Origin of the sequence: Enterobacter cloacae subsp. cloacae ATCC 13047 (assembly GCF_000025565.1) — a bacterium.
Lineage (GTDB): Bacteria > Pseudomonadota > Gammaproteobacteria > Enterobacterales > Enterobacteriaceae > Enterobacter > Enterobacter cloacae.
Window position 1 is genome coordinate 1,319,191 of record NC_014121.1, and the last position, 109,277, is coordinate 1,428,467.

The following is a 109,277-nucleotide window of genomic DNA, read 5'->3' on the forward strand; positions in this document are numbered from 1 at the left end:
GAATAAAAAAGGGCGCTTCCAGCTCAATATCTCTCAGTCGCTGGGTGATTACGGCTCAGTCTATGTCTCCGGCAGCGAGCAGACCTACTGGGGCACCAGCCAGTCGAACCTCTGGTATCAGCTCGGCTATGCCGGAGGTGTAAAAGGGATCAACTACTCCCTGTCATGGTCGTGGAACAAGTCCGTCGGGATAGAGGGCACGGACCGGATCGCGTCCTTTAACGTCTCGGTGCCGTTCAGCCTCTTTACCCGTCAGGGATATCGCCGGGACAGCGCCATCGATCGCGCTTACGCCACGGCCTCAGCCAGCCGCAACAGCGACGGTGATACCAGCTGGCAAACCGGGGTCAGCGGCACCCTGCTGGAAGATCGCAACCTGAACTACAGCGTTACGCAGGGGCACACCAGCACCAACGGCTCAAGCGGTAGCGCCAGCGCAAACTGGCAGGCGACCTACGGCACGCTGGGGGTGGGCTACAACTACGCGCGCGATCAGCACGATCTCAACTGGCAGCTCTCCGGTGGGGTGGTGGGCCATGCCGACGGCGTCACCTTCAGCCAGCCGCTGGGCGACACTAACGTCCTGATCAAAGCGCCGGGAGCCTCGGGCGTCAGCGTGGAAAACCAGACCGGGGTGAAAACCGACTGGCGAGGCTACGCGGTCATGCCGTATGCCACCGTCTACCGCTATAACCGCGTGGCGCTGGATACCAACTCCATGAGTAACAACACCGACATCGAAAATAACGTCAGCAGCGTAGTACCGACCAAAGGTGCGCTGGTGCGCGCCAGCTTCGATACCCGTATCGGCGTACGTGCCCTGCTGACCGTGACCCGCGGCAACCAGCCTGTGCCGTTTGGTGCCGTGGTCCGTGAAACCCAGAGCGGGGTCACCAGTATGGTGGGCGATGACGGGCAGATTTACCTGAGCGGGCTGCCGCTGGAAGGGGAGTTGCTTATTCAGTGGGGCAATGGGATGCAGTCCCAGTGTCGTGCGCACTATCGTTTATCGCCTGAAAGCCAAAACCAGGCCATTACCATGGCGGGGGCAAGCTGTGACCGTTAACAGGAACCCAAAGATGCGCAGTTTACGCAATGTGTTTAGCTTAGCGCTGCTCTGCAGCACGATGCCCGCGTGGGCGACGGTTTGCCAGAACGCCACGGGTGTGCCGAAGGATATCTCATACGATCTTTCAAACGTCTTTAACAGCTCCAATAACAAACCGGGGCAGATTGTGACCCTTGCGCAAAAATCCGGGCTGGTGGGCGTGAACGCCATTTGCCCTAAAGGAACAACCGGAAAGTCCACGATGCGTAGTTATGTCACCAGCCTGCCGATAACGACGGTAATTGATGGCTATAAGTATGTGAAGCTGAATGACTACCTTGATGGTGCAATGCAGATCCACGATGACTACGCGGGCACCTTCTATCCACCGTCAGACTACATTCAGATGGGGCAGCACCCTAACGTTCCGAACAACAAAGCGTTTCCTGTCACCGATTCGAAGCTGGTCTTTCGTCTGCGGGTCACACGGCGGTTTAACAACATGGTGGTGATCCCCCAGCAGACCATGTTCACCGTCTATGTCACCACCACGTCATCCGATCCGCTGAATACGCCGGTCTATACCATCAGCTACAGCGGCACCATTCAGGTACCACAAAGCTGTGCGATTAACGCCGGGCAGGTGGTGGAGTTTGATTTTGGTGATATTGGCGCGTCGTTGTTCAGCCAGGCGGGGGCCGGCAATCGTCCTCAGAACGTCTCACCACAAAGCAAAACCATTGCCATTAAGTGCACCAATGTGGAGGCCAATGCGTATCTGACGATGCGCATCGAGGCGGAAAAAATCTCGGGCAATGCGCTGGTTTCCGATAACCCGGATTTAGGGTTTGTCGTGGCGAACGATAGCGGTACGCCTCTGACGCCTAACAACCTGAACAGCAAAATTCCGTTCCGTCTGGATGACAGCGCGCAGGCGCAGGTGGGGATCCGGGTCTGGCCGGTGAGCATTACGGGGAATAAGCCAGCAGAAGGCCGGTTCACCTCTCGCGGCTATCTGCGCGTGGATTACGATTAAGGGGAAGAGATGGGGAACTGGAAATGGCCTTTCGCTGCGCTGGCCCTGACGATGTGTCAGGCAAACGCGTGGTCAGCCACAGCGCTGGGCGAGATCAATATTCAGATGTACGGCAATATCGTTGATTTTACCTGCGTGGCAGAGGGCAGCGACAGCGACAAGACCGTCACGCTGGGCACCTGGCCGACGAAGCAGCTCAGCACCACGGGGAGCCGCACGCAGCCCATGCCCTTTACGCTGAAGCTGACAGGCTGTCCGCCAGGTTCGGCATCAATTACGTTTTCCGGGAAAACTGACGGGAGTGACAGCGGATTGCTGGCGTTGAATGACGCCAGTACGGCGAATAACGTCGCGGTGGAGATCAGGGATGCGGATAAAACACGTCTTGCGTTACAGCAGGCCAGCCAGCCGGTGGCGGTAGATGCGCAGGGTAATGCCGTGTTGTCATTTTATGCTAATTATATTGCCACAGCGGATAACCCCCGGCCCGGACGCGCCGATGCGGATGCCACATTTATGATTAATTATAATTAGCGCTGACCGCACTCCCTGCAACTCAGATAAACTGCAGGGAGTGAATTCAGGTTATAGCAGCTCGTGTGCCTTGGCGTAATCAATTAATTCCACAATGCTTTGCACACCGAGCTTGGAATAAATATTGGATTTGTGCGCGCTAATGGTTTTGTTGCTTAATAGCAGCTGTTCGGCAATTTCCTTATTCGATAAGCCATTCGCCAGATACCGCAGTACGGTGACCTCACGATTCGATAATGGCATATCGGATGCCATCCCTTTCCCGGAGCCCAGGTGATTAATAAAGTTCAACGTTTCCGATGGGAAAAAAGAATAGCCCATCAGAATCATTTCCACGGCGTTGTAGATCTCACCTAAATCTTTTCGTTTACTGACAAACCCATTTGCCCCGGCGCGGATGGCACGGCCTGCGTAAAAGGACTCCGATTTGGAAGAGAGGAACAGGACCTTGATGTCTTTGTTTAAGTTTCTGATTCTTTTCAATAAAGCGAAGCCATCGGTGCCCGTAAGTTCAATGTCCAGGATCACCAGATCGATGGCGTGATTGCGGATACAGTCGAGAACTTCATGGCTGTCGCCAGACTTCAGTTTGACTGTGATATTTTTATTTTTCTGTAGCAGGACTTCTATCGACATTCTGACGATAGGATGTTCGTCCATAATGATAACGGATGCCGGTTTCATTTTTTATGCCTCAGATTGTTAAAAGCGTTATGCTGAGTTTGGTTCAAACTCTCGAAATGCCGGAAGGATAAATTTGCAGATCCTTATAGGGTGGTATTTCCCTGGAAAGAGCGAAAGCATCCTTGTTAACGTAGTGGTAATGTCATTGCCTCAGCGCGGTCATCTCATTTGGCTGGTGGCGGCAAAAAGGTTTTTCTTATTCATAATTGGTACGCGTCTTATTATACCGTGTAAGTTTTCTCCGAAAAGCCTGCAGATTAATTCATGATTATTGATTTGTATTATCTTCTGGATCTGAATGACTATTTTTTTAAATTTAGCGGAAATGTCCTGTTATTCCATTTACCGCATCTTTTCATCTTTATGTAATAACAAAAAATAACAGATACCACTATATGTTGCAAAGTTGTTAATGAAATGACGGGGCAGTAAAACGTCTCACCTGCTGCTGAAGTGGCGTGAATTTGCACAGATAGCGCGTCTCATCCTCATCCTGATACCTCTCCCCGATATCAGAAAAATACTATGCCGGAAGAGCAAAATCTTCTGCGGCCTTCGCTTTAAGCGCCAGGGGCGTGCAACCAAATTGCTTGTTTTTACATCATTATCATCCTGTTAACGGAACCATCAATCCCTTAACGCATGGATGAAAGTGCTGCGCTTTACTTATTCTTTAATATTTCACGTGGTTCAGAGTCAGAAATTAGGAATAGTTGTAATTTCGAGATTTATGTTAACGGTTAACATAAAATTAACATTTTCAGTAAGTAACTTCCTAAAGATCTTTAGGAAATAAGGGGTTAGGTTAAGAGTAAAACGGGCAGTCGGAGAGATTATTGAGAAGATGCAGCAGTTCCTGGCGATGGCTAAGCCCGAGCTTCACCAGAATGCAGCTCAGGCGATAGATAATGCGGCTGTAGGGGCGATTCTGCAGCAGGGCGATCTGACGTAGTGACTTCCCCCGCGACAGCTCCTGTAAAATGGGCCACTCGCCGCGAGAGAACCACTCTTTACTGGAGCCCTGTGGAGGGTTGATGTCCATCAGGCTGTGCTGGAGTGCCGCCGCCGTTGACTGGCGTTCAAGGACATGAAACGGCCCCGCCGCTTTACAGAACAGACGGGTGTCGTAATTATCCGCCCTGACCAACAGATACGGCGTGAGAAAGGGCGGATACAGGCTGTGTCTTCTCAGCTGATCCAGCTTTTCCATAAGCGCCGTGGTGCGGCTTTCAATATCTACCACCAGACGGGCTGCAGGCCACTGGTTGAGCGCCTGAAAGGCTTCGTCCAGCGTCGGGTAGTCGCTACAGCTGCTCAGGGGAAACTGGCCGTTCAGAAAACCGGTGCGCAGGAAATGATCTTCCGTGACCAGAATAATAAAGGGCGCGTCGGTTTTGCGATGTTGGTGGATGGACTGGCTCAAAAATTCGAGCCGGTCGAAAAAGGGGGGAGCAAAAGGCGAGTGCGTAAATCCCAGTGCATCACTTCCTGTACGCCGCCGCCGGTAACGGCGCACTGTCATTCGCATGGCTTCCCTCCTGGAAATGGCTTTTTATTCCTCCGGCCATGTCCAGGACGGCCAGTAGTACCCCTGGCCGAGTCCTGCTCCTGCCTGTCGTGCCCGGCTATGATCCTTTTCAGTCTCAATACCTTCAATAAGCACGTTGTCGGCAAGCTGAAAGCAACGTGTCACCAGTTGCCCGAGCGCAGGGGGGGCGCGTAAACGCCAGAATGCTTCCTTGTCGATTTTTATGCCGGTTAACGGCAGCCGGCAGGACAAAAACGGTTGGACGATCGCTTCATCAATATCATCCAGCCAGATACCGTGGCCTTGTCTTCTGAGCTGCAGCAGGCGCTGGTGAACGTCCTGCCGTTTTGTGTCAGACAGCGCCAGAAAGCGTGCCGGGTCGACAATTTCTATATTCAGCGGTGCGGCAGGCAGCCGGAGAAGCCGCTGAAAGGCGTCCGGCTGCGTTAATACGGTTATCGGCAGATTGACGTAAAGATTATGACAGTGCGGGGTATTTTTTAGCGCGACAAGTTGCGCTTCAAGCAGCGTAAGTGACCACTCCGCAGACCGATCGTTGAAAAATGCTTCGCTTTGCTCTCTTGCTGACAGAACGCTCAGCACTTCCACTCCAACCTGGCGCTGCGAGGAGAGGGCGATGATAGGCTCAAGTTTAATGCCCGCGATATCGTGAGAGAGGTGCTGTAAGCTGGGGGACGTATCGATCAGGTTTTGCGCTGTCACTCCATTGTCCTGTTGTCTGTCAGCCTCCAGGCGGCCGGGATACCTCACACTAGTGTGACGAGCTGACGCTCAGGAAAACAGCAGGCGTTACTTAAATGCAGCTAAGCCTTTTCGCAGCGCTAAATTCTACGAAAGAAAGGCCGGGGATGTTGAAAAAACAGCCATATTTACAATCAGCTAGCCCTAATCGGGGGTGAAAACGGAAAAGGCATTGACTCACCTGCCATTGACCGTATAATTCTTCGCGTTTCACCACCGCGAAGTTCACTCTTCTCAGTGCGCCCTTAGCTCAGTTGGATAGAGCAACGGCCTTCTAAGCCGTAGGTCGTAGGTTCGAATCCTACAGGGCGTGCCATTTAAAAACAGGCACTTACGCCAGTTTCAAACCAGCCTGATTTTCTCCTTGTGTCGTAATTGTGTCATGGTTGCCAAAAATGGCATCAATTTTCCGTGCATGTTCGCTTAAATGGTTCGGTGCCAGGTGAGCGTATCGACGGACCATTTCGATTGACTCCCAGCCTCCCATTTCCTGAAGAACTGACAGCGGAACGCCGGACTGGATTAACCAGCTTGCCCAGGTATGGCGGAGGTCGTGAAAACGGAAATCCTCAATCCCCGCTTTTGCCAGGCCAATTCGCCAGGCGCTGTTATCATCCACACGCATTTTCCTGACCGCCGGAGTGACAGTTTTATCCGGGCGCGTTGATGGCTTCGTGTGAACGAATACCCACCTTGAACTTTTACCAATCTGATCCCTTAATACCCTGCATGCGGTATCATTCAGAGCCACGCCGATAGCCTTGCCCGCCTTCGCGTTCTCCGGATTTACCCATGCAACCTTTCTCTGCATATCGACCTGCTGCCACTCCAGATCAATTATGTTGGAGCGGCGCAGGCCGGTTGCCAGTGCAAATATCACCACCGGCTTTATCGACTCCGGCATGCAGGCAATTAACCGTTCTGCCTCGTCCCTGGTCAGCCAGCGGATGCGTTTGCTGATCGGCTTTTTGGTTTTTATAACAGGGGGCGTTTTAATCCAGCCCCAGTCATTAGCCGCAGCCTTGAACAGAGATCGCATGAACGAAAGGTGCTGGCTCTTTGTGGCGTGGCTTACCGGTTTCTCAACATACGGCGGCGGTTCTTTCCCCCGGCGTATAGCCGCGTCCCGGCGCGACTCCCACACCTGAATATGCTTGCGGTTGACCATCTTCGAAACTGCTTCGTTTACCTGGTCCGCCGTGATGGTCGAAATATCCCGGCCAGAGAAATGCCGCAGGAAATATTCGATTTTGGTCTTATCGTCATCGAGTGACCGCTTATGCTCCTTCTCGCGGATCCACCTGATGCAACATTCCTCAAACGTCCTCGTCGGTAGTTCCCCAATTTTATCAACCCGCCACGCTTCAGCCTTCAGCTTGTCGTGCAGCTCCTGCGCTTGTTTCTTGTCCCCCGTACCAAGAGATCGTCTAATTCTTTTCCCTGACGGCGTAACGAAATGACAGTGCCAGACGCCGCCTCTGAGGGTGATTGACATAAAATTTCTCCTTTATGTTCACCCGCGCTCGCAGGAACAGGATCGCGCGGGTCATGTAAATACGCAATACAGGCGACGTCGGTCGTTCGGTATTTGTTCCCGATCTTCTTCCCGGCCAACTGCCCCGAGTCGATAAGCCGGTAGACAGTTCTCGGTGAGGTGATCAGTAGTTCTGCCGCCTGTCTGGCTGTCAGTGTTTTTGCCTCAACCATGTATTTCCTCCAGGCAAAAAGAACCCGGCGCAGGGCCGGGCAAAAGGGATCACGAGGTGGCGCTTTCGCACCCAATAGCCAGCTCATAACTGGCTATCAGTTGCGTCATGCTTTGATGTGGAGGCGCGGCTCCCCGTCTTTCGGTTCCGGCCACTGGCGCGCCATATTCACCTTCAGCTTTTCTTCCAGCGCCGCGGTGATTTGCTCATCGGTGATACCGGCGCGCCGCTGTGCGTCCCATAGCAGGAACTGCAAATCAGCCCATTCGCTGAGGTCGCCAGGATCGGCAGCAGCTTCCAGCGCCTCTTTCGAAAGGTGCTTCAGTGGTCCAATGGGGCCGACGTTGCCGAAGGTTTGTTCTGACCATTCAGCGTGGCGCCGCCGGATCAGGTTTCTGGTGAACTGTGATTTCTTCGATTCGTAAGGTTTCACGCTCTCTCCTTATGCCGCACGCTGGGCGCGCAGCTTCTTCAGGTGTTATGCTGTTTCGATTTCTTCAGCGATCCGCTCGGCCTCTGCTTTGGTCAGCGGCTCGAAATCCTGATTAAAGCGTCCCATGCTGGCAATGCAGGTGCGGCCGTTGCGGATGTAGTGGATGACTTCGTGGGTAGCGCGGAGGATTTTGCAGGGCGCGCCGTGGGGATCGGCATGCCAGGTATTAGGCTGTATTATCCTGAACATTGGCTGACTCCTGCATCATGAGGAAGACAATCATTGCGGCACGAAGTGGGTTATCGTTAAAGCTATATGCATCGTTGGGATGAAAAGCCTCGGCCCCCCAACCGCCTCTTTTGTCCGCTTCGCTCATTGCGTAAATGCTGATTTTATTTGCGGTGATAATCGGCCATGCATCTGCCGGGTTATTGCACGGATCGAAGAATTCCCACTTTCCATCCCTGACAATTAGGACTCCTCTACCCGTCATTGAACCAATTAGTCTTGAAGCTATCTGAACCTTTCGATTAACTTCCTTATCACTCAACTTGCTGTAATCCATCAAATCCCCCTCTGCTTATTCCTCAATTCGATGACGCTCTGGCAATCCGCACAGGTCTGGCAGCCGGAACCTTCATGCGCCGCAAATCCGGAATCGGATCCCCGCATTCCGCACAACGCTCAGCTGATACGGCGTTGCGGTCGATACGATGAGCGGAAAGGGCAGCGTTACGCTGAAGCTCTTCAATCTCTGCTGCTGTGTCGATGATGTCCATGGTCAATACTCCCGGAACTGTCGGTTAATTCTGTTGAAGGTGAACGCCATCAATAAAAAAGGCCGCTTTAGCGACCTGGTGATAAGTGCCTTGATACTGGCGTTGTCTGTTTCTGGCGTCATGCGGCCTCCGTTTTCATAACATCGATGGCGCAGACGGGCAGCAATTTTCTGGCGGCTAACTCGTTTTCATGCGGAAAGTTAAGTCGCGCATATTCGCCGAATAGCTCGCGAGCAGATTCGTCGTAAGCATGAGCGGCCTCTTCAGCCGAACGGTAGTAGCCAAGGTGGCGGCGCTCACGGCCTATTGTGATATTTGCACGGTATGGTTTTGATAAGTTATTGGCCCGAGAGACGCCTTTATATCCCGTTAAATTCGCTCTGCTTAACTCTCGGTTGTGCTGGTTCTGATTTAGCGTAGCCAAACGCAAATTGGACCATCGGTTGTTCGTGCCGTCATTATCAACATGATCGATGTGATACTTTGGCCATTCACCTGTCACTATCAGCCAAATGAGACGATGCGCGCGATAGAGGCGGCCAATCCTAACTTTGACGTAAAGCTTTCTACCGTTCCCACAAACCGAGCCAGCAACACTACCTTTCTGGACTTTTTTGCGACAAGTCTTCCAGGTCAGCAGCCCTGTTGTGGGGTCATATTCCAGAAGCTCTCTAACCATTTCGGCAGTTAATTCAGGGCAGTTTCTACTCGGCATTTTCATATCTCCCCGGAACAAGCTTCACATCGCCATCAACTTCATTCCCCCAAGCATCCCAGCCCGGCGCCGCGCTGCGGCTAAACAGCTCAATGCGCGGCACATCGCCGTAAAGCAGCTCCAGCCGGTTGCGCACTTCCCACGGCTTTTCGCTGTGCGCGCCGAGCGGGCTGTAGACCACCTGCTTAATCCCGGCATGCTTTCGCTCCAGCCCGGCGCCGCGGGTGGCAATCAACAGGTCTTCGGTGTTGGCCCGGGTGTGGTTTCCGCCGTTCATGCGCGTCTCGGCGTTAAGCAGATCGAGGAAGTCGTAAAAGTCGGTGACTTCACCATCGGCCAGCGCCTTGTTGATGCGCAACTCGGCATTCTGATTCAGCTTCACCCAGGTAAAGCCCTTCATCGTGCGAACTGTAAAGCCCCAGGCCTCGGCCAGCTCGATTGCCTCCTGGTTATGTGTGCCGGTGTACCACATCGCCAGCACTGCGTTTTCGGCGGCAAGCTCCCACACAGGCAGGCGCTTGATGTCGATTAACTTCATGGTGGAGTAGTGGTCGGCAGCGGCGCCGTTGCTGATTGTGTTGCCGTAAGACCAGGGCGGATCAGCGTAGATAAGAGAGTATTTTCCGGTCATGCATCCTCCCGCTCCGGATCGTTAACATCCCAGCCATTACGCTCAATATTGGTTTGCAGCCGCTTATCTCCTACCTCTTCAATGCTGCGGCCGGTTATCGCTGCGACTTCAGCGTTTGAGTGTCTCCACAGCAGCGCCAGTTCTTCGGTAGTCCATTCAGGCATGACTTTTCCTCCTGACGATCGGGCAAGTGAGTTGCGCTTGCTGCGCACGGAGTGGATAGAGCGGCCGGTTGCCGCGGCGATTTCCTCGGGAGTGAACCGGCCAAACAGAAACAACTCTGCTTTGATCCATTTCCTGCAGTTGGTATTGCCAGGAAATTTCACGTCGAGGCGAGCGGCCTGGGTGTAAACGGCGCGCTTACTTCTCTCCAGTTTTTCGGCAATCAATGAGACGGGAATCTGTCCGGCAACTTCATGCAGGAACAGGTTTTCCCACGGTTGCCAGTGATTTGCTCCCATGGTTACCTCCATTGCTCGCCAAACGTGAAGCCGATCTCCGCCAGCGCCTCGTCCATCTTCTCGATGAACTCCGGCACCATTTCGTTGAAATCGGTCATGTATTGCGGATCCCGCTCAACGACGACGTGGTGAATACCTTCGCGCTTCATGCGCGGGTCGTAGTTTGCAAAGAACCAGGCCTCTTTTCCGGTCACCCACATGCTGTACTGTACCTGGGCCATGTACGCAGACTTGATGGCTTCGAAACCGCCAAGGCGGAATTTCATGAAGTCGCGGGAGGTGAAAGGGCATTTAAGCTCAAGGCCGAACCCATTACTGCACAGGCCGTCAGGGGAGCACGCGGTGCGCATGCTCTCGTCACGGAACAGGATCGGAGACTCCGTGACTTTCACGTCAGTTGTGAACTCGAAGAGGGTGCGGGCATCTTCCTCGTACTGCTTACCCCAGGCCAGCGCCTTGGCGTTAACCTCTGGCGCTACGCCGGTGCATACCTCGGCGAGTAGGGTGTGGATGTAGGACATCTTCATGTCTGTCCACTTCTTCCCCGATCTTGGCTTGGCGATGACGTTGTGCACTTCTGAGGCGGTGATGACGCCGAGCCTAAGTTTATGCCAGGCCTCATCGCCCTGTTGGATAGTTGTTACGTCAATGCCGGTCCGGGACAGGATAATTTCTGGTGTCATGCTGCCGCCTTAGCTCTTTTCTGAAGAAAGCAAAACCCTTTCTGTGCCTCTTCTTCAGTGAGCTCTGACGCCTCAAGAATTTGCCGTTTGAAGATGTCGCTGCACAGTGGGAGAAAGTCTTTCTCCCAGTCTTTATCCAGGGTCGTTAAGAGGTCGGTGATCGCCTGAAGCGTTTCTTCGCTTGCTGCTGGTGGAAGCGCTTCTGTGGTGTTGCGCGGCGAGACGTCACGGATATCAACGTCCAGTGATTTGCCTTCCATTTCTTCGGCGGTAGGCTGCTGTCCGATCTCGGGCCAGGCCTTACGCAACGCCTGGGCTTCTGCGCATTTCGCCAGCTGTCCGTATGGGCGCTTTTTCCACATCGCGTTCGGCGCCGTGGTGTCGCGGCCGCCAGTGGCGTAGTTTTCAATCCAATATTCTTTGGCGCTGAACTCGACGATCTCCCCGCTGGGCATGCGCTTGTAGACGGTGTATTTGCACCACTGAGGGAAGGTGACCTCGACACCAGAAAGCGTCTGCGTCGTGTCTGGACCGAACTCTGGTTCGCGGGCACCGGCATAATCACCTGAGCGGTCCGCCTGAATGCGGTAAAGCCCGATGCCTGGCATTACCACATCGCGCCATTCGCTTTTACCCGTTCTTGAGTCTTTGACGCTCATCGGCACCAGGTGAACAGGCTTCAGCAACGGATCCAACTGGCGGGCACGGCAGTAATCGAGCGCCATCATTACCGATTCGTCTTTGGCACCAGGGTAGATACTGTTCTTCAGTGCGCTCCAGGTAGCAACGTCGATGCCTTTTTCCTGCAGCGCGCTCGCCGTGATTGTTAATTCGTTTGCCATCGTTAATCCCCTCAAAAATTAAAACGGGCAGCCGGTACGGTGTTCCCAGTCGTATTCCGCCTGGGCGTAAGCAACTGCCGAAATGAAATCGTTGTAGGCCTCGCCAGCTTTATCGCTGCGAAGTCCTTCGTATGGGCTGGAGTCAATCGGGATCGTGAAGTGGAAGAGGCCTGACGGCTCTTTTGGCATCATGTCGATGATTTTTTGCGCCCGGTCGTCTATCCACTTCTCTTTCTCGTCGTCGAGCTGCTGCTCAACCCAGCGCCGATCTTCGATGCGGTCGTAAGTGAGGTATGCGTTCATGGCTGAACTCCTGAAATTTGGATGTGCAGATCCCGCCCGCATTGAGCCAGGCCGATCGGTTGAACAGGGTGGTTGGTATCAGTGAACCATTGGCTCGCCGCGCTCATTCAGCAGCACAACGACGGAATCACTTTTGATGATGGTTTTTTCGAAGATGTTGAAGGCGTACAGGCCTTTCTCAACGTTCGCAGAGGCGCGATAAGTTTTGCCGTGGTGTTGCAGCATTGTGCCCGGTAAAACCTCGCTACGTGGCACTGATGCGGTGCCATAGTGCATTCCAATCATACCTTCACCTCAACCTGTTCCAGGAGGCCAGCCAGATTCATCTGCCAGCGGTTCAGCACCAGTTTTTCCCGCGGTGCCGATACCGACGTCATCTGCCACTCGTTATCGTTGAGCTTTTTGGCGGTGTACTGCTTGCCGTTGTGGGTGACTGTCATGAGGCCTCCCGAGCGAGGAGCATCGCGTCGGCAATGCTGTATGCATCGCTTGCTAAATCACTAAACGCTCCATAGTTGCATTCGCTGCTGATGATTCCCTGCATAGCCTTAGCTGCAAAGTAGTCACGGATCGTCATGTCATCTGTATTGACTGAAACTTCTTCTGGATATGGCTTGTCATCAAACCGGTAAAGCAGGTCGTAATCGCCGGCATCGTCAAAGCTGGTGACTTCGTACGCCCAGCGGTGACCCGCCCATTCAAATGACTGGCCATTTCTGGCGCCGTCGGATCGCGCTTTCAGATAAGCAGCATGGTCATCAGAGTTTTTATAAACCTTCATGGTGTATTTCATAATCATCTCCGCGCTTGGGGCCGCGCCGCCGAACGGTTAATACAAGACTTCAACGCATTTATTCAGTGTTTCATTGGGCGGTGGATGGCCGCCGGTTGTCATAACTGACGCTCACTCGTTGGAATGAGCTGAGGTATGGCCGATAAAAAACCCGCCGGAGCGGGTCAATCGTTTGTTACTGTGTAACCTTCGTTTTCAAGCCAGCGAACCACATCAGATTCATCCATTGCATCAAGAAGTGATGCCGCCGTGTACTCAGAAATAATTTCTTCCGGCTTAACACATTCAACTAACTCGATACTGTCGATATCGATTTCCATATGCCTATTCCATCCGTCGCCGTATGGGTTAATAGAGTTAATTTGTTTAACTTTTAACGTCGCATCTATTGCCATCGCCTTACCCTCTGTCGTTACCCGCTGATGCGGGAGAAATGCTTTGGCGCTGGCTCCCCACAATGAAGCGGGGAAGGCCGTCGTCGCCTTGGTTAGCCATTACCTCACCAACTAGCTGATAACCGTCTGCCAGCCCAAAGCACTCACCAAAAACCCCGACAACGCCGGGGTTTCCGAAAGCATTTGTGGTACCGATTATTTGTGAGCGATATAGCTTTGCCGTCGCATAGAAGCTCCTTTGTTGCGTGGGTTGATTCAGCACAGCCCACTCAGCTTCGAATGGACTGGAATAAATCTTTTCTTTCGCTTTGCCATAATTGCCGCTCTTCCTGAGCCCGCCTATGGTCCGACGCATGGTTTACTGTCGCGCCGTTCGACTGACCGAATCTCCACTTCGCCGCTGGCTAACTTCGCTCAGCTGTCGATGTTTCGTTTCGATGGACTTATTAAAAACCATAGTTGTTTTATCGTCAACAACAATAGTTGTATTTTTGGTTGTTATGGTTTTATTTGGTTGTATTTGAAAGGAATTTATTTTTAAAAAATGTCTTGTGAGGGGATTTAGGCAATAAAAAACCCCGCCGGAGCGAGGTTTGATGGGGAGTTGGGTGATTACCGTGTTTGATTTTTCAGGTAGTCCGAGATTTCTTTAGCTGCCGCACATTGCGATTTCAGTTCGGCGTTCATTTTAGCTTTTACTTCGTCAGAACTACCCTCACAACTAGCATCCAATGAGGTAATGTTGTAAACCGCCAACATTGTAGCCTGCACCGCTACCATGCACTGATCAGGTTGTGCGTGATCTTTACATATTGCAGATGGCGATTGCTTTAACTGGTCAAGTGCTGACTCTGCAGCGTTAGCAGCCAAAGGGGACAGTAATACCATTGCCAATAACAATTTTCTCATAGTTGCATCCCTACCAGATTGTTGATGTCCAAAACATTCTTCCGATGATCTGGACGCTATCAAGGTCCGCTTCTTCGTCTGGGTGCTCGACATGATTGAAGCTGCGAATGCTCAGCCTGTTCGGGCCCACACGGTAAAGTATTTTTAAGCGATTCCATCCATCCTGGCTGATGGCGTAGACCTTTCCGTCCACGATCTTTTTGTCGTTAATATTGATAGCGACAGTCGTTCCTTCAGGAATAACTGGCTCCATGCTATTCCCATGCGCGGGGAAGCAGATAACACTTTCTCTGTGGGCATTAACTCGGCGTAGAGTCGCTTTTGAGAAGCGGAGTTTATAGCCATTGTAATCTTCGCGAGGGAACGTCCCATCGCCGCAGGCCAGCTCAATATCCTTTAGAAATGGCACTTCTACCTCGTCATCAGGTAATGGGGTTGAATTATCCCAAGGCTCAACGGTACCCCACTGATCAGACGGTGGGATGGCTTCATCCTGCCCAGTGAGAAGCATAGCGCCTTCCCCGGAACTCAACCATTCAGGCTTTACCTTTAACGCATTAGCCAGCTCAACCAGCTTCGTTGTCTGGTTGGCTTTTCCTGTTTCTATCTTCTGGATAGCCGCCTGGCTGACCCCAACCAGATCCCCGAGAGCTTTTTGCGTAAGGCCTCGTAATGTCCTGGCTTCTTTCAATCTTTCAGCGAGTGTCGTTTTCATACGCGCAATGTACAACCATGGTTTTATTCCATCAAACGAAAATGGTTGTTGACTAAATACAACCATAGTTTTATTCTTCATTCATATTCACTACGGAGGTTGTTATGAACCCAACCATTAAAACCGCTATCACCATCGTCGGCTCTCAAAAAGCCCTTGGTGAAGCGTGCGCAGTGTCGCAGCAGGCGGTTTACAAGTGGCTACACAACAAAGCGAAGGTTTCTCCGGAGCATGTGAACAGCATCGTGAAAGCAACTGGTGGCGAGATTCAGGCTTACCAGATTCGCCCTGATTTGCCGACGCTGTTCCCGTCACCGGCCGACAACACAGCCGCTTAACGGCGGCCATAACCACGAAAGGGAAAGCAATGCATTCACTTGCGTATCAACAAAGTAACAAATTTTCGCCAACGGCGATGATTTACCAGAATCGCCGGGAACCTGATTCCTCGGCGTTAAACATAGATGGGATCCGCGCAGCTGTTCGCGCCTGGGCAGCTGATTGCCGCAGCCGTGAATTTGTCGCAGCGCTGATTGTGGAAGAGTGGCGGGCTACCGGCGGCACCGGGCTGGATATCCCGACTGACTCGCATCGCCAGATGCAGAAGGTATTCCGCTGGATCGACGGCGACACCGAATACGCCGCCAACAACATTCGCCAGCTGGCCCCGGCAATCATGTCCGTCCTGCCGCTCGAGTACCGAAACCGCCTGGCGCCGCAGAACGACACGATGTCGCTGATCGCCTCTGCGATGAAAGAGTGTGCCGAAGCTAAGCAGGCCGTGCTGCTGGACGCTCCTGAGCATCAGAAGCTGAAAGAGGTAAGCGAGGGTATAGCGTCGCTGTTCCGCCTCATGCCGGAGCAGGTAGGGCCGTTGATGACGATGGTCACGTCGATGCTGGGGGTTATGTGAGAGGCACCAGAAAAGAAAAAGCCCTTGAAGCGGTCACTTCAAAGGCCTTCCAAACACTGTGTTACGCCAAGTAACGGGAGTAAGTATGTCAAAAACTCGCAAAAAGTACCAGGAAAAAGAGGAACGTCGCCATCCAGATTCACCAGATGGCCTGGTTGTCGCTGCCTCAAAAAACCGGGCGTTCGCTGAGCGCTTCGTTGGCATGGCAAGACTGGCACTGATTCAGGCAGGGGTGAAGCATGGGCGTCGTTAAGCATTTAGCAGACTACAGGCCGCCGCTGGAGGTCGTGGAGCATCGTGTGGCGCAACTGGAAGATGGGTTCACTCGCGTCGCGAATGAGCTTCTTGATGCCGTTATGGCTTCAGGTTTGAGCGAAACTGAGATGTGCATTGTGCTGGCCGTCTGGCGCAAAACATACGGCTTCAATAAAAAAATGGATTGGGTCAGTAACGAGCAACTCGAGCAGATGGTTGGTAAGCACCACACACATTGCTCTACTGCAAAAAACCTGCTGATCAGCAAGAAGGTATTCATTCAGGAAGGCCGCAAAGTGGGCATGAATACCAATGTCTCCGAGTGGAAAACAAAGGTTAACGGATTCTGCAAAACATTAGCTAAACCTGCTAAGAAAACCTTAGCGGAAGTTGCTAACAGAACTAAGCAGAAGATGCTAACCACAAAAGACAATAATCAAAATACAGAAAGACAAGATCCCCCTAAATCCCCCAAGGGGGAAAACTCACTCGCTCAGGAAGTGATGGATTACTTCAACGAGCTAACGGGTAGTCGTTGTGCTGCGCTGGCACCTTTTGAGAAAGCTCTCTCCACAGTGAAGAGCAAAGACCAGTGCTACACCGCCGAAGAGCTGAAGCTGGTTATCCGCTGGGCCCATGTGAACTGGGGTCACAGCTTCAAGCCAGAGAACCTGTGCCGTATGACCCGCTTTGATGGATACCTGTCAGACGCCCTGATATGGGCGGATGGCCAGGGAAGCAATCCGGCAGCCTGTCCGCACGAAGAGATCATCAAACTCTGGAATGAAAAATTCCCTTCGAAGGCCGTTTCGCTGCATGAGTGGAACCGCCGCCGTCCGGCCTATCGAGACCTGGAAGCTGTGTGGAACGGCAAAACCACCCAGGGCAACTGGCGAGAACTGAAGCACATGGGAATGGCCTTCGAGCTGATTAGCAAGTCTTCCCTGTTCGCCACCAGAGGCGATCAGCCATGGCTGACACTCGACTGGATCCTGAATCCGAAGAACTGGGGATCTGTCTACGAGCAGGCCATCAACGAGCACCGTGAGCGCAAGGGAGTCAAAGCATGAGCCGTTTTATCGATTTGTACGTTGAGCAGGCCGTCATCGGCGGGATCATGCTCGCAGCGGGCCGCACAGACGGCGTTGACATGGCGACTGACGCGATTGAGGGGCTGACTGAGGACCACTTCACAGCAACGCCTCACAAGGTGGCTCTGCGGTCCTACAAACGCCTCAACGAGTCCGGGGAGAAGATAGACCTGCTGACGTTGACCAGCGACCTTGAACGGCTTGGCGCGCTGGAAAGTGCCGGGGGATTCGCTTACCTGGCTGAATGCAGCAAAAACACACCGTCGTTCGCGAACCTTGCCTCGTACTGCGAAAAGTTGCGGGAAATGCATCTCGGCCGCCGGATGACCCTGGCGCTACAGGTAGGGATCCAGAAGCTGTCCGAACCATCCAGTGAGGGTATCGCTGACATCATCGGCAACATACAGGCGGATATCTCTGGCATCGAGCACAACACCGACTACGGCACCGAGCACATCACCACCGGGATCGACATGTCCCTCGAGACTATCCAGTCGATTATCAGCGGCGATATCTGGAAGCACAAAACCGAGCTGGGCATGGCAACCATCGACAGCGCATTCGGCGGGTTCAACAACACCGATTTCATCGTTGTCGGCGGGCGCCCTGGCATGGGGAAAACTATGTTCAGCACCACCGTGACCGAGACAGTCGGCCTGAAAAACAAAAAGCCGGTGCTGTTCTTCAGTCTCGAGATGCCAGTGGAACAAATCTCTGAGCGAGTCGCGTTCCACCGGGCGCGGGTAAGCAAAGAAGATCTGCTGAGCAAAGTTAGCGGGAAAATGGACGAGGCATGGGGGAAGGTTAGTCACTGCATGAAGGAGTTCATCGACTCTCCAATCTACATCAATGACAAGCCATCCCTGAGCGTTCACCAGGTGCGTGCTGAAGCGCGCAGAATGAGCAAGAAGCTGGGCGGCCTGGGCGTGGTCATCGTCGATTATCTTCAGAAAATGCGGATGTCAGACCCGGAGAACATGAACCGCAGTGTAGGGGAGATCGCCACTGGACTGAAAAACCTGGCGAAAGAATTGCGCTGCCCGGTCATCGCTCTGGCCCAGCTGAACCGAAACCTTGAACAGCGCGCTAATAAGCGTCCCGTAGCGGCAGACCTGCGAGAGTCTGGCGTCATTGAGCAGGAAGCAGATGTGATCTTCATGGTGTATCGGGATGAGAAGTACAACGAAAACACCGAACTGAAAGGCATCACCGAAATCATCTGTGTGAAGTCCCGCCATGCGCCGGGGGCAGAAAAGACCTACCACTTCAGCAGCCGCTACTCCGGGCTGGACCCGGTAGATTTCACCTACAGCGGTCAGATGCAACAGGAGGCCGACTATGAGTGCTAAGACGATGAAAGGCAAACAGGCAATTCTGCGTTATCTCGAAACGCACCGGACCTTCACCGCGAAGGATGTGGCCACAGAGTGTGGCATGACCATCAACTGCATCACGAAGAACGCTATCGATCTGGAGCGGGCCCGGAAGATTGTGCGGGTGAGCAAGGTCTGGCGAACGGTGACTTATCGCCTGGCGACTCCGGAAGAGCAGGATGGTACCGCGCGCAGCTGCACCAACGGAATATTTCAGGAGTGCCGCAACAGCCCGGCGATGAAGCGAGTATTGATGGTTTGGGGGAGGGTAGGGGTATGAAACAGAAATTTATCGAGTGGTTTACCAAGAACAACAACGGCTGCTCGCCAGCGATGGAAGACGACAGAAGCTTTGTCTACGAGATGACGCAGCACATGTTCGAAGCCTACCAGGCTGGCGTGGCAGAAGGTGAAGCCAGATGCGCGACGCTGGCTGCGGAGTTGCGTGCAGTTGAAGCAATCCACGACGAGGCAGTGTTCATCACAGACGATCACTATGAGCAGTGCCCACCGGAGGTGCAGAAAATGATTCGTTCACTTGCTGTGCTGCAGATTCCTGCCTATCAGGCTTTCCTGACTGAAGTGCGCGCGCAGGGTGTGGATGAGTTTCTGAGAGGTAGCCAATTACCTTATCAAATTGCAACTGTGTTGGCTGATTACGACAACGTTGATGATGCAACGCTCCAGACCGTTATTTGGTCTGGGCAGCCGCCAGAGCCTGACGGCGACGTTTGGCACCTCGAATATGTGTCTCGCGGTAACGCAATTGTGCGCGCTGTTTTGAAGGAGCTTCGCAAAGGAGTGCAGCAATGAAACTTAAAATGCACACGCCAGACGGATCGGTGATTGTCGAAAGTAACCTGGTAACGCAGTTCTACCCTGATTTTGATAGCGGCGGCGAACTGACCACCATCGAAACGGTATCGCCAACAGGAGAAACCTTCTCGGTGAAAGTAAAGCACTCGTTTATGCAGGTTACTGGCGCGCTGGCTACCGCCTGGAGCGTTGACGAGAAGAAAGCAGAAGGAGCCGCCCAATGAGCAACATCGACAAACGCGCATTACGTGATAGCGCAGAAAGCACTATCGGCATTCTGGAAAACATTTCCGGGTTTGAACCTTCAGATATCGACGGCGACACCGTAGAGCTCCGCTTTGAAACTGAGGACGGTTTTGATACCGGTTGTGACGTGAGCATTGTTGACCAGTGCCAGAAAGCCGCAGATGTAGTTCGGGCGCTGCTGGATGAGCTGGAAGCCAAAGACAAGCAGATTGCTGAGCTGGAGAGCGACAACGCATACATCAGAAACCGCCACAAAGAACTGGACCTGTTAATCGGTAAAAACATTCTGGTAATGCAGGCAGCAATCATCGAATGGCAGGGAACTGGGGACGCCAGAAAGGGGCTGGCATGGATTTATAACACCCTGTTTGGCCCAGGCGAACTGCCGGACGAATCGGAGAAAGATGCCCAGGCCTATTTTGACCGTAAATATGCTCCTCTCGACGAAGAGCTCATGAACCTTCACCGATGGTTCTGGGAGCAGAGCGAAGCTGAGCGCGCCGCCGCAGCCGGTAAAGGAGAGGCATCATGATCACCTTCACCAAAGAGCAGCTTATCGCTTCTGCGCACGCGCGTATTGAGTTTGCAGAAATGATGCTGGCAGGAGAGTTAGAGCCTCTCAAAGAACGCACATGGTCAATTGAACTGGAGCTGGCGCGTATCGCGCTGGCATCGCTCGAAGCGGAGCCTGTTGGTGAGGTTTCCGAGCAGCGTGATGGACTGGTTATGGACGGCACGGTAGACCTCGGTGGAGCATCAACTCACCGAATTATTAAGGGAGCTAGCAAGATGAAACGGTTGCCGCTTGGCACGAAGTTTTACACCGCCCCGCCAGCGCCGGTATCTGTACCTGATGCGATGGAAATGGATGATGACTTTGACAGCGCGTTTGAACACGGAAAAGCTGTCGGATGGAACGCCTGCCGCGCCGCCATTCTTCAGGGTGCCGATGGCAATTCTCCGGCGCACTCCGGTTGCCGCCCGGCGCAAAACTGCATCTCTCCGGCGCAATGCGGCAACTCTCCGGCGATTCCGGATGGTTGGGTGATGGTGCCAGAAGAACCCACCCATGAAATGCTTGAGGCTGGTGATGAACAATTCGGGACTTACGATGTGTATCGCCGGATGATAGCAGCATCACCGCAGCAGAAGTGATCTATAATCCCCTCAAATAACCGAGGGGGTTTTATGTCTAACGAAGAAATGACTCCAGCAGAAAAATATAAAGCTTCAATGAAAAGACATAAAAAGTTCTGGAGGAAATCACAAATTGCAAATGCGAAACGGTTTGATGCTGGAGAGGTTGAATCTGTTGATGGTTTTAGATCTCCTTATGAGACCAGAAAGAAGAGAGGGAGGACTGCTGACTAATGTCTGACTGGAATATTGCTGCAAAGCCGCAGGAGGAGCGCGACAAGGTTAACGTTGACCTTGCAGCCTCCGGAGTCGCGTACAAAGAGCGCTTGAACATGCCGGTTATCGCTGAGGTGGTGATGCGTGAGCAGCCTGAGCATTTGCGTGATTACTTCCTTGAGCGCCTTAAGTTTTATCGTGAGAAGTCGATAACTTTGCCGAAAGGTAGCGATCCGGTTTACCTGAAACAGGATGACTAAAAATGAAAGTTGCATTACTAAAGAACCCAAAAATCGTTATGGAAGCAGAATTCACTGACGGATCGCCGGAAAGGTTAGTTTTCCTCAAAGACCAAGTCACGGAAGTTATTTTTGACGGCGCCGCTGATGATGAGCTGTTCGAGTTTATTTTCGATGAAAGAACAGCCAAGGGATTTTATTTCCATGACTTTGACGGAGAAAGATATACCTTCCTCGGAGAATAATCAGCCTTTGATTTTCTGGAATCAAACCGCCATAATCATGTCATCGGAGCCTGAACAACTTCGATGACTTCTGCGCATTTAAGGGGACTTAAATGCGACCACAATCTGAACTCCTCACCTTGTCACAGATGCAGAAATGCACCTGCGATTTTCTGCATTCTGCGTTACCTCTTGGAGGTGGCGTATGAAACAGCACTACTGCATCGTTAACGACACCGTTAAAGATAACCTCATCGCGTACATTCGCACCCTTCCAGTAAACCCTCGCACGCCGATGGTCGTTGAAGCCCGGGAAGAGACGCGCACTGACAAGCAAAACCGTTTGATGTGGCCGCTGCTGAAAGACCTGTCTGATCAGGTTGTCTGGCACGGCGAAAAGCTGAACCGCGAAGAGTGGAAGGACCTCATCACCGTTCTGGTGAATCAGACCCAGGACCAGGAGCAGAAATCCGCGCCGGGCATCAACGGCGGCCGTGTTTATTTCGGCGTCCGCACATCCAAATCCAGCAAGCGCTACATGGTCGACGTCATCGAGGCGATTTACTGGTTCGGTACCGATCGCGGCGTGAAGTTCTCCGAAGCATCCAGTAAGCGCATCGCCTGGGCGCAAGAGTGGAGGGCTTCCCGTGGGTAATCCTCTCGCACGCGTAATCACAAATCACATCTTCAACGTTCCGGCGCGCCGCAAGCGTAAGCCCGTGGTTAAGCCGTCCGACATCCCTACCATGAAAGGCTACACCGCCCGCCTGGTAGATCAGAAATGGCTGCGTCTCGCGGCGAGGAGGAAACGTGCGTAAGCCATCCCGCCGTAAGTGCAAAGTATGCGGTGAATACTTCGTGCCGAAAATCCACGACATCAGGATCCGCTGGTGCTGCCCGGAGCACGGCGCAATCCTCGCTATGGAAGAGCGCGAGAAGGAGAAGGTTAAAGCAGCGGCCAAACGTATCAAGGAGCGCAAAGAGAAAGAGCGCGCGGATCGCCGGGACCTGAAAGCGAGAAAGGTGGCGCTAAAAACGAAACCTCAGTGGAGAGCTGAAGCGCAGGCGGCTTTCAACCGGTACGTCCGTCTCAGGGATGCTGGTAAGCCGTGCATCAGCTGCGGCAGGCTGCCGGAGCAGAAGTTTGGCGGAACCATGGACTGCGGCCACTACCGCACCCGCGGCGCAGCGGCGCACCTCGCTTTCAACCTTCACAATACCGCAGCCCAGTGTGTCTATTGCAACCGGGATCGGGACGGCGCGCAAAAGGCATTCGAGCAGGGCCTTATTGAGCGCATCGGTGCCGAAAAAGTTGAGGCGATAAACAACGATAATTCCGTCCGCCGGTTCGACATCCCATACCTGCAGCGCATCAAATCCATTTTCACACGCAAAGCCCGCGCGCTGGAAAAACGCCGGGCCCGCCGACAGGAGGCCGCATGAACCACACCGACTTCCTCCGGTACCAGGCAGAAAGCGTTAAGCGCGCCAAGCTGCCGCCAGTAGCAAAGCACAGCCAGACCAAAACCAACCAGCCACATAAGGAAGCCGCATGAACAGTCAGCAACTGGAATACGTACGTCAGCAGCTCATTGTGGCGACCGCAGATCTGAGCGGGGCGACGAAAGGGCAGTTGGTGGCCTTCTCCGAGCACGCGCAATTCACCGCGACCGCGCGCAGCCGGGGGCGTAAGAAAATCACTGACCCGGTCACCGGCCGAAAAGTTAACCCTGACGGCCCGGCAATGAGCGGTAGCCAGTCTCGCGCCAAGGGATCGTCAATCGCGCTGGTGGGGCCGGTTGAGTTCGTTACCGCATCCTGGCGCCGCGCTGTCCTGTCGCTTGAAGACCACCAGAAAGCATGGCTGCTGTGGAACTACAGCGAGAACATCCGGTTCGAGTACCAGGTGGCGATCACTCAGTGGGCTTGGGCTGAGTTCCGGGAGCACCTCGGCGCGAAGAAGGTGGCCGGAAAAACGATGGAGCGGCTGAAGAAGCTGATATGGCTGGCAGCGCAGGACGTCAAAGCGGAGCTGGCAGGGCGTGAGACGTATGAATATCATGCGTTGGCGGAGCTGGTGGGCGTGGCTAAATCCACCTGGACAGAAACGTATCTGCCTCACTGGCTGGCTATGCGTAACAGCTTTAAGCGGCTCGATAGCGGTGCGCTTATCTCCGTAACGCGATCACGTTCACAACAAAAGGCGACAAACTCAGAGGCTCAAAAATGAAAAAGATTAACCAGAGCACGTTAAAAGAGCTTCTAAGTTATGACGAGAAGACGGGCGTATTTACGTGGATAAAAAAACGTCAGAATGTAGTGGTAGGAAGAGTGGCTGGGCATATAGATAGACTTGGTTACGAGAGGATAACCATTTCAGGAAAAATATATCTCTCCCATCGTTTAGCATGGCTTTATGTTCATGGATATTTGCCGGAAAAAGAGATAGATCACATAAACAGAATAAGAAATGACAACAGGATTGCCAATCTAAGAGAGGCAACCAGCCAACTAAACTCCCTCAACACTGGCATGTACAAAAACAACACATCAGGAAGCAAGGGCATTTACTTCAACAAGAAGGCCAAAAAGTGGCAGGCTCAAATTCTTATAGACGGAAAGCGCGAGTACTTAGGTCTCTACGATGATGTAAAAAGAGCGGATATAGCATACAGAATTGCTAATCACTTCAGGCTTGCAAAACCGAACTGAAACGCATATATTTCATGTAAATCTGATATCGTCGCCATAGCTTCGTAGGTCGACATAGAATTAAGAGCCTCGCCATCGTGCGGGGCTTTTTCGTTTCAGGGTCAGAAGCACAGCGGTTGTGCGTTCGGCTGTTAACCGAATGGTCGAAGGTTCGAATCCTTCCTGTCCCGCCAATTCTGCATCTGTCGTAGTTTGGGAATTACGTCTGGCTTCCAACCAGAAGATGCGGGTTCGATCCCGCCAGATGCTCCAAATTCGCCGGTCTAGTTCAGTGGCAGAACGGCAGCCTTGTAAGTTGCGCGTCAGAGGTTCGATTCCTTTGCCCGGCACCAGAACCCACTACCTGGGACCCTTCGGCCAGAGAGCCGACATTGCCTTACCCTCATCTTCCTGGCTTGTCGCCAGGTTTTTTATTCCAGGCCCCGGGAACCATCCTCGACATGCCTTCTTGTTAAATCGTCCCGAGGGCCTGACCCTTTTCAAACACACACAGCACCCGCTAACTACGCGAGGTGAGAGCATGTATCGCATGGAAAAAATAACCACTGGTGCTGCCTATGGCGCTTCAGCCGGGAGCATCCTAAACGGCATGCTTAATGCCTACAGCCCCGAGCAGTGGAACGCTATCGGCGTGCTGGTGGGTATCATCATTGCCGTACTGACGTATCTGACAAACCTCTATTTCAAGATCCGCGAAGACAACCGCCGTAGCAGGAGCCGAGATGAACCCAACATTGAGGAATAAGCTGGTGGGTGCCATTGTTGGCGGATCCGGAGCAATCACGATTGCTGCAGTAATGCTGGGCAATGCGGATGGACTGGAAGGGCGGCGCTATTACGCCTATCAGGATGTGGTCGGCGTCTGGACTGTTTGCGATGGGCACACCGGTACCGACATTCGCCGCGGTCACCGCTACACCGACAAAGAATGCGATAACCTTTTGAAGTCGGATCTGCGAAAAGTGGCAGATTCCATCGACCCGCTGATCAAGGTTCGTATCCCTGAGCCTACCCGTGCAGCGCTTTACTCCTTTACCTACAACGTTGGCTCTGGTGCTTTTGCCAGCTCGACGCTGCTGAAGAAGCTTAACTCCGGTGATGTTCCGGGTGCATGCAAAGAACTGCAGCGCTGGACGTATGCCGGTGGCAAGCAGTGGAAGGGGCTTATCACCCGGCGCGAGATTGAGCGTGAAGTTTGTGAGTGGGGCCAGAAATGAGCCGATTAACAGCCATCATCAGTGCTGTCGTTATCTGCCTGCTGGTTTCCATGGCTTGGGCGATTAACCACTACCGCGACAACGCCATCACCTACAAGGACCAGCGCGACAAGGCGACCGAGAATCTCCGCCTGGCTAACGACACCATCAAAGATATGCAGGTGCGCCAGCGGGATGTCGCTGCGCTGGATGCCAAATACACGAAGGAGTTAGCTGATGCGCAAACTGAGAATGACAGGCTTCGTGCTGATGTTGTCGCTGGTAAGCGTCGGCTGCAAATCGCCGCCACCTGCTCCAGAGACGAAACCACCGGAGCCTCCGGCCTGGTTGATGGCTCAAGCCCTCGACTTACAGCAGATGCTGAACTCAATTATTGGCGTCTCAGAGACGGGATCGCCGCCGTCACAAAGCAACTGACCGGCCTGCAGGAATACGTTCGGACTCAGTGCCTGAAATAATACGGAGGTGAGCATGTATTCGTATGGCGAAAGACCGCCTACGCATTCCACACTGCAATGCCGGGGTCATGCATCCGTTACCACATGAATAACCAAGCCTCGCAATAGCGGGGCTTTTTCATGCGCATCTCACGCGCACATCAACGAGAGCCTTTCAGTAAGCGAGCCTGAGAAAAGCCGTTATAGGTGGCGACCTCTCTCGGGCGGCTTTTCTGTGAGACAGGCTCACTTTCTAAAAGGTAAATCGCAATGACATACCCAACAGTTGCAGTAAACGGCGTATCCGTTCGAGTAGATGACGATGGCCGTTATAACCTCAACGACCTGCATGCAGCAGCGGTCTCCAATGGGGAGGCCACTGAATCACAGCGTCCAAGTAACTTCATCAAAAGCGCACAGATCAGACGCTTTGCTGACGAACTGACCGAAGCTACGAAAATAGCTTCGACTCGGGTAGTTAAGGGCGGCACTGAATCAGGCGTTTGGGGCCTCGAGTTGCTCGCGATTCGATATGCGGCCTGGCTTAGTCCTAAATTTGAAATCCGGGTATACAACACCTTCCGGGAAGCGGTACTCAGCGGCATCACCAATATGTCTCGCCTCAATCGGCTTGACCTTCTGATCGCCAATGAGACCAAAGAGGTCAGCGCCTGCGCCCGGGCGATGAATAAGTGGGGAGTAGGCGGTCGCAAGAAATTGCTCAATTGCGCTCGTGAGCGGATCGTCAGCCAGATGGATCCTGACATGGTCACGCTGATGGAAGCGAAAGCAGGTTAGCCAACGCAGAATTTCGTCGGCGAAGTAGCCATTACAGAAGCTCTTCACTGAGGGGCTTCGATAATGATCTGTGTAACCCCGCAAGGATGGTGATCACATCTTGCTGACGGGTAAGCCGTAAGTGGCTAAGCACTTCTGAGAAGCAGGGCAACAGCTGCGACAAGGCAAAGAGGTAATCATGTCCGACATCTACCAAATCACGCTAACCACCCAAACAGGCGAAACCTTCACTGGCAAGATGTCACGACGTCAGCCTGAGCTGGTTAACGGCTTTGTGCCGCTGGCAACGGAAACGGGACAGTGGTTGTACTTCGCTCCTGCTGATGTAAAGCGTGTGGAGTTCACGCCAGTTCCTACCGAGGAAGAAACCAATGGCGATGTGCAGACTGTCAGTTGAAATCAAAAGCAGGTGGTGGGTTCCTGTCTACCTAAGGACGCTGACGGTGTTATGCCTGATGATGCGTTGCGAGCCTGATTACCAAAAGGTGGGTGATTTCATCGTTAAGTATGGAATCAGCCAGAAGGTGAAGGCGGAGCCTGTAAAGAGATAACGGAGTAACCCATGGCTAACGATGACGAGCGCAGGCCTTACCCGCCAGTTAACTTCATCGCCTCCGACAACTGGCAGCCATACACCAGGCTCATTCCCGCCAATGAAGTGCATGAGTGGGTAAGCCGCCAAATCCTCAGTGATACCGGCAGCATCCATAACCCTGACCATGAACACCTGTTAGAGGCTGACCTCTGCTTCATGTGGGCGTCCGATTCGTTTGCGAAGAAAGGGCGACATGTCCTCGGGCAGGCCGAGCAGGTAATGCTACGCGCCGGTGGTTGGCAGAAAGCCAGAATGGAACAGCAGATGCATGAATGGTTCGGGCGAATACCGAAGTTCATCATCACCCTGGCGGCTGACTACTGCTCGCAATGCAGTGACCTCGAGTTCTGCGCGCTTGTAGAGCACGAGCTTTACCATATCGCCCAGGCCACCGATGATTTCGGCGCGCCTAAGTTCAACAAAGAGACCGGGCAGCCAGTGCTTACACTGCGCGACCACGACGTCGAAGAATTCATTGGTGTCGTACGTCGATACGGTGCCAGCAAAGAAGTGCAGGAGCTCGTTGATGCTGCCAATGCGCCAGCAGAAGTGGCTCACATCGATATAGCCAGGTCATGCGGGACGTGCATGTTGAAGCTGGCGTAACGCTTTATTCAGTATTGTCATGGAGGTAGCCTGTGGCAGCATTATCGACAGAGGTTAAAGCCTTCATCGTTCAGTCGCTCGCCTGCTACGAGACCCCGGTAAAAGTCATTGAGCTTGTAAAGGCTGAATACGGCATCGATGTCTCACGGCAGCAGGTGTCGCAATATACGCCAGGCAATGCAATGGCGGCCAAGTTGAGCCAGAAGTGGATTGACCTGTTCAACGCCACCCGTAAACGATTCCAGAATGAGATCGCCGACATCCCGATCGCGAACAAAGCGTACCGGTTACGCGTTCTCGACCGAATGGCGACCAATGCTGAAAAGATGAAGAACTACGGCATGACCTCGCAGCTTATCGAGCAGGCCGCCAAAGAAATGGGCGATGCCTACACAAATCGCCAGAAAGTCGAGCATACAAGCCCTGATGGCAGCATGACTCCGCAGCCGACAATCATCCAGCTACTGCCTGTTGAGCCAAAGCATGAGTAACGCCGTTCAACTGCCGATCCCAGCGAAGCTTGCGCCACTGTTCATCGCCGAGAATAAGCGTTACCGGTGCTCGCATGGTGGGCGTGGTAGTGCCAAGACGCGCACTTTTGCGCTGATGACAGCCGTAAAGGCGTATCAGTCGATGATGAACGGTGAAAGCGGCGTGGTGCTCTGTGCGCGTGAATTCATGAACTCACTGGAAGAGTCGAGTATGCAGGAGGTGAAACAGGCTATCCTGTCTGTTCCCTGGCTGGCTTCCAACTTTGATATCGGCGAGAAGTACATCCGCACCATCGACAAGAGCGTTAACTACGTGTTCTGCGGTCTGCGGCATAACCTCGACAGCATCAAGTCGAAAGCGCGCATCTTGCTCTGTTGGGTTGATGAGGCTGAATCAGTCAGCGAAATAGCCTGGCAGAAGCTGAGCCCGACCGTTCGTGAGGAAGGTTCAGAGATTTGGGTGACATGGAACCCGGAGCGCGACGGCAGCGCCACGGATAAGCGTTTCCGTAAAGAGGCTGGCGACGACTGTATCACCGTTGAGATGAACTACACGGATAATCCATGGTTCCCCGACGTGCTGGAAGGTGAGCGACAGAACGATCAGCGCCGCCTTGACCCGGCAACATACGCGTGGGTTTGGGAAGGTGCTTACCTCGAAAACTCTGATAAGCAGGTGCTGGCCGGTAAATACCGGATCGCTGAGTTCTCGGACCAGCTATGGAAAGAGGCCGATCGCCTTTTCTTCGGTGCTGACTTCGGTTTCGCCAAAGACCCTAACACGCTGGTGCGCTCGTTCATCCTGCACAACCGGCTGTACATCGAATACGAGGCATACGGTCAGCAGACAGAGCTCGACCATATGCCAGAGCTATACGACACAATCCCCGGATCGCGTGACTGGCCCATCAAGGCCGACTCCGCCCGACCCGAGACTATCAGCTATCTCAAGCGCCAGGGCTTCAACATCTCGGCTGCCGAGAAATGGCAGGGGAGTGTTGAGGACGGTATCGCGCATCTTCGCGGCTTTGACGAAATCATTATCCATCCTCGCTGCAAGAATGTGGCGAGAGAGGCCCGCATGTGGTCCTACAAAACGGACCGCATCACCGGCGAGGTATTGCCTAAACTGGCAGACGGTTACGAACACTGCTGGGACGGTATTCGCTACAGCCTCGACGGACACATTAAACGTAAGGGCCAGATGGCCGGGATGATGATCCCGAAAAGGTTGAGATAATTTAAAGAAACATATGCACTTGCCGATAATATCTACTCAATTCTGTAAGGGAGTAGATATTATGAATGATTGGTTTATGTCATATAAGATTTACCACACCAACGGCGGAGTATTTGAAAACTTCGAAATTTATGGTGCAAGCTCTTCGAAATCTGCATCAACTGTCTTAATTGAGTGCACTCAGAAGTTGGCAAGTGATTATGGCGTTAAGCCTGAGCAGATTATGTTTATTTCGTTCAACAGAGTTTAGCTTTTTAAATAGCCACAAGGTCGCCAAAGCGGCCTTTTTTTATGCCTTAAATCCACCAACGGACAAACCATGACTGACAAATTAACTCTCGCCGTCAACCATGCGTTGAACGATGCGCGGATGGCCCGTGCCCGTATGGGGCTGTTGGCGCCTACAATGGGGCTGGACAATAAGCGCCATTCCGCATGGTGCGAGTATGGATTCCCTGAGCAGGTCACTTACGAAAACCTCTACGCACTGTATCGTCGCGGTGGAATAGCCCACGGCGCAGTAGAGAAGCTGGTGGGCAAGTGCTGGCAGACCAACCCGGAAATCATCGAGGGTGATGATGCCGACGAGAGTAAGGATGAAACTGCCTGGGAGAAGAACACCAAAAAGGTTTTCACAAAGCGCCTTTGGCGGGCTTTTGCTGAAGCAGACCGCCGCCGACAGGTCGGACGTTATGCGGGTATCCTGCTGCATATCAATGATTCCAGAACATGGGATCAGCCTGTTGTTCGTGGCAAGTCACTAAAAAAGGTTACGATCGCATGGGCTGGGTCATTAACAGTCAGCGAGTGGGTAACTGACCAGAAATCGGCAGGCTACGGGCAGCCAAAGCAGTGGAAATATGTTGAGAGCCTTCCAAGCGGTGGAACTAATCAGCGCTTCGTACATCCCGATCGCGTCTTTATCCTTGGTGACTATTCTAATGATGCTATTGGCTTCCTTGAGCCTGGCTATAACGCCTGCGTCAGCCTTGAGAAGGTCGAGGGTGGTTCTGGTGAGTCATTCCTAAAGAACGCCGCGCGGCAGCTTAATGTCAACTTTGAGAAGGAAATCGATTTCAACAATCTCGCGTCACTTTATGGCGTGAGCATGGACGAGTTGCAGGATAAGTTTAACGAAGTTGCCGGGGAAATGAACCGTGGTAACGATGTTCTGATGACAACCCAAGGGGCTACAGTCACACCACTGGTCACAGCTGTAGCGGATCCGTCAGCGACCTATAACGTCAACCTGCAAACCTTCGCTGCATCTGTTGATATCCCTGTGAAGGTTCTGGTTGGGATGCAGACGGGTGAAAGGGCAAGCACCGAGGATCAGAAATATTTCAACGCGCGCTGCCAGTCACGGCGCGGTGACCTGTCATTCGAAATTGAAGACTTCAGTGACAAGCTCATCGACCTGAAAATTATTGATGCAGTCAGCGAGAAGACGGTTATCTGGGATGACCTCAACGAACAGACTGGAACTGAGAAACTCGCAAATGCCAAAACCATGGCAGAGATTAACCAGACGTTCCAGGGGAGCGGAGAAAAACCAGCCTTTAGTCGTGAAGAAATTCGCACTGCTGCCGGTTATGAAAACGTCGATGAATTTCCATTAGGAGAAGAGGATGGCGACGAAGAAGACGAAGCCACCGATTCTGCCGCGTAACTATCAGGATCCGACCGGAGCCGATGCGCTGGAACGCCGGGCAATGAAAGACTTCGCCAGGCGGATGAATAAGATTGGCAAGGCGTACAAATCAGCACTCAACAAAATACCTTCCTCCCTCGCAGTAAACGCCAGATACGAATACCAGCTAAACCCAATGCTACTCTCCATCATCCTGAACGATGCCAGTTACCTGGTTGATCAGGTACTGCTTGAAGGTGGCGATTACGACCTGTGGTTTTACGAGTACATCGATCTGGCTTCGGAAAAAGGGACCGGGCAGTCGTTCTACAACCTCAGTCAGCAATCCCCGGTGTACGCAGCCGGGCGTGAGTCGCTGGCCTCCATCCTCGCAAGCGACCAGTATCAGAAACGCATGGCGCTGGTGCATGCGCGTGTATTTGAGGAAATGAAGGGGCTGACGGCTGACGTTAAGCGCGACATGGCGCGTGTTCTTACTGATGGTGTTGGGCGCGGGCTCAATCCTCTGGACATTGCCCGCAACCTGACAGACCAGACCGGCATCGAGAAACGCCGGGCTAACCGGATAGCACGCACTGAAGTGACTACCGCGCTGCGCCGGGCCAAGTGGGATGAAGACCAAGAGGCGAATGACCTGTTCGGCCTTAAAACGCTGCTGGTTCACATCTCAGCTCTGTCGCCGACAACGCGACATACCCACGCAGTGCGCCATGCCCACCTCTACACCAACGAAGAGGTGCGTGACTGGTACAGCAAAGATGGCAACTCCATCAACTGCAAATGCAGCCAGCAGTCGGTGCTGGTGGATGCGGACGGCAAGCCGGAATACCCGGACACCATCACGAAACTCAAACAGGAATATAAATCGATGCAGGCGAGCGGTTACGCCTGGGCGGAGAAATAACTCATGAAATTCCAGGTAAACCACGAAGCACAGCGTCCAATCCAGGCACCGAAACATGGTGAGCATATTCAGGTCAACATCACCACAAAGGTGAACAGCCAGTCTATCCGGCGCGAAACATACAACGGGCGTGAGCACCTGGTGCTGCCGAGCTACACACTTCCAGCTAACGTCGTCATGAATGGCGGCTTGTACACGCAAGAGCAAATCGACGCCCACTATAAGGGGCTGGAAGGTACCCTGGCGCCGCTGGGCCACCCTCAGGTTAATGGTCAGTTCGTGTCTGCTTTCTCCCCGGAGGGGATTAACGCAGGCCATATCGGCGCGTGGAACCGCAACGTTAAGAAGTCCGGTAATCGTATCTACCTCGAAAAGTGGGTTGATGTTGCCCGCGCCGGTGAGTCTGAAGGTGGCCGAGAACTACTTGAGCGCGTCGCAGCCATCGAGCGCGGCGATGACGTTCCGCCGATTCATACCAGTGTCGCCGCTTTCCTCGACCAGCTTGAGCCTAACGAACAACAGAGAGCTACGGGTGCCGAGTGGGTGGCGAAGATTCACAGCATGGACCACGACGCGATCCTACTGCACGAAGTCGGAGCCGCCACCCCTGAGCAGGGCGTTGGCCTGATGGTAAACGCCGATCTGGCGCAGCCGCTTAAAGCGAACTCCGGCGCGCTGGTGGGTGAATCCTACCGGGAGCGCGAGCAGCGTCTCGATCGGGCAGCCAAAGCCAAGTTTGCGCCGGGCACGGATGAATATGCCTGGGTTGCTGACTTCACTGACTCGCAGGTGGTCATCGTGCGAAATGGCGGTGATGCTCAGGTTTACGGTTATTCCGCTGATGGCGGGAAGATCACAATCGACGATACCGGAACCGCAGTAGCGCGCCAGGAGTCGTGGGTGGCAGTCGTCGCTAACAAATTCAAAGCTCTATTCACACCGCAGGAACAGCCTGCACCAAACCACAAAACGGAGGGCGACATGCCTTTAACCAAAGAAGAACTGGAACAAATCGGCAGCATGATCGGCCAGGCTGTTGCGACCAATACTGAAGCGGCTATTAAGCCTCTCGCGGAAAAGGTTGATGCGCTGCAGGCCAATCAGAAGCAACTCGCGGAAACCCTTACCGCGAACTCCCGTGCCGAAGAGAAAGCAAAGCGCGAAGCGGTTGCGAAGGTCCATGGCGATATCGTCGCGAACGCTCTGTCAGGCGAAGCTCTGGACGCGATGTTCAAGTCGCTGGGCGAAGCTGCGCCGCTGGGCACCAACAATGCTCAGCAGCACAAAGAAACCGGCGCACCAGCCGCAGACGAACACTTCAAGTAAGGAGCCGGAATAATGCCACGTTATCGTCGCGTTAATATCGACGGTCAGTCTCTGTACAAGACCGAAACCCGCACAACGGCCGCCGGGTTGCTTCCTGGCACCGCCGCAACCATCAACTCATCCGATAAATTCGCTCAGGCCACCGCGCTAACCGGCCGCCTGTACATCATCGATGTCGGTTATCACCAGGGCCTGACAATCACCGAAGAAATCCCTGCCGGGGATTCGGCAGTAGGTAACTACGTCGAAGAAGGTCGTGAGCTGGCGCTGCGCTGCCTGCCTGGTGCGTATAAAAAAGACAGCCCGATCAAGCTGGGAACTGCCGGTCAGTTTACCCTTGCCACATCCGACACTGATTCAGTGATCGGCTACAGCCAGGATGAATACACCATCGCGGCCAGCACCACTGACTTCATTCGCGTGCGTATGCGCGTTGGCACTGTCGCCGCAGCTGGCGCGTAACAAAAGGACAAACACATATGTACTTCTCTAAAGAGACGCTGGCGACTAACTCCCGCCTCGGCGGGCACTGGAGTGAGCTGTGGGCAAACCGCAACATGTGGAACCTACAGAACGATTCCATCATTGCAGCTAACCGCGCAATGATGACGCCTGACATGCTGGCTTGTAACGCTGTTGGCGGTTTCTCCCGTGACTTCTGGGCTGAGATTGACAACCAGGTGCTGCAGCTGCGGGATCAGGAAGTTGGCATGGAAATCGTAAACGACCTGATCGGCGTTCAGACCGTGCTGCCGGTTGGTAAAACCGCCAAGCTGTATAACGTGGTCGGCGACATCGCTGACGACGTGTCAGTAAGCATCGATGGTCAGGCGCCATTCTCCTTCGACCACACTGACTACGCGAGCGATGGCGACCCGATTCCGGTGTTCACTGCTGGCTACGGTGTTAACTGGCGTCATGCTGCTGGCCTTAACTCTGTAGGCATTGATCTGGTTCTGGATTCGCAGATGGCGAAGATGCGCAAGTTCAACCAGAAGCGCGTCAACTACTACCTGAACGGCGATTCAAAAATTCAGGTTCAGTCCTACCCGGCGCAGGGCATCAAGAACCACCGCAACACCAAGAAGATTAACCTCGGTTCTGGTGCTGGTGGTGCGAACATCGACCTGACCAGCGCAACCACGACTCAATATTTTGAGTTCTTTGGTAAAGGAGCATTCGGTACCACCGCACGCACCAACAAAGTAGCTCAGTATGATGTGATGTGGGTTTCCCCTGAGATCTGGGCAAATATGGCTCAGCCATACGTAGTTAATGGTGTGGTGAGCGGCACTCTCCTGCAGGCTGTTCTGCCATTCGCACCGGTGAAAGAAATCCGCATGAGCTTCGCGCTGACCGGTAACGAGTTTATCGCGTACGTTCGTCGTCGTGACGTGATCTCCCCACTGGTGGGTATGGCTGTTGGCGTTGTGCCACTGCCGCGCCCACTGCCTAACGTTAACTACAACTTCCAGATCATGTCTGCTGAAGGCCTGCAAATTACTGCAGACGATCAGGGCCTGTCTGGCGTTGTCTACGGCGCTAACCTGGCGTAAGGAAACAGCATGGCTAAATACGAAGTTGTGCGCCCATGGTTCGGCGTAAAGGTTGGCGACGTGGTGGAGTTGAAAGATCTTCACCCGGCGCTGAAGTCTAACGTCCGGCTGATGAAGGGCGAGGCTGGTGGCGAGCTGAAACCTGCAACACCTGATGCCGGTACCGGTGAAAAATCTCGCAAAGAGATCATTCAGGGCCGCCTTACTGAGTTGGGTATTGAGTTCAAAGGCAACCTGGGCGCTGAAAAACTCAGCGAGCTTTTGCCGGATGGCGAACTCGAAAAGCTTTTCCCTGCTGAATAACAGCCGCCGCTAAGGCGGTTTTTTTATGCCCCGCTCCGGCGGGGTATTTCACGGAGTCGATAATGGTAACTCTCGAACAGGCGAAGGAGTATCTGGAGAGCCAGGGAATTACCATTCCCGATTTTGTTCTTCAGGCTCTCGTCGACCAGGCCAACAGCATTCAGGAGTGTCTCGATGCGCATTATCCTACATCGACCGCGCTGCTGATTCAGCTCTATCTGCTGGCGCTTATGGGGCTCGGTCAGGGTGATAAATATATCTCAAGCCAGACGGCGCCGAGTGGTGCGTCGCGCTCGTTCCGGTACCAGTCGTTTACCGATCGCTGGAAGGCCTCGGTTAACCTCTTACGCGGGCTGGATAAGTACGGCTGCGCCACTGCCCTTATTCCTGCAGACCCTACCGCCGCCCCGGCATTCGCTGGTATCTGGATAGGAAAAGGCGGCTGCATGTGCGGGGATAAATGATGACGTACAAATCAGTTAAGCACGGGCTGCCGCGTTCATTCGTCTGCGTCTGGGTGATGACCGACACCGGGCGGGAGACTACCGGCTACGTTAAATCTGACGGTGAGTGGCATATCAACTGTGCTCGCATCCGGGCAACTGGCGCTAAAGTGCTGCGCTGGAAGGAGGGCTGATGTCGAGTATTGCTTCGTGGAGTTACACCGCGACAGCCACCATCTGGCGCAAGCTGGAAGGCAATGACGAATACGGCGACCCGCTTGGCTATGCCGAACCTGAACAAATCCTCTGTGATTACGAGGGTGGGCTCAGCAAGAAGTTAGCCAGCCTGGGCGCTGAAATCGTCGTGAAGAATACCGTCTGGACAGGGTTCGCTCTCGCGTCCGCAGGTGATTACCTGCTGATTGGCGTGTCAACCGAAGCCGACCCGGTTGTGGCCGGTGCCGACGAGGTGCGGCAGGTTATCCGTTACGCTGATACGTTCGAGCGCCTGGCGGATGATTATGCGATACTGACTGGCATATGATTCCGGGAGGCTTTATGGATATCGACCTAATCACCATGTCTATCTCAGCGCTGGCAGTGGCTATTTCTGTTTATGTCGCTGTGCCGGTTCCTGAGAAGAAGTCCAAACAGATTAAGCATACACCCCGCGATCAGCTTCCATCCGAGGTGAGAAAGCTCATTGAGAACGTTGATGAGATTGAGCGGATAGCAAAAAGTCTCTGAACAGGTCGCCACGGCGGCCTTTTTTATTGCCTGGAGAAAGCCATGGGCATCAAAGCCAAAGGGATTAAGGAGTCAAAGAGAAACCTTGATCGCATCATGAAGGATGTTCAGAGGCGGAAGCTTGTCAGGGGCATGCATGCGGCGTTGATTATCGGAGCAGATCGGGCAGCACTTTACACCCCGATAAACATTTCAACCTTAATTAACAGCCAGTATCGCGAGGTTGAGGTTAGAGGCGTTGTCGTGACTGGCAGGGTTGGCTATTCAGCAAACTACGCTGTTTATGTCCACGATCCAGACGTCCCGCAAACATTCCGCAGAGCTACAGCCAAAAAGGAATTTCTTACTCTTGGCATGAATGAGACCAGAAACCAGATGCAAGCGGCAATACTCAGGGAACTTTCAAAATGACACCTCCTATGTATGAGCGCGTGCGTAACTACTTCGTTGATGCCGGGCTTACCACTGGCTTCATTGTTCAGATGCTGGCATGGGACGACACAACCAAGTTAACCGACGCATTCATCGTGTTCCGGCCTAACGGCGGTACCGACATCCGAAATGACCTCGGATCTGACCACTACGTGATGGTGGATGTCATCTCAGCCAAGGACAAGCGCCGAGCAGCTGCTGAGAAGGCTCAGGAAATCATCAATTATGTCGAACAGAACGACATTACAGACGAATGCCTTGGCCTGATTCAAAACCTCGGCAATATGCCTGCACCTATCCTGACCGAAGAGGGCCGCCTGGTTTTCAGACTCCAGTTCATGTGCGTTTACGGCGAATAACCCAATCACCAACCCATCAGGCTGCCATCCGGCGGCCTTTTTTATTTGAGAGGTACACATGCAAGGCTGTGCTAATGATTTTGGCAAGCTGATCGGGAAAGTAGCTGTGCTACGCATGGCCTTTGGCTGCCCCGACGCAGTGCCAGCGCTTTCTGAGTGGAAGCGTCTCGGCGCTATGACGACCAAGGGTATCGACTATTCGATGAACACCATTAACTCCGAAGCTGATGATGCTAAAGGGCTGGTGGAGAACCTGGTCAACAACATGGATCTGACGATCTCCGGTGAAGGGGAGTTCCGCAAATCTGATAAAGATAACGAGATCGGCGCGTGGCGTCTGTCGAAGTACATCTTTGACGAAGTTCAGGCAGGCCGTCAGCCTAACCTGTGGGTGCGTTTCGACTTCGCTGGTGAGAACGCCGGTACTTACATCCAGGGTTACATGAACACAACGTCATGGTCTGGTGATTTCGGAACCAACGATATCTCCACGTTCTCCGGCGAGTGGAAGGTATATGACGCCGACACCGTTGTGTTTGAAGTCGCTGATTCCATCGCGGCCACTGGCGTCGAAGTTACCCCTGCAACTGCTTCCCTGGTCGTTGGCGCAACCCAGCAACTCAGCGGCGCGGTTCAGCCAACCGATGCGACTAACAAGGCGATTACCTGGACAACTTCTGCGGCATCTATCGCAACAGTCAGCTCAACCGGCCTGGTAACGGCTGTCTCCGCCGGAACCGCGACTATTACGGCTACCACTGCTGACGGTGATTTCACCGACACCTGTGCTGTGACCGTGACTGCTGCGCCGTAATCACTACAAAGGGCGGCGTGCTGCCCTTGATACTGGTTATGGAGAATGATATGACCCCTTTAAAGGAAATTGGCGAGTGCCTGATTGGTGCTGGCGGCCATGAATACTTCTTCCGGCCATCGTTCCGTAACATGACGCGGATCGGCGAGCCAGAGCATATCGTCCGCACTTTCTATGCGCTGTTCAATGACGATGTGGCAAAGATGCTTGAGGCGGCGCGAGAGATTCACAGTGCTATACCTGAGCATCAACGTAAGTTCTACGCCCATTATTTCGGTGATGTTTCTCTACCGCGATGGGCGTTGGATGCAGCAGGTTCAGCAGCTTTTGTGCGTGAGGCATTGCTCTCGGCTATTAACGTCATTCAGTCATGCTGTGACGAGGATGTTTCAGAACTGACAGGATGGCATGAGCCTTCCCGCACTGGCAGGCGCACATTCGTATGGCACCGAGGAGCGCTTCCGCCGGAGAACCTGATTCTGATATCTCAGTCACTGATCATGCATGGCATAATCGGCCGGGCGAAGGTTCGTAAACTGCAGAAGCACGAAAGCAAGGAAACGACGCCGGAGTTTCATGCGACTGAATACATCATGGCGGCGCGCAACCATTTCGGGATCAGCAGGGAAGAGGCTGAAAACCTTACCATGACCGAATTCGCCATGATGCTTAACGCCAAATACCCTGACCAGAAAGGCTTCACCAGGGAAGAGTACGACGCTGTTATGGACGATGACGATCGCCGCTGGCAGGAAATGATTGAGCGCGAAAAATCAGCAAAGAATGCGGCCTGAGTTAATAATGGATGTACCTTAATCGCCTGACCGGGCGTAATATGGCTCGACAATAAAACTCAGGGGATAAGAGTGAAAAAAATACTTTTGGCTTTAGCTATTCCGCTGGTTCTGGCTGGCTGTAAGCCCGGCGAGGAAAAGGCAATATCTTTAGCGAAATCTGAAGTTGCTGCAAATCTTAAAGATCCGGCCAGCGCACAATTCCGCAACGTGAAAGTTGCAAAAATGATGGATGCTGACGAGGGCCGTGTCTTTGCTATAGTTTGCGGGGAAATTAACGGCAAGAACGGTTTTGGGGCCTATGCAGGGTTTCACCCATTCTTCGTTGAGCTGAACATGAAATCGAAAGGTATGTTCTCGAAAGGCGTCGATTACACGCTTGGAAAACATTTCCTGAGTTCGCGCGAAACGCCGCCACTGCCAGACTATACCGAACGATGCCAATAAACGACACGAATAACTAACCCACCTCTCGGTGGGTTTTTTTATGCCCGGAGAAAAGTGATGTCTGAAAAAGCAGGCGAGATTTATTACGACATCGAGGCCGATGTTTCTGGCTTGCTGAAGGCGCAGGGAAAGGCCAATAAGTCACTCGACTCAATCGGCAACTCTGCCACAACAGCAGCCAAAAAGATGGATGAGCTGCAGACCAATATCAACCGCGTGGCCGGGGCTATTGCAGCTTCACTCGTTGTTGACTGGGGAAAGGCATTCCTCGTAGCTGCTGACAACATGAGTCAGCTCAATGCACGCATTGAACGCCTGACAGGCAGCGCTGCGGCCGCTTCGCAGACAATGCAGAACCTGATGCGTATCAGTTCGGCAACGGGCGGTTCTCTACAGGACACCGCTAAGCTGTGGGAGACTCTCAGCACGGCGTTGCGCGATACCGGTGCGACCAACGGCCAGATCATCCAACTCACCGAAACACTTCAGAAAATAGGTCGCATTGGCGGATCATCGACAGAAGAAATGGCGAATGCTCTTCGTCAGTTCGGTCAGTCAATTTCATCCGGCACTGTCCGGGCTGAGGAATTCAACTCCATCCTTGAGCAAATGCCGGAACTGGCGCGCCAGATTGCCGCGGGGATGGGCGTAAGTATCGGTGAACTGCGTCAGCTGATGCTGGACGGAAAGTTGACGGCAGAAGACGCGCTCAACGCCATTCAGAAACAGACAGGATCGGTTAACGCTGAGTTCGAAAAGCTCCCGCGTACGCTTTCTCAGGCCAATACCGCGCTTACCAACTCATTCCTGACCATGGTTGATAATGTTAACCAGGCTACAGGCGCCAGTAACGGGATGGTTCTGGTTATCGATTCTCTTGCTGTTGCTATTGGCAGACTTACCGGCCAGGCCGCTACCGCCAGTCAGCAAATAGCAGATCTCCGATCTGAGGCCGAAATGTACGCCAGGCGAGCGAGAACATGGAGTTGGCTTGGCTTTGGTGACTGGCAGAAAGAGAACGAGGAGAAATCCGCAAAACTTACAGCTGAAGCGTGGGAGAAGGCCTCTCGCGCCGGTTGGGATGCGGTTCAGAAAACAGCAGCAAACACTAAACCTATCGAAATAAAAGCCACTGCCACTTCAGGTGGTTCTAAAGCGAATGGTGGCAAGTCTGCAGCCCAGAAAGAGGCTGAGCAATATGCCAAAGCGCAGGAGTCGATAAACGAAAAGCTGGAAGCCATGAGGCAAGAATCTGTCCTTGCAGCAGCTTCAACCAGTGAATTAACACGTGAGCAGCAACTGCTAAGGGCAGAGATGTCTCTTGGTGCCGATGCAACGGATGAACAGCGACAGAAGGCAAGAGATTACAAAGCACAGGCTTTGGATACCGCTGAAGCATTGAAAAAGCAAGCCCAGGCAGAGAGAGATAAGCAGGCTGCGCAGTCCAACTTCAGCAGCCTACAAAGCCAAGCTTCTCCTGTGGCTGGCGTTGAAAGCCAATTTCAGCAGCAGATGGAGCAACTCAACCAGTACGCAACGCTCTACCCTCAGAAAATAGCTGAGGTAGAGGCTGTAAGGGCTAGCATTGAGGAGCAATATCGCCAAAAAAGACTTGAGGCTCAGTGGCAAGAATTAAGCCAAATGAATATCGGCTTCGGCATGCTAACGAGTGCCGTGGATGCCTTTGGCGGGAATGCATCAAACGTCATAACTGGACTGATCACCGGAACGATGTCAGCGCAGGATGCTATGCGTTCACTCGGGAATACGATGCTGAACAGCGTGGTCAATGCGCTAGTCCAGGTTGGGGTTGAGGCTCTCAAAAACTTCATTATCGGTCAGACATTGGGCGCGGCTTCTACCGCTGCGTCTGTCGGCATGGCGACCACGACGGCGACTGCATGGGCTCCTGCCGCAGCGCTAGCCAGCCTGGCATCCTTTGGCGCTAACTCAGCACCTGCGATGGCTGGTATTGCATCTACCGTTGGGCTTGCTCAGGGGCTGGCTTTGGCTGGCGCCAGGTACAATGGCGGACCTGTGTCAGCAGGAAGTATGTATCAGGTCGGTGAGCGAGGGAAGCCGGAGATTTACCAGGCCAGTACCGGTAAGCAGTACATGATACCGGGCGACAACGGCAAGGTGATCAGCAATAAGGAAATGACTGCCGGAGGCGGTGGAGGGGTGATTTTGAATATCAACAATTACTCTTCCGCGTCGGTCGATGCACAGGCTACGCAGGGCAGTGACGGCACATGGACTATCGATGCATTCATAGCTGACATGAATAACGGCGGGCCAGCAAGTCAGGCCATCACCAGCAACTTGAACGTTAAGCGCACGCCAAGGGGGCAGGGCTGATGCCAATCATCGATTACCCAGACTGGCTGCCGCTGGCGCAGAAGGCCAGCAAAAACATGACTCTCGATACCGGGTTCCAGACTGACCAACCGGCGGTCGGCCCGGCTATCTTCGAGAATCAAACCGACGACCTGAAAGTGACCTGGTCGCTGACGTGGATCTTCACTCTGGCTGAGGAGCGAGCATTTCAGCAGTGGCTACGCAGCCCGAACTATCTCAACCGGGGCCTGAACTGGTTCCGGATGAATATCAATCTGGGCGGCAGTGGCCTGCAATTGCAGGAGCTTCACTTCACACAAATGCCGGTGCAAACCAGTATCGACGGCGGTGTGGTGACCTGGACGGGGACCGTTATTGCGAACCACCTCTACAACGCCGACGACGAATTTGACGACATCATTGTTGAGCTGCCGCCGCCGTGGGATTCATGGCTGGATATCGTTGTTACGGGTTATCCGGACGGTCGCGATCCGGAATCACTACCGAGGGTGCCGTAATGCCTAGCTTCAGGGAGTATAAGCAGCAGCGCCCGACGCGCGGACTGTACGACACCATCACGTTCTACCATCCAACCTTTGGCTATGTCCGCCTGGTCGACAAGCAGTTCTTCCCGAAGACGCTTGGCGGCCAGACGTACACGCCAGCGCGCTTTGAAATTGAAGAGAGCCAGCAGAGCGGCACGCCGGTGATTGACGCGACCGTGAAGTTAGGGCGGCTGTCGTCGGATATCAAAGCGCTGATGAAGCAGTGGAAGGGCGCAGCCCGGCTGACGGCCATCACGGCCACCAGGAAGATCTTCGACAGCGGCGATGTGTCGGTGCCGATAAAGTCGTGGCAGCTTTACGTCAAGACGGTGGATATCGATGCAGATGCCGCGTCGGTCACTCTCTCCGTAACCAATCCGCTGAACAACAACATCGGAAGGCTCTATGACCCAACGGAATATACCGGCCTGCAGTACCTCTGATTTCATCAGCAGGATGATCGGCGTGCCGTGGGCTAACCGGGCCTGTTCGTTCGAGAAGGTGGATTGCTGGGGATTATGCGTGCTGTATTACCGGCACGTTCTCGGCATTGAGCTGCACCAGACGCCGGACTACGAAGCCGGAGCTGACTTCTTCACCTGCTATCAGGGTGACGTCGTTTTCTGGCGCCAGGTCGATAAACCTGTCGAGGGAGGGATATTCGTAGGGTACCGCGGCGCGCAGCCAGCTCACGTTGGGTTGGTGGTTAACAGGCAGGCGTTGCACTCGCGCGGCGAGAACGGAAGCGTGCGCATGGACTCGTTGCTGGTCATTCAGCGGGCATTCACCAAAGTGGAGTTTTTTGAATATGGCGCTGGTTGAGATATCGAACTTTCCAGGAACGCCTAAGCTGCGTTGCAGGGTGCCAAACGGCACCCTTTTTTATGACTGGCTGGCGGCCAATGACGCTACTTTCCACCGCGACCTGCTGATCGTCCGCAATGGCGTGAAGTTGGGCGACGATGACGAGCTGTCGTTTGAGCTTAGCGAACTGGACCACATCCAGATATTCGACCAGCCGAAGGGCATTGTCGGCGACATTCTGAGCCCGATCTTTAAAGTGGTGGGCCAGGTGTTTTCGTTCCTGGCGCCGAAGCCAGCTATCGCAAACAACGGCGGAAATACCGTCGACTCACCAAACAATAGTCTGACCGGTCAGACAAACACCGCGCGTGTGTATAAGGCCAAGCCAGACATATACGGCCAGATTCGTTCGTTCCCGGATCTGATTCAGGAGTCAGTATTCGAATACGTGCACCAGACGTCCACCGACGGCGGCCTGAAGTACGTCACGGAATGGATGTGCATCGGGATCGGCAAATACGATTACGAGTCTGTGCGCTACTCAGAATCAAGCCTCGGCTCACTGGCTGGTGCCGAATTCCAGTTCTTCCAGCCAGGCGAAGTTATTCCGCAGATCGTTGAGGGCTACGGGTTCGATGACGTCGACGGGCAGGAAGTACCAGGGCAGAACGAAGCGGGTGATTTTCCGATAGAGACGGCGACGGCAAATACCGTCGTCAGCGGAACGTATTCCGGCGGCCAGATAGCGATGAAAATCGTGAAACAAGCTGAGTTTGACTATTTTATGGGCTTGGTTCTGCCGCACGCTGTGACCTTCACCATCAACGTGACATACAGCACTGCATCAGGCAGCGTTACTACCGATGCGACATTCTCCGGAACCCTGATCTCCGCCGTTGAAACGAACGACGGCGCTGTGGTTAACCCGGTGCGCTGGTACACGTTTACGATGAGCGACCTGCAGGGACCGCAGGACATACCTGCGACAGCGACCATCAACACCACGAAGTTCATTCTCAATGACAACGAGGCTCTGATCGTCGGACCGTTCTTCTCCCCGGTTGAGTCAACTCAGCTTTGGCTGCATACACAGTCCAGCCTGGGCGGAAATAAGGAAACTAACTGGAAGGTCGTCCTCTGGAAAATCGACGACGATTACAACCAGGTGCCAGGTACGCAGCAGACTTTCACATACCGGCAGACGACCCCGCATGATTCCACAAGTGAGGTGTTCTACCGCACTGACAAAATCACACCTTCCGGGGGATTCGGAAAGTACGCGGTCAGCTTCCAGCGCACAGATAACTCCAGTGATGCAAGCCTGTTGAAGGTCGAAGAGATCCACAGCATCAATATCAGGACAAACGTCGTTCACCCGACCGACACGCTGGTACGTGTGAAGGTGAGGGCGACAGAGAACGCCCTTGGCAGCCGAGAGCGTAAATATAACGCTCTGGTGACGCGGCACACCATCACGTACGACCTGGACACGCAGACGGTGGATTACACGCTGCGTCCGTCGCGCTTGTTCGCTGATGCAGTGGCGCACACCTGGCTCATCATGGGTGAGCAGCCGGTAAGCAGCATTGACCTGTACGGCCTGTACTCGATTGCTGAAAGCCTGCCTGATGAGCGCCTGGGTTACTTCGACTACACGTTTGATGACGAGAACGACTCGCTGGGCGACCGCGTGCAGGCGATCTGCAATGCGGCGTCGGTTGTGGCGTACTGGGATGACGGCGTGCTGACGTTTACCCGTGACCAGAAAGTGGATTACCCGGCTGCAGTATTCAACCGGGCCAACATGAAGACGGACGAGTACAAAATAACGTACGAGTCCACGCTGCCAGGCGGTTATGACGGCGTGCAGGTGTCATACGTCCACCCGACAACAAACAACAAGACGTACATCAACTACCGCGTGGTGAACGGCGCTATCGTCGAGCAGGAAGCTGAGAACCCGAACAAGCTGGAGATCGTCGGCTTCCGTAATGAGTATCAGGCCCGGGAGCGAGCTCTGCGCGAAACCAAGCGCCTGATCTACTCCAGGGTGAAGATGAATGCCAAAGTGTTCGAAGACGGCATTATCCAGGTTGGCAGCGTCATTCAGATGCCGGACATCTACGACAGCAACCAGCAGCAGGGTTACATAACAGGCCGCACCGGGAATGACTTTGATACCAGCGAACCGATCACCTTTTCCGGGGATATGTTTGTCTTGGTAACCGACAGTCTTGGCAATCCCACTCTGCGTTATCCAGCCACCGCCCGTAGCGACACGAAGTACGGCTTCACCGCGGCTATCCCCAACATTCAGCTCAACATATGGAACGGAGACACTGTGCAGCTCCCGTCGCGCTATCTCATTGCGACAGTGGAGGAGCTGGACAGTCAGCTATGGACGGTCAACAGCATCAAACCGAACACAGATAACACGGTATCTCTGACCGTCGCGGAATACAGCGACGCCATCTACCAATAAGAACCGTCCCCGACCAACCTAACCCGGCCACCGCGCCGGGTTTTTTTATGGAATCAATATGGCTACGCAACCTACCAATTTGCCTGTCCCAAGTGAATCCCCTCGCGATCTGAAGTTTAACGCGGGAAAAATTGACGAGTTCGTTACCTCATTGGTTAACACCTATGTTGACCGGTTTGGTAACGAGCATTACACCATCGAGGGGCTGCGCTGGCTGGCTCAACAGGCTATTGCTCAGTATGGATGGATCCTCATTGACTCCTTCCAGGACGGCGCTAATATCACCCTGCCAAACCAGGCGCTACGTGACGAAGATACCGGCGAATATTATCGTTGGGACGGCGCGCTGCCGAAGCATGTGGATGCCGGCTCTACGCCATCATCTTCCGGCGGGGTTGGCGTAGGCGCGTGGGTAGGTATTGGTGATGCGAGCCTGCGAGCAATGCTAGCTACATCTGCGGGCGCGGGAATGATCGGCGCGCTGGACTCAGATGGAAATGCAACGACTGTTCAGAATGCAATCGGCCATTATCGCGCCTATACCGTTAAAGAGCGACTTGATGAAGAGATAAGTATCGCATCAATCCCAGGGGTTGACTCCACCGGCACAGAAGACTCAACAGCAGCACTTCAAAACTTTTTTGATTCTCTAAGTGATGGGAGTGAGGTATACGTGCCAGCTGGAACGTACAAAATTAGCGGACTTATCATATCAAATAATTCATTAAAAATACGTGGGGCATATAGATACGCCTACGGACAAAGTACGACTAAATTAAAAGCTAGCGCTCCAAATATCACCTTAATGAAATTTACCGGAAATGGATGCAGGGTAGAAGGCTTACTTTTTGAAGGCTATGAAGCGGCAGTTGCCAATGAGTTTGGTAAAGGCACAACTTGCAAAGGGGTAAATTTTGAGCCTTCTACAGGTACGCTTGCAGATATTGATTCATTTGTAGATGATTGTATTTTCTGGTATTTGCAAACAGGAGCAGAAGGTCATGGCAGAAATTTAACTGTCACAAATACAATGTTTACGTTCTGCCGTTTCGGAGTTGATCTTTATGGCGTGCCAAATCAACAATTTCGCGGTCATATCATTAATCATAATCGCTTTCATTCTTGTGGAGGTGTCGAAGCATCTTCTGAACCAACACTTCTTAACTCTGTATGCATTAGATTAACAACTACCAATACCAATAATGTTGATAATTATGCGGGAAACGTATCCATTATGAATAATGTTGTTGATGGTGGCAGTTATCAATTTTTCAAAGGACCATTTCACCGCGGCAGCATTATGAGTGCTAACAGTATGTTCCGTATCGGTGGCTCAGGTGCAATTGTTATAGACATAGATAACACCTCAACAGCTGGCAACACTAGCTCTGACGGTGTAATTATTTCAGACAACAGTTTGGGTGGATTTGACCTTCCTGTTTATCAGAATGGGATACAATACTGTCCTGATATGGGCATCCGATTAACACAGGTACGAGGCGCTATCCTTTCTGAAAACCTTATTAACAAGGCATGGAAAGATGGGATCAAGTTGGTTAGCAGTTCTGAAGTAATTATCACGGGTGTAGTCAAGGACCCGAGTTCAATTGCAAACCAATCGACTTCAACCCTTTATAGTTCAGTTGATATCGACGCTAATTGCGCTAACGTGCTGATCCCTCACTTAATGACGCGAACAACCGTTTATAACGGAAACCAATTGGCCGCCTATGTCAAAACCGCATGCGCATCAACGGTTATTGGAGACCTTTACGGAAGCGCAAGCTATACTCCATCAGGCCCAGTGATTGAAACAGGTAGTGGTTATGCTGTTGGCGATGTTTCTGCTGTCTCATCGAAAACAAAGATAACAGCGATAACCGGCCTTATTAGTGGGTCAAACTACCCAGCAGGAAACTACAAGCCAGGTGATGTTTGCAAGTATCTGAACCCAGCAACTACAGGATATAAAGAAGCTGTATGTACTGTTGGCGGTAATGGTTCAGCGGTGACATGGAAAAATTCAGGTGCGCTAGTATAAAAAAAGGGGGAGATATCTCCCCCTTTTTTTAACATTTATGGTAATGGTATTTTTGATTAATGTAACTTGTGATAGTGATTATACCTGATACATCATAAAAACTACACGCCTCAGAATAATCAATAGAGTTTACGAGCCTTGAGTCATCATTATAGTTTGCAAATCCGTAAGCCCTCTCATTACCAATAACTCCGCGTATTATCTGGATGCCAGTTGAAGCATAAATGTTCATTGTATAAAAATTATTTCTCCTTTTGTCATTGCTTTTTGTGAATTCGTGCTGAATCACATTCTTAGGAATAAAAATAGCAAGACTAGAGTTTTTTATATGATTATCATTTCTCACATTTTCAATATATTTTATAAGGCTTGATAGATTTCCATTGGAAATATCACTGGCCTCTTTGATTTTTTCGTTTTTTATGTATTTAATCTTATTCTCTATTCTCTTGAAAGACGCCTCAGGGAAGGAGAGTAAGGGTTGATATACAAAAAAAGACATAAATGAAAGTGTCATCAATGAGAACGCAAAGCCAATATTATTGTAATCTGTCGGTATTGCACGCGGAATGTAGGATAAAGCTATTATGAAAATTAGTACGGAAGTGGCGTAAACCCCCTGGAAGAAATAAAATTTATCACTCCAACTAAATGACTTCATCATGATAGATAATGCGCAGATAAGCAGGAATGTAGCAGTTATGCCAAATAAAACTCTCAGGGTGGATCTATTTTTTTTGGTGTAAAATATAACACCTATAAGTAAAATTATAACTGGGGTGGCAGATGCATACTTTATTCCAGATGTAAAGATTAAATCGTATATGCCAGTTAAATTTAGGCCATCTAAAGAAGTCGCTGAATCTATTCCGTATGAGTAATTTATAAATTTCTGATATGCAAAGATAAATATTATCAAAAAGACCGCACTTACATACATGCGCGCCTTGCAATAGTCCCTAAAAAATGAAATAGAGAATACTATCATTATGTAAGTCAATCCTGTAGATATCTTGCCAAGACACAGCAAAATTGATAGGAATGATAATGATATGTATTCCTTTATGGTTGGATTTTCTGCTTGGCAGACAAACTTATATGTAAATATGGATGTAATTATTAATAATATGCTAGGCATCCATAGCGCGTGAGATACAACAGAATGCCAGGAAGATATTATCAACGGAGAGGCAACTAAAAATAATGCACATATTCTGAACTTGCCTGCTGTTATGCTTTGACACAAGACGAGGCACAAACAGACAAATAATGATGCTTTTGTTAAGCTTGTCAATCCATAACTATTATATGGGTCAAGTCCTGAAACAACCAGCAAGGCAGCATCAAAATAATGAGTGAGGACATGATAAGCAGTCAGTCTATGGCCATCAAGGCCAACGCTTGGATATCCAAATGTAATTATACTTTGTATGATTGATACATTAAAAGATGTATCTTGATGCCATCTGTTATTTGAATCAACATCAAATACTGGAGAAAAGCTAAAGTATTGCGATATATAGGAATCATACATGCTTAGGGAAATAAATAAGCATAAAACACCTAAAGCAATCGGCAAGATTGAATCACCTAGCTTATCTACAAATTTTAATGATTCTTTGTTTAAAAATACATAAATTGCGCAAACAAAAGAGAATGCTAGTATATTGTAAATCAATATTCCTTTAGTTGGCAAAGCAAAAGCTGAAACCTCAAATATCGTAGTAGCCAAAAAGCATGACAAAATTGACATTACCTGCATAGAGGGCATGCTTTTACTATATGCTAATAACTTCATTTCTCGCCCCATGACTTTTCATCAATAAAGTATTTTGGACGCCCCTTGCTTTCCATGTATATTTTACCTATATACTCTCCAATCACACCAAGACAAAGCATTTGCACGCCGCCAATAAAAAGGACAGCCAGGATAACTGATGCCCATCCGCTTACTGTGTGCCCCATAAAATACTGAACAAGTGTATATACTATCCCAAGAGAAGAGAGCATAGATATCACAAATCCCATGGCGGTAACCATGCGAAGCGGAGTAACAGAAAAAGACGTAATCCCCTCAAGAGCTAAGGCGAGCATCTTTCTTAGGGGATATTTAGATTCACCAGCAGCGCGCTCGCTCCTTGAGTAATACACTTTTTCACTAGGGAAGCCAATGAGAGGAATGAGACCTCTGATATAAAGATTTTGTTCTCTATACTGCAATAAAGCATCAAGAGCACGCTTGCTCAAAAGTCTAAAGTCCGCATGATTTTCAACCTGACTAACACCAAGCTTAGTCATAACTTTATAGAAAGTCTCGGCCGTGAATTTTTTGAAGAAACTATCTGAAGCCCTATCATTACGAACTCCATACACTATGTCATGTCCAGACAGATATGAATCAACCATTTTTTCGATAACTGATGTATCATCCTGCAAATCAGCATCAATACTCACTGTTATATCAGAGTTAATGCAAGAAGATAGACCTGCCATCAATGCAGTCTGATGGCCTTTATTGCGAGAAAGTTTCACCCCTTTTACTTTATAGTTCTTATTAGACTCCTCTTTTATCAGACTCCATGTTAAGTCTTTGCTCCCGTCATCAACAAACACAATATGGCTATTTGCATCTATTTTTCCTTTGTCTACCATACTATTTAATACTGATGATAGCTCATTTAGGCATAAGGTGAATACTTCCTGCTCATTATAGCAAGGCACAACTATTGAAAGAACTGGAGCTTTCATTATTTCATAACCCATAATTTATTAATAATAAAGCCAGAGACTGTGTAGAAAAACATCCCTGTCAACTGAACAAAATATACGTTCTCAGCACCAGAAAGCATGGCGATATTCATAGTAAATAAATTTATAGCATAACAAACGCCACAGCATGTTAAAAATTTCAGAAGCTTTGTTGCTGAAGGCTTGGATGAAAACGTAAATACCGTATTTAGTATAAAACTGAACAATACACCTACTACATAACCAGCAAAATTGGAGAAGTAAAGACCGACACCAGCGGCAGTAAGCGTGATGATAACGACTGCGGTCACCGCAGTGTTCATTCCCCCCACAAGACAGTAACGCAACGCTTGGTTACGGTAAATGGAAGCAAGATTGATACTCATGAGCCGATCATCTTTAACATTATAAAAATCAGTCAATTCGGAAAGGTCTGAAGTTTAGCACCACATCGAAACTTGATCGACCCTCATATTTAACGATACTGTATATGTATACAGCTATTTTGTGAGGTAATCATGCCGCGCACAGCAGACATAAAGACCGCCTTTATTGCGGCAATACAGCTAAACCCAAAGGGGTACCAGTACCTTCGGACCGAGAGCTTCATCGAGAAGCTGCGTGAGTACAACTGGCACTTTACCCGGTCAGATGCCAATGCATGGATAAAACGTTACCAGCAAGACTTTGTGGATAAGACAACAGACCACAGCGATAACCGATACTGGATCCTGCGTAACATGGGGAGGGTACAATAATGGGCTTTCCTTCACCGGCGTCAGATTACGTTGAGCAACAGCTCTCACCTGTTGTGCTGTGTAACATTGGAGCGGATAGCAGAGTGCTTGAGACAGATATTGGCTTTGCGGTTATCGAGCCGTGCGTGAAAACCTGCGAAGGGGATGTCCTCCTGATTCTGAGCGATGGACGCACGCAGTTTGCAAAGCTGATGGGTAAAGCGCTCATTACGGATGATGGGGAGGCAATAGAAGGAGCTGCGCTTGCAGATGTGGAGGTGCTTGGAGTGGCGACGTTCTTCATCAACCGAGTAAGGGAAGATGACTCCCCGGTGATGTGATGGGGCATGGATGGGACATAAAACAGCACTCGCTCTAAGGTGAACTTAGACGACTGATGTTTTCGACAACTGCAACCATTTGTTATTTGGAGCGCTCTTGGACGATCTTTGTCGATTATGAAAAATATATGCTCATGTGATGGGGATGCAGGTCTAAGACCTGGACGATCTTCGCTGGCAGCCTTAGCGCTTTAATGCCACAATATTTTTTTCTTCGAATGCAGGAAAGATGATGAAAAAAATAGCAATTGCTGGCGCGCTGCTGGCACTCACCGGGTGCGTACAGGTAGATAGCTACAAGGATGTGATTAAACATCCTGTTCCGGCACATCTGGCGGGATACTGGCAGTCAAAAGGGCCGCAGAGCAAAATGGTTAGCCCGGAGGCGATTGCCACGCTGGTGGTGACGGAGGAGGGCGATACGCTGGACTGCCGTCAATGGCAGCGCGTGATTGCCGTGCCGGGTAAAATCATGCTGCGTTCAGACAGCTATTACAACGTGACCAGCAAGCTGGATATCTACCCGCTGGAGCGTGATGGCTCGGTGCTGGAGTATGATGGCATGGAGCTGCAGAAGGTCGATCGCCCAACGGTGGAGTGTGCCGATTACCTGAGCAAAAATCCGCTGGAAAGTAAGCTACCGTAGCTGTTAGTTGCCGGGTGGCGCTGACGCTTACCCGGCCTACGGGACGGGGCTTTTGTAGGCCGGGTAAGGCGAAGCCGCCACCCGGCATTGTTTCTACAATGCATCCTCAATTACCCACACGCTCACGCTTCCGCCTTTGCAGGTAAATGTCCCTTCGCCATCCGCTGCGGTGGTGACCGTTTCTTCACGATTGCCGAGAAAATCACGCCAGGTTTTGTTCCCGTAGTTTTCCCCAAGGCAGATTACCTTCTCGCCATCATCCCCATTGGACATCACCACCACGCAACCGGGATCCTCTTCCGTGCCACTGCGGCTGAATGCGATGCAGTTAGGGTGGTCAAAAAACAGCGTCTGCACGCCGTGGGCAAAGCGCTGACGGGCGAGGATCAGCTCGTGCAGTTGCTCAATCACCGGCATATCAATGTGGTAAGTTTCACCGTCTCCCCCGGTATCGTCATAGCTGGCGCCAAAGAGATCGGGATAAAACACGCTCGGCACGCCATTTTCCCGCAGCAGGATCAGCGCGTAAGCCAGCGGTTTAAACCAGGCTTCCACCGGGGCTTCAAGCGCCTGCAACGGCTGGGTGTCATGGTTGGCAACCAGCGTCACCGCATGGAACGGATCGGCCTCCACCAGCGTGCCGGTGAAAATCTGGCTCATGTCGTAGTCCCGCCCCTGACGCGAGGCCTCGTGGAATTTCATCTGCAGGGGGGCATCAAACAGCATCGTTTTACCCTCGACCTGATTAATATACGCCTGCAGCTTATCCACCTCGTGCGACCAGTATTCCGCGACGATAAACAGCGGCTGCGTCGCCACTTCCTGAACGTGTTCAATCCACTCCTTATAGAACCAGGCGGGGATGTGTTTGACCGCATCCAGGCGGAATCCGTCGCAGCCGGTTTGTTCCATGACCCAGCGCGCCCAGTACTTGATCTCCTCCGTCACGGCATGGTTACGGAAATCGATATTTTCGCCCATCAGATAGTCGAAATTACCCATTTCGTCATCGACCTGATCGTTCCAGCCTTCGCCGGTGTAGTCATTGACGATTTTGAAGATGCCATCCTCATCGGGGTTTTCGATGTGGTCGATGCCGCTAAAGCATTTGTAATCCCAGACGAACTGCGAATACTGTCCGGCGCGGGCAGGGAAGGTGTAGCGGGTCCAGGCTTCGCACTCGATGATCTCATCATCGATTTGCGTGCGGTCCTGTTCGTTCACACGCTGAACGCGAACGTGCTCTTTCTCATCGGCGCCCATTTTGTGGTTAACCACCACATCCAGCAGCACCGCGATGTTATTGCTTTTGAGCGCATCAATGGCTTCCAGAAGCTGGGCTTTATCACCGTATTTGGTGGCAACACTGTCTTTCTGGTCAAACTCGCCGAGATCAAACAGATCGTAAGAGTCATACCCGACCGAGTAACCGCCCGATGCGCCTTTATAGGCTGGCGGCAGCCAGATCATATTGATGCCGATTTCGTTAAGATTGGGGGCTAATGCTGTGACCTCTCGCCACAATTCACCGCCTGCAGGGTAATACCAGTGAAAGCATTGTAACAGGGTGGGGTTTTTCATCGTCCGTGCTCCAGAAGCCGTTTGGCTGACTTCTGGAGTATGGATGAAGAAATCATAATTGTGTGTCGCGGGTCAAACTTTCTGGATAAAGAATATTCCCTGACAGCTTTCCATAGGTTGATGTGATGGATTGCTGTTTACCGGTTTGATCAATGAGGCTGCGCAGTTCGTCCATGCGTGTGGCAAGCAGCATTTTGAGCTCGGTCTCGTTTTGCAGAACCTTCTCGAGTAGAAAACGTGCCTGCTCAATCTGGGACGGATGTGCCTCCGAAATAGGGTTTTTGGAGATATTCTCTACCAGTTGAACATAAGATATCTCAAGGGTAATGAGCTCGTCCCAGAGACCGGAACGAGCATGTTTTAACATGGTAAGGCTGAGGTTATAGAGGGCCTGCCAGTTATCAAGAGCGGACGCTGGATTATTCATCAATAGATATCCTGAGAAGAAGGACCATTGGGACCAATTTGTTTCCACGCATCCGCAATGTTATTGAGCAGCGCTTCGACCTCTACAATCGCCTCCACGTCGTTACGCAGATTTGAATGCAACAAACGTCTGACCATGTACTCGTACAGCGCGGCAAGGTTGCCCGGCAGTTCACTGTCGATCTCCATATTCAGACCGGCTTTTAACCCGTTATCGATAATATTGATCGCCTTCGATAAGGCTTCGCCTTTTTCGGTGATTTTACCTTCGTCCAGGAAAAGACGGGCGCGGACAAGGGCACTCAGTGCCCCGTCAAACAGCATTACGACAAGTTGATGCGGACTGGCACTCAGCACCGCGCTTTCCAGCCCGACCTGCTGATAAGCTCGGGCGCCATTTTGTGCATACATATACGTTCCTTACGACTAAGAACTGAACTGCTGTTTCAGGTAGGTGGCCGTGTTATTCAGTTTACTCATCATGGTATCAAGACTGTTGAACTGTGCTTTATAACGGGCCATCGTGGCTTCGATGCTCGCTTCCATTGCGTCGTAGCGCTTATCCAGGGTTTTCAACGTGCTGTTGATACCGTCAGTCGCGCTTTTGATGATCCCTTCTTTACCGGTGGTCGTGCTCAGCATGGCGGTCAGGGTATTGCCCATCTGCGTGGCCAGACCGGTTGTTTTGCCATCGCCAATAAAGTAGGCCTGCACCGCTTCCGGGCTGTCGGTGAGCGCTTTTGTCAGTTTGGCATCGTCGATTTTCAGGTTACCCATTGAGCCGTCAGCGCCCACGGTAGGATCCTGGGTGATACCGAGCTGGGCCATGATCGCGTAGGAGCCAGACTGGACCACGGTCAACATATCGCGCAGCTGTGACTGTACAGAACGCACGGTGTTGTCACCCAGCAGCGCACCGTTGCTGGCGGACTGATCGGCACCGGCTTCCACTTTCACATACTTGGTGATGCTGGCGATGGTCGACTGCAGGGAGTTGTATGCGGTAACCCAATCCGTGACGGCTTTTTTGGTGGCATCGGTAGAGCGGGTAACATCTAAATTTTCGCTCTTGGTGCTTTCTGCCTTCAGGGTGAGGGTTACGCCCGGCAGCGCGTCATTAATTGTGTTGGTCGAACGCTCAATGTCGATGTCGTTGATGGTAACCAACGCATTTTGTGACGCGGTTTGCTGATTCATCGCGCCGGTATTCGTGGATGAGTCGTAGCTGATAATGCCTTTTAAGGTGTCGTCACCGGTCACCGTCACCGTCATGTCATTGGCCGTGCCGGTGGTTTTCGAGGACAGCATCAGGGTGTACTCGTTGTCCTTCGACTTCACTACCGTTGCCGTGACGTTGCCGTTAGCCTTGTTAATCGCGCTGGCAATACCGTTCAGGCTGGTGTCGCCGTCAGCAAGATCGACGGTCAGCGGTTTGGTGGTGCCTGGCTGGCTGATGGTGATGGTACGCGTGGTACCGGTAGTCGCTCCCAGCTGCGCGGTGGCACTGGTCTGGACGGCAGAGGTTAATACCTGAGCTTTCGCCAGCGATTTAACCTGTACGCTATAGGAACCAACCGCTGCACCGGCCGTGGTGGTGGCGCTGAAGGCGGTGTTGGTCGAGCCAATAGACGCCGCGTTCCAGGTGTCCGTTTTTCCCAGGGCTGCAGTGGCGGTATTCAGCGACGTCATTGCACTTTGCAGCTTACTGAACGCACTCAGCTGGGCATTATAGGACGTCTGCTGATTGGTGATGGTGTTCAGCTTGGTTTTTTCAGCCGTTTCGAGATTGTTATACAGTGTTGCCAGATCCAGACCTGAACCTACGCCCAGACTCGTAATAGTCGCGCCTGAAGAGAGAGTGATTGAGCTACTCGCCATTTTTTTATTTCCTTTAGCCAATGGTAGTTTCAGGTAGTTATCGGCGACTTATGCAGATAGTTTACGTTTCAGGTAAAAAAATTATCGGCTGAATAGCGCTCAACCTTACGGCCATATAGCACTATTGGCGCGTGAGAGACATATATAAAAGAAAAACCTGGGAAGAATAAAATGTGAAAACGTTTCCTGAAAAATAGCGTTTCTGATGGCGTTCTGAATAGATTTTAATAACTATAAATTCATTAAAATCAATGTGTTAATAATTTTTTGACGAAATTTCTAAAGTCTTATTCAGACCCGTCGATAACTTTCATGACGGTGAGAGACGCCGTGAGTGTTAAGGCACCGACCCTAGAAACCATTTTTGAAGGAATTAAATTATGGCAGTTATCAATACTAACCTGTTGTCCCTGACCACTCAGAACAACCTGAACAAATCTCAGTCTTCTCTGGGCACTGCTATCGAGCGTCTGTCCTCTGGTCTGCGTATCAACAGCGCGAAAGATGACGCTGCTGGCCAGGCGATTGCTAACCGCATGACCTCCCAGGTTAAAGGTATGACCCAGGCGGCGCGTAACGCCAACGACGGTATCTCCCTGGTTCAGACTGCTGAAGGTAACCTGAACGAAATCAACACCAACTTACAGCGTATTCGTGAGCTGTCTGTTCAGGCTGCTACCGACACTAACGGTTCTTCTGACCTGACTTCTATCAACACTGAAATCAAACAGCGTCTGGCTGAAATCGACCGTATCGCGGGCGCAGCTAACTTCAACGGTAAGAAACTGCTGGACGGTTCCGTATCTACCGCGCTGAAAATTCAGGTTGGTGCAGGTACTTCTTCTAACGACACCATCTCCATCGACAGCAACGCGCTGATCAACGCCACCTCTGGTACCCTGAGCGCTGGCCTGAGCACTGCTATCTCTGATAACGCCTCTGCACAGGCTGTTATCTCTGCTGCTGACGCTGCAATCGCGAAAATCGATACCGCGCGTTCTAACATGGGTGCGATTCAGAACCGTTTCGAATCTACCATCAACAACCTGAACAACTCTATCAACAACCTGTCTGCTGCTCAGTCCCGTATCCAGGACGCTGACTACGCTACCGAAGTTTCCAACATGTCTCGCGCGCAGATCCTGCAGCAGGCTGGTACTTCTGTACTGTCTCAGGCAAACCAGGTTCCACAGGCAATGCTGTCTCTGCTGCGTTAATCGCCGCGCCTGTTTCACAAAAGGTTGCTGGAAACAGCAACCTTTTTTTTTGCCCGTCAGACAATCTCCGAAATAAGCCATTATTCCCGGGGGTGTTCCTTCCATTATCCCGGATATTCCCTTGTACGATGGGTAAGAATCGCAATCTTACTAAGAGAATCGGGATGAACAAGTTCGAGCGTACACGATCGCTGCATCAGTTTTACCGTGACGAATTTTCACGGTTAATTTTCCTGCCGGAAACGGATGCATTGCCTGCGCATATCGTTACCGAAATCCTGCATTATAAAAATTCCGATATTGTCACGCTCGAACCCCAGATCATGGAAGCCATGACCGATCTGGATGCAGACAAAGAACTCGCCGTGAAGCGCATGCTGTGCGCGATTGCTGCTGCAAACGCCGCGTTTGATTTTAAAAATGAAGGGAAGCCCACGCCATTTTCAAAAGAGATGAGCGACACCATTACCGGCTGGGTGGTAGAGGCGCTTCAACACGACAACAGCATTAATCTACTGGTGGCGGGTATTCAGGTCTTCTTCCGCATTAACGAAATTGACGCCGCCTTATTCCTGATTTCTAACTACTACGCGGCGGTGAGTCCATCCCCAACCGTGATGAAAATATTGTTGTTGGTTTGTCTGATGGAAGATGATTTTAATCAGATGCAGACGCTTATCCAGCAGCTGACCGCCAATCCTGAACATATTGGTGAAGACGCGTTAACGATGCTGATGATCGTCACGGGCATTCATAAGCTGGGTGGCTGTCCCGAATCGTTCATCGATTTTTCCGCCCTGAAAATGCCTGATTATGAGCCTGATTTTTCGCACTACGAGTGGCTTCTTCCGGCGGAAGAAAACGGAAAAACCACGGTTCTGGTGGCGTGCGACAAACGTTATTACTTCGATCATGCCCTGACGCTGTTAGGGTCTGTCTACCACACCAACGGCGATGGGCTTAACGTTCACCTGCATCTTTATAACCCGGATGATGAGACAAAGGCGCACGTTAATGCCCTGCACCAGCGTTTTCCGGGCATGGTGATATCCGCGACGGCCGAAACCATTACACCTGTTTTTGGTATCAACGTCTGGTATGCCTCAAGACGCTTTGTCTTCCTTAGCTATGCGCTGAGCGTATTCACGTCACCGATCATGGTGCTTGATGCGGATTGTCTGGTGCGTAAGAACTGGTCGGATATTGAGCCACATCTCCCGAAGAGTGAGATTGTCCTCTCTTACAGCAACGGCGCGCCGCCGTGGGAGCAGGTGCCTGCGGGCTTTGTTTATACGGTCCCTGGCACGCTTTCGCGTAAATACCTTTCGCTTGTCGCCACCTTTATTGACTGGAACTTACGTCGCGGTAATGCGGAGTGGTTCCTTGATCAGGTCGCGCTGTCGGTCTCTCTGGATGCCCTTCCGGCGATAGAACAGATGGCCATTCATCGCGAGCCGCTGGAGAAACTGATCGACATTCGCTACACCGACGACACGTTCAGCTGGACCGTGACCACGCAAAAATCAGGCGGCGAAGCGTACCAGAACTATAAAGCTGCGATGCAACAAACCTATTTTGGCTAACCACTGAACTCATGGAACTTTCTCTGTATGTTGTATCCAGATAATCGATTCACGCTATCCAGTCTGCAGGCTGCCGCTGCCCTGTATCAGTTTCCTGCCGGGGCGCCTGAGAATGCGCGCGTCCTGGATTTAGGCTGCGGACAGGGAGATGTGTTGTTATCCGCTGCGCTGGCCTGGCCGGATTGTGTCGGGATAGGGATTGATAGTAACGAAGAGGCTGTTTCAGCGGGGCAGAGGCAGGCGCAGCGTCTGGGTATCGCCAATATCGAACTGGTTGCGGCGGGTCTTAACGATGTGTTGAGCGTGTCGCCGGGTGAGTTCGATTACATTCTGATCCGCGGGGACTTTATTCCTGCTGGCATGCCAGAGCGTGACGCGCTGTTGCAGTGGTGTCATCGTCATTTGGCGGCGCGCGGCATGATTGCCATTCATCAAACCTTTACCCCGCCTGAGTCCGCGGCGCAATATGTCCAGGATGCGCTGGCTTTCCATGCACGTCTGGCGGGCCGGCCAGAAGAGCAGGTGGCGTTTGCTCGCGGCATGCTCAGCTATCTGGCCATGACTCAGCCGGAAGGCGAGATCAAACACCATGTGCTCGCGATGGAGCACGTTGACGACGCCACCCTTAGTGAGATGCTGGCAAGCGCCACCCATACCTCCGGGCAGTTTATTCACTTCAACGATAGCCTTTCCGCCTGCGGGTTACGCTACGTGGGAGATGCGCTGCCGCAGTACGAAACGGGTGAAAGTGTTAGCGAGCAAATTCATCAGCTGCACGCTCTGGTCTCATCCGGACAGACGTCGATTGCCGCGCAGCAATATCTCGATTTTGCCGTCAACCGTCGCGAGCGCGTCAGCCTGCTTTCCCGTGATGATGCCGTCAACGCGGCGGCGCTGGATTTTACCCGCCTGAACACGCTGCACTGGGCCGGTGATTTCAGGCGTTACCGCAACGAGCGGGGTGAGGTTGTTAATGCTCACACCAACGCGGAAGGGAAGTTTTTCTCAACGCTTAATACCACGACCCTGCACATTCTCGATCTGCTTGGCGGCGCATGGCCGCTGAGCCTGTCGTTTGAACAGCTGGTGTTCAACACCCGTCTTCCTGAAAAGGAGGAGGATGTCGCCCAGCAGGTACTTGAGTCACTGAAAGATCTGTTTCTCAATCAAATTCCGGGACTCTACTGGGCCGGTTCACCAGGGCCATACAATGTTCAACCGGAACGTGAACTTGCCTTCATTTCACCTCTTCAGACAGGCGATGACGCCGACGTCACGTTTAATTTGTGGGGCGCGCGCGTCACTCTTAGTCAGGAAGAGCGTGAATTTGCACTTGCAGGCATGGATGTCAATCAGGCCAAAAGCAGCGAACTTTTTTCGGCACTGAAAGCGAAAGGTCTGTTGAAAGGCTCCCCTGAAGCGTGGCGCAGAGCACAGCAGCATTATTTACGCCCGGGGGATGTTGACTATCTCAAACGTAGCATCGATACGCTGTTGCTGCTTAACGTCGGGTCGCAGCAGGGTGGTTTACTGGCTGACGGACAAATAATGGCAGGTGAGAAGGATGAACAGGATCCTGCTATCGATCTCATCTACAAAAACGTCAACGCCCTGATTGCTGCGGGTCTGGCTAAAGACGCGCGCGATTATATCCGCGGACAGATTGAAAACGATCCCCATAACCTGCATATGCTTCGCTGCTATTCCCGCGCCAGCCTGCTGATGGGGGACTGGGATGAGGCCTTATCGGCACTCGGTCAACTGATGAGCCGCTACTCTGCCGGGCAGGATATCTGGTTCGACCTGGCCACCGTGCTACAGAAAAAGGGTGAGTTGCATTATTCAGCCCGCATCCTCCAGGCGCTGCTGCGGTTGAATAAAAATAACGCGTCATTCTGGAATACGCTGGCGGTGGTGTATCACTCGCGCCGCAACATGGCCATGGCTGAACGCTGTGCCAGAGAGTCTTTGCGCTATAACGCCACGAACCCGCTGCATCTCGCAATGATGGGCATCATTCTGAGTGATAACCAGAAACTGACGGAAGCACGCTATTTCCTTGAGAAATCGCTCGAGTTTGCGCCGGGTGATTTTGACTGTTTCACCAGCTTGCTGTTTGTTCTGACCCACGATTTTTCCGTCTCGCCGGAGGTGCTCTTCGAGCGCCATCTTGCTTATGGCGAGCTGGTGAGCGCATGGGCGAAAAAATTCGACCTGACGCTGCCGTGGCAGGGTAGCAAGGATCCTGAGCGGCCGCTGCGCGTCGGCTTTGTCTCCGGCGATTTCCGCAACCACCCGGTAAGCCGTTTCCTGCGGCCGTTCTGGGATGGTATGGACCGGGAACAGTTCTCCCTCTACGGCTATAGCACGCTCGATAAAGATGATGCCGTCACGGAGCACTTCCGTAACACCTCGACGAAGTGGTTATCCGTTACCGATCTCAATAACGTTGAGCTGGCAAAACAGATCCACAGTGACGGGATCGATATTCTTTTTGACCTCTCGGGCCATACCACCGGAACGCGGTTACCTGCGTTTGCCTTTAAGCCTGCGCCAGTGCAAATCACCTGGCTGGGCTACCCGGGCACAACCGGGATGACGCAGATGGATTACCGCATTATCAGTACCGGGTTTGTCAGAAATGCGGCGATAGACGCGCAGTTCACGGAGAAGCTGATTGCAATCCCGCTTGATAACTTCTTCGAGCCGGATGCGTCCAGTCCTGACGTCAATACGCTGCCAGCCCTGACGAACGGCTGGTTTACCTACGGTAGCTTTAACCGTCCTAAAAAATTGAACGATCGGGTCTTCGCGCTGTGGGCGCGCATTCTCCAGCATAACGCCACGTCAAGGCTGCTGATTGGTTTTATGGATGATGACGCGATGATCGCCCGCTACCGCAAGAAGCTCAATGCGCTGGGCGTGGCGGATGAACAGCTCATCTTCCGTAAAACCACGGGAATGGAGGCCTACCTGCAGATGCATCACGAGGTGGACATGCTCCTTGACTCCTTCCCATACAACGGAGGCACCACCACCAGCCATGGCATCTGGATGGGCGTCCCGACGCTCACCCTGGCAGGGGCGACCTATCCTGCCCGTCAGGGGCTGGAGATTATGCATATCTACGGGCTGGATGAATTTGTTGCGGAAAGTCAGCAGGACTATTTCGATAAAGCCGTGCGCTGGCAAACCCAACTGGAAACCCTTAACGCCTTGCGCCAGAGCATGCGGAGCACGATCCCGACGCAGGGGCAGAGCAATGTGGCGATTCCTTTCCAGCAGGCCCTACGTCAGGCCTGGCGTAAATGGTGTGCTGACGAAGCACCTCACAGTTTCCGGGTAACAGGTACTGAGGATTAACTTATGAAAAATGTCTACGTTACCAGTCCACTTCTTCCGCCACTTGAGGAGTTCATCCCTTACCTGGAGACCTTGTGGGAAAGTAAAATTTTGACCAACAGCGGGCAATTCCATCAGCAACTGGAAGAGGCGCTGGCGGCCTATCTTGGCGTAAAGCATGTCTGCCTGTTCTCTAACGGCACGCTCGCGCTGCTGACGGCGCTGCAGACATTGCGTATTACGGGCGAAGTGATCACCACGCCATACTCCTTTGTCGCCACCTCTCACAGCCTGCTGTGGAATGATTTAACGCCGGTGTTTGCCGATATTGACCCTGTCACGTTTAATATCGATCCGGATCGCATTGAAGAACTGATTACGCCTAAAACAACGGCCATCATGCCGGTCCACTGCTATGGTATTCCGTGCGATATGGAACGCATCCAGAAGATTGCCGATACCTATGGGCTGAAGGTGATTTACGATGCGGCCCACTGTTTCGGCGTCAAACAGGATAACGCCAGCATTCTCAATTATGGCGATCTCTCCGTGCTGAGCTTCCACGCCACGAAGGTATTTAATACCTTCGAAGGGGGCGCCATTATTTGCCACGACGCCAAAACCAAACAGCGCATCGATTATCTTAAAAACTTTGGCTTTGCCGATGAAACCATCGTGATGGCGCCGGGTATTAACGCCAAGATGAATGAAGTGCAGGCGGCCATGGGACTGCTGCAATTAAAGTATATTGACGGTGCGCTGCAGGAACGTGCGGTGATTTATCAGCGTTACGTTGAACTGCTCGATGCCGCGCTTCCGGCGCTGGAATACATTAAACCGGCCAGTAATATTGAATGGAATTACTCTTACTTCCCGGTACTTATTCGTGCAGATTCGGCGGTCAGCCGGGATGCGATTTATGCGGAATTACGTAAGCATAATATCTATGCCCGCCGTTATTTCTATCCGCTTATCAGCGCCTTCCCGATGTATCGCCACTTCCCGACGGCGAATGTACAACATCTCCCGGTTGCCGATGAAATTTCTCATGCGGTGCTTTGCCTGCCTATCTATCCCGGACTGCCGGTGGCCGATCAGCGTCGTATTATTGAGATTATTCAGGGCTTGTTTATCGATGCTGCTCATGCGGCTGAGCCTGCGCTGGTGGTCAATGGATAGGAAAGGAAACCGATGAAGCTGGCGATCATGCAACCCTATTTTTTCCCGTATTGCGGCTATTTTCAGCTCATGGCGGCCGTTGATGCTTTCGTGGTGTATGACAACATCAAATACACGAAAAAAGGGTGGATTAACCGTAACCGTATTCAGGTTCGCGGTGCGGAGTCGTTAATCTCGCTGCCGCTAAAAAAAGACTCGGACTTTCTGGATATCAGGGAGCGGCAGCTCTCAGCCACATTTGACCGCAACAAGCTGTGCAATCAGATAATCGGGGCGTATCGCCACGCCCCCTCATTTTCTGCGGTAATGCCGGTTGTTGAGGAGATTATTCAGAACCCGGACGAAAACCTGTTTAATTATCTGTGGCAGGGGCTGAACCGGCTGCGGGACTATTTTGGCTTCTCCTGCGAGCTGATTGTCTCGTCCTCATTACCGGCGAATCACGCGTTAAAGTCTCAGGATCGCGTCATCGATATTTGTCAGGTGATGAACGCCCGTACGTATATTAATCCCCCGGGGGGCATGGCGCTCTATTCCCGGGAGGATTTTGTCGACCGCGGGCTTGAGCTGAAATTTATCCAGCCGCAGCCGTGGCACTACCCGCATTCTGACGCGGCGTTTATTCCGTGGCTGTCGATTATTGACGTCATGATGTTTAACCCTCGCAATGAGGTGGTTCGTCGCCTCCAGCATGGTTATGAGTTAATTTAATATGTTTACATGGAAAAAATTGGGTAAGGTCTTTACCCCGCAGGAAGTGACCCATCTCCCCTGGCTTAAAGAGTTTGCGCAGGCCCCTGCGACGCTGATCTTTGATGATTTCGTACGCGTCTATTTCTCCTGCCGTCCACCCGCCGATGAACAGGGAAAATATGTCAGCTACTCCGCCTGGGTCGATTTGGCACGTGACGATCTCTTCCACGTGTTGCGCGTCGCCCGCGAACCGATTCTCCCGTTGGGCGGATACGGAGAGTTCGACGAATTTGGAACCTATCCCGTCTCCGTAATGCGCGATAACGATGTGGTAAAAGCCTGGTATGCAGGCTGGACCCGCTGCGAATCGGTGCCGTTTAACGTGGCAATTGGCATGGCGGTGAGCCATGACCAGGGGGAAACCTTTGTTAAAGCGGGCCCGGGACCGGCAATTGGCTACTCACCGGATGAGCCGTTTGTGATGAGTGGGCCAAAAATTCGCAGATTCAATAACCAGTGGCAGCTTTTTTATATCGCCGGGCGCAAATGGAAGTGGGTGGATGGCCGCGCAGAGCCGGTCTACAAGATCCGCATGGCGACCTCTGACGATGGCATCAACTGGACGAAGCTGAATAAAGATCTGATCCCCAGCCGTATCGAAGAGGACGAGGCGCAGGCCAGCCCGGATGTCTTTTACGCCAACGGCAAATACCATATGTTCTTTTGCTACCGCTACAGCGCCCATTATCGCGGAAAGCAGAACGGTTACCGCATCGGCTACGCGTGGAGTCTGGATATGATCACGTGGCATCGGGATGACAGTAAAGCTGGCATTGATGTGTCCGCCTCCGGGTGGGATGCCGAGATGATCAGCTACCCACACGTATTTGAACTGGATGGCACTATTTACATGGCTTATCTGGGGGATCAGGTGGGCCGCTATGGCTTTGGCCTGGCACAACTGGAGGGCAAATTATGCTAACCCTGAACTGGCGTAAGCACGGACTTATCTATTCGCCGTCGCAGTTTCCTCCTCTGGCAAATGGGGTGGGGTTTGCCCAGTCTCCGCAAGCGCTGGTGTTTGATGACTTTGTCCGTATCTATTTCTCCACGCGTGAGCAAGAAAAGCACTCAGCAAAGTTCATCAGCCGCGTCTGCTATGTGGATATGGATAAATCTCTGCGGGAGGTGCTTCGCATCAGTCCCGAGCCGGTACTTGCTCCTGCTGAACTGGGCACATTCGACGAGCACGGTATTTTCCCCTGCAACGTTTTACGTCACGACGGCAAAATCATGGCCTGGACAACCGGGTGGAACCGTCGCGTTTCGGTCTCGGTTGATACGGCCATTGGTCTGGCAGTAAGCACAGACAATGGCGAACACTTCACCCGTGTCGGTACCGGGCCGGTGATGGGCCCCTCATTGCACGAGCCACACTTAGTGGGTGATGCCTTTGTCATCCATACCCGTGAACGTTTCCACATGTGGTACATCTTTGGCACGGGCTGGAAAAAGCGCACGCCGGAATCGGTGCCGGATCGCATTTATAAAATTGCCCATGCGGAATCAGACGATGGCATCAACTGGCAGCGTGACAGCCAGCAAATCATTCCTTCGGTGCTGGGGGAAGACGAATGCCAGGCGCTGCCGACGGTGATTGAAATCAATGGCCGGTATCATATGGTCTTTTGCTTCCGGGAGTGTTTTGACTTCCGTACTGGGCAGGGGCGCGGTTATCGTCTGGGCTATGCCTGGTCTGATGATTTACACCACTGGCATCGTGATGATAGCCAGATGGCGTCGCTCGCGTCCGTGGATGACTGGGACAGCGAAATGCAGTGCTATCCCCATCTTTTCCGCTGCGATGAAAAAGTCTATTTGCTTTATAACGGTAATGCGTTTGGCAAAGCGGGCTTCGGCCTTGCGGAACTGGTGTTATGAATCGCTGGGTGTTTTGTCAAAACCGCGCCTCTCGTGAGGAGATAGTCGAACATTTTAACCGGTGTGACCCGCTATTTATTGCGTCAATCAGCGAAAGAATAGCGTTACAGGACTATGCCCAGAAAATAGTGGCGCGGGCATGGCGAAGCGAAGCCTGGCAAAACAACACGCTCACCGGACTGGTGGCTGCCTATTATAACACGCAGCGTCAGCAGGGATTTATTACGAATGTTTCCGTTTTGCCGGACGCTCAGCATTGCGGCATGGGTAGTCAGCTGTTAATTCAAAGCATTGCACATTTACACTCCCAGGGTGTGACTGAAATTAATCTTGAAGTCGATAAGAATAACGTGTCGGCACAACGTTTATATCTAAAGCATGGTTTTACCTTTGGAATAGCAAACGGTTCAAAGATAACCATGACTTTACAGAGAGAGAAAACAACATGACCCTTCGTGATTACAATCTGGAAATCAAGGATACTGCCGATCATCAGTACGCCTATAACTTTGATTTTGATGTGATGCACCCTTTTATGATTCGTGCGTTCACACCGTTCTTTAAGCCAGGTAATTTACTTGAACTGGGTAGTTTTAAAGGTGATTTCACCGCACGCCTGGCTGAAAAATTTAACGCCATCACCTGCGTGGAAGCTTCCGAAGAGGCGATGACCATCGCCCGTAAGCGCCTGGGAAAAAATGTCTCGTTTGTCCATTCCCGCTTTGAGGATGTTCAACTTCCTGAGCGTTATGACAATATTGTTCTCACCCATGTGCTGGAGCATATTGACGATCCCGTTAACCTCTTAAAACGCATTAATGATGAATGGCTAACGGATGACGGACACCTTTTTCTGGTGTGTCCCAATGCGCATGCCGCTTCCCGACAGATTGCGGTCAAAATGGGATTAATCTCGCATAATAGTGCGGTGACGGAGGCCGAGTTTCTCCATGGCCATCGTTGCACTTATTCTCTGGATACGCTTGAGAGAGATGCCCGTCTTGCCGGACTGAATGTGGTTTATCGCACAGGTATTTTTTTCAAAGCGCTGGCTAATTTCCAGTGGGATAAACTTTTACGGACGGATATCATCTCGACGCAATATCTTGAGGGCTGCTACGAGTTAGGCCATCAATACCCTGATTTATGTTCAAGCATATTCTTGCTGTGTAAAAAAGGCTGACGTTATTCCTGCTGCAGGATGCATGTTATCCCGACATGCATCGGTAACCCCCAAATAACCCCTTATTTTACCCACTATTCATCCAATTGAACGCCCTGCAGAATCGGATAATCATGCCGATAACTCAACTAACGCAGGGCTGTTTATCGTGAATTCACTCTATACCGCTGAAGGTGTAATGGATAAACACTCGCTGTGGCAGCGTTATGTCCCGCTGGTGCGTCACGAAGCATTGCGCCTCCAGGTGCGTTTGCCGGCGAGCGTGGAACTGGACGATCTGCTACAGGCGGGCGGTATCGGGTTATTGAATGCAGTTGACCGATACGACGCTCTGCAAGGAACGGCATTTACCACTTACGCAGTTCAGCGTATTCGTGGTGCGATGCTGGACGAGCTGCGCAGCCGGGACTGGGTGCCGCGCAGTGTTCGCCGCAACGCGCGCGAAGTGGCGCATGCGATGGGGCAGCTGGAACAGGAACTGGGACGCAACGCGACGGAAACGGAAGTGGCGGAACGGCTTGGTATTCCTGTTGAAGAGTATCGTCAGATGTTGCTCGATACCAATAATAGCCAACTCTTCTCTTATGACGAGTGGCGCGAAGAGCATGGCGATAGCATCGAGCTGGTGACGGATGAGCATCAGCAAGAAAACCCGTTACACCATTTAATGGAAGGTAATTTACGCCAGCGCGTGATGGAAGCCATTGAAGCTTTGCCAGAGCGCGAACAGCTGGTGTTAACCCTCTATTATCAGGAAGAGCTTAATCTCAAAGAGATTGGCGCTGTTCTGGAAGTGGGAGAGTCGCGGGTAAGCCAGCTGCACAGCCAGGCCATCAAACGCTTACGAACCAAGCTGGGTAAGTTATAGGTGATTGATTCACCTGAAAAATGCCGCACAACGTATTGACAACCAGGAGTTATCATGACGGTGCAGCAATCTAAAAGACGGCCTTTAAGCCGCTACCTGAAAGACTTTAAACACAGCCAGACGCATTGCGCCCACTGTAACAAGTTACTCGATCGTATCACGCTGGTTCGTCGTGGCGAAATCGTCAACAAAATTGCGATTTCTCGTCTCGACACGTTGATGGACGAAGCCGCGTGGCTCGAAGAGCAGAAAGAGTGGGTGGCGCTTTGCCGTTTCTGTGGCGATCTCCACTGCAAAGAGCAAAGCGACTTCTTCGATATTATCGGTTTCAAACAGTTCCTGTTTGAACAGACCGAGATGAGTCACGGGACCGTTCGCGAATACGTGGTTCGCCTGCGTCGCCTCGGGCAACATCTGACCGTGAATAACATTTCCCGCGATCTGCTCAAGACCGGCTACCTGGATGAAAACCTGGAGCCGTGGCTGCCTGCGACCAGTACCAATAACTACCGTATTGCGCTGCGCAAGTACGCACAATATAAGGTCCAAATGCCGGCGGCGGTAAAGCAGAAAGCCCACGCCGGGACAACTTCTGATATATATTAAAAAAGAATAAGATGTAGCGCAGTCGCCTTTGACCTTGCAGGCGATTTCTCTACACTACACAAAAATTCCACTATATCGGGGTACTTATGAAATTAGCACTTCTGGGTCGTCAGGCGCTGATGGGCGTTATGGCCGTTGCGCTGGTCGCGGGAATGAGCGTGAAAACCTTCGCCGCAGAGAACCTGCTTAACAAAGTGAAAGAGCGCGGTACGCTGTTGGTCGGGCTGGAAGGAACCTATCCTCCGTTCAGCTTCCAGGGTGATGACGGTAAACTGACCGGTTTCGAAGTGGAATTTGCGGAAGAACTGGCTAAACACCTTGGGGTGAAAGCGTCCCTGAAACCGACCAAATGGGACGGTATGCTGGCGTCGCTGGATTCCAAACGTATTGATGTGGTGATTAACCAGGTGACCATTTCTGACGAGCGTAAGAAGAAGTATGACTTCTCCACGCCGTACACCGTGTCCGGTATCCAGGCGCTGGTGAAGAAAGGTAACGAAGGCTCAATCAAAACGGCCGCGGATCTGAAAGGTAAAAAAGTCGGTGTCGGTCTGGGAACCAACTACGAAGAGTGGCTGCGCCAGAACGTTCAGGGTGTGGATATCCGCACCTATGATGATGACCCGACAAAATACCAGGATCTCCGCGTTGGCCGTATCGATGCCATCCTGGTTGACCGTCTGGCGGCACTGGATCTGGTGAAGAAAACCAACAACACCCTGGCGGTCGCCGGTGATGCGTTCTCTCGTCAGGAATCCGGGGTTGCTGTCCGTAAAGGTAATGAAGACCTGGTCAAGGCGATCGACTCCGCCATTGCGGATATGCAAAAAGACGGCAGCCTGAAAGCGCTTTCTGAGAAGTGGTTTGGGGCAGACGTCACCAAATAAGTCTTTGACGTTAAAAAAAGGCGCTTTTAAAAGCGCCTTTTTTATTTCTTACGCGTCTGCGTGCATAATGAAAAATATCACATTTTGTCTGAGTTACCGGAGAACCCATGTCACTACAGAATTTAACGCGCTTTCCCCGCCTGGAGTTTATCGGCGCGCCGACGCCGCTGGAGTATCTGCCGCGATTTTCAGACTATTTAGGACGCGATATTTTTATTAAGCGTGATGACGTGACGCCAATGGCGATGGGGGGCAATAAGCTGCGCAAACTGGAGTTTCTGGCGGCTGACGCGCTGCGTGAAGGGGCGGATACGCTCGTCACCGCAGGGGCGATTCAGTCCAACCACGTTCGCCAGACGGCGGCGGTGGCGGCAAAACTTGGGCTGCATTGCGTGGCGTTGCTGGAAAACCCAATCGGTACACGGGCAGAGAACTACCTGACCAACGGTAACCGTCTGCTGTTGGATCTCTTTAACGTGCAGGTTGAAATGGTCGATGCGTTGACCGACCCGACCGCACAGCTCGATGAGCTGGCCACACGCCTTGAAGCACAGGGCTTTCGTCCGTATGTCATTCCGGTGGGCGGCTCGAATGCGCTGGGTGCGCTGGGGTATGTGGAAAGCGCGCTGGAGATTGCTCAGCAGTGCGAAGGGGCGGTGAGCCTCTCGTCAGTGGTGGTTGCCTCTGGCAGTGCGGGCACGCACGCGGGGCTGGCCGTCGGGCTGGAGCACCTGCTGCCGGACGTTGAGCTGATTGGTGTGACGGTATCGCGCAGCGTTGCGGATCAGAAATCCAAAGTGGTGAGCTTGCAGCAGGCGGTGGCAGACCAGCTGGAGCTGAAGGCAAAGGCCGATATTCTGCTGTGGGACGACTATTTTGCGCCGGGTTACGGCACACCGAACGAAGAGGGAATGGAAGCGGTTAAACTGCTGGCGCGCCTTGAGGGCATACTGCTGGATCCGGTCTATACGGGCAAAGCGATGGCCGGGCTTATTGATGGCATTGCGCAGAAACGCTTTAAGGATGAAGGCCCGATTTTATTTGTGCACACCGGCGGCGCGCCCGCGCTGTTTGCCTATCATCCTCATGTCTAAAAATCAGGTCGAAAAATAATAATGCAAGAAAGTATTCAACTGGTTATCGATTCGCTGCCGTTCCTGCTGAAAGGCGCGGTGTTCACCTTACAGCTCAGTATTGGTGGCATGTTCTTCGGCCTGGTCCTCGGGTTTGTGCTGGCCTTAATGCGTATGTCGCCCGTCTGGCCGGTGCGCTGGCTGGCTCGCTTTTATATCTCTGTGTTTCGCGGCACGCCGCTTATCGCGCAGCTCTTTATGATCTACTACGGTTTACCGCAGTTCGGGATTGAACTGGACCCGATCCCGGCAGCGATGATTGGGCTGTCGCTTAATACGGCGGCGTATACCTCGGAAACCCTGCGTGCGGCAATTTCGTCGATTGATAAAGGGCAGTGGGAAGCCGCGGCCAGTATCGGTATGACACCGTGGCAAACCTTGCGCCGGGCCATTCTGCCGCAGGCGGCGCGGGTGGCGTTGCCGCCGCTCAGCAACAGCTTTATCAGCCTGGTGAAAGACACCTCGCTGGCGGCGACGATTCAGGTGCCGGAGCTGTTCCGTCAGGCGCAGCTTATCACCTCGCGCACGCTTGAAGTGTTTACCATGTATCTTGCTGCCTCGCTGATCTACTGGGTGATGGCAACGGTGCTGTCTGCCCTGCAAAACTATTTTGAAAACCAGCTTAACCGCCAGGAGCGTGATCCAAAATGAGTGCTATCGACGTTAAAAACCTGGTGAAGAAATTCCACGGGCAAACGGTGCTCCACGGGATCGATCTGGAGGTGGAGCAGGGTGAAGTGGTGGCGATTATCGGCCCGAGCGGCTCAGGAAAAACCACGCTGCTGCGCAGCATTAACCTGCTTGAACAGCCGGAGGGAGGCACCATTCGGGTTGGGGAAATCACCATTGATACCGGTAAATCAATCAGCCAGCAAAAAGGCCTGATCCGCCAGCTGCGCCAGCACGTGGGGTTTGTTTTCCAGAGCTTCAATCTGTTCCCGCACCGGACGGTGCTGGAGAACATTATTGAAGGTCCGGTGATTGTGAAAGGTGAACCAAAAGAGGAAGCCACGGCACGCGCGCGTGAACTGCTTGCCAAAGTGGGGCTGGCAGGGAAAGAGACCAGCTATCCGCGTCGTCTTTCGGGCGGGCAACAGCAACGTGTGGCGATAGCCCGCGCGCTGGCAATGCGCCCGGATGTGATCCTCTTTGACGAACCCACTTCTGCGCTTGATCCTGAGCTGGTGGGCGAGGTGCTTAACACTATTCGTCAGCTGGCACAGGAAAAACGCACCATGGTCATTGTGACTCACGAAATGAGCTTTGCCCGTGACGTCGCCGACCGGGCTATTTTCATGGATCAAGGACGGATTGTGGAGCAGGGGCCGGCAAAAAGTTTATTTGCCAACCCGCAGCAGCCGCGAACCCGTCAATTCCTTGAAAAATTCCTTATGCAGTAGCATTTTTGCACGCATTTGCTCCAGATTTTTCTTCTGGAGCAAATTATTCTCTCGCGGTTTCGTCTGCTATGTTTTTTATTCCGCTCAGTACAGATAAACCTTATCAAAACTAAAGTTAATTGTGCTATTGCCGATATTTTGTGGTTAGAAATAAGTTTTATGTGTTAGGTTATATTCACCTTAATAATGAATATCATTTCAGAGGCTTCATTTAGTAAGTATGAAGGATTCAGACTTTTTCACCTGGCGACGGGATTGCTTCCTCCGGTTTCAGGCACTGACCAGTGCCAGTGAGGTATATCAGGAACTACAGCGACAAACTCAGGCGCTCGAATTTGATTATTACGCACTCTGTCTACGCCATCCTGTGCCATTTACGCGCCCCAGGATATCTGTACACGCCACGTATCCACAACGGTGGATGGCGCAATATCAGTCAGAGAATTATTTCGCCATTGATCCGGTGCTCAAACCGGAGAATTTCATTCAGGGCCATTTACCCTGGACGGATGAATTATTCGCGGACGCTGAGGCATTATGGAATGGCGCACGCGACCATGGCTTGCGTAAGGGAATAACACAGTGCCTGATGCTGCCAAATCACGCGCTCGGTTTCCTGTCCGTTTCGTGTACCAGCGTTCAGGCGGGCGCGGTCACCAGCGAAGAATTAGAGCTGCGGTTGCAGATGCTGCTGCAAATGGCGTTAACCAGCCTGCTGCGTTTTGAAGATGAGATGGTGATGCCACCCGAAATGAAATTCAGCAAACGTGAGCGGGAAATTCTGAAATGGACTGCGGAAGGGAAGACATCAGCGGAAATAGCGATCATTCTCTCTATCTCGGAGAATACCGTTAACTTCCATCAGAAGAATATGCAGAAGAAATTCAACGCGCCAAACAAGACGCAGATTGCGTGTTACGCGGCGGCGACAGGGTTAATCTGAGCAGAGAGAACGTTCTGCGTGCCAGACGAGATAACGGCTGAATGCAACACATTCAGCCGTTTTTTTTACTGACGGTAGGCTTGTTTAATTTGCTTAACGGTATTGGCAAATACCGCTGACTCAGCCTGGTTTTCCATCTGCGCGATTTGCTTTTCCATTTTAATGATCACACGTCCGGCGTCAGCCTGACCCATTGCCTGTAACATCAGCGTCAGCAGGGCTTTCAGGCAGTTGACTTCCTGGGCCAGTTCCTGGCTATTCTCCGCAGTTGCAAATTCAGGTGTGCTCATTTATTTTCCTCGTTATAAAACAGCGCTCGCGCGCGATGATGCAAGTCAAGGCGGCGGAGTATACCACAAGCTGTTCCAAAAAATGCAGCGGTTGTTTTTCATACTTTTCCGCAGGGTGTTTATTTGCATAAACACCGCGTGCCAGTAAACTGTACAGGGTCGAAGATTATTAATTGTTTATGGCCGGTTCGCTTGCCGTTAATTATTGTTACAAAAATTTGAGAACTGTTTTTTTGACCGTGACGGGGTAGGAATTTTTGTAACTTTTTGAATACAGATGCTTAAAAAAAGCCGTACAAGCGCTCACCGCGCGGGCTTTCTTTCCAGCATCTGTACAGGCTAATTTCCAAAAACGCGAGCGAAATCGAATAGCCGGTTTTTTAACGTTTTAATCTTGTGAGGAAAAACGTTAATATAAAGCCAATTATCACTCAGTAGCGTTATCCCTATTCTGGAGACATTCCCTTTGATCAACGTCCTTCTTGTTGATGACCACGAACTGGTGCGCGCAGGGATACGACGCATTCTTGAAGATATAAAAGGTATTAAAGTTGCCGGTGAGGCGTGCTGTGGCGAAGATGCCGTTAAATGGTGCCGCACCAATTCAGCCGATGTGGTGCTGATGGATATGAACATGCCCGGTATCGGTGGGCTTGAAGCAACACGCAAAATCGCGCGTACCTTTGTTGACACAAAAGTCATCATGCTGACCGTACATACCGAAAACCCGCTTCCTGCGAAGGTGATGCAGGCAGGGGCGGCAGGTTACCTCAGTAAAGGCGCCGCGCCGCAGGAAGTGGTGAACGCGATTCGTTCCGTCTTTGCCGGCCAGCGTTACATTGCTTCCGACATTGCGCAACAAATGGCGCTGAGCCAGATTGAGCCGGAGAAAACCGAATCTCCGTTTGCCAGTTTGTCTGAGCGTGAATTGCAGATTATGCTGATGATCACCAAAGGCCAGAAGGTAAATGAGATCTCGGAGCAACTGAATCTCAGCCCGAAAACGGTGAACAGCTATCGTTATCGGATGTTCAGTAAACTGAACATCCACGGTGATGTTGAACTGACTCATCTTGCCATCCGTCATGGTCTGTGTAATGCGGAGACGTTATTAAGTCAGTGAGTGATGTATTTGATTCAAAAGCATTTCTGAAAACCGTGACCAGCCAGCCTGGCGTTTATCGCATGTATGACGCTGGCGGTACGGTTATCTACGTGGGGAAGGCGAAAGATCTCAAGAAACGCCTCTCCAGCTATTTTCGCAGCAACCTTGCCTCCCGTAAGACTGAAGCGCTGGTCGCGCTCATCCAGAATATTGATGTCACCGTCACCCATACGGAGACAGAAGCACTCCTGCTTGAGCACAACTATATTAAGCTCTATCAGCCGCGCTATAACGTTCTGCTCCGGGATGATAAATCCTACCCGTTTATTTTTCTGAGCGGCGATACCCATCCCCGGCTCGCGATGCACCGTGGTGCGAAACATGCGAAGGGTGAATACTTTGGGCCGTTTCCTAACGGCTATGCCGTGCGTGAGACGCTGGCGCTGCTGCAAAAAATCTTTCCTGTTCGTCAGTGCGAAAACAGTGTCTACCGTAACCGCTCGCGTCCGTGCCTGCAGTACCAGATTGGCCGCTGTCTGGGGCCCTGCGTCGCCGGGCTGGTGAGTGAAGAAGAGTACGCGCAGCAGGTTGAGTACGTGCGCCTGTTTTTAGCCGGTAAAGACGATCAGGTCCTGACCCAACTGATTGCCCGTATGGAGAAAGCCAGCGCCGCGCTGGAGTTTGAAGAGGCCGCGCGCATACGTGACCAGATTCAGGCGGTGCGCCGGGTGACGGAGAAACAGTTTGTTTCGAACACCGGTGACGATCTCGACGTGATCGGCGTTGCCTTTGATGCCGGTCTGGCCTGTGTGCATGTGCTGTTTATTCGTCAGGGCAAAGTGCTCGGCAGCCGCAGCTATTTCCCGAAAGTGCCAGGCGGTACGGAGCTGGGTGAAGTGGTTGAAACTTTTGTCGGCCAGTTTTATCTGCAGGGGAGCCAGATGCGCACGCTGCCGTCGGAGATCCTGCTTGATTTTAACCTTGCCGATAAAACCCTGCTGGCCGATTCCTTATCCGAGCTGGCGGGACGCCGGGTGAATGTCCAGACCAAACCGCGCGGCGACCGTGCGCGTTATCTGAAGCTGGCGCGTACCAATGCCGCGACAGCGCTCAGCACCAAACTTTCCCAGCAGTCGACGGTGAGCCAGCGTTTAACGGCTCTGGCGACGCTTCTGAAATTGCCGGAAGTGAAACGCATGGAATGTTTCGACATCAGCCATACCATGGGGGAGCAGACCGTTGCTTCCTGCGTGGTGTTCGATGCGAACGGTCCGCTGCGTGCTGAGTATCGTCGCTACAACATCACTGGGATCACCCCGGGGGATGACTATGCGGCAATGAATCAGGTGCTGCGTCGTCGCTATGGTAAAGCCATTGAAGAGAGCAAGATCCCGGATGTGATCCTGATTGACGGCGGAAAAGGGCAGCTCGGGCAGGCGAAGGCGGTCTTTGAATCCCTGGATGTCAGCTGGGATAAAAACCATCCCCTGCTGTTGGGGGTGGCAAAAGGGGCCGATCGTAAAGCCGGGCTGGAGACGCTGTTCTTCGAGCCGGAAGGTGAGGGCTTTAGCCTGCCGCCGGATTCCCCGGCGCTGCATGTTATTCAGCATATTCGCGATGAGTCACACGATCACGCCATTAGCGGTCACCGTAAAAAACGGGCGAAGGTGAAAAACACCAGCACGCTGGAGACCATTGAAGGCGTTGGGCCAAAACGTCGCCAGATGCTGCTGAAGTATATGGGCGGATTGCAAGGATTACTCAACGCCAGCATGGAGGAAATTGCAAAAGTGCCGGGTATTTCGCAAGGGCTGGCAGAAAAGATCTACTACTCGTTGAAACATTGAGGGCTCTGTAGCAACATAGAGCTAAATTTTACTGACAACAAATAGTTACCGTCATTATGCAATATAACATCCCTACGTTGCTCACTCTCTTTCGCGTCGTGCTTATCCCGTTCTTTGTACTCGCGTTTTATCTGCCGTTTGTCTGGGCCCCTTTTGCCTGTGCGCTGATTTTCCTGGTTGCCGCGGTCACCGACTGGTTTGATGGTTATCTGGCGCGCCGCTGGAACCAAAGCACCCGTTTTGGTGCTTTCCTCGATCCGGTGGCCGATAAAGTGATGGTGGCTATTGCCATGGTGCTGGTGGCTGAACATTACCATACCTGGTGGGTGACACTGCCAGCCGCCACCATGATTGGACGCGAGATCATCATCTCTGCACTGCGTGAATGGATGGCTGAACTGGGTAAACGCAGCAGCGTGGCGGTATCCTGGATCGGTAAAGTGAAAACCACCGCGCAAATGGCGGCGCTGGTCTGGATGCTGTGGCGTCCGAACGCCTGGGTAGAGTGGGCGGGAATCGGCCTGCTGTGGGTTGCCGCGGTGCTGACCCTGTGGTCAATGCTGCAATATTTGAACGCGGCGCGCGGAGATTTGCTTGAACAGTGATCGTTTCGCCGTAATTTTCAGCAAACGATCCGGGGATGCAAAAAATAACGTTGACTCATCACGTCATATCAGTAGAATGCAACGCATCGAACGGCGGCACAGTTAGCCGGACGATAATGAAATCAAGTGGTTAGCAGTTAACTTGATGACATGCGGGAATAGCTCAGTTGGTAGAGCACGACCTTGCCAAGGTCGGGGTCGCGAGTTCGAGTCTCGTTTCCCGCTCCAGATTAAAGACATGCGCAATAGCGGGTGTCAGTTTAAAAAGTTTTACGGCGCGTTAGCAAAGCGGTTATGTAGCGGATTGCAAATCCGTCTAGTCCGGTTCGACTCCGGAACGCGCCTCCACTTTCTTCCCGAGCCCGGATGGTGGAATCGGTAGACACAAGGGATTTAAAATCCCTCGGCGTTCGCGCTGTGTGGGTTCAAGTCCCACTCCGGGTACCATGGGAAACAAAGAATAATCAAAGCAATAAGCAGTGTCGTGAAACCGCCCCTTAAGGCGGTTTTTTTATTTCTTTCACAATGCGCTAATCAATATCTCTTTGTTCGTACGATGGCGATCAGCCATATACATGCAGTAGTTACTGCAATCGCTATCAAATAGAGAATTAATGTGTAGTAATCCAGAAAATCCTCTTCGATAACAAACCCATACTTTTCTACATACCAGTCATATAGCTCCAAATCAGGCGTGAAGTAACAGAATATACAGTAAAGAATGCTTAAGAAGCTCAATTCGGCAAGCCAGATAAGCACTGAGTGAACGGGTTTCATCAGTAGACCTGTATAGTGCCAAATGCACGTAGTTGAGGGGTGATCATCGTTGATGGGGTTCTGACAAGCGCTCTCCAAAGCACCATATAATCATTGAGAGAGACAAGCGTTATACACCCGTCACTGTTGCCACTGCTTCCTGCCGGGTGTAGACGAAATGATCCTCGCTCAACTTTATTTATAAAAGTAGTGTCATCAATCCGTTCATCTTCACGCAAGAGTGCAAACCATAAGTCACGGTCCGATCCGCTTCGAATTGATTTCATCCAATTGCTGGTACGGTTTTTAAGATTACCCCGAGATCTTACAACAATGTAATAATTACCCGGAGGAAGAGGCCCCCTTTTGGCGATTGCTATAGAATCTGGGTTGTTTCTGTGCTTCCCTTTATTGCCTGAATAGGCGGCGAAAAAACCCACACCAGGACAACTTAGTGACGATAGCTGCCCATTATTCATATGAAAATAGCAACGGATCATCTGTCTGCCCAAGAATCAGTAAAAATAATATTGCCGTCGCAGTGCTTCCAGGTTATGCGTTCATAACGCAAAGATATGCTTTCAAGATGGTTGTGCTTTTCAGTCGTAGGATCTTTCACATCGTGCATGACGGGGCATACAGACACTACCTTTACCCCTTCAAGATACATATTGAAGTATTCAACTTCCTGCCCAGCGTCGTTAATTCTGTACCACTTAAATTCCGCTGATTGTAACGTTTGCCCATGCGCCACAGCTTTATAAAGATATGGGCTTGATGAATCGAATTCTTTTTCAAAATTTAATGCGGAGTGAACTCGTGTACCTGTGATTTTTCCGGTTGCGCTATCAGTAGGAAGGTGCAAACCATGTCCAAATCCAAGAACTTCAATACTACCTTCACGGTGCTGAACATCTACAGAACCTGTAATGTTTGCACCGCCGTCATCTTTAAGCCAAAGATATGCGGGTATAGCCATTCTGAAAGCTCCTTTTCAGTGAGTTTGACGTGATTGTCAGAGACTAATAAATCAACAAACTCAGGCCGTCTCAAGGCATTGCGTGCTATACCTGTCGTGAATATCTCATTGTTATTTATATGAAATTACTTTTATGGATTCCTTTCATATCAAATCACACCCCGCCCAAATACGCCTTCCTCACCTCCTGATTCCCCAGTAACTCCTCACCGCTGCCGCTCAGGCGGATCTGCCCGTTAACCATCACGTAGCCGCGGTCAGAAAGCTTCAGCGCGTGGTGCGCATTCTGCTCCACCAGAAAAATGGTCATCCCGTTGCGGGCCAGTTCGCGCAGCGTCTGGAAGATCTGTTTCACCACAATCGGGGCCAGGCCGAGGCTGGGTTCATCCAGTAACAGGAGTTTAGGGCGGCTCATCAGCGCCCGGGCGATGGCCAGCATCTGCTGTTCCCCGCCGGACATGGTCATCGCGCGCTGTTTACGCCGCTCTTTGAGGCGAGGGAAGAGGTCAAACATGGTGTGCATATCTTCCGTTGCAAACTGGCTGCCAATGGGGATGGTCCCCATCAGCAGGTTCTCCTCCACGGTCATATCGGGAAAAATGCGTCGTCCTTCCGGCGCCTGGGCAATGCCTTCGGAGGCGACATAGTGGGTCGATTTATGGCTAATGTCCTCTCCGCAAAACACGATCTGCCCGCTGCGAATACGCGGCTGGCCGAAGATAGACATCAGTAATGTCGATTTACCCGCGCCGTTAGCGCCTATCAGCGCCACGGTTTCCCCTTTGTTTACTTCAAGTGTTACCTGTTTCAGCGCCTGGATCACGCCGTAAAACACGTCCACCTCGCGAAAGGCCAGCATCGGTTCGCTCATAGATTGACCTCGCTTTCATCGGTGCCCAGATATGCGGCGATCACTTTTTCATCATGCTGGATCTGCTCGGGTTTTCCCCTCGCGATGACGTCTCCATGGTCGAGCACAATGATGTCGTCCGAAATCTCCATCACCATTCCCATATCGTGTTCAATCAACAGTACCGTAATGCCGTGGTGGTCGCGCAGAAAACGGATGATGTTGCTCAGATTGAGCGTTTCAACCGGGTTGAGCCCGGCGGCGGGTTCATCCAGACAGATCATCTCTGGTCCGGTGCACATGGCGCGCGCGATTTCCAGACGCCGCTGCTGGCCGTAGGACATCTCGCCCGCCAGGCGATTGGCACACTCCACAAGATCCACCACCTCAAGCCAGTAGAAGGCCCTGTCCAGGGCGTCGCTCTCTGCCCGTCGGTAAGCGGGGGTATTGAGGATCCCGGCGAGCAAATTACGGTTAACGCGCATATGCTGTGCGACCAGCAGGTTTTCCACGACCGACATCTCGCGGAACAGACGAATGTTCTGGAAGGTGCGTGCCAGCCCGGCGCGGTTAACCAGATGCGTCCCGCCAAACATCTTATAGAAAAGGCGCTGCCCCAACTGTGCAGGGTGAATCCAGTCGTCCGGCTGGAATTTTTGCCCGAGTACCTGAATGACGTTGGTCGTTCTGTTGCGTGCATTAAACAGAATGTTCCCGCCGGACGCTTTATAGAAGCCGGTCAGGCAGTTAAAGACGGTGGTTTTGCCAGCGCCGTTTGGGCCGATAAGGGCGGTAATTGAACCGCGCTGCACGTCGAGATTGACGTCTTTAAGCGCCTTGATCCCGCCAAAATGCATCATCAGGTGCTCTACGCTTAAAATCGTTCCATTCATGGCGCCACGCCCTTACGCACGGCAAACCCGCTGCGGTTAATGCGGATCAACCCGCGCGGACGCCAGATCATCATCACCACCATCAGCATGCCAAACAGCAGGACGCGATACTCAGCAAAGCTGCGCAACAGCTCGGGTGTCACGGTGAGCACAAAGGCTGCCAGCACGACTCCGAGCGTGGAGCCCATACCGCCCAGTACCACGATGGCGAGGATCAGCGCAGATTCAAAAAAGGTGAATGAGGTTGGATTCACAAAACCCTGATAGGTGGCAAAGAACACGCCCGCAATCCCGGCCGTTGACGCGCCCAGCGTAAAGGCCGAAAGCTTAACCAGCACATGGTTGAGGCCCATGGAGCGGCAGGCGATTTCATCTTCCCGCAGGGCTTCCCATGCCCGGCCAATCGGCATTCGCGTCAGACGATGCTTGATATAAAGCACCAGCAGCACCACCAGAAACAGCACCGCATAAATAAAGATAAACTTCATATTCGGGTTGTACGTCAGATGGAAAAACTCATGAAATGGCACGCCACCTTCTTTGGCGCGTCGACCAAACTCCAGTCCGAAAAACGTAGGCGGCGGCGCTGACACGCCATTAGGCCCGCCGGTGAAGGTTAGCCAGTTGTTCAGCACCAGACGGATAATTTCCCCGAACCCGAGCGTCACAATCGCCAGGTAGTCGCCGTGCATGCGCAGCACCGGGAAGCCGAGCAGGGCACCGGCAGCCGCAGCCATAATTGCCGCCAGCGGCAGCATGCTCCAGAATCCGAGTCCCAGATATTGATACCCCAACGCCAGCCCGTAAGCGCCGATGGCGTAGAAGGCGACATACCCCAGATCCAGCAGTCCGGCCAGACCCACGACGATATTCAGGCCGAGGCCGAGCAGGACGTAAATCAGACCGAGGATAGCAACCGTCAGCAGGTATTTGGTGGCGACGAACGGGAAGCAGATCGCAAGGGCGATCGCCAGAGGAATAACCCAGCGCAGACGGCTTTTGTATTCCGGCGGGCGAACATATACCCCCACGCTGTCGGCTTCGAACCGCGCCTGAAAGCGGGCCCCGGCAGCGGTACTTAAAAAAACGCTCAGCAGAAAACGCCCAACCATCACTGTGCCGACCATCCAGGCCAGGCGCTGTCCGGCAAAGTTAAAGCTATATCCGTCCAGCACCACACCTGCAATCGGGCCAAAAATAATCAATGCGATCAGCCCGGAAAACATCGCGTCCAGCAGGCAGCGCTTGAGGGAGAAACCGTGTGATGTCATCGTTTTCTCCTTCACACTTTGGCCACGACAGGGCGGCCGAGCAGCCCCTGAGGGCGGAAAATCAGGATCATGACCAGCAGCCCAAACGAGAACACATCTTTGTAGTCCGAGTTCACCATGCCGGAAAATTGAGCTTCGGCCACCCCCAGAATCAGCCCGCCGAGCATCGCGCCGGGCAAAGAGCCGATCCCCCCGAGCACCGCGGCGGTAAAGGCTTTGATACCAATCACAAACCCGACGTAGAAATCAAAGGTGCCGTAATTCATGGTAATGAGCACCCCGGCCAGACCGGCCATTGCCGCGCCGATGACAAATACCAGAGAAATAACCCTGTCGGTATTTATCCCCAGAATGGAGGCCATTTTTCGATCCTGTTGTACCGCACGACACATGCGTCCCAGCCGGGTATGGCTGATAATCCAGGTGAGCAATAACATCCCGGCGAAGGAGGCGACCAGAATGAATACTTTGGTATAGGTAATCTGCACGAACCCCTCTCCCAGATGCAGACGAATCACGCCATCCAGCATGGTGGGCACCCCTTGCTGACGCGGCCCCTGGCTCAGTTGCGCGTAATTTTGCAGGATAAGCGACATGCCGATGGCGGAGATCAGCGGTGCCAGACGGGTGGAGTTGCGTAGCGGTTTATAGGCAATGCGCTCGATGGTCCAGCCATACACTCCGGTGACCACGATGGTGAATACCAGCGTGCCGAGGATCAGTAGAGGGAACGACTGCAGGCCGAAGAAGGAGAGCAGCGCCAGGCCAATCGCGCAGAGATAGGCAGAGATCATATACACTTCGCCGTGGGCGAAGTTAATCATGCCGATGATGCCGTACACCATCGTATAACCGATGGCGATGAGTCCGTAGACGGAGCCCAGCGTTAAGCCATTAATTAACTGTTGCAGGAAGAATGTACTCATCTTAGCGCGCTCTTTATAACGGCCGCATAAACCGCGCAGCCTGATGTGTTGTTTGCGTCGGCAGGCGGCCCTGCCGACGTTGAGCGTGACTCCGTCCCGTTACGGCACTTCCTTATACTTTCCTTTGTCGTCCCATTGATACACCACGTAGTCAGAGACTTTCAGATCGCCTTTGCTGTCCCAGGCTTTTTTGCCCATCACCGTATCGACGGAATTAGCCTTCAGCCATTCGCTGGCTTTGGCTGAGTCCTTGCCGCCCGTCGCCTTGAATGCCGCAGCGATAGCCTGCACGGAGGCATAGGAGTAGAGGGTGTATCCTTCCGGTTCGAATTTACCGGCGCGGAATTTCTCAATTACCGCTTTACCGTCCGGGATCAGGCGCGGATCTTTACCGAAGGTCATATAAATGCCGTTGGTATATTGCGGTCCTCCCGCCGCGGTCACCATCTCTTCGTTGACAATACAGTCGCCGGAGAAGAATTTTGCCTGCACGCCCTGTTCACGCATCTGGCGAACCAGCGGGCCGGCTTCAGGGTGACAGCCCCCGAAGAAGACGACATCCGGTTTTTGCGCCCCAATTTTGGTGACCAGGGCGTTAAAGTCTTTTTCACCGCGGGATAACCCTTCGTACATCACGTCCTGCACGCCGCGTTTTGCCAGTGCGGCTTTGGTGGCGTCCGCCAGCCCCTGACCGTAGGTGTCTTTGTCGTGAATGATCACCACCCGTTTGGCTTTCAGCTTGTCGATAATGAAATCGCTGGCGACCTGACCCTGCTGGTCATCGCGGCCGCACATGCGGAACATATCGCTCATGCCGCGCTCGGTAATCTGCGGGTTGGTGGAGCCAGGCGTGATGGCGATGATCCCCGCGTCGCTGTACACCTCAGAGGCGGGCATGGTGGACGAGGAGCAGAAATGACCGACCACCGCGTTGACCTTATCCTGGTCGACTAAACGGTTGGCGACGGCAACGGCCTGCTTGGGCTCGCAGGCATCATCTCCCTGAACCAGCTTAATTTTTTCACCGTTGATCCCGCCTGCGGCGTTAATGTCCTCTGCTGCCTGTGTTGCGCCATGCCAGTACTGATCGCCGTAGGTGGCATTGGGGCCTGTAAATGGCCCGGCCACGCCAATGACAATATCTGCCCGGGCGGAAAATGCCGTCACCAGACAACCGGCCAACAAAAGAGAAAGAGGAGTTCTGATTAATTTCAGCGACATTATTGTGTTCCTTAGCAATGAGGTTTTTGCACCACGGTGTAAACCCGAACGCCCGGCGGCGCAGCCAATCAAAAACACGAGCGAGAAAAATGATGTTACGAACAAGATACGGTCAGCATCCTGCTTAATACGGCGAGGTTTCCATGCGCAGTGTCGCGTGCTGAAGATTAAGCAAAATCGTTGCCAGAATGGTTAACCTGTTGACGGCGTTGCGACATGTTGAGTATAGAGCGCCGTTGTACGCAGCCTTGCGGGACGCACTGAAATTACAGCGGAGATCACATCTCGTTAACAATAAAGCCCATAAGTTGTGCAAGGGTCACGATTTGCACGTTTTTGCAGCAATAATTCCCGTAACTTCCGCCGGGAAAGGCGTACGATATGTGCTAGGATCCTTTCCTTTTTGATCAGGAGTGTCAGCAATGACTGAAGGCCCATTAAATGAAAGCGAAATGGCGTGGCTGGAAGAGACGTTAATGTCTTACGGTCATGACGATGCGTCCGTGATTGACGTGTCCGAACTGGACGGCATGCTTACGGCAGTGCTTTCCGGCCCCGTGGTTGTCGAGCCAGACACCTGGCTGGTGGCGGTATGGGGCGGCGAGAAATATATCCCGCGCTGGAAAAACGATCGAGAAATGAACCGTTTTATCGATCTCTGCTTTAAGCATATGAACGACATTGCTGAGCGCCTGAGCGAATACCCGGATCAGTTTGAGCCGATGTTTGGTTATAACGACGTGGACGGCCAGAGCTACACCGTTGTGGAAGAGTGGTGTTATGGCTATATGCGCGGCGTGTCGCTGACCGACTGGTCTGCACTGCCAGAAGAGCTGAAAGCGGATCTGGATGTCATCGCGCTTCACGGCTCAGAAGAGAACAGCGAGAAGCTGGACGCGCTGAGCGAAGAGGAGTACATCGCCAGCATTGAGCGTATCCAGCCAGCGGCGCTGCGCTTATACGACTACTGGTCTGCTAACCCACAGCAACCGGAAGCGAAGAAACCGATTGTTAACGGCACAAAGGTCGGGCGTAACGATCCGTGTCCGTGCGGCAGCGGGAAGAAGTTTAAGAGCTGTTGCTTACACTGATAAAAAAGGGGCTGTCGATAGCCCCTTTTTTTACCCCACTTCCGGCAGCATTCCCGCCGCAATCAAAAATTGCACCAGAATAATGACGACCCCGCAGGCAAACACAATGCACAGCAGCGGTTTTCCACCTGCCACCCGGTACCCTTGCCGGGCATGCTGTTGGCGGCTCTTCCACGCCAGCAGAGAAGGGAGCAGCAGGGCAAGAATGGATAGCGCCACCCCCGCATACCCCAGCGCCATGACAAACCCGCGCGGGTAGAAGAGGGCAAAGGCCAGCGGAGGCAGGAAGGTGATCGCCCCTGTCTGTAAGCGGCCGGTGACGGAATTGCGACGCTGGAACAGATCTGCCAGATAATCAAACAGACCGAGCGCCACGCCCAGGAAGGAGGTGGCCAGCGCCAGATCGGCAAACAGATGCACCGCCAGCTCAACGTGTGGAGAAGTTACCACTTCACGCAGCGCCAGCAAGAAACCGTTCAGACCGGCGTGTTCCGCCATCAAGCCAATAAAGGTGGAGGAGTCGATACTGCCCAGCGTCACCAGCTGCCAGAAAATGTAGGCAATCAGCGGGATGGCGCTACCGATAACAAACACGCGGCGAAGCTTGCGAATATCACCGTTCATGTAGCTGACAATGCTTGGCACACTGCCGTGGAAGCCAAATGAGGTAAAAATGACCGGGATCGCGGAAAGCGCCAGGCCTTTTTCCAGCGGCAGCGTCAGCAGGTTAACCTTATGAACATGCGGTGCCAGCAGAACCAGCATCACAATCAGAAAAAGAATTTTGGCGCTGAATAAAAATCGGTTAAACAGATCGACCAGCGAGGTACCTACACAGACTACGCCGCCGCCGATGAGCGTAAAGAAGATGGCCCCCTTCGCTGGCGTAATGTCAGCACCGAACCCGTCGTTGACGCTGGAAGCGATCAATTCCCCGGCACCGCTGATATACGCAGCGGTCAGGGCGTACATCAGAAACATCATGCTAAAGCCGGTCACCCACTGTCCGTAACGGCCCAGATAGCGTGCCGCAAGCGAACCCAGCCCGGTATCGGCGGGGACGTGCTGATAAACCTCAAGCAGCAACAGCGCGGTGTAACACATTAATGCCCAGAGCGTACCCAGTAGCAGTAATGTCATGCCAAATCCGACGCCCGCGGCGGCCAGCGGCATCGCCAGCATTCCTGCGCCAATCGTCGTTCCGGCGACGATAAAAATACTTCCCAGGGTTCTGTTTTTCACGCTTTCCTCTACAACGCTTCACGATCGCGACAAAATCTGCGGCGCAGAGTAAGGGAAAAGCCGTATTTCGTCAAATCACCGTTACAAGAAGTGTAACTTTAACTTTACGATTCTGGCCGAGCGAGGCTCTTCAGGTAACTCTCTGATCCTTCGGAGGTGTAAGGCTACTTCATAAGGACAATAGGATCGCGTGAAAATCAGGCGTAATTTAAACAAAAATTGCAAAACATAAAATAAAATGAGGGTCTGATGGCGGGGGAAAATCCATTCACAGCGGCCTGGAGCCGGGGAGGCAATTTGCTATGTCACGGCCACTGGATCATCAGCTGGCAGAATACGGCGCTGACGTTGCCGGAATCCCGACGTGAAAAGGATATGGGCACCTGGGCGATTTATTCGATTATCGATCCTGAGGATGAGACCTTTGCACAGGGGTTAAAAGAGGATGAGTGGATAATCGAAAACGTGGACTGGCTGACGGATTTATTCTTCGACGCCGGGATCCCGCTTGAGGCGGCAAACTACCGGTACTTTTTCCAGGCCGTAAATCCGCATGACTGGCGCTGTACCAGTTGCGCAGGTTGCATGTAAAAAAATATGGCGCTGAAAGTCAGCGCCGTATCGATATTAATTCTGGGTATCAAGCGTAGAGAGTTCTTTATCAATAAAGTAAAGACCTTCACCGGTTTTACCGGCCAGCGATAATTTATCCAGAACCGATTTAAACAGTTTCTCTTCTTCGTGTTGTTCGGCCACATACCACTGCAGGAAATTAAAGGTTGGATAATCCTGGCTGGTCATTGCCGCATGCACCAGTTCGTTAATTTTCTGGGTGATCAGCTGCTCGTGCTCGTAGGTAGCGCGGAAGAGTTCATCAAGTGAGCCATACTCCGCAAACGGTGATGCCACGTTATCAATGCGCGGCAGGCTGCCGGTATCTGTCAGATAATCAAAGAGACGCTGCATGTGGGTCATCTCTTCCTGAGCGTGACGACGCAGGAACGCGGCGGCACCTTCAAAGCTGTGATAGCTGCACCAGGCACTCATCTGCTGGTAGAGCAGGGAGGAAAAAAGCTCAAGATTCATTTGTGCATTGAGCTTGTCGATCATTTCAGTTTTCAGCATGGTGACGCTCCGGTTTATTATTTCTGGTTCACAATGAGCGACACTATAATTTGTTATTTAATTATATGCAAAACGTAAAATAAATATTTGTTTATTTAAAAATACGAATGGGAATAAAACGCATTGGCGATATTTATATTTATAAATGAGAATTATTTATTTTAACGAGCTGCCAGCCAAAACTGGCAGCGCAGATTAATACCACGGATTACTGGTGGCCGGTTTAACAGCATAACCCATGCATTTGTACTGAATGGTCACGCTCTCGTTCAGACACAGTGAGCCGCTAATCAGGGTGCAGGTTTTAATGGGCTGCCCATAGGAGGAGGCGGTGGCATATCCCATGCCCTGGCACGCTTTGGTTGCGGTGCCGTTATTCACATATTCATCAGACCAGGCGTTTTGCAGGGCGGCCTGACCATAGTCAAGGCGGACTATGCCATTTGGCGCATCCAGACTGCTCACCTGTGCCTGGCGGTTGATGCTACATCCCGCGAGCAGCAGGACCGTGCCGACAACGAAGACTCTTTTCATGGTTCGCTCTGAGTGGAGGGAAATACGTTATCGTACCGCTCGCTGTCCGCCGCAATGCCCTGAATAGCCGGACAATCTGCCCTTTCTCTTTGCAACGGGCCGGGCTCAGACCTGTCATCAACAAAAATGTGAGTCCCCTTTGGTTTTTTAAAACAATCTTTCATTTAATTTGAAAGTGCGTTTGTGTGATAGTAGGGTGAAGATGAAAAGGTATCCATGATGGGCTCGCCCGCAACGCATTCAGGAGAGAGACAATGAAAATCGCACTGATGATGGAAAACAGCCAGGCCGCAAAAAATCCAGTGATTCTGAAAGAGTTAAAAACGGTCGCCGATGAAAAAGGGTTCCCGGTGTATAACGTTGGCATGAGCGATGAGAACGACCATCATCTGACCTATATCCATCTGGGGATCATGGCGAGCATTTTGCTCAATGCGAAGGCCGTTGATTTTGTGGTGACTGGGTGTGGAACGGGCCAGGGGGCGTTGATGTCGCTGAACATCCACCCGGGCGTGATCTGCGGTTACTGTATCGACCCTGCAGATGCGTTTCTCTTCGCCCAGATAAACAACGGTAACGCGCTTGCCCTGCCGTTTGCCAAAGGCTTCGGCTGGGGCGCAGAGCTGAACGTTCGCTTTATTTTCGAAAAAGCGTTCACCGGCCGCAAGGGAGAAGGTTATCCGCCAGAGCGCAAAGAGCCTCAGGTACGTAATGCGGGGATCCTGAATCAGGTGAAAGCGGCTGTGGTCAAAGAGAACTATCTGGACACGCTGCGGGCAATCGATCCTGAGCTGGTAAAAACCGCCGTTTCCGGCCAGCGCTTCCAGCAGTGCTTCTTTGAAAACTGCCAGGACAAAGAGATCGAGGCTTTCGTGCGCGAGATTGTCGGCTAACACGCGTAGTTGAATACAGAAAAAATTGTGATGTGAGTCACAAAAATATTGATTTTTGTGATGGTGGTCATATTATAGGCACATTGACGATAAAGTTGTATAACAAGTTAATGGAGCATCACAATGAAACTGCGCAAAATCCTCAAAAGCATGTGGGCTAACTACTGCAACACCTTCAAAGACGTGCCGCCTGGCGCGATGTTCTGATAAAAAAACCTGCTTCGGCAGGTTTTTTTATGCCTGCAACCACCAGAAGGGAGATGAAAGGGGGCGTGTTTTGTTACTATGGCGGCCTTTGAATAAGGAGAAACCCCCATGCCTCAAAACCTGAGCGCCGATCAGGAACTGGTATCTGATGTTGTCGCATGCCAGCTGGTCATCAAACAGATCCTTGATGTCTTAGATGTTATCGCGCCGGTGGAAGTGCGCGAGAAGATGTCTACCCAGCTGAAAAACATCGATTTTTCCAGCCATCCCGCTGCGGCTGACCCGGTTACGCTTCGGGCGATCCAGAAAGCCATCGCGCTGATTGAGCTGAGATTCACGCCGCAGGGTGAATCTCACTGATAGCGCGCAACGTGAGAAGGGCGACAGTGCCTGTCGCCCGAAAGCGTTTAAAAGAAGGTCTGTACCAGCAGATAACTCGCCGCGCACGCACAGCTCACGCCAATTATCCCAGGTAGAATAAAGCTGTGGTTGATAATAAATTTGCCGATACGAGTTGTCCCTGAACGGTCAAACCCGATGCAGGCCAAATCGCTTGGGTAGGTGGGCAGAACAAAATAGCCATACGACGCCGGGAAGAAAGCGATCAACATTTTCGGATCGATACCCAGCATTAACCCCATCGGCGCCACGGCCGTCAGCGCTGCCGCCTGGCTGTTCACCAGTTTAGAGACCAGGAAAAGCACGATGGCGTAGGTCCACGGATGGCTTTTCACGACCCCTTCCAGCGCCAGTTTTAGCTCGTCGAGATGCGCCTGGAAAAAGGTATCGCTCATCCACGCGACGCCGAACACCGAGAAAATCGCCACCATTCCGGCTTTAAAGACCGCGCCGTTAGAAATGGTCGCCGCATTGACCTTGCAGGTGACCAGCATCACCGCACCCGCAATGAGCATCATCATCTGAATGACAAGGTTCATCGACAGCGCCGTCATTTTGCCTTTCACCTCAAACGCCGGACGCAGTTCAGGCAATGCCCCGAGCAGCACCACCACCGCGATCCCGGCGAAGAAAATCCACGTTGACCAGTAGGCCTGTTTCGGAAAACGTTGGTTCATCAACGTCTCGGTTCCGCCGTAGATAAACTCGCGCTGTTTTGGATCTTTCAGCTTTTCCTGGAATTCCATGTCATCGGCTAAATCTTTCCCGCGGCGTAAACTCCACAGGGCGGCAATGGTCACACCGAACAGCGAGGCGGGAACCGACACGGCGAGAATTTCGAGGATCCCCCACGCGTGTCCAATGCCGTGCTGGGCGGCCAGAATGGAAATCAGCGACACCACGGCAACGGAGACCGGGGAGGCGGTGATCGCCATTTGCGATGCCACCGACGCCACGGCCATCGGACGTTCCGGGCGGATCCCTTTTTTCAGGGCGATATCGGCAATAATCGGGAACATGGTGTACACCACATGGCCGGTACCGCAGAGAAAGGTCAGCATCCAGGTGGTAAAGGGGGCGAGGAGGGTGATGTGCTGAGGATGCTTGCGCAGCAGGCGCTCGGCAAATTGCATCATCACATTCAGCCCGCCTGCCGTCTGCAGGGTGGCCGCACACCCGATCACAGCGAGGATAGTCAGCATCACATCAACCGGCGGTTTACCGGGCTGCAGACCAAAGATAAACGTCAAAATAAACAGACCGATACCGCTTATCAGCCCCAGTCCCATCCCGCCAAAACGCGTGCCTGTCAGCAGGCACAGGAGGATGACAATAAACTCAATGGTGATCATGATGCTCCCTCGTCATTAATTATGTAATTAAATAAATCATTACATGTTGTAGGGATAATCATTGAGAGCGAGATCTGATTTGTTAAATCTTTTAAAAAGCAGGAGGTTGGCTGTGAAAAAGAGGCCCACTCCCGAACGGGAGCAGGCGAAAAGCTTAGTGGTGCTGCACTGTCACCAGATCGAGCAGGTGACGGTCGGTCTGTTCCGGGCATAACCCGGACTGCTGCGCGTTGCGGAGCTCATCCGCCAGTGCTTTAAGCAAAATGCCGTCCTGCTGCTGCTCTTTGTCCATATCGCGCAGGAACTGCAGTGTTGCGCTGTCATGCTGAGCCCTGGCTTCATCCGCCAGTTTATTCAGCGTGGCGCAGCGTTGCTCATACTCTTCAAGTGTTTTCCTGAATAACTCCTCCAGCGAGGAGTAGTGCCCATTAATTGCATCCGGGGCTTTGACGATAGGATTTGCCCCTGCGCCTTTCAAAAAGTTAAAGACGCGCATCATATGGGTGACGTTACTTTGTGCCTGGGTACGAAAAAAAATGGCGGTACCGTTGAGACGGTTCTCAGAACACCACTCGCTCAAATGGAGGTGCAGATTCGACGCATAGAACTCCAGGTTCATCTGCGCATTGAGTTTTTGCATCATCGTTTGGGTAGTCATACCAATATCCTTATAGACTGTTAGTGTGATGTCCGTAACAAAACCTGAACGGGCAGGTTAAGACGAGTAAGTGGCAGAAAAGCATTTCTGCAGTGACAAAAGTCGACCGAATAATCACTTCCTGTGTTCGATATAAATAAGCATACCCCTGCTCGGTGTTTAAGAAAACTCTTAATTGGTGCGTTTTACCATACATTAAAAAATTTAATATAGTACAAAAATAACAACATGTTGTTATAAAATAAGATTTATCTAATGCCTTGAAATTACTGGTTTTTACCTATTTTAATATCGATATTTACCCACTGGGAATAGTGATCCGGAATAATTCTCTGAGAAATCGTTAATTCAGGATTAACTATTTCAAATATATGGTGCGCCGACTAAATTGCGCTAAATCAATTTTCGCAGAAAAACGCCATAAAATATATTTTGCGGCAACGCCAGTCCTACACAGTTCCCGATGATGGTAACGCCGTACGGCTTTGTTGAATAAATCAGATTTCGGGTAAGTCTCCCCCGTAGCGGGTTGTGTTTTCAGGCAATACGCACGCTTTCAGGTATACCTGCTTTCGTCATTTTGTTCAGCGCTCGTACCAGGGCCATAGCCTCCGCAACCTGACCATCGTAGTCACGCAGCGTCAGTGAACCCCCGAACAGCTGTTTTACCCGGTACATCGCCGTTTCCGCTATCGAGCGACGGTTGTAATCTGTTGTCCATTTCCACCGCGCATTACTCCCGGTCATTCGCTGATTAGCCACTGCACGGTTACGGTCTGCATATTCACCGGGCCAGTAACCCGCACCTTTTCGGGGAGGGATAAGCGCGCTGATTTTCTTACGCCGCAGTTCATCGTGACATAGCCGGGTATCGTAAGCGCCATCGGCGGCGGCTGACCTGATTTTCCGGTGGGTTTGCCGGATTAACCCGGGGAAGGCCTCTGAGTCCGTAACGTTGTTCAGCGACAGGTCAGCGCAGATGATTTCATGTGTTTTACTGTCAACGGCGAGATGCAGCTTACGCCAGATACGGCGGCGTTCCTGGCCATGCTTTTTGACTTTCCACTCGCCTTCACCGAAGACCTTCAGCCCGGTGGAATCAATTACCAGGTGTGCGATTTCACCCCGGGTGGGCGTTTTGAAACTGACATTAACCGACTTTGCCCGCCTGCTGACACAGCTGTAATCCGGGCAGCGTAGCGGAACGTTCATCAGAGAAAAAATGGAATCAATAAAGCCCTGCGCAGCCCGCAGGGTCAGCCTGAATACGCGTTTAATGACCAGCACAGTAGTGATGGCAAGGTCAGAATAGCGCTGAGGTCTGCCTCGTGAAGAAGGTGTTGCTGACTCATACCAGGCCTGAATAGCTTCATCATCCAGCCAGAAAGTTATGGAGCCACGGTTGATGAGGGCTTTATTGTAGGTGGGCCAGTTGGTGATTTTGAACTTTTGCTTTGCCACGGAACGGTCTGCGTTGTCGGGAAGATACGTGATCTGATCCTTCAACTCAGCAAAAGTTCGATTTATTCAACAAAGCCACGCCGTACCGCGATCGCGCCCGGACCGCGGGGGTTTGGGTATCAGGGATTTCTTAGCTGATCTTATGGATAATTCTGCTTATCTCGGTTTCATTTGTCCGACAAATACTGCCGTTTTTATGTCATTTTTCGCTGAATTTATGTACGCAATTACTGTAATTCTGCGGTGTGATGGCGCTCTCTTATGGATGATTAATTTCCCGCTAAAACTATCACCAGCACTAACGCTTATGACGAGGTAAGCGCTAATGCCTTGTTTTAAGTCCGATTAAATAAGAAGTACGCAAATATTCCCTACAGAAAAGAACGCTAATGCTGGAGTTTACCATGCACAAATTTACTAAAGCGCTGGCGGCCATCGGTCTGGCTGCCGTTATGTCACAATCCGCTATCGCTGAGAATTTAAAACTCGGTTTTTTGGTAAAACAGCCGGAAGAACCCTGGTTCCAGACCGAATGGAAATTCGCCGATAAGGCCGGGAAAGATTTAGGTTTTGAAGTCATTAAAATCGCCGTGCCTGACGGTGAAAAAACGCTGAACGCTATCGACAGCCTGGCGGCCAGCGGGGCGAAAGGGTTCGTTATCTGTACGCCGGATCCCAAACTGGGCTCTGCAATTGCAGCCAAAGCGCGCGGTTACGACATGAAGGTTATTGCAGTTGACGATCAGTTCGTCAACGCCAAGGGCAAACCGATGGACAGCGTGCCGCTGGTGATGATGGCGGCCACCAAAATTGGCGAACGTCAGGGCCAGGAACTCTATAAAGAGATGCAGAAACGCGGCTGGGATGTGAAAGATACCGCCGTGATGGCTATCACCGCCGACGAGCTCGATACCGCCCGCCGTCGTACCACCGGGTCAATGGACGCGCTGAAAGCGGCCGGCTTCCCGGAAAAACAGATCTATAAAGTGCCGACAAAATCCAACGACATTCCGGGGGCCTTCGACGCCGCCAACTCCATGCTGGTTCAACATCCAGAGGTGAAGCACTGGCTGGTGGTCGGCATGAACGATAACACCGTCCTGGGCGGTGTACGCGCAACGGAAGGTCAGGGCTTCAAAGCGCCTGATGTGATCGGTATCGGCATCAACGGCGTTGACGCGGTGAGTGAGCTCTCTAAAGCGCAAGCGACGGGCTTCTACGGCTCACTGCTGCCAAGCCCGGACGTGCACGGCTATAAATCCAGCGAAATGCTCTACAACTGGGTTACCAAAGGGGTGGAACCGCCGAAGTTTACTGAAGTGACCGACGTGGTGCTGATCACCCGCGACAACTTCAAAGAGGAGCTGGCGAAAAAAGGACTGGGCGGTAAGTAATACGCGGTGATTGTGCCCCTCGCGAACCGCGAGGGGCCAGACGTACACACTACAGGAATCACGGAGACGTTATGCGACAGTCTGATCCGTATCTCTCTTTTCGCGGTATCGGGAAAACCTTTCCCGGTGTTAACGCGCTGACCGATATCAGCTTCGACTGCTATGCCGGTCAGGTTCACGCCCTGATGGGCGAAAACGGCGCCGGAAAATCCACGCTGTTGAAAATCCTCAGCGGCAACTACACGCCAACCACCGGCACGCTGGCCATTCGCGGCGAAGAGGTGGCGTTTGCTGATACCACCGCTGCGCTCAACGCCGGGGTGGCCATCATCTATCAGGAACTGCATTTGATCCCTGAGATGACGGTGGCGGAAAACATCTATTTAGGCCAGCTCCCGCACAAAAGCGGCGTGGTAAACCGGTCGCTACTTAATTACGAAGCGGGGCTGCAGCTGAAACATCTGGGTCTGGATGTCGATCCCCAGACACCTCTGAAGTATCTCTCCATCGGCCAGTGGCAGATGGTTGAAATTGCCAAGGCGCTGGCGCGTAACGCCAAGATCATTGCCTTCGACGAACCGACAAGCTCGCTTTCCGCGCGTGAAATCGAAAACCTGTTCCGGGTGATCCGCGAGCTGCGTAAAGAAGGCCGCATTATTTTGTATGTTTCGCACCGTATGGAAGAGATTTTTGCCTTAAGCGATGCAATCACCGTCTTTAAAGATGGCCGGTACGTGCGCACCTTTACCGATATGGAGCAGGTAAATCATGACCAGCTCGTTCAGGCGATGGTTGGCCGCGAGCTGGGAGATATCTATCACTGGCAGCCACGCGAATACGGCCCTGAGCGCCTGAAGCTGGAAAACGTTAAAGCGCCGGGTGTGCGAACGCCGATCTCGCTCTCGGTGCGCAGCGGGGAGATTGTCGGGCTGTTTGGTCTGGTGGGCGCAGGGCGTAGCGAGTTAATGAAAGGCCTGTTTGGCGGTACGCGCATCACCGAAGGGCAGGTATCCATTGACGGGCAGCGGGTCGATATCCAGAAGCCCGCACATGCCATCCAGGCCGGGATGATGCTCTGCCCGGAAGACCGCAAAGCGGAGGGCATTATTCCGGTGCACTCGGTACGTGACAACATCAATATTTCCGCGCGGCGGAAGTTTATTCGCGCCGGTTGCCTGATCAACGACGGCTGGGAGGAGAGCAACGCCGACCACCATATCCGTTCGCTGAACATCAAAACCCCGGGCCCGGAACAGCTGATCATGAATCTCTCCGGCGGTAACCAGCAGAAGGCGATTTTAGGCCGCTGGCTGTCGGAGGATATGAAGGTCATTTTGCTGGATGAGCCAACGCGCGGCATCGATGTGGGGGCGAAACACGAAATTTATAACGTGATCTATGAGCTGGCAAAACGCGGTGTGGCGGTGTTGTTCGCCTCCAGCGATCTGCCTGAGGTACTCGGCGTGGCCGACCGCATTGTTGTGATGCGTGAGGGCGAAATCGCCGGTGAATTGCTTCATGAACAGGCGAATGAACAACAGGCGTTGAGTCTCGCCATGCCGAAAGTTAGCCAGGCTGTCGCCTGAGTAAGGAGTTAATGATGTCCTCTGTTACTACATCCGGAGCGCCGAAATCGAAATCGGCCTTCAGTTTTGGCCGCATCTGGGATCAGTACGGCATGCTGGTAGTCTTTGCCGCACTCTTTGTCGCCTGCGCGATCTTTGTGCCCAACTTTGCCACCTTCATTAATATGAAAGGGCTGGGGCTGGCCATTTCCATGTCCGGTATGGTGGCCTGCGGGATGCTGTTCTGTCTGGCCTCGGGCGATTTCGACCTGTCAGTGGCCTCCGTCATTGCCTGCGCTGGCGTCACCACGGCGGTGGTAATCAACATGACCGAAAGCCTGTGGATTGGCGTGCTGGCGGGTCTGCTGCTGGGCGTTATCAGCGGTCTGGTTAACGGGTTTGTGATTGCCCGCCTGAAGATTAACGCCCTGATCACCACGCTTGCGACCATGCAGATTGTGCGCGGTCTGGCCTATATCATCTCCGACGGTAAAGCGGTGGGGATTGAAGACGAGCGCTTCTTCACCCTGGGCTATGCGAACTGGCTGGGTTTGCCTGCGCCAATCTGGCTGACGGTGGCCTGTCTGATCCTGTTCGGCTTCCTGCTTAACCGCACCACGTTTGGCCGAAATACCCTGGCGATCGGCGGTAATGAGGAAGCGGCGCGACTGGCGGGTGTACCGGTGGTGCGCACTAAGATCATTATCTTTGTGCTCTCCGGTCTGGTCTCGGCGGCAGCGGGGATTATTCTGGCATCGCGCATGACCAGCGGCCAGCCTATGACCTCCATTGGGTACGAGCTGATCGTCATTTCAGCCTGCGTGTTGGGCGGGGTTTCGCTGAAAGGTGGCATCGGAAAAATCTCATATGTAGTGGCCGGTATCCTCATTTTGGGGACGGTAGAGAACGCCATGAACCTGCTGAATATTTCGCCGTTCTCCCAGTATGTGGTTCGTGGCCTGATCCTGCTTGCAGCCGTGATTTTCGACCGTTACAAGCAAAAAGCGAAGCGTACCGTGTAACGTTCTTCCTGCCTTTTAATTGCTCAACTTATAACCTTAGTTGACGCCTGAACCGCCTCGCCAGTTCCGCTGGCGGGGCGGTTGTCAAATGGCGAGCGACGTCACACTGTCTATACTTACATGGCTATGAAAGAGGTAAAGGCGTTTACCTCTCGTAAACCGTAAGGAGGACCAGGGTGGCTGACTTGTTAACCGCACCGCCTGTACTGCCCGGACACTATGCTTTCTTTTTCGATCTCGACGGCACGCTCGCCGGGATAAAACCGCACCCCGACCAGGTGGTTATCCCGGAGGCGGTATTACAGGATTTGCATCAGCTCTCGCAAATGAATGAGGGAGCACTGGCATTGATATCAGGGCGCTCAATGGCCGAGCTGGATCTGCTCGCCAGTCCTTACCACTTTCCGCTGGCCGGTGTACACGGAGCGGAGCGCCGCGACATCCATGATCACACGCACATCGTTTCACTCCCCGATGCATTAATCGAAAAGCTGCAGGCGCAGCTCGCTGCTGCACTGGCTGAACTGCCGGGCACGGAGCTGGAAGCCAAAGGGATGGCCTTTGCCTTGCACTATCGCCAGGCACCGCAGCATGAAGAGGCCGTGCTTGCGCTCGCCGCCAGGGTCGCGCAGGCGCATCCTGAGCTGGCGCTGCAGCCGGGTAAATGCGTCGTGGAGCTTAAACCGAAAGGGATCAATAAAGGGGCTGCGATCGCCGCGTTTATGGCAACGCCGCCTTTCCGGGGCCGGACGCCCGTTTTTCTTGGGGATGACCTGACCGATGAGGCCGGGTTTCGTGTAGTGAATCAGGCCGGAGGGATCTCCGTGAAGGTTGGGCCTGGTGACACTGAAGCCGAATGGCGTCTGGCAAATGTGACCAGCGTCTGGCAGTGGATATCTGACATCGCTAACCAGCAACAACAACAAATAGCGCAAAACAAAGGGGGAAACCATTATGGGTCGCTTAGTCGTCGTCTCTAACCGTATCGCACCGCCTGACGATAAAAAAGCCAGTGCAGGTGGGCTGGCGGTGGGGGTATTAGGTGCCTTAAAAGCTGCTGGCGGGCTGTGGTTTGGCTGGAGTGGTGACATCAGTGAGGAAGAAAAACCACTTAAAAAGGTGACGCGCGGCAACATCACCTGGGCGTCATTCGCCCTGAAAGAGAAAGATTATGACGAGTACTACTCCCAGTTCTCGAATGCCGTGCTGTGGCCCGCGTTCCACTACCGTCTGGACCTGGTCAAATTCCAGCGAGAATCGTTTGAAGGCTACAGCCGCGTCAATGCGCTGCTGGCGGATAAACTGCTGCCTTTAATCGAGGAAGACGATATTTTATGGATCCACGATTATCATCTGCTTCCCTTCGCCCGTGAGCTGCGAAAACGCGGAGTCAACAACCGCATCGGCTTCTTCCTCCATATTCCATTCCCGACACCGGAAATTTTTACCGCGCTGCCGCCGCATGAAGAACTGCTGGAAGCGCTGTGTGATTACGATTTGCTGGGCTTCCAGACTGAGAATGACCGCATTGCGTTCCTGGATTCGGTATCGGGCAAAACACGCCTGATGACGAAAGGGGGCAAAACGCATACGGCCTGGGGTAAAACGTTCCATACCGAAGTCTATCCGATTGGGATAGAACCGGATGAGATTGCTGAGCAGGCGTCTGGTCCGTTGCCGCCGAAGCTGGCGCAGCTTAAAAACGAGCTGAAACACGTGAAGAATATCTTCTCGGTGGAGCGTCTCGACTACTCCAAAGGGCTGCCGGAGCGCTTCCTGGCGTATGAAACGCTGCTGGATAAATATCCGCAGCACCACGGTAAAATCCGCTATACGCAGATTGCACCTACGTCGCGTGGGGAAGTGCAGGCCTATCAGGATATTCGTCATCAACTGGAGACGGAAGCAGGGCGCATCAACGGCCGCTACGGTCAGCTGGGCTGGACGCCGCTGTTTTATCTGAACCAACACTTTGACCGTAAGATCCTGATGAAGGTGTTCCGCTATGCTGACGTCGGCCTCGTAACACCGCTGCGCGACGGGATGAACCTGGTGGCAAAGGAGTATGTGGCGGCACAAGATCCGGCCGATCCGGGTGTGCTGGTGCTTTCTCAGTTTGCGGGAGCCGCGAACGAACTCACTTCAGCGCTCATCGTTAACCCTTACGACCGGGATGATGTGGCGAACGCGCTCAACCGTGCTCTGACGATGCCGCTGACGGAGCGTATTTCCCGTCATGCGGAAATGATGGATACGATCCGCGAGAACGATATTAATCACTGGCAGGCACGTTTTATTCGCGATTTGCGTAATATTGAGCCGCAAAGCCATGAAGGCGTTCTGCAAAAAAAGATCGCGACTTTCCCTAAACTGGCGTGATATTCCTCTGGGGGTTTAACGACCCCCAAGAGGCACCAACAGCACATCAACCAGGCTTGAGGCGACTATCGATTTCGCCGCGCAGGCCGCCCGTGAAATAAAGCTTTGGTTATGATTACCGCATATCACTAAATCAATTTTCTCTTTGCGACATACGTCGAGAATATGCGCATTCAGTTCACCTGTCGCAATGACGGTCTGATAAATGGGATATTGCGCTTTCTCCACCAGCTCCTGCAGAAATTGCTGCGTTTCTTCCTGTAACACCTCACGAATATCTTCCAGCATGGGGGCTGCCAGTTGATTGTACATCTCGGGTTCGGCCGCAAGGGTAATTAAGCTGATGCGCGCATTATGCGGACGGGCGATGGACACCGCCCGGGCAACGAGTTGGTGACTTTCCGGTGAAACTGCAACAGAAACAAGAAGATGGGACTAACTCATCACGCACTCCTTAGCTGTCTGAAAACCGCGTCTGTGTCAGCATTACCGCGAAATCAGCACTTCTGCAAGAGGTGAATACGACATTAGTGTGAAGCTTCTCATAATTATTCATTAATTATTCTTATAAGAAGAATAACGGCAAACCGCGTGCAAATGAAAAAATTAACAACTTAACGTAAATCACACATTTTGATGCGCGTGATGTTAAATCGTTTTAAAACGTTATAGACGCAATGTGAATGATCACGCGTTGAAACAAATTTTTCACCCCTCAAGCATAACTGTATGTTTTTCATAGGTAATGAAAATGTGGCCCTGAGATGTATAGCGTGTGAATTGTTGCGGTAGTCGCTATTGCTCAAAAAAGCAATCGCCATGCGCCTTCTGTTCGCACTTCTGCATGAGTATTCGTCCATAAAGAATATAAAATGGTCTTGATCGGTTAAAAAATGAACAAATTACAAGGCTCACTGATGGATTTATGGATGATATTCACTTAAATTATGTGATATGGATCACATTTTTTTTAAATTTGAGGATGGCTGCATTGTATGTGTCAAAACTGACGAGTAGAGTTTGCGTCGAATTAGGAAAAATCTTAGTTATTTGTAAGAAATGATAAAACATGTAAGAAGCGCATCCGCGCTTCGTTGGTGCACGTTTTGCAGAATACAAACCTAAATTCAACTATGCATTTAGCCTTTTTTTTAAATACCGGGTGTTTTCCCGGCGACATCACGGGGTGCGGTCTTTCCGCATAAAAATAATAGTTGGTTATTCGGGATGGGAAAAATGCATACATCCGAGTTGCTAAAACATATCTATGACATCAACCTGTCATATTTACTGCTCGCGCAGCGATTGATTAGTCAGGACAAAGCGTCCGCGATGTTTCGTTTAGGTATTAACGAAGAGATGGCAACCATGCTGGGCGGGTTAACCCTGCCGCAAATGGTTAAACTGGCTGAAACGAATCAACTGGTTTGCCAGTTCCGCTTCGATAATCCTCAGACTATCACGCGGCTGACACAGGAATCTCGTGTGGACGATCTGCAACAGATCCATACCGGTATTCTTCTCTCCACCCGCTTGCTCAACGAAATCAGCCAGCCTGATGACGCAGCCCGTAAAAAAAGAGCGTAGAAATGAGCGAGAAAAGCATTGTTCAGGAAGCGCGTGACATACAGTTGGCCATGGAGCTGATTACACTGGGTGCTCGTTTACAAATGCTGGAAAGCGAAACTCAGTTGAGCCGTGGTCGTCTCATCAAACTGTACAAAGAGTTACGTGGTAGTCCCCCACCGAAAGGAATGTTGCCGTTTTCAACGGACTGGTTTATGACCTGGGAGCAGAACATTCACGCCTCCATGTTCTGTAATGCCTGGCAGTACCTTCTCAAAACCGGTTTGTGTAGCGGCGTCGATGCCGTGATCAAAGCGTATAAACTTTACCTTGAACAATGCCCACAGCAGGAAGAGGGTCCCCTGCTGGCGCTGACCCGCGCATGGACGCTGGTGCGTTTTGTTGAGAGCGGAATGCTTGAATTGTCGCGCTGCAACTGCTGCGATGGCAATTTCATTACCCATGCTCATCAGCCTGCAGGCAGCTTCGCCTGTAGTTTATGTCAGCCTCCATCCCGTGCAGTAAAAAGACGTAAACTTTCCCGGGATGCTGCCGATATTATTCCACAACTGCTGGATGAACAGATCGAACAAGCTGTTTAACCCGAACGTGTGGGAAAGATTCCAGCAGCGGTAAGCCATTACCGCTGCTTTTTTTTATCCTGGATTCGGTAAACGCTGCGAGCTGAACGTCCTTGCCATAGTCACTAGCGGAAGGATGATGTCGTGCTTATCTTATTAGGTTACCTGGTAGTTCTCGGTACAGTTTTCGGCGGTTACATGATGACCGGCGGGCACCTTGGAGCACTCTATCAACCGGCTGAACTTATTATCATCGGCGGCGCAGGGGTAGGGGCTTTTATCGTTGGCAACAACGGGAAATCGATCAAGGGGACGCTGAAAGCTATTCCATTGCTGTTCCGTCGCTCGAAATACACCAAAAGCATGTATATGGATCTGCTGGCTCTGCTTTATCGCCTGATGGCGAAGTCGCGCCAGCAGGGGATGTTCTCGCTGGAACGGGATATCGAAAACCCGAAAGAGAGCGAGATTTTTGCCAGCTACCCGCGCATCCTTGCCGATGCCATGATGCTGGATTTCATTGTCGATTACCTGCGCCTGATCATCAGCGGCAATATGAATACCTTCGAAATTGAAGCGCTGATGGACGAAGAGATCGAAACCCACGAGAGCGAATCCGAAGTGCCGGCCAACAGCCTGGCGCTGGTGGGGGACTCATTGCCGGCCTTCGGTATCGTGGCGGCGGTCATGGGGGTTGTTCACGCGCTGGCCTCGGCGGATCGCCCGGCGGCAGAGCTGGGGGCGCTGATTGCCCACGCCATGGTGGGGACCTTCCTCGGTATTTTGCTGGCGTATGGTTTTATCTCTCCGCTGGCCAGCGTTCTGCGTCAGAAGAGCGCGGAAACCACCAAAATGATGCAGTGCGTGAAGATTACGCTGCTCTCTAACCTCAACGGTTATGCGCCACCGATCGCGGTTGAGTTTGGCCGTAAAACGCTTTACTCCAGCGAGCGTCCGTCGTTTATCGAGCTTGAAGAACACGTGCGTGCGGTGAAAAACCCAAACCAACAGACGACAACTGAGGACGCATGAAAAACCAGTCCCATCCGATCGTCATCGTAAAAAAGCGCAAGCATAAGGGGCATGGGCACGGTGCGCATGGCTCCTGGAAAATTGCCTACGCCGATTTTATGACCGCAATGATGGCCTTCTTTCTGGTGATGTGGTTGATCTCGATCTCCAGCCCGAAAGAGCTGATTCAGATTGCGGAATACTTCCGTACGCCGTTGGCGACTGCGGTCTCCGGTGGGCCGCGTATCTCTAACAGTGACAGCCCGATCCCCGGCGGCGGCGATGATTACACCCAGAAGCAGGGTGAGGTGAAAAAAGAGCCGAACATCGACGAGCTGAAGAGAAAGATGGAGCAGGCGCGTCTGAAGAAACTGCGCGGCGATCTCGATCAGCTGATTGAAGCGGACCCGAAACTGCGCGCGCTGCGACCGCATCTGAAGATCGATCTGGTGCAGGAAGGGCTGCGTATCCAGATTATTGATAGCCAGAACCGCCCGATGTTCAAAACCGGTAGCGCCGAGGTTGAACCCTATATGCGCGATATTTTGCGCGCCATTGCGCCGGTGCTGAACGGTATTCCAAACCGCATTAGCCTGTCAGGCCACACGGATGACTTCCCGTACGCCACGGGCGAGAAGGGATACAGCAACTGGGAGCTTTCTGCCGATCGTGCCAACGCCTCGCGTCGCGAGCTGGTGGCGGGTGGGCTTGATGATGGCAAGGTACTGCGCGTGGTCGGCATGGCAGCAACCATGCGTGTCTCTGACCGCGGGCCGGATGACGCCATCAACCGTCGTATCAGTCTTTTAGTGCTGAACCAGCAGGCGGAGCAGGCCATCCTGCATGAAAACGCCGAAAGTCAGAATGAGTCACTGGACGATTTAAAACAGCCTGGGGCCGTTCCTTCGGCTGCCGTTCCAACATCGCCACCAGCCAATCCGAGGTGATAGCGTGAGCATGGATATTAGCGATTTTTACCAGACATTCTTTGATGAAGCCGACGAATTGTTGGCGGATATGGAGCAACATTTGCTGGATTTGGTGCCAGAAGCGCCGGACTCCGAGCAGCTCAATGCCATCTTCCGCGCTGCGCACTCCATTAAAGGCGGAGCCGGAACATTTGGATTTACCATCCTGCAGGAAACCACCCATTTAATGGAAAACCTGCTTGATGAAGCACGACGCGGTGAGATGCAGCTCAATACCGACATTATCAACCTGTTTTTGGAAACCAAAGATATTATGCAGGAACAGCTCGACGCCTATAAAAGTTCGGCAGAGCCTGATGCCGCCAGCTTTGAATACATCTGCAATGCGCTGCGCCAGCTTGCGCTGGAAGCAAAAGGTGAGGTTGCCGCAGCCGTTGTTCCTGCAGCCAAACTGAGCGTTGTTGATGCGCCAGCCGCTGAAGATGCAGCACCTGCCGCCGCTAAAGCGGGGAAACTGCGCGTTGTGCTGTCACGCCTGAAAGAGAACGAAGTCAACCTGCTGGAAGAGGAGCTGGGTAACCTGGCGACATTAAGCAACGTGGTAAAAGGCAAAGACAGCCTTGCTGCGACGCTCGATGACGGTATCAGCCAGGACGACATCGTGGCAGTGCTGTGTTTTGTTATCGAAGCCGATCAAATCGCCTTTGAAACGGAAGCGGTTGCCGTTGACGCGCCTGCTGCAGTGGAGGAGGTTGCCGCTGTGGCTCAGGCTGCTGCGCCCGCGGTCGCCCCTGCTGCCCCGGCGTTGAAAGCCGTTCCTAAAGAGGCTGCTGCCCCGGGCCGTGGTGAAAAACCGGCGGCGCGCTCCAGCGAATCGACCAGCATCCGCGTCGCCGTAGAGAAGGTTGACCAGCTGATCAACCTGGTCGGCGAGCTGGTGATCACCCAGTCAATGCTGGCCCAGCGTTCTAACGAACTGGACCCGGTCACGCACGGCGATCTGATTACCAGCATGGGGCAGTTACAGCGTAACGCCCGCGATCTGCAGGAATCGGTGATGTCCATCCGTATGATGCCGATGGAGTACGTCTTTAGCCGCTTCCCGCGTCTGGTGCGCGACTTGGCCGGTAAACTCAATAAGCAGATTGAACTGACGCTGATGGGCAGCTCCACCGAGCTGGATAAGAGCCTGATTGAACGCATTATCGATCCGTTAACGCACCTGGTGCGTAACAGCCTGGACCACGGTATCGAACTGCCGGAAAACCGTATTGCCGCCGGAAAATCCCCGGTCGGTAACCTGATCCTGTCTGCGGAGCACCAGGGCGGGAACATCTGTATTGAAGTAACCGATGACGGCGCGGGCCTTAACCGCGAGCGTATCCTGGCGAAGGCGATTTCGCAGGGGATGGCGGTCAGCGAAAACATGACCGATGAAGAAGTGGGCATGCTGATCTTCGCCCCGGGTTTCTCAACCGCCGAGCAGGTAACGGATGTCTCCGGACGCGGCGTGGGAATGGACGTGGTGAAGCGTAACATTCAGGAAATGGGCGGCCACGTCGAAATCCAGTCTAAGCAAGGTTCTGGTACCACCATTCGTATTCTGCTGCCGCTGACGCTGGCGATCCTCGACGGTATGTCGGTGAAAGTGGCGGACGAAGTCTTCATTCTGCCGCTGAACGCGGTAATGGAATCACTGCAGCCACGTGAAGAAGATCTGCACCCACTGGCAGGTGGCGAGCGCGTGCTCGAAGTGCGTGGGGAATACCTGCCGCTGGTGGAACTGTGGAAAGTCTTCGAAGTCGACGGGGCGAAAACAGAGGCCACGCAGGGTATCGTCGTGATCCTGCAAAGTGCGGGTCGCCGCTACGCGCTGCTGGTTGACCAGTTGATTGGTCAGCACCAGGTGGTGGTGAAGAACCTCGAAAGTAACTACCGCAAAGTGCCGGGTATTTCTGCCGCCACCATTCTGGGGGATGGTAGCGTGGCGCTGATCGTCGACGTGTCGGCGCTTCAGGGATTAAATCGTGAACAACGTGTGGCGTACACAGCCGCCTGATTAAGTAAAGGGTAAGAACATGACCGGTATGAGTAATGTAACGAAACTGGCGGGCGAGCCATCAGGACAGGAGTTCCTGGTATTCACTTTAGGCGATGAGGAGTACGGCATCGATATCCTGAAAGTGCAGGAAATTCGTGGTTACGATCAGGTTACCCGCATCGCGAACACGCCAGCGTTTATTAAAGGCGTCACTAACCTGCGCGGCGTGATTGTGCCTATCGTTGACCTGCGCGTGAAGTTCAGCCAGGGCGATGTGGAGTATAACGATAACACCGTGGTGATTGTCCTCAATCTGGGGCAGCGCGTGGTCGGTATCGTGGTGGATGGCGTGTCTGACGTGCTCTCACTGACGTCTGACCAAATCCGTCCGGCGCCGGAGTTTGCGGTCACGCTGTCTACCGAGTACCTGACGGGGCTGGGTGCGCTGGGTGAGCGTATGTTGATTCTGGTGAACATTGAGAAGCTGTTGAACAGCGAAGAGATGGCGTTGCTGGATATCGCGGCGAACCATGTAGCGTAGGTAAATGCAAAACGGCAATCCAGGTTGCCGTTTTTTGTGTTTGCTCCCTCTCCCGGTGGGAGAGGGGTGGGGTGAGGGCATCAGGCCACACCCCTTTTGTACTCTTACACTTCCTGCTCTACCAGCTCCGCTTCAGCTTCCCGCGCCCCTTCATTCTGCGACAGCATCGCGGTTGCAATCCCGTTACCCAGCACGTTAATGGCGGAACGCCCCATATCCAGGAAGTGGTCGATCCCCATCAGCAACAGAATACCCGCCACCGGAATATTAAAGCTTGGGATGGTCGCCGCCAGTACCACCAGCGAAGAGCGTGGTACCCCCGCAATGCCTTTTGATGCCAGCATCAGCGTCAGCATCAGAACGGTAACCTCAGAGAAACTCAAATGAATATTGTACGCCTGAGCGATAAACATTGAGGCAAAAGAGCAGTAGACCATCGAACCGACCAGGTTAAAGGAATACCCAATTGGCAGGACGAAAGAGGCGATGCTGCGCGAGCAGCCAAATCGCTCCAGTTGCTCAAGAGTTTTCGGATACGCTGCCTCGGAGCTGCTGGTGGTAAAGGCGACCAGCACCGGATCTTTCAGCATGCTGAGCAGGCGGAACACCTCTTTTTTCAGCACCATGTAACCCACTGCCAGCAACACCATGCAGGTGAGCAGGATCGCCACATAGTAGCCGCCAATAAAGGAGGCATAGTTCAGTAGAATGCCGAGACCCTGGGTGGCAATCACCGACGAGATCGCAGCGAAAATCGCCAGCGGGGCAACATACATGACGTAGCCCGTGACCTTCAGCATGATATGGGATACCACATCCAGCGCCGCGACCAGCGGGGCGTTGAATTTCTGGCCCAGCGACGCGCCGCCGATGCCAAAGAACATGGAGAACACCACAATTTGCAGAATTTCATTGTTCGCCATCGCCCCGGCAATGCTGGTCGGAATGGTATGTGAGAGGAACGCTTTCAGGGTCATGCCGCCGACGGCCAGCCCGGTATCCACTGCTTCAGTGGGGATCGTCAGGTTCAGACCGCTGCCTGGATGCTCCAGAGTGACAATAAACAGCCCCACCAGTATAGAAAGTACCGATGAGCTGATAAACCATACCATCGCTTTACCGCCTACGCGGCCAATAGTCGAGGTTTCGCCCATTTTCATAATGCCGACCGTCAGCGTGCTGAAGACCAACGGTGCAATCACCATTTTGATCAGTCGCAGAAAAATATCGGTGAGAAGCGTAATGTTATCCGACCAGGTTTTGATGGCATCCGCAGATGCGTATTCATGAATGGCCGCCCCTGAAAGAATACCCGCCAGCATGAATATCACGATGAAGAGCGTAAGTTTGTTTGCACTTGCCACGAAAAAGACCCCTATGCGCTGTAGATGTCGCCCGCGCCGATATATATGGATTTTTTATTACTGCGCGGGAAATTATTCGGCACATAAATTGAAGTAAAGCGGGGGGAGATACAACTCCTTTTTAAATTTTATTAATTTTGTTGCTAATGCCGCGACGATATATTGTGACGCTTATCACACTTTAATGGGATATATCCTCAGGCAACATTCGGTAAATTCCGTTTATAAATCAATAACCCAATGTTTCTAAAATCATTTCTCTGTCAATCGGACAAGGGGGTGACTGACATGGCCGCCAGTGGTCGAAGCGATAACCATAAACTAAATTCTCAATAACCCCCTCGGAGGAACATTAAGCGGGGCTAACATCTTGAACGTTAAAACTAAATTGTTGTACGTGAACGGAGACGTCTTCTGGAGGGTGGTAAATGAAAAGAAAACGCCTTTTGACCTGCGCTGGCATTCTGTTAACCGCGACAACCGCCCATCAGGCGCTGGCGGTCACCAGTAGTGGCACTATCGGCGCGACGCTGACATTGACAAACGGGTGTCTGATTAATGGATCGCCCACCCAAAACGGCATTAACTTCGGGACACTGGATTTCGGGACCCATCCTGCAACCTTTTCCACCCTGACGACGCAGTTGACCGGTGCCAGCGGCGGAAACACCTTCACGATTCAATGTACAACCGCCAGCTACACGGTGGCGATAACCGGGAATACCAACTCCACTGCGCCGGGCACCGTCGTTGGCACGACGGGGACACCCGCCCGCTATCTGATTAACACCACCAACACGGCGCAGGGTGTGGCATACAGCCTGTATAGCGACAGCGGATTTAATAACGTTGTGGCGAATAACGCGGCATTGCCGATCGCGTCCACGGCCGGTGGGGTGGACAGTTACACCCTCTACGGGCGTATTACCGGCGGCGGAAACAGCGTTACGGTGGTACCGGGGACCTACACCGACACCATAAATGTCAGCGTAACCTATTAGCCCACTTAGCCCATGAAGACCGCTTTTTCAGGTCTGCGCCACTGCGCAGAGGGGATCGTGCATCTTTTTTTTACGCTGATCCTCGGGCTGGCGCTGGTGCCGGCCGCTATGGCCGTCACGTCGCAGTCCTTTAAGGTCAGCGCGACCATTGTGCCGGGATGCGCGGTGAGCACCGGCAGTGGGGGGCTGTTAGGCACGCTGAACTTCGGTACCCATACCGGCGTGGAGAGTGCTCCGGTGAGCACCAGCTTCGTACCAAACGGGGCACTCTCGATCGCCTGTACGCCAGGCGTGGCGCTGAGTATGAGTATTAACGGCGGGCAGAATTACGCCTCCGTGCGGCGAATGACGCGCAACGGCGGGAACGACGTGGTGGGATACCGGCTTTACAGCAGCAGTTCACTTGCGGCGAACAGCGAAATAGGGGTCAACCAGGCGATTCCGGTGACCTATACCAACAGCAATAACATCGCGCTGCCGCTGTTTGGCGTGGCGCTATTGACCGGGTTCAGCCCGGCAGGAACCTATTCTGATCAACTTACCGTGACCTTGTCATGGTGATAAAGGGAGAGAGTCGATGACGGCATATTTCAGGCGCATATGTCTGGGAAGTTTGCTGGGGGTGATGGCCGTGGCGGCAGGCCAGGTGCAGGCCGCCGCCACCATTCTGTTATGGCCTATCGATCCGTGGCTGGCGGCTGATGCCAAAGCCACGGAGCTGTGGATCCAGAATCAAGGAAACAGCCCAACCACCATGCAGGTACGCATTGTGCGCTGGAAGCAGGAGGGCGGGTTCGAACGTTACAGTGCCCAGCAGGATGTGGTGGCCAGCCCGCCAATTGTCACCATCGCAGCGGGCAGCAAGCAGCTTATTCGTCTTATCAAACAGGGGACGGTTCCGGTGGGGGGCGAGCAGGCCTACCGCATTATTGTCGATGAAATTCCTCAGCCGGACAACAAAGCCGAACCGGCTATTGGTCTCAAACTGCAGATGCGTTATTCCATTCCCCTTTTTGTCTATGGGCAGGGGATCCCGACAAGCAAAGAGGGGGCGCACCATGCGTTTGTGGATACGCACAACCTCAGCTGGCGGGTAAAAAATGAGGGCGGACAGCCTCAGCTGGAGGTTAACAACCGGGGCGATGTACACGTCAGGCTCAGTCAGGTTTCGCTGGTGCAGGGCGGGCAGAAACGTCCTGTTGCTGAGGGATTGCTGGGCTACGTGCTGGCGGGCAGTACCCGCAGCTGGGCCATCCCGGCCGGAATTCGGCAGCCAGACCAGATGCGCGCGCAGATTA

The 109,277-nt window shown here is 52.5% G+C and carries 134 protein-coding genes, 7 tRNA genes and 3 pseudogenes (2 of these 144 only partly in view); 99 read left to right on the top strand and 45 right to left on the bottom strand.

Annotation, left to right across the window (positions count from 1 at the left end; translation table 11 throughout):
* The 3 genes in view from ECL_RS06250 to sfmF are tightly spaced (at most 13 nt apart) and all read left to right on the top strand, a layout consistent with a single transcriptional unit that may run on beyond the window.
* Positions 1–1,066 carry the 3' portion of a fimbrial biogenesis usher protein gene (locus ECL_RS06250; protein WP_013095933.1) on the top strand. The gene continues 1,499 nt to the left of window position 1, outside the view, so 1,066 of the gene's 2,565 nt are visible here — the last part of the coding sequence; its start codon lies off the left edge, out of view; the stop codon is at positions 1,064–1,066.
* 13 nt (positions 1,067–1,079) lie between these two features.
* Entirely contained in the window at positions 1,080–2,084 is a 1,005-nt protein-coding gene (fimH, locus tag ECL_RS06255) for a type 1 fimbria D-mannose specific adhesin FimH (protein ID WP_013095934.1), read from the top strand.
* A gap of 9 nt (positions 2,085–2,093) precedes the next feature.
* Positions 2,094–2,618, top strand: coding sequence for a fimbria assembly protein (sfmF, locus tag ECL_RS06260; protein ID WP_013095935.1), 525 nt, complete (start codon positions 2,094–2,096; stop codon positions 2,616–2,618).
* Positions 2,619–2,669: 51 nt separating this feature from the next.
* Here the strand turns inward: sfmF and fimZ are convergent, their stop codons facing one another.
* The 3 genes from fimZ to ECL_RS06275 all read right to left on the bottom strand — a co-directional run bounded on the left by fimZ (position 2,670) and on the right by ECL_RS06275 (position 5,553).
* Positions 2,670–3,302 (bottom strand): fimbria biosynthesis transcriptional regulator FimZ, encoded by a 633-nt coding sequence (gene fimZ, locus ECL_RS06265; RefSeq protein WP_013095936.1) that lies wholly within the window; start codon positions 3,300–3,302, stop codon positions 2,670–2,672.
* A gap of 805 nt (positions 3,303–4,107) precedes the next feature.
* The gene (locus ECL_RS06270; RefSeq protein WP_013095937.1) at positions 4,108–4,830 is read right to left on the bottom strand and encodes a helix-turn-helix transcriptional regulator; all 723 of its coding nucleotides are present in this window, start codon (positions 4,828–4,830) and stop codon (positions 4,108–4,110) included.
* Positions 4,831–4,854: 24 nt separating this feature from the next.
* Positions 4,855–5,553: an EAL domain-containing protein gene (locus ECL_RS06275; protein ID WP_013095938.1), complete on the bottom strand. Its 699-nt coding sequence runs from the start codon at positions 5,551–5,553 to the stop codon at positions 4,855–4,857.
* Positions 5,554–5,831: 278 nt separating this feature from the next.
* Between ECL_RS06275 and ECL_RS06280 the strand changes: the two genes are divergently transcribed.
* Positions 5,832–5,908 (top strand) — tRNA-Arg (locus tag ECL_RS06280).
* Positions 5,909–5,923: 15 nt separating this feature from the next.
* Here the strand turns inward: ECL_RS06280 and ECL_RS27645 are convergent.
* The 18 genes and pseudogenes from ECL_RS27645 to ECL_RS06365 all read right to left on the bottom strand — a co-directional run bounded on the left by ECL_RS27645 (position 5,924) and on the right by ECL_RS06365 (position 15,023).
* The gene (locus tag ECL_RS27645; protein WP_237707070.1) at positions 5,924–7,081 is read right to left on the bottom strand and encodes a tyrosine-type recombinase/integrase; all 1,158 of its coding nucleotides are present in this window, start codon (positions 7,079–7,081) and stop codon (positions 5,924–5,926) included.
* Positions 6,964–7,386 carry a helix-turn-helix domain-containing protein gene (locus tag ECL_RS06290; protein ID WP_337459766.1) on the bottom strand — a complete coding sequence of 141 codons (423 nt, stop codon included), beginning with the start codon at positions 7,384–7,386 and terminating at the stop codon, positions 6,964–6,966. The genes ECL_RS27645 and ECL_RS06290 overlap by 118 nt, the downstream gene beginning before the upstream one ends.
* Positions 7,387–7,410: 24 nt before the next feature.
* Positions 7,411–7,683 (bottom strand): annotated as a pseudogene (locus ECL_RS06295) (dATP/dGTP pyrophosphohydrolase domain-containing protein); the annotation flags it as partial.
* A gap of 93 nt (positions 7,684–7,776) precedes the next feature.
* Positions 7,777–7,980, bottom strand: a complete 204-nt coding sequence (locus tag ECL_RS06300) for a DUF4222 domain-containing protein (RefSeq protein ID WP_013095941.1) — start codon at positions 7,978–7,980, stop codon at positions 7,777–7,779.
* Positions 7,958–8,296 (bottom strand): phage protein NinX family protein, encoded by a 339-nt coding sequence (locus tag ECL_RS06305; RefSeq protein ID WP_044158833.1) that lies wholly within the window; start codon positions 8,294–8,296, stop codon positions 7,958–7,960. The genes ECL_RS06300 and ECL_RS06305 overlap by 23 nt, the downstream gene beginning before the upstream one ends.
* A pseudogene (locus ECL_RS06310) lies at positions 8,296–8,510 on the bottom strand (TraR/DksA family transcriptional regulator). The gene ECL_RS06305 and the pseudogene ECL_RS06310 overlap by 1 nt, the downstream one beginning before the upstream one ends.
* Before the next feature lie 118 nt (positions 8,511–8,628).
* Positions 8,629–9,225 carry an HNH endonuclease gene (locus ECL_RS06315; protein ID WP_164928057.1) on the bottom strand — a complete coding sequence of 199 codons (597 nt, stop codon included), beginning with the start codon at positions 9,223–9,225 and terminating at the stop codon, positions 8,629–8,631.
* Positions 9,215–9,856, bottom strand: coding sequence for an MT-A70 family methyltransferase (locus ECL_RS06320; protein WP_013095944.1), 642 nt, complete (start codon positions 9,854–9,856; stop codon positions 9,215–9,217). The genes ECL_RS06315 and ECL_RS06320 overlap by 11 nt, the downstream gene beginning before the upstream one ends.
* On the bottom strand, positions 9,853–10,317 hold the full coding sequence (locus ECL_RS27650) for a hypothetical protein (protein ID WP_013095945.1): 465 nt from the start codon (positions 10,315–10,317) through the stop codon (positions 9,853–9,855). The genes ECL_RS06320 and ECL_RS27650 overlap by 4 nt, the downstream gene beginning before the upstream one ends.
* A 2-nt stretch (positions 10,318–10,319) precedes the next feature.
* On the bottom strand, positions 10,320–11,000 hold the full coding sequence (locus ECL_RS06330) for a lambda exonuclease family protein (protein WP_013095946.1): 681 nt from the start codon (positions 10,998–11,000) through the stop codon (positions 10,320–10,322).
* The gene (gene bet / locus ECL_RS06335) at positions 10,997–11,842 is read right to left on the bottom strand and encodes a phage recombination protein Bet (protein WP_013095947.1); all 846 of its coding nucleotides are present in this window, start codon (positions 11,840–11,842) and stop codon (positions 10,997–10,999) included. The genes ECL_RS06330 and bet overlap by 4 nt, the downstream gene beginning before the upstream one ends.
* A gap of 18 nt (positions 11,843–11,860) precedes the next feature.
* Positions 11,861–12,145: a host nuclease inhibitor GamL gene (gene gamL / locus ECL_RS06340; protein WP_013095948.1), complete on the bottom strand. Its 285-nt coding sequence runs from the start codon at positions 12,143–12,145 to the stop codon at positions 11,861–11,863.
* A gap of 78 nt (positions 12,146–12,223) precedes the next feature.
* Positions 12,224–12,430: a cell division protein FtsZ gene (locus ECL_RS06345; RefSeq protein WP_001752704.1), complete on the bottom strand. Its 207-nt coding sequence runs from the start codon at positions 12,428–12,430 to the stop codon at positions 12,224–12,226.
* Positions 12,427–12,585 carry a hypothetical protein gene (locus ECL_RS27475; RefSeq protein WP_013095950.1) on the bottom strand — a complete coding sequence of 53 codons (159 nt, stop codon included), beginning with the start codon at positions 12,583–12,585 and terminating at the stop codon, positions 12,427–12,429. Before ECL_RS27475 ends, ECL_RS06345 begins: the two co-directional genes overlap by 4 nt.
* Positions 12,582–12,938 (bottom strand): hypothetical protein, encoded by a 357-nt coding sequence (locus tag ECL_RS06350; RefSeq protein WP_013095951.1) that lies wholly within the window; start codon positions 12,936–12,938, stop codon positions 12,582–12,584. Before ECL_RS06350 ends, ECL_RS27475 begins: the two co-directional genes overlap by 4 nt.
* 164 nt (positions 12,939–13,102) lie before the next feature.
* Positions 13,103–13,333, bottom strand: a complete 231-nt coding sequence (locus ECL_RS06355; protein WP_023330696.1) for a hypothetical protein — start codon at positions 13,331–13,333, stop codon at positions 13,103–13,105.
* Between the two features lie 612 nt (positions 13,334–13,945).
* Entirely contained in the window at positions 13,946–14,242 is a 297-nt protein-coding gene (locus ECL_RS06360; RefSeq protein ID WP_044158828.1) for a hypothetical protein, read from the bottom strand.
* A 10-nt stretch (positions 14,243–14,252) separates the two neighbouring features.
* Positions 14,253–15,023 carry an XRE family transcriptional regulator gene (locus ECL_RS06365; protein ID WP_013095953.1) on the bottom strand — a complete coding sequence of 257 codons (771 nt, stop codon included), beginning with the start codon at positions 15,021–15,023 and terminating at the stop codon, positions 14,253–14,255.
* Between the two features lie 38 nt (positions 15,024–15,061).
* On the opposite strand from ECL_RS06365, the gene ECL_RS06370 reads away from it, so the two are divergent.
* The 51 genes from ECL_RS06370 to ECL_RS06610 all read left to right on the top strand — a co-directional run bounded on the left by ECL_RS06370 (position 15,062) and on the right by ECL_RS06610 (position 47,548).
* Entirely contained in the window at positions 15,062–15,295 is a 234-nt protein-coding gene (locus tag ECL_RS06370; protein ID WP_013095954.1) for a transcriptional regulator, read from the top strand.
* 29 nt (positions 15,296–15,324) lie between these two features.
* Positions 15,325–15,870 carry a toxin YdaT family protein gene (locus tag ECL_RS06375; protein WP_013095955.1) on the top strand — a complete coding sequence of 182 codons (546 nt, stop codon included), beginning with the start codon at positions 15,325–15,327 and terminating at the stop codon, positions 15,868–15,870.
* Positions 15,871–15,955: 85 nt separating this feature from the next.
* Positions 15,956–16,123 carry a hypothetical protein gene (locus ECL_RS27480; protein ID WP_013095956.1) on the top strand — a complete coding sequence of 56 codons (168 nt, stop codon included), beginning with the start codon at positions 15,956–15,958 and terminating at the stop codon, positions 16,121–16,123.
* Positions 16,110–17,195 (top strand): replication protein, encoded by a 1,086-nt coding sequence (locus ECL_RS06380; protein WP_013095957.1) that lies wholly within the window; start codon positions 16,110–16,112, stop codon positions 17,193–17,195. Before ECL_RS27480 ends, ECL_RS06380 begins: the two co-directional genes overlap by 14 nt.
* Entirely contained in the window at positions 17,192–18,565 is a 1,374-nt protein-coding gene (locus ECL_RS06385) for a replicative DNA helicase (RefSeq protein ID WP_013095958.1), read from the top strand. Before ECL_RS06380 ends, ECL_RS06385 begins: the two co-directional genes overlap by 4 nt.
* 4 nt (positions 18,566–18,569) lie before the next feature.
* On the top strand, positions 18,570–18,869 hold the full coding sequence (locus ECL_RS06390) for a hypothetical protein (protein ID WP_044159472.1): 300 nt from the start codon (positions 18,570–18,572) through the stop codon (positions 18,867–18,869).
* Complete coding sequence (locus ECL_RS06395; protein WP_013095960.1) at positions 18,866–19,402, top strand: hypothetical protein; 537 nt, start codon at positions 18,866–18,868, stop codon at positions 19,400–19,402. The genes ECL_RS06390 and ECL_RS06395 overlap by 4 nt, the downstream gene beginning before the upstream one ends.
* Positions 19,399–19,629 carry a hypothetical protein gene (locus tag ECL_RS06400; RefSeq protein WP_013095961.1) on the top strand — a complete coding sequence of 77 codons (231 nt, stop codon included), beginning with the start codon at positions 19,399–19,401 and terminating at the stop codon, positions 19,627–19,629. Before ECL_RS06395 ends, ECL_RS06400 begins: the two co-directional genes overlap by 4 nt.
* Entirely contained in the window at positions 19,626–20,183 is a 558-nt protein-coding gene (locus ECL_RS06405) for an ead/Ea22-like family protein (protein ID WP_013095962.1), read from the top strand. The genes ECL_RS06400 and ECL_RS06405 overlap by 4 nt, the downstream gene beginning before the upstream one ends.
* A gap of 59 nt (positions 20,184–20,242) precedes the next feature.
* The gene (locus tag ECL_RS27655; RefSeq protein WP_077681871.1) at positions 20,243–20,806 is read left to right on the top strand and encodes a hypothetical protein; all 564 of its coding nucleotides are present in this window, start codon (positions 20,243–20,245) and stop codon (positions 20,804–20,806) included.
* A 33-nt stretch (positions 20,807–20,839) separates the two neighbouring features.
* Entirely contained in the window at positions 20,840–21,022 is a 183-nt protein-coding gene (locus tag ECL_RS06415) for a hypothetical protein (protein WP_006808975.1), read from the top strand.
* A complete protein-coding gene (locus tag ECL_RS06420) occupies positions 21,022–21,264 on the top strand; it encodes a DNA polymerase III subunit theta (RefSeq protein WP_013095964.1) in 243 nt (80 codons plus the stop codon). Before ECL_RS06415 ends, ECL_RS06420 begins: the two co-directional genes overlap by 1 nt.
* Positions 21,265–21,266: 2 nt before the next feature.
* Positions 21,267–21,488: a hypothetical protein gene (locus tag ECL_RS06425; protein WP_013095965.1), complete on the top strand. Its 222-nt coding sequence runs from the start codon at positions 21,267–21,269 to the stop codon at positions 21,486–21,488.
* Between the two features lie 184 nt (positions 21,489–21,672).
* Entirely contained in the window at positions 21,673–22,122 is a 450-nt protein-coding gene (locus tag ECL_RS06430) for a recombination protein NinB (RefSeq protein WP_013095966.1), read from the top strand.
* Entirely contained in the window at positions 22,115–22,285 is a 171-nt protein-coding gene (locus ECL_RS06435; RefSeq protein ID WP_013095967.1) for a NinE family protein, read from the top strand. Before ECL_RS06430 ends, ECL_RS06435 begins: the two co-directional genes overlap by 8 nt.
* A complete protein-coding gene (locus ECL_RS06440; protein ID WP_013095968.1) occupies positions 22,278–22,910 on the top strand; it encodes a recombination protein NinG in 633 nt (210 codons plus the stop codon). The genes ECL_RS06435 and ECL_RS06440 overlap by 8 nt, the downstream gene beginning before the upstream one ends.
* Positions 22,907–23,023 (top strand): hypothetical protein, encoded by a 117-nt coding sequence (locus ECL_RS27660; RefSeq protein ID WP_109455525.1) that lies wholly within the window; start codon positions 22,907–22,909, stop codon positions 23,021–23,023. Before ECL_RS06440 ends, ECL_RS27660 begins: the two co-directional genes overlap by 4 nt.
* The gene (locus tag ECL_RS06445) at positions 23,020–23,697 is read left to right on the top strand and encodes a bacteriophage antitermination protein Q (protein ID WP_013095969.1); all 678 of its coding nucleotides are present in this window, start codon (positions 23,020–23,022) and stop codon (positions 23,695–23,697) included. The genes ECL_RS27660 and ECL_RS06445 overlap by 4 nt, the downstream gene beginning before the upstream one ends.
* Positions 23,694–24,179, top strand: coding sequence for an HNH endonuclease signature motif containing protein (locus ECL_RS06450; RefSeq protein ID WP_044158185.1), 486 nt, complete (start codon positions 23,694–23,696; stop codon positions 24,177–24,179). The genes ECL_RS06445 and ECL_RS06450 overlap by 4 nt, the downstream gene beginning before the upstream one ends.
* A 98-nt stretch (positions 24,180–24,277) precedes the next feature.
* Positions 24,278–24,352: transfer RNA gene (locus ECL_RS06455), tRNA-Asn, on the top strand.
* A 5-nt stretch (positions 24,353–24,357) separates the two neighbouring features.
* A tRNA-Gly gene (locus tag ECL_RS06460) sits at positions 24,358–24,431 on the top strand.
* A gap of 5 nt (positions 24,432–24,436) precedes the next feature.
* Positions 24,437–24,511 (top strand) — tRNA-Thr (locus ECL_RS06465).
* A 188-nt stretch (positions 24,512–24,699) separates the two neighbouring features.
* Positions 24,700–24,924 carry a class II holin family protein gene (locus tag ECL_RS06470; RefSeq protein ID WP_013095970.1) on the top strand — a complete coding sequence of 75 codons (225 nt, stop codon included), beginning with the start codon at positions 24,700–24,702 and terminating at the stop codon, positions 24,922–24,924.
* On the top strand, positions 24,902–25,396 hold the full coding sequence (locus ECL_RS06475; RefSeq protein ID WP_013095971.1) for a lysozyme: 495 nt from the start codon (positions 24,902–24,904) through the stop codon (positions 25,394–25,396). Before ECL_RS06470 ends, ECL_RS06475 begins: the two co-directional genes overlap by 23 nt.
* Positions 25,393–25,854 carry a lysis protein gene (locus tag ECL_RS06480; protein WP_013095972.1) on the top strand — a complete coding sequence of 154 codons (462 nt, stop codon included), beginning with the start codon at positions 25,393–25,395 and terminating at the stop codon, positions 25,852–25,854. The genes ECL_RS06475 and ECL_RS06480 overlap by 4 nt, the downstream gene beginning before the upstream one ends.
* Before the next feature lie 249 nt (positions 25,855–26,103).
* Positions 26,104–26,631: a KilA-N domain-containing protein gene (locus tag ECL_RS06485; protein WP_013095973.1), complete on the top strand. Its 528-nt coding sequence runs from the start codon at positions 26,104–26,106 to the stop codon at positions 26,629–26,631.
* 178 nt (positions 26,632–26,809) lie between these two features.
* On the top strand, positions 26,810–27,028 hold the full coding sequence (locus tag ECL_RS06490) for a hypothetical protein (protein WP_013095974.1): 219 nt from the start codon (positions 26,810–26,812) through the stop codon (positions 27,026–27,028).
* A 165-nt stretch (positions 27,029–27,193) separates the two neighbouring features.
* Positions 27,194–27,832, top strand: coding sequence for a putative metallopeptidase (locus ECL_RS06495; protein ID WP_013095975.1), 639 nt, complete (start codon positions 27,194–27,196; stop codon positions 27,830–27,832).
* Positions 27,833–27,864: 32 nt separating this feature from the next.
* Positions 27,865–28,323, top strand: coding sequence for a DUF2280 domain-containing protein (locus ECL_RS06500; protein ID WP_013095976.1), 459 nt, complete (start codon positions 27,865–27,867; stop codon positions 28,321–28,323).
* Positions 28,316–29,563, top strand: coding sequence for a PBSX family phage terminase large subunit (locus ECL_RS06505; RefSeq protein WP_044158824.1), 1,248 nt, complete (start codon positions 28,316–28,318; stop codon positions 29,561–29,563). The genes ECL_RS06500 and ECL_RS06505 overlap by 8 nt, the downstream gene beginning before the upstream one ends.
* Positions 29,564–29,882: 319 nt before the next feature.
* Positions 29,883–31,232: an anti-CBASS protein Acb1 family protein gene (locus tag ECL_RS06510; protein WP_013095979.1), complete on the top strand. Its 1,350-nt coding sequence runs from the start codon at positions 29,883–29,885 to the stop codon at positions 31,230–31,232.
* Complete coding sequence (locus ECL_RS06515; protein WP_013095980.1) at positions 31,192–32,118, top strand: phage minor head protein; 927 nt, start codon at positions 31,192–31,194, stop codon at positions 32,116–32,118. The genes ECL_RS06510 and ECL_RS06515 overlap by 41 nt, the downstream gene beginning before the upstream one ends.
* A gap of 3 nt (positions 32,119–32,121) precedes the next feature.
* The gene (locus tag ECL_RS06520; protein ID WP_013095981.1) at positions 32,122–33,444 is read left to right on the top strand and encodes a hypothetical protein; all 1,323 of its coding nucleotides are present in this window, start codon (positions 32,122–32,124) and stop codon (positions 33,442–33,444) included.
* A 12-nt stretch (positions 33,445–33,456) separates the two neighbouring features.
* Positions 33,457–33,906 (top strand): gp53 minor capsid family protein, encoded by a 450-nt coding sequence (locus ECL_RS06525; protein WP_013095982.1) that lies wholly within the window; start codon positions 33,457–33,459, stop codon positions 33,904–33,906.
* Between the two features lie 17 nt (positions 33,907–33,923).
* A complete protein-coding gene (locus ECL_RS06530; RefSeq protein ID WP_013095983.1) occupies positions 33,924–35,000 on the top strand; it encodes a major capsid protein in 1,077 nt (358 codons plus the stop codon).
* 9 nt (positions 35,001–35,009) lie between these two features.
* Positions 35,010–35,303, top strand: coding sequence for a hypothetical protein (locus ECL_RS06535; RefSeq protein ID WP_013095984.1), 294 nt, complete (start codon positions 35,010–35,012; stop codon positions 35,301–35,303).
* A 62-nt stretch (positions 35,304–35,365) separates the two neighbouring features.
* Positions 35,366–35,767, top strand: coding sequence for a DUF7370 family protein (locus ECL_RS06540; RefSeq protein WP_013095985.1), 402 nt, complete (start codon positions 35,366–35,368; stop codon positions 35,765–35,767).
* Positions 35,764–35,940, top strand: coding sequence for a hypothetical protein (locus tag ECL_RS06545; RefSeq protein ID WP_217059372.1), 177 nt, complete (start codon positions 35,764–35,766; stop codon positions 35,938–35,940). The genes ECL_RS06540 and ECL_RS06545 overlap by 4 nt, the downstream gene beginning before the upstream one ends.
* Positions 35,940–36,290 (top strand): hypothetical protein, encoded by a 351-nt coding sequence (locus tag ECL_RS06550; RefSeq protein WP_013095987.1) that lies wholly within the window; start codon positions 35,940–35,942, stop codon positions 36,288–36,290. The genes ECL_RS06545 and ECL_RS06550 overlap by 1 nt, the downstream gene beginning before the upstream one ends.
* A 14-nt stretch (positions 36,291–36,304) precedes the next feature.
* Complete coding sequence (locus tag ECL_RS06555; RefSeq protein ID WP_013095988.1) at positions 36,305–36,493, top strand: hypothetical protein; 189 nt, start codon at positions 36,305–36,307, stop codon at positions 36,491–36,493.
* Between the two features lie 42 nt (positions 36,494–36,535).
* Positions 36,536–36,904, top strand: a complete 369-nt coding sequence (locus ECL_RS06560; RefSeq protein WP_044158239.1) for a hypothetical protein — start codon at positions 36,536–36,538, stop codon at positions 36,902–36,904.
* Entirely contained in the window at positions 36,901–37,284 is a 384-nt protein-coding gene (locus tag ECL_RS06565) for a phage tail termination protein (RefSeq protein ID WP_044158236.1), read from the top strand. Before ECL_RS06560 ends, ECL_RS06565 begins: the two co-directional genes overlap by 4 nt.
* A 58-nt stretch (positions 37,285–37,342) precedes the next feature.
* Positions 37,343–38,098, top strand: a complete 756-nt coding sequence (locus ECL_RS06570) for an Ig-like domain-containing protein (RefSeq protein WP_044158234.1) — start codon at positions 37,343–37,345, stop codon at positions 38,096–38,098.
* 50 nt (positions 38,099–38,148) lie between these two features.
* A complete protein-coding gene (locus tag ECL_RS06575; protein ID WP_013095991.1) occupies positions 38,149–38,892 on the top strand; it encodes a DUF6246 family protein in 744 nt (247 codons plus the stop codon).
* A gap of 72 nt (positions 38,893–38,964) precedes the next feature.
* On the top strand, positions 38,965–39,339 hold the full coding sequence (locus tag ECL_RS06580; protein WP_013095992.1) for a hypothetical protein: 375 nt from the start codon (positions 38,965–38,967) through the stop codon (positions 39,337–39,339).
* A gap of 57 nt (positions 39,340–39,396) precedes the next feature.
* Entirely contained in the window at positions 39,397–41,697 is a 2,301-nt protein-coding gene (locus ECL_RS06585; protein ID WP_013095993.1) for a tape measure protein, read from the top strand.
* Positions 41,697–42,194, top strand: a complete 498-nt coding sequence (locus tag ECL_RS06590) for a hypothetical protein (RefSeq protein ID WP_013095994.1) — start codon at positions 41,697–41,699, stop codon at positions 42,192–42,194. Before ECL_RS06585 ends, ECL_RS06590 begins: the two co-directional genes overlap by 1 nt.
* Complete coding sequence (locus ECL_RS06595) at positions 42,194–42,664, top strand: hypothetical protein (protein ID WP_013095995.1); 471 nt, start codon at positions 42,194–42,196, stop codon at positions 42,662–42,664. Before ECL_RS06590 ends, ECL_RS06595 begins: the two co-directional genes overlap by 1 nt.
* 13 nt (positions 42,665–42,677) lie before the next feature.
* On the top strand, positions 42,678–43,043 hold the full coding sequence (locus ECL_RS06600; protein ID WP_013095996.1) for an NlpC/P60 family protein: 366 nt from the start codon (positions 42,678–42,680) through the stop codon (positions 43,041–43,043).
* Complete coding sequence (locus ECL_RS06605) at positions 43,030–45,507, top strand: host specificity factor TipJ family phage tail protein (protein ID WP_013095997.1); 2,478 nt, start codon at positions 43,030–43,032, stop codon at positions 45,505–45,507. Before ECL_RS06600 ends, ECL_RS06605 begins: the two co-directional genes overlap by 14 nt.
* 58 nt (positions 45,508–45,565) lie before the next feature.
* On the top strand, positions 45,566–47,548 hold the full coding sequence (locus ECL_RS06610; RefSeq protein WP_013095998.1) for a tail fiber/spike domain-containing protein: 1,983 nt from the start codon (positions 45,566–45,568) through the stop codon (positions 47,546–47,548).
* Positions 47,549–47,576: 28 nt separating this feature from the next.
* Here the strand turns inward: ECL_RS06610 and ECL_RS06615 are convergent, their stop codons facing one another.
* From ECL_RS06615 to ECL_RS06625, 3 genes are read right to left on the bottom strand one after another with little or no spacing between them, the layout of a single operon-like run.
* A complete protein-coding gene (locus tag ECL_RS06615) occupies positions 47,577–49,346 on the bottom strand; it encodes a hypothetical protein (RefSeq protein ID WP_013095999.1) in 1,770 nt (589 codons plus the stop codon).
* Positions 49,343–50,296, bottom strand: a complete 954-nt coding sequence (locus tag ECL_RS06620; RefSeq protein ID WP_013096000.1) for a glycosyltransferase family 2 protein — start codon at positions 50,294–50,296, stop codon at positions 49,343–49,345. Before ECL_RS06620 ends, ECL_RS06615 begins: the two co-directional genes overlap by 4 nt.
* Positions 50,296–50,682, bottom strand: a complete 387-nt coding sequence (locus ECL_RS06625; protein WP_044158227.1) for a GtrA family protein — start codon at positions 50,680–50,682, stop codon at positions 50,296–50,298. The genes ECL_RS06620 and ECL_RS06625 overlap by 1 nt, the downstream gene beginning before the upstream one ends.
* A 132-nt stretch (positions 50,683–50,814) precedes the next feature.
* On the opposite strand from ECL_RS06625, the gene ECL_RS06630 reads away from it, so the two are divergent.
* From ECL_RS06630 to yedD, 3 genes are all read left to right on the top strand, one after another.
* Complete coding sequence (locus ECL_RS06630; RefSeq protein ID WP_013096002.1) at positions 50,815–51,054, top strand: hypothetical protein; 240 nt, start codon at positions 50,815–50,817, stop codon at positions 51,052–51,054.
* Positions 51,054–51,374 carry a hypothetical protein gene (locus ECL_RS06635; protein ID WP_013096003.1) on the top strand — a complete coding sequence of 107 codons (321 nt, stop codon included), beginning with the start codon at positions 51,054–51,056 and terminating at the stop codon, positions 51,372–51,374. The genes ECL_RS06630 and ECL_RS06635 overlap by 1 nt, the downstream gene beginning before the upstream one ends.
* Before the next feature lie 232 nt (positions 51,375–51,606).
* Complete coding sequence (yedD, locus tag ECL_RS06640; RefSeq protein WP_013096004.1) at positions 51,607–52,020, top strand: lipoprotein YedD; 414 nt, start codon at positions 51,607–51,609, stop codon at positions 52,018–52,020.
* Positions 52,021–52,113: 93 nt separating this feature from the next.
* Here yedD and amyA read toward each other — a convergent pair whose 3' ends face one another.
* From amyA to fliD, 4 genes are read right to left on the bottom strand one after another with little or no spacing between them, the layout of a single operon-like run.
* Positions 52,114–53,601: an alpha-amylase gene (gene amyA, locus ECL_RS06645; RefSeq protein WP_013096005.1), complete on the bottom strand. Its 1,488-nt coding sequence runs from the start codon at positions 53,599–53,601 to the stop codon at positions 52,114–52,116.
* A 52-nt stretch (positions 53,602–53,653) separates the two neighbouring features.
* Positions 53,654–54,028: a flagella biosynthesis regulatory protein FliT gene (gene fliT, locus ECL_RS06650; protein ID WP_013096006.1), complete on the bottom strand. Its 375-nt coding sequence runs from the start codon at positions 54,026–54,028 to the stop codon at positions 53,654–53,656.
* The gene (gene fliS / locus ECL_RS06655; RefSeq protein WP_013096007.1) at positions 54,028–54,438 is read right to left on the bottom strand and encodes a flagellar export chaperone FliS; all 411 of its coding nucleotides are present in this window, start codon (positions 54,436–54,438) and stop codon (positions 54,028–54,030) included. Before fliS ends, fliT begins: the two co-directional genes overlap by 1 nt.
* A 15-nt stretch (positions 54,439–54,453) precedes the next feature.
* A complete protein-coding gene (gene fliD, locus ECL_RS06660; protein ID WP_013096008.1) occupies positions 54,454–55,905 on the bottom strand; it encodes a flagellar filament capping protein FliD in 1,452 nt (483 codons plus the stop codon).
* A 380-nt stretch (positions 55,906–56,285) separates the two neighbouring features.
* Between fliD and ECL_RS06665 the strand changes: the two genes are divergently transcribed.
* The 16 genes from ECL_RS06665 (at position 56,286) to sdiA (ending at position 72,880) form a co-directional block, all read left to right on the top strand.
* On the top strand, positions 56,286–57,122 hold the full coding sequence (locus tag ECL_RS06665) for a flagellin FliC (RefSeq protein WP_013096009.1): 837 nt from the start codon (positions 56,286–56,288) through the stop codon (positions 57,120–57,122).
* Between the two features lie 164 nt (positions 57,123–57,286).
* A complete protein-coding gene (locus tag ECL_RS06670) occupies positions 57,287–58,705 on the top strand; it encodes a hypothetical protein (protein ID WP_013096010.1) in 1,419 nt (472 codons plus the stop codon).
* Between the two features lie 27 nt (positions 58,706–58,732).
* Positions 58,733–62,068, top strand: a complete 3,336-nt coding sequence (locus ECL_RS06675) for an O-linked N-acetylglucosamine transferase family protein (RefSeq protein ID WP_013096011.1) — start codon at positions 58,733–58,735, stop codon at positions 62,066–62,068.
* Between the two features lie 3 nt (positions 62,069–62,071).
* Positions 62,072–63,226 (top strand): DegT/DnrJ/EryC1/StrS family aminotransferase, encoded by a 1,155-nt coding sequence (locus ECL_RS06680; protein ID WP_013096012.1) that lies wholly within the window; start codon positions 62,072–62,074, stop codon positions 63,224–63,226.
* A 12-nt stretch (positions 63,227–63,238) separates the two neighbouring features.
* Positions 63,239–63,937 (top strand): WbqC family protein, encoded by a 699-nt coding sequence (locus tag ECL_RS06685; RefSeq protein WP_013096013.1) that lies wholly within the window; start codon positions 63,239–63,241, stop codon positions 63,935–63,937.
* A gap of 1 nt (position 63,938) precedes the next feature.
* Positions 63,939–64,901: a glycoside hydrolase family protein gene (locus ECL_RS06690; RefSeq protein WP_028028148.1), complete on the top strand. Its 963-nt coding sequence runs from the start codon at positions 63,939–63,941 to the stop codon at positions 64,899–64,901.
* Positions 64,895–65,860, top strand: coding sequence for a glycoside hydrolase family protein (locus ECL_RS06695; protein WP_013096015.1), 966 nt, complete (start codon positions 64,895–64,897; stop codon positions 65,858–65,860). Before ECL_RS06690 ends, ECL_RS06695 begins: the two co-directional genes overlap by 7 nt.
* On the top strand, positions 65,857–66,309 hold the full coding sequence (locus ECL_RS06700) for a GNAT family N-acetyltransferase (RefSeq protein WP_013096016.1): 453 nt from the start codon (positions 65,857–65,859) through the stop codon (positions 66,307–66,309). The genes ECL_RS06695 and ECL_RS06700 overlap by 4 nt, the downstream gene beginning before the upstream one ends.
* Positions 66,306–67,043 (top strand): class I SAM-dependent methyltransferase, encoded by a 738-nt coding sequence (locus ECL_RS06705; RefSeq protein WP_013096017.1) that lies wholly within the window; start codon positions 66,306–66,308, stop codon positions 67,041–67,043. The genes ECL_RS06700 and ECL_RS06705 overlap by 4 nt, the downstream gene beginning before the upstream one ends.
* 148 nt (positions 67,044–67,191) lie before the next feature.
* A complete protein-coding gene (locus ECL_RS06710) occupies positions 67,192–67,911 on the top strand; it encodes an RNA polymerase sigma factor FliA (protein WP_013096018.1) in 720 nt (239 codons plus the stop codon).
* Between the two features lie 54 nt (positions 67,912–67,965).
* Positions 67,966–68,517, top strand: coding sequence for a flagella biosynthesis regulatory protein FliZ (gene fliZ / locus ECL_RS06715; RefSeq protein WP_013096019.1), 552 nt, complete (start codon positions 67,966–67,968; stop codon positions 68,515–68,517).
* Positions 68,518–68,603: 86 nt separating this feature from the next.
* A complete protein-coding gene (gene tcyJ, locus ECL_RS06720) occupies positions 68,604–69,404 on the top strand; it encodes a cystine ABC transporter substrate-binding protein (protein ID WP_013096020.1) in 801 nt (266 codons plus the stop codon).
* A gap of 107 nt (positions 69,405–69,511) precedes the next feature.
* On the top strand, positions 69,512–70,498 hold the full coding sequence (gene dcyD / locus ECL_RS06725; RefSeq protein WP_013096021.1) for a D-cysteine desulfhydrase: 987 nt from the start codon (positions 69,512–69,514) through the stop codon (positions 70,496–70,498).
* A gap of 21 nt (positions 70,499–70,519) precedes the next feature.
* Positions 70,520–71,188 (top strand): cystine ABC transporter permease, encoded by a 669-nt coding sequence (gene tcyL, locus ECL_RS06730; RefSeq protein WP_013096022.1) that lies wholly within the window; start codon positions 70,520–70,522, stop codon positions 71,186–71,188.
* On the top strand, positions 71,185–71,937 hold the full coding sequence (gene tcyN / locus ECL_RS06735) for an L-cystine ABC transporter ATP-binding protein TcyN (protein ID WP_013096023.1): 753 nt from the start codon (positions 71,185–71,187) through the stop codon (positions 71,935–71,937). The genes tcyL and tcyN overlap by 4 nt, the downstream gene beginning before the upstream one ends.
* A 220-nt stretch (positions 71,938–72,157) precedes the next feature.
* The gene (sdiA, locus tag ECL_RS06740) at positions 72,158–72,880 is read left to right on the top strand and encodes a quorum-sensing transcriptional regulator SdiA (RefSeq protein WP_013096024.1); all 723 of its coding nucleotides are present in this window, start codon (positions 72,158–72,160) and stop codon (positions 72,878–72,880) included.
* A gap of 65 nt (positions 72,881–72,945) precedes the next feature.
* On the opposite strand, the gene ECL_RS06745 is transcribed toward sdiA, so the two are convergent.
* On the bottom strand, positions 72,946–73,170 hold the full coding sequence (locus tag ECL_RS06745) for a DUF2594 family protein (RefSeq protein WP_013096025.1): 225 nt from the start codon (positions 73,168–73,170) through the stop codon (positions 72,946–72,948).
* The gene (locus ECL_RS27940) at positions 73,157–73,237 is read right to left on the bottom strand and encodes a hypothetical protein (protein ID WP_418250438.1); all 81 of its coding nucleotides are present in this window, start codon (positions 73,235–73,237) and stop codon (positions 73,157–73,159) included. Before ECL_RS27940 ends, ECL_RS06745 begins: the two co-directional genes overlap by 14 nt.
* A gap of 399 nt (positions 73,238–73,636) precedes the next feature.
* Here ECL_RS27940 and uvrY point away from each other — a divergent pair, with 399 nt between their 5' ends.
* From uvrY to ECL_RS06775, 6 genes are all read left to right on the top strand, one after another.
* Positions 73,637–74,293 carry a UvrY/SirA/GacA family response regulator transcription factor gene (uvrY, locus tag ECL_RS06750; RefSeq protein WP_013096026.1) on the top strand — a complete coding sequence of 219 codons (657 nt, stop codon included), beginning with the start codon at positions 73,637–73,639 and terminating at the stop codon, positions 74,291–74,293.
* On the top strand, positions 74,290–76,122 hold the full coding sequence (gene uvrC / locus ECL_RS06755; RefSeq protein WP_013096027.1) for an excinuclease ABC subunit UvrC: 1,833 nt from the start codon (positions 74,290–74,292) through the stop codon (positions 76,120–76,122). Before uvrY ends, uvrC begins: the two co-directional genes overlap by 4 nt.
* Positions 76,123–76,178: 56 nt before the next feature.
* On the top strand, positions 76,179–76,727 hold the full coding sequence (pgsA, locus tag ECL_RS06760) for a CDP-diacylglycerol--glycerol-3-phosphate 3-phosphatidyltransferase (protein ID WP_013096028.1): 549 nt from the start codon (positions 76,179–76,181) through the stop codon (positions 76,725–76,727).
* A 152-nt stretch (positions 76,728–76,879) separates the two neighbouring features.
* Positions 76,880–76,955 (top strand) — tRNA-Gly (locus ECL_RS06765).
* A 46-nt stretch (positions 76,956–77,001) separates the two neighbouring features.
* Positions 77,002–77,075, top strand: a tRNA-Cys gene (locus tag ECL_RS06770).
* A 12-nt stretch (positions 77,076–77,087) separates the two neighbouring features.
* Positions 77,088–77,174 (top strand) — tRNA-Leu (locus tag ECL_RS06775).
* 329 nt (positions 77,175–77,503) lie between these two features.
* On the opposite strand, the gene ECL_RS06780 is transcribed toward ECL_RS06775, so the two are convergent.
* The 7 genes from ECL_RS06780 to ECL_RS06810 form a co-directional block, all read right to left on the bottom strand.
* Positions 77,504–77,983, bottom strand: a complete 480-nt coding sequence (locus ECL_RS06780) for a DUF2778 domain-containing protein (RefSeq protein WP_072036482.1) — start codon at positions 77,981–77,983, stop codon at positions 77,504–77,506.
* Positions 77,980–78,462, bottom strand: coding sequence for an Hcp family type VI secretion system effector (locus tag ECL_RS06785; RefSeq protein WP_013096029.1), 483 nt, complete (start codon positions 78,460–78,462; stop codon positions 77,980–77,982). The genes ECL_RS06780 and ECL_RS06785 overlap by 4 nt, the downstream gene beginning before the upstream one ends.
* Positions 78,463–78,616: 154 nt before the next feature.
* Positions 78,617–79,333: an ABC transporter ATP-binding protein gene (locus tag ECL_RS06790; RefSeq protein ID WP_013096030.1), complete on the bottom strand. Its 717-nt coding sequence runs from the start codon at positions 79,331–79,333 to the stop codon at positions 78,617–78,619.
* A complete protein-coding gene (locus ECL_RS06795) occupies positions 79,330–80,205 on the bottom strand; it encodes an ABC transporter ATP-binding protein (RefSeq protein ID WP_013096031.1) in 876 nt (291 codons plus the stop codon). The genes ECL_RS06790 and ECL_RS06795 overlap by 4 nt, the downstream gene beginning before the upstream one ends.
* Complete coding sequence (gene livM, locus ECL_RS06800) at positions 80,202–81,476, bottom strand: high-affinity branched-chain amino acid ABC transporter permease LivM (protein ID WP_013096032.1); 1,275 nt, start codon at positions 81,474–81,476, stop codon at positions 80,202–80,204. Before livM ends, ECL_RS06795 begins: the two co-directional genes overlap by 4 nt.
* 11 nt (positions 81,477–81,487) lie before the next feature.
* A complete protein-coding gene (locus ECL_RS06805) occupies positions 81,488–82,402 on the bottom strand; it encodes an ABC transporter permease subunit (protein WP_013096033.1) in 915 nt (304 codons plus the stop codon).
* A gap of 99 nt (positions 82,403–82,501) precedes the next feature.
* Positions 82,502–83,623 (bottom strand): branched-chain amino acid ABC transporter substrate-binding protein, encoded by a 1,122-nt coding sequence (locus tag ECL_RS06810; protein WP_013096034.1) that lies wholly within the window; start codon positions 83,621–83,623, stop codon positions 82,502–82,504.
* A gap of 422 nt (positions 83,624–84,045) precedes the next feature.
* On the opposite strand from ECL_RS06810, the gene ECL_RS06815 reads away from it, so the two are divergent.
* Positions 84,046–84,714 (top strand): YecA/YgfB family protein, encoded by a 669-nt coding sequence (locus ECL_RS06815; protein ID WP_013096035.1) that lies wholly within the window; start codon positions 84,046–84,048, stop codon positions 84,712–84,714.
* Between the two features lie 30 nt (positions 84,715–84,744).
* On the opposite strand, the gene tyrP is transcribed toward ECL_RS06815, so the two are convergent.
* Positions 84,745–85,956, bottom strand: a complete 1,212-nt coding sequence (gene tyrP, locus ECL_RS06820; RefSeq protein WP_013096036.1) for a tyrosine transporter TyrP — start codon at positions 85,954–85,956, stop codon at positions 84,745–84,747.
* 249 nt (positions 85,957–86,205) lie between these two features.
* Between tyrP and ECL_RS06825 the strand changes: the two genes are divergently transcribed.
* On the top strand, positions 86,206–86,547 hold the full coding sequence (locus ECL_RS06825) for a hypothetical protein (RefSeq protein ID WP_013096037.1): 342 nt from the start codon (positions 86,206–86,208) through the stop codon (positions 86,545–86,547).
* A 36-nt stretch (positions 86,548–86,583) separates the two neighbouring features.
* On the opposite strand, the gene ftnA is transcribed toward ECL_RS06825, so the two are convergent.
* Together ftnA and yecR are read right to left on the bottom strand one after the other, a co-directional pair.
* On the bottom strand, positions 86,584–87,081 hold the full coding sequence (gene ftnA, locus ECL_RS06830) for a non-heme ferritin (protein WP_013096038.1): 498 nt from the start codon (positions 87,079–87,081) through the stop codon (positions 86,584–86,586).
* 195 nt (positions 87,082–87,276) lie between these two features.
* The gene (gene yecR, locus ECL_RS06835) at positions 87,277–87,615 is read right to left on the bottom strand and encodes a YecR family lipoprotein (RefSeq protein WP_013096039.1); all 339 of its coding nucleotides are present in this window, start codon (positions 87,613–87,615) and stop codon (positions 87,277–87,279) included.
* Between the two features lie 254 nt (positions 87,616–87,869).
* Between yecR and ECL_RS06840 the strand changes: the two genes are divergently transcribed.
* The 3 genes from ECL_RS06840 (at position 87,870) to ECL_RS06850 (ending at position 89,075) form a co-directional block, all read left to right on the top strand.
* Entirely contained in the window at positions 87,870–88,508 is a 639-nt protein-coding gene (locus tag ECL_RS06840) for an RpiB/LacA/LacB family sugar-phosphate isomerase (protein WP_013096040.1), read from the top strand.
* Between the two features lie 123 nt (positions 88,509–88,631).
* Positions 88,632–88,715, top strand: coding sequence for a stress response protein AzuC (gene azuC, locus ECL_RS06845; protein ID WP_014832437.1), 84 nt, complete (start codon positions 88,632–88,634; stop codon positions 88,713–88,715).
* A 108-nt stretch (positions 88,716–88,823) separates the two neighbouring features.
* The gene (locus tag ECL_RS06850) at positions 88,824–89,075 is read left to right on the top strand and encodes a DUF2766 family protein (RefSeq protein ID WP_013096041.1); all 252 of its coding nucleotides are present in this window, start codon (positions 88,824–88,826) and stop codon (positions 89,073–89,075) included.
* A gap of 47 nt (positions 89,076–89,122) precedes the next feature.
* On the opposite strand, the gene ECL_RS06855 is transcribed toward ECL_RS06850, so the two are convergent.
* From ECL_RS06855 to ECL_RS06865, 3 genes are all read right to left on the bottom strand, one after another.
* On the bottom strand, positions 89,123–90,466 hold the full coding sequence (locus tag ECL_RS06855; RefSeq protein ID WP_013096042.1) for an anaerobic C4-dicarboxylate transporter: 1,344 nt from the start codon (positions 90,464–90,466) through the stop codon (positions 89,123–89,125).
* A gap of 154 nt (positions 90,467–90,620) precedes the next feature.
* Positions 90,621–91,124 (bottom strand): non-heme ferritin-like protein, encoded by a 504-nt coding sequence (locus tag ECL_RS06860; protein ID WP_013096043.1) that lies wholly within the window; start codon positions 91,122–91,124, stop codon positions 90,621–90,623.
* A 537-nt stretch (positions 91,125–91,661) separates the two neighbouring features.
* On the bottom strand, positions 91,662–92,630 hold the full coding sequence (locus tag ECL_RS06865; RefSeq protein ID WP_013087110.1) for an IS5-like element IS903B family transposase: 969 nt from the start codon (positions 92,628–92,630) through the stop codon (positions 91,662–91,664).
* A 359-nt stretch (positions 92,631–92,989) separates the two neighbouring features.
* Here ECL_RS06865 and araF point away from each other — a divergent pair, with 359 nt between their 5' ends.
* The 5 genes from araF to otsA all read left to right on the top strand — a co-directional run bounded on the left by araF (position 92,990) and on the right by otsA (position 98,945).
* Positions 92,990–93,979, top strand: a complete 990-nt coding sequence (gene araF, locus ECL_RS06870; protein WP_028027935.1) for an arabinose ABC transporter substrate-binding protein AraF — start codon at positions 92,990–92,992, stop codon at positions 93,977–93,979.
* 71 nt (positions 93,980–94,050) lie between these two features.
* Positions 94,051–95,565, top strand: coding sequence for an L-arabinose ABC transporter ATP-binding protein AraG (gene araG, locus ECL_RS06875; RefSeq protein ID WP_013096045.1), 1,515 nt, complete (start codon positions 94,051–94,053; stop codon positions 95,563–95,565).
* Positions 95,566–95,579: 14 nt separating this feature from the next.
* On the top strand, positions 95,580–96,566 hold the full coding sequence (gene araH, locus ECL_RS06880) for an L-arabinose ABC transporter permease AraH (RefSeq protein WP_013096046.1): 987 nt from the start codon (positions 95,580–95,582) through the stop codon (positions 96,564–96,566).
* Positions 96,567–96,742: 176 nt separating this feature from the next.
* Positions 96,743–97,546, top strand: a complete 804-nt coding sequence (gene otsB, locus ECL_RS06885) for a trehalose-phosphatase (protein WP_013096047.1) — start codon at positions 96,743–96,745, stop codon at positions 97,544–97,546.
* Positions 97,521–98,945 (top strand): alpha,alpha-trehalose-phosphate synthase, encoded by a 1,425-nt coding sequence (gene otsA, locus ECL_RS06890; RefSeq protein ID WP_013096048.1) that lies wholly within the window; start codon positions 97,521–97,523, stop codon positions 98,943–98,945. Before otsB ends, otsA begins: the two co-directional genes overlap by 26 nt.
* A 15-nt stretch (positions 98,946–98,960) precedes the next feature.
* On the opposite strand, the pseudogene uspC reads toward otsA, so the two are convergent.
* A pseudogene (gene uspC / locus ECL_RS06895) lies at positions 98,961–99,380 on the bottom strand (universal stress protein UspC); the annotation flags it as partial.
* Positions 99,381–100,181: 801 nt separating this feature from the next.
* Here uspC and flhD point away from each other — a divergent pair.
* The 6 genes from flhD to cheW all read left to right on the top strand — a co-directional run bounded on the left by flhD (position 100,182) and on the right by cheW (position 105,614).
* A complete protein-coding gene (gene flhD, locus ECL_RS06900; RefSeq protein ID WP_013096050.1) occupies positions 100,182–100,532 on the top strand; it encodes a flagellar transcriptional regulator FlhD in 351 nt (116 codons plus the stop codon).
* 2 nt (positions 100,533–100,534) lie between these two features.
* Complete coding sequence (flhC, locus tag ECL_RS06905) at positions 100,535–101,113, top strand: flagellar transcriptional regulator FlhC (protein WP_013096051.1); 579 nt, start codon at positions 100,535–100,537, stop codon at positions 101,111–101,113.
* A gap of 123 nt (positions 101,114–101,236) precedes the next feature.
* Positions 101,237–102,124 (top strand): flagellar motor stator protein MotA, encoded by an 888-nt coding sequence (gene motA / locus ECL_RS06910; RefSeq protein ID WP_008500417.1) that lies wholly within the window; start codon positions 101,237–101,239, stop codon positions 102,122–102,124.
* Positions 102,121–103,050 (top strand): flagellar motor protein MotB, encoded by a 930-nt coding sequence (gene motB / locus ECL_RS06915; protein ID WP_013096052.1) that lies wholly within the window; start codon positions 102,121–102,123, stop codon positions 103,048–103,050. Before motA ends, motB begins: the two co-directional genes overlap by 4 nt.
* 4 nt (positions 103,051–103,054) lie before the next feature.
* Complete coding sequence (gene cheA, locus ECL_RS06920) at positions 103,055–105,091, top strand: chemotaxis protein CheA (protein WP_028027937.1); 2,037 nt, start codon at positions 103,055–103,057, stop codon at positions 105,089–105,091.
* A 19-nt stretch (positions 105,092–105,110) separates the two neighbouring features.
* Positions 105,111–105,614: a chemotaxis protein CheW gene (gene cheW / locus ECL_RS06925; RefSeq protein ID WP_013096054.1), complete on the top strand. Its 504-nt coding sequence runs from the start codon at positions 105,111–105,113 to the stop codon at positions 105,612–105,614.
* 104 nt (positions 105,615–105,718) lie between these two features.
* Here the strand turns inward: cheW and ECL_RS06930 are convergent, their stop codons facing one another.
* Positions 105,719–106,978, bottom strand: coding sequence for a dicarboxylate/amino acid:cation symporter (locus tag ECL_RS06930; RefSeq protein WP_023620134.1), 1,260 nt, complete (start codon positions 106,976–106,978; stop codon positions 105,719–105,721).
* Positions 106,979–107,406: 428 nt separating this feature from the next.
* Here ECL_RS06930 and ECL_RS06935 point away from each other — a divergent pair, with 428 nt between their 5' ends.
* The 3 genes in view from ECL_RS06935 to ECL_RS06945 are tightly spaced (at most 16 nt apart) and all read left to right on the top strand, a layout consistent with a single transcriptional unit that may run on beyond the window.
* On the top strand, positions 107,407–107,979 hold the full coding sequence (locus tag ECL_RS06935) for a Csu type fimbrial protein (protein ID WP_013096056.1): 573 nt from the start codon (positions 107,407–107,409) through the stop codon (positions 107,977–107,979).
* Between the two features lie 12 nt (positions 107,980–107,991).
* Entirely contained in the window at positions 107,992–108,540 is a 549-nt protein-coding gene (locus tag ECL_RS06940) for a Csu type fimbrial protein (RefSeq protein WP_028027938.1), read from the top strand.
* A 16-nt stretch (positions 108,541–108,556) separates the two neighbouring features.
* Positions 108,557–109,277, top strand: partial view of a fimbrial biogenesis chaperone gene (locus ECL_RS06945; protein WP_013096058.1) — the 5' portion only. Its footprint extends 41 nt past the window's final position; 721 of the gene's 762 nt are visible here — the first part of the coding sequence; it begins with the start codon at positions 108,557–108,559; the stop codon falls past the right edge of the window.

Excerpts from the sequence above, each read along its gene's own strand:
- fimH (WP_013095934.1), top strand. The coding sequence starts at position 1,080 with ATGCGCAGTTTACGCAATGTGTTTAGCTTAGCGCTGCTCTGCAGCACG.
- sfmF (WP_013095935.1), top strand. The coding sequence starts at position 2,094 with ATGGGGAACTGGAAATGGCCTTTCGCTGCGCTGGCCCTGACGATGTGT.
- fimZ (WP_013095936.1), bottom strand. The coding sequence starts at position 3,302 with ATGAAACCGGCATCCGTTATCATTATGGACGAACATCCTATCGTCAGA.
- ECL_RS06270 (WP_013095937.1), bottom strand. The coding sequence starts at position 4,830 with ATGCGAATGACAGTGCGCCGTTACCGGCGGCGGCGTACAGGAAGTGAT.
- ECL_RS06290 (WP_337459766.1), bottom strand. The coding sequence starts at position 7,386 with ATGAGCTGGCTATTGGGTGCGAAAGCGCCACCTCGTGATCCCTTTTGC.
- ECL_RS06300 (WP_013095941.1), bottom strand. The coding sequence starts at position 7,980 with ATGTTCAGGATAATACAGCCTAATACCTGGCATGCCGATCCCCACGGC.
- ECL_RS06305 (WP_044158833.1), bottom strand. The coding sequence starts at position 8,296 with ATGGATTACAGCAAGTTGAGTGATAAGGAAGTTAATCGAAAGGTTCAG.
- ECL_RS06315 (WP_164928057.1), bottom strand. The coding sequence starts at position 9,225 with ATGCCGAGTAGAAACTGCCCTGAATTAACTGCCGAAATGGTTAGAGAG.
- ECL_RS06320 (WP_013095944.1), bottom strand. The coding sequence starts at position 9,856 with ATGACCGGAAAATACTCTCTTATCTACGCTGATCCGCCCTGGTCTTAC.
- ECL_RS27650 (WP_013095945.1), bottom strand. The coding sequence starts at position 10,317 with ATGGGAGCAAATCACTGGCAACCGTGGGAAAACCTGTTCCTGCATGAA.
- ECL_RS06330 (WP_013095946.1), bottom strand. The coding sequence starts at position 11,000 with ATGACACCAGAAATTATCCTGTCCCGGACCGGCATTGACGTAACAACT.
- bet (WP_013095947.1), bottom strand. The coding sequence starts at position 11,842 with ATGGCAAACGAATTAACAATCACGGCGAGCGCGCTGCAGGAAAAAGGC.
- gamL (WP_013095948.1), bottom strand. The coding sequence starts at position 12,145 with ATGAACGCATACCTCACTTACGACCGCATCGAAGATCGGCGCTGGGTT.
- ECL_RS06345 (WP_001752704.1), bottom strand. The coding sequence starts at position 12,430 with ATGATTGGAATGCACTATGGCACCGCATCAGTGCCACGTAGCGAGGTT.
- ECL_RS27475 (WP_013095950.1), bottom strand. The coding sequence starts at position 12,585 with ATGACAGTCACCCACAACGGCAAGCAGTACACCGCCAAAAAGCTCAAC.
- ECL_RS06350 (WP_013095951.1), bottom strand. The coding sequence starts at position 12,938 with ATGAAATACACCATGAAGGTTTATAAAAACTCTGATGACCATGCTGCT.
- ECL_RS06355 (WP_023330696.1), bottom strand. The coding sequence starts at position 13,333 with ATGGCAATAGATGCGACGTTAAAAGTTAAACAAATTAACTCTATTAAC.
- ECL_RS06360 (WP_044158828.1), bottom strand. The coding sequence starts at position 14,242 with ATGAGAAAATTGTTATTGGCAATGGTATTACTGTCCCCTTTGGCTGCT.
- ECL_RS06365 (WP_013095953.1), bottom strand. The coding sequence starts at position 15,023 with ATGGTTGTATTTAGTCAACAACCATTTTCGTTTGATGGAATAAAACCA.
- ECL_RS06370 (WP_013095954.1), top strand. The coding sequence starts at position 15,062 with ATGAACCCAACCATTAAAACCGCTATCACCATCGTCGGCTCTCAAAAA.
- ECL_RS06375 (WP_013095955.1), top strand. The coding sequence starts at position 15,325 with ATGCATTCACTTGCGTATCAACAAAGTAACAAATTTTCGCCAACGGCG.
- ECL_RS27480 (WP_013095956.1), top strand. The coding sequence starts at position 15,956 with ATGTCAAAAACTCGCAAAAAGTACCAGGAAAAAGAGGAACGTCGCCAT.
- ECL_RS06380 (WP_013095957.1), top strand. The coding sequence starts at position 16,110 with ATGGGCGTCGTTAAGCATTTAGCAGACTACAGGCCGCCGCTGGAGGTC.
- ECL_RS06385 (WP_013095958.1), top strand. The coding sequence starts at position 17,192 with ATGAGCCGTTTTATCGATTTGTACGTTGAGCAGGCCGTCATCGGCGGG.
- ECL_RS06390 (WP_044159472.1), top strand. The coding sequence starts at position 18,570 with ATGAAAGGCAAACAGGCAATTCTGCGTTATCTCGAAACGCACCGGACC.
- ECL_RS06395 (WP_013095960.1), top strand. The coding sequence starts at position 18,866 with ATGAAACAGAAATTTATCGAGTGGTTTACCAAGAACAACAACGGCTGC.
- ECL_RS06400 (WP_013095961.1), top strand. The coding sequence starts at position 19,399 with ATGAAACTTAAAATGCACACGCCAGACGGATCGGTGATTGTCGAAAGT.
- ECL_RS06405 (WP_013095962.1), top strand. The coding sequence starts at position 19,626 with ATGAGCAACATCGACAAACGCGCATTACGTGATAGCGCAGAAAGCACT.
- ECL_RS27655 (WP_077681871.1), top strand. The coding sequence starts at position 20,243 with ATGATGCTGGCAGGAGAGTTAGAGCCTCTCAAAGAACGCACATGGTCA.
- ECL_RS06415 (WP_006808975.1), top strand. The coding sequence starts at position 20,840 with ATGTCTAACGAAGAAATGACTCCAGCAGAAAAATATAAAGCTTCAATG.
- ECL_RS06420 (WP_013095964.1), top strand. The coding sequence starts at position 21,022 with ATGTCTGACTGGAATATTGCTGCAAAGCCGCAGGAGGAGCGCGACAAG.
- ECL_RS06425 (WP_013095965.1), top strand. The coding sequence starts at position 21,267 with ATGAAAGTTGCATTACTAAAGAACCCAAAAATCGTTATGGAAGCAGAA.
- ECL_RS06430 (WP_013095966.1), top strand. The coding sequence starts at position 21,673 with ATGAAACAGCACTACTGCATCGTTAACGACACCGTTAAAGATAACCTC.
- ECL_RS27660 (WP_109455525.1), top strand. The coding sequence starts at position 22,907 with ATGAACCACACCGACTTCCTCCGGTACCAGGCAGAAAGCGTTAAGCGC.
- ECL_RS06445 (WP_013095969.1), top strand. The coding sequence starts at position 23,020 with ATGAACAGTCAGCAACTGGAATACGTACGTCAGCAGCTCATTGTGGCG.
- ECL_RS06450 (WP_044158185.1), top strand. The coding sequence starts at position 23,694 with ATGAAAAAGATTAACCAGAGCACGTTAAAAGAGCTTCTAAGTTATGAC.
- ECL_RS06470 (WP_013095970.1), top strand. The coding sequence starts at position 24,700 with ATGTATCGCATGGAAAAAATAACCACTGGTGCTGCCTATGGCGCTTCA.
- ECL_RS06475 (WP_013095971.1), top strand. The coding sequence starts at position 24,902 with ATGAACCCAACATTGAGGAATAAGCTGGTGGGTGCCATTGTTGGCGGA.
- ECL_RS06480 (WP_013095972.1), top strand. The coding sequence starts at position 25,393 with ATGAGCCGATTAACAGCCATCATCAGTGCTGTCGTTATCTGCCTGCTG.
- ECL_RS06485 (WP_013095973.1), top strand. The coding sequence starts at position 26,104 with ATGACATACCCAACAGTTGCAGTAAACGGCGTATCCGTTCGAGTAGAT.
- ECL_RS06490 (WP_013095974.1), top strand. The coding sequence starts at position 26,810 with ATGTCCGACATCTACCAAATCACGCTAACCACCCAAACAGGCGAAACC.
- ECL_RS06495 (WP_013095975.1), top strand. The coding sequence starts at position 27,194 with ATGGCTAACGATGACGAGCGCAGGCCTTACCCGCCAGTTAACTTCATC.
- ECL_RS06505 (WP_044158824.1), top strand. The coding sequence starts at position 28,316 with ATGAGTAACGCCGTTCAACTGCCGATCCCAGCGAAGCTTGCGCCACTG.
- ECL_RS06510 (WP_013095979.1), top strand. The coding sequence starts at position 29,883 with ATGACTGACAAATTAACTCTCGCCGTCAACCATGCGTTGAACGATGCG.
- ECL_RS06515 (WP_013095980.1), top strand. The coding sequence starts at position 31,192 with ATGGCGACGAAGAAGACGAAGCCACCGATTCTGCCGCGTAACTATCAG.
- ECL_RS06520 (WP_013095981.1), top strand. The coding sequence starts at position 32,122 with ATGAAATTCCAGGTAAACCACGAAGCACAGCGTCCAATCCAGGCACCG.
- ECL_RS06525 (WP_013095982.1), top strand. The coding sequence starts at position 33,457 with ATGCCACGTTATCGTCGCGTTAATATCGACGGTCAGTCTCTGTACAAG.
- ECL_RS06530 (WP_013095983.1), top strand. The coding sequence starts at position 33,924 with ATGTACTTCTCTAAAGAGACGCTGGCGACTAACTCCCGCCTCGGCGGG.
- ECL_RS06535 (WP_013095984.1), top strand. The coding sequence starts at position 35,010 with ATGGCTAAATACGAAGTTGTGCGCCCATGGTTCGGCGTAAAGGTTGGC.
- ECL_RS06540 (WP_013095985.1), top strand. The coding sequence starts at position 35,366 with ATGGTAACTCTCGAACAGGCGAAGGAGTATCTGGAGAGCCAGGGAATT.
- ECL_RS06545 (WP_217059372.1), top strand. The coding sequence starts at position 35,764 with ATGATGACGTACAAATCAGTTAAGCACGGGCTGCCGCGTTCATTCGTC.
- ECL_RS06550 (WP_013095987.1), top strand. The coding sequence starts at position 35,940 with ATGTCGAGTATTGCTTCGTGGAGTTACACCGCGACAGCCACCATCTGG.
- ECL_RS06555 (WP_013095988.1), top strand. The coding sequence starts at position 36,305 with ATGGATATCGACCTAATCACCATGTCTATCTCAGCGCTGGCAGTGGCT.
- ECL_RS06560 (WP_044158239.1), top strand. The coding sequence starts at position 36,536 with ATGGGCATCAAAGCCAAAGGGATTAAGGAGTCAAAGAGAAACCTTGAT.
- ECL_RS06565 (WP_044158236.1), top strand. The coding sequence starts at position 36,901 with ATGACACCTCCTATGTATGAGCGCGTGCGTAACTACTTCGTTGATGCC.
- ECL_RS06570 (WP_044158234.1), top strand. The coding sequence starts at position 37,343 with ATGCAAGGCTGTGCTAATGATTTTGGCAAGCTGATCGGGAAAGTAGCT.
- ECL_RS06575 (WP_013095991.1), top strand. The coding sequence starts at position 38,149 with ATGACCCCTTTAAAGGAAATTGGCGAGTGCCTGATTGGTGCTGGCGGC.
- ECL_RS06585 (WP_013095993.1), top strand. The coding sequence starts at position 39,397 with ATGTCTGAAAAAGCAGGCGAGATTTATTACGACATCGAGGCCGATGTT.
- ECL_RS06590 (WP_013095994.1), top strand. The coding sequence starts at position 41,697 with ATGCCAATCATCGATTACCCAGACTGGCTGCCGCTGGCGCAGAAGGCC.
- ECL_RS06595 (WP_013095995.1), top strand. The coding sequence starts at position 42,194 with ATGCCTAGCTTCAGGGAGTATAAGCAGCAGCGCCCGACGCGCGGACTG.
- ECL_RS06600 (WP_013095996.1), top strand. The coding sequence starts at position 42,678 with ATGATCGGCGTGCCGTGGGCTAACCGGGCCTGTTCGTTCGAGAAGGTG.
- ECL_RS06605 (WP_013095997.1), top strand. The coding sequence starts at position 43,030 with ATGGCGCTGGTTGAGATATCGAACTTTCCAGGAACGCCTAAGCTGCGT.
- ECL_RS06610 (WP_013095998.1), top strand. The coding sequence starts at position 45,566 with ATGGCTACGCAACCTACCAATTTGCCTGTCCCAAGTGAATCCCCTCGC.
- ECL_RS06615 (WP_013095999.1), bottom strand. The coding sequence starts at position 49,346 with ATGAAGTTATTAGCATATAGTAAAAGCATGCCCTCTATGCAGGTAATG.
- ECL_RS06620 (WP_013096000.1), bottom strand. The coding sequence starts at position 50,296 with ATGAAAGCTCCAGTTCTTTCAATAGTTGTGCCTTGCTATAATGAGCAG.
- ECL_RS06625 (WP_044158227.1), bottom strand. The coding sequence starts at position 50,682 with ATGAGTATCAATCTTGCTTCCATTTACCGTAACCAAGCGTTGCGTTAC.
- ECL_RS06630 (WP_013096002.1), top strand. The coding sequence starts at position 50,815 with ATGCCGCGCACAGCAGACATAAAGACCGCCTTTATTGCGGCAATACAG.
- ECL_RS06635 (WP_013096003.1), top strand. The coding sequence starts at position 51,054 with ATGGGCTTTCCTTCACCGGCGTCAGATTACGTTGAGCAACAGCTCTCA.
- yedD (WP_013096004.1), top strand. The coding sequence starts at position 51,607 with ATGAAAAAAATAGCAATTGCTGGCGCGCTGCTGGCACTCACCGGGTGC.
- amyA (WP_013096005.1), bottom strand. The coding sequence starts at position 53,601 with ATGAAAAACCCCACCCTGTTACAATGCTTTCACTGGTATTACCCTGCA.
- fliT (WP_013096006.1), bottom strand. The coding sequence starts at position 54,028 with ATGAATAATCCAGCGTCCGCTCTTGATAACTGGCAGGCCCTCTATAAC.
- fliS (WP_013096007.1), bottom strand. The coding sequence starts at position 54,438 with ATGTATGCACAAAATGGCGCCCGAGCTTATCAGCAGGTCGGGCTGGAA.
- fliD (WP_013096008.1), bottom strand. The coding sequence starts at position 55,905 with ATGGCGAGTAGCTCAATCACTCTCTCTTCAGGCGCGACTATTACGAGT.
- ECL_RS06665 (WP_013096009.1), top strand. The coding sequence starts at position 56,286 with ATGGCAGTTATCAATACTAACCTGTTGTCCCTGACCACTCAGAACAAC.
- ECL_RS06670 (WP_013096010.1), top strand. The coding sequence starts at position 57,287 with ATGAACAAGTTCGAGCGTACACGATCGCTGCATCAGTTTTACCGTGAC.
- ECL_RS06675 (WP_013096011.1), top strand. The coding sequence starts at position 58,733 with ATGTTGTATCCAGATAATCGATTCACGCTATCCAGTCTGCAGGCTGCC.
- ECL_RS06680 (WP_013096012.1), top strand. The coding sequence starts at position 62,072 with ATGAAAAATGTCTACGTTACCAGTCCACTTCTTCCGCCACTTGAGGAG.
- ECL_RS06685 (WP_013096013.1), top strand. The coding sequence starts at position 63,239 with ATGAAGCTGGCGATCATGCAACCCTATTTTTTCCCGTATTGCGGCTAT.
- ECL_RS06690 (WP_028028148.1), top strand. The coding sequence starts at position 63,939 with ATGTTTACATGGAAAAAATTGGGTAAGGTCTTTACCCCGCAGGAAGTG.
- ECL_RS06695 (WP_013096015.1), top strand. The coding sequence starts at position 64,895 with ATGCTAACCCTGAACTGGCGTAAGCACGGACTTATCTATTCGCCGTCG.
- ECL_RS06700 (WP_013096016.1), top strand. The coding sequence starts at position 65,857 with ATGAATCGCTGGGTGTTTTGTCAAAACCGCGCCTCTCGTGAGGAGATA.
- ECL_RS06705 (WP_013096017.1), top strand. The coding sequence starts at position 66,306 with ATGACCCTTCGTGATTACAATCTGGAAATCAAGGATACTGCCGATCAT.
- fliZ (WP_013096019.1), top strand. The coding sequence starts at position 67,966 with ATGACGGTGCAGCAATCTAAAAGACGGCCTTTAAGCCGCTACCTGAAA.
- tcyJ (WP_013096020.1), top strand. The coding sequence starts at position 68,604 with ATGAAATTAGCACTTCTGGGTCGTCAGGCGCTGATGGGCGTTATGGCC.
- dcyD (WP_013096021.1), top strand. The coding sequence starts at position 69,512 with ATGTCACTACAGAATTTAACGCGCTTTCCCCGCCTGGAGTTTATCGGC.
- tcyL (WP_013096022.1), top strand. The coding sequence starts at position 70,520 with ATGCAAGAAAGTATTCAACTGGTTATCGATTCGCTGCCGTTCCTGCTG.
- tcyN (WP_013096023.1), top strand. The coding sequence starts at position 71,185 with ATGAGTGCTATCGACGTTAAAAACCTGGTGAAGAAATTCCACGGGCAA.
- sdiA (WP_013096024.1), top strand. The coding sequence starts at position 72,158 with ATGAAGGATTCAGACTTTTTCACCTGGCGACGGGATTGCTTCCTCCGG.
- ECL_RS06745 (WP_013096025.1), bottom strand. The coding sequence starts at position 73,170 with ATGAGCACACCTGAATTTGCAACTGCGGAGAATAGCCAGGAACTGGCC.
- pgsA (WP_013096028.1), top strand. The coding sequence starts at position 76,179 with ATGCAATATAACATCCCTACGTTGCTCACTCTCTTTCGCGTCGTGCTT.
- ECL_RS06780 (WP_072036482.1), bottom strand. The coding sequence starts at position 77,983 with ATGATCCGTTGCTATTTTCATATGAATAATGGGCAGCTATCGTCACTA.
- ECL_RS06785 (WP_013096029.1), bottom strand. The coding sequence starts at position 78,462 with ATGGCTATACCCGCATATCTTTGGCTTAAAGATGACGGCGGTGCAAAC.
- ECL_RS06790 (WP_013096030.1), bottom strand. The coding sequence starts at position 79,333 with ATGAGCGAACCGATGCTGGCCTTTCGCGAGGTGGACGTGTTTTACGGC.
- ECL_RS06795 (WP_013096031.1), bottom strand. The coding sequence starts at position 80,205 with ATGAATGGAACGATTTTAAGCGTAGAGCACCTGATGATGCATTTTGGC.
- livM (WP_013096032.1), bottom strand. The coding sequence starts at position 81,476 with ATGACATCACACGGTTTCTCCCTCAAGCGCTGCCTGCTGGACGCGATG.
- ECL_RS06805 (WP_013096033.1), bottom strand. The coding sequence starts at position 82,402 with ATGAGTACATTCTTCCTGCAACAGTTAATTAATGGCTTAACGCTGGGC.
- ECL_RS06810 (WP_013096034.1), bottom strand. The coding sequence starts at position 83,623 with ATGTCGCTGAAATTAATCAGAACTCCTCTTTCTCTTTTGTTGGCCGGT.
- ECL_RS06815 (WP_013096035.1), top strand. The coding sequence starts at position 84,046 with ATGACTGAAGGCCCATTAAATGAAAGCGAAATGGCGTGGCTGGAAGAG.
- ECL_RS06825 (WP_013096037.1), top strand. The coding sequence starts at position 86,206 with ATGGCGGGGGAAAATCCATTCACAGCGGCCTGGAGCCGGGGAGGCAAT.
- ftnA (WP_013096038.1), bottom strand. The coding sequence starts at position 87,081 with ATGCTGAAAACTGAAATGATCGACAAGCTCAATGCACAAATGAATCTT.
- yecR (WP_013096039.1), bottom strand. The coding sequence starts at position 87,615 with ATGAAAAGAGTCTTCGTTGTCGGCACGGTCCTGCTGCTCGCGGGATGT.
- ECL_RS06840 (WP_013096040.1), top strand. The coding sequence starts at position 87,870 with ATGAAAATCGCACTGATGATGGAAAACAGCCAGGCCGCAAAAAATCCA.
- azuC (WP_014832437.1), top strand. The coding sequence starts at position 88,632 with ATGAAACTGCGCAAAATCCTCAAAAGCATGTGGGCTAACTACTGCAAC.
- ECL_RS06850 (WP_013096041.1), top strand. The coding sequence starts at position 88,824 with ATGCCTCAAAACCTGAGCGCCGATCAGGAACTGGTATCTGATGTTGTC.
- ECL_RS06855 (WP_013096042.1), bottom strand. The coding sequence starts at position 90,466 with ATGATCACCATTGAGTTTATTGTCATCCTCCTGTGCCTGCTGACAGGC.
- ECL_RS06860 (WP_013096043.1), bottom strand. The coding sequence starts at position 91,124 with ATGACTACCCAAACGATGATGCAAAAACTCAATGCGCAGATGAACCTG.
- araF (WP_028027935.1), top strand. The coding sequence starts at position 92,990 with ATGCACAAATTTACTAAAGCGCTGGCGGCCATCGGTCTGGCTGCCGTT.
- araG (WP_013096045.1), top strand. The coding sequence starts at position 94,051 with ATGCGACAGTCTGATCCGTATCTCTCTTTTCGCGGTATCGGGAAAACC.
- araH (WP_013096046.1), top strand. The coding sequence starts at position 95,580 with ATGTCCTCTGTTACTACATCCGGAGCGCCGAAATCGAAATCGGCCTTC.
- otsA (WP_013096048.1), top strand. The coding sequence starts at position 97,521 with ATGGGTCGCTTAGTCGTCGTCTCTAACCGTATCGCACCGCCTGACGAT.
- flhD (WP_013096050.1), top strand. The coding sequence starts at position 100,182 with ATGCATACATCCGAGTTGCTAAAACATATCTATGACATCAACCTGTCA.
- flhC (WP_013096051.1), top strand. The coding sequence starts at position 100,535 with ATGAGCGAGAAAAGCATTGTTCAGGAAGCGCGTGACATACAGTTGGCC.
- motB (WP_013096052.1), top strand. The coding sequence starts at position 102,121 with ATGAAAAACCAGTCCCATCCGATCGTCATCGTAAAAAAGCGCAAGCAT.
- cheW (WP_013096054.1), top strand. The coding sequence starts at position 105,111 with ATGACCGGTATGAGTAATGTAACGAAACTGGCGGGCGAGCCATCAGGA.
- ECL_RS06935 (WP_013096056.1), top strand. The coding sequence starts at position 107,407 with ATGAAAAGAAAACGCCTTTTGACCTGCGCTGGCATTCTGTTAACCGCG.
- ECL_RS06940 (WP_028027938.1), top strand. The coding sequence starts at position 107,992 with ATGAAGACCGCTTTTTCAGGTCTGCGCCACTGCGCAGAGGGGATCGTG.